The sequence below is a fragment of the Rheinheimera texasensis DSM 17496 genome (assembly GCF_000711985.1).
GTDB lineage: Bacteria > Pseudomonadota > Gammaproteobacteria > Enterobacterales > Alteromonadaceae > Pararheinheimera > Pararheinheimera texasensis.
In genome coordinates this window covers 719,013-834,355 of sequence record NZ_KL544005.1, presented here as the reverse complement: position 1 = coordinate 834,355, position 115,343 = coordinate 719,013, and the positions used below count along the sequence as shown (strand labels likewise).

The 115,343-nt window shown below is 53.8% G+C and carries 88 protein-coding genes (2 of these 88 cut by a window edge); 44 read left to right on the top strand and 44 right to left on the bottom strand.

Going from position 1 to position 115,343, the window contains the following annotated elements; genetic code table 11:
* From Q399_RS0114185 to Q399_RS0114165, 5 genes are all read left to right on the top strand, one after another.
* Positions 1 to 968 carry the final stretch of an alpha/beta fold hydrolase gene (locus tag Q399_RS0114185; protein ID WP_031569498.1) on the top strand. The gene continues 985 nt to the left of window position 1, outside the view, so only the last 968 of its 1,953 coding nucleotides appear in the window; its start codon lies off the left edge, out of view; the stop codon is at positions 966 to 968.
* Between the two features lie 207 nt (positions 969 to 1,175).
* The gene (locus tag Q399_RS0114180) at positions 1,176 to 2,273 is read left to right on the top strand and encodes an HDOD domain-containing protein (RefSeq protein WP_031569497.1); all 1,098 of its coding nucleotides are present in this window, start codon (positions 1,176 to 1,178) and stop codon (positions 2,271 to 2,273) included.
* Positions 2,274 to 2,297: 24 nt separating this feature from the next.
* The gene (locus Q399_RS0114175) at positions 2,298 to 3,575 is read left to right on the top strand and encodes an efflux RND transporter periplasmic adaptor subunit (RefSeq protein WP_051686009.1); all 1,278 of its coding nucleotides are present in this window, start codon (positions 2,298 to 2,300) and stop codon (positions 3,573 to 3,575) included.
* 3 nt (positions 3,576 to 3,578) lie between these two features.
* Entirely contained in the window at positions 3,579 to 6,647 is a 3,069-nt protein-coding gene (locus Q399_RS0114170) for a multidrug efflux RND transporter permease subunit (RefSeq protein ID WP_031569495.1), read from the top strand.
* A complete protein-coding gene (locus Q399_RS0114165) occupies positions 6,644 to 9,706 on the top strand; it encodes an efflux RND transporter permease subunit (RefSeq protein ID WP_031569493.1) in 3,063 nt (1,020 codons plus the stop codon). Before Q399_RS0114170 ends, Q399_RS0114165 begins: the two co-directional genes overlap by 4 nt.
* Before the next feature lie 29 nt (positions 9,707 to 9,735).
* On the opposite strand, the gene Q399_RS0114160 is transcribed toward Q399_RS0114165, so the two are convergent.
* A complete protein-coding gene (locus Q399_RS0114160) occupies positions 9,736 to 10,788 on the bottom strand; it encodes an ROK family transcriptional regulator (protein ID WP_157836314.1) in 1,053 nt (350 codons plus the stop codon).
* Between the two features lie 174 nt (positions 10,789 to 10,962).
* On the opposite strand from Q399_RS0114160, the gene Q399_RS0114155 reads away from it, so the two are divergent.
* On the top strand, positions 10,963 to 12,576 hold the full coding sequence (locus Q399_RS0114155) for a methyl-accepting chemotaxis protein (protein ID WP_031569488.1): 1,614 nt from the start codon (positions 10,963 to 10,965) through the stop codon (positions 12,574 to 12,576).
* A 52-nt stretch (positions 12,577 to 12,628) separates the two neighbouring features.
* On the opposite strand, the gene Q399_RS0114150 is transcribed toward Q399_RS0114155, so the two are convergent.
* Entirely contained in the window at positions 12,629 to 12,883 is a 255-nt protein-coding gene (locus Q399_RS0114150; RefSeq protein ID WP_031569487.1) for a superinfection immunity protein, read from the bottom strand.
* Between the two features lie 200 nt (positions 12,884 to 13,083).
* Between Q399_RS0114150 and Q399_RS0114145 the strand changes: the two genes are divergently transcribed.
* From Q399_RS0114145 to Q399_RS0114130, 4 genes are all read left to right on the top strand, one after another.
* The gene (locus Q399_RS0114145) at positions 13,084 to 13,611 is read left to right on the top strand and encodes a porin family protein (protein WP_031569486.1); all 528 of its coding nucleotides are present in this window, start codon (positions 13,084 to 13,086) and stop codon (positions 13,609 to 13,611) included.
* Positions 13,612 to 13,677: 66 nt separating this feature from the next.
* A complete protein-coding gene (locus Q399_RS0114140; protein WP_031569485.1) occupies positions 13,678 to 14,511 on the top strand; it encodes an alpha/beta hydrolase in 834 nt (277 codons plus the stop codon).
* Positions 14,512 to 14,668: 157 nt separating this feature from the next.
* The gene (locus tag Q399_RS0114135) at positions 14,669 to 15,208 is read left to right on the top strand and encodes a hypothetical protein (protein ID WP_157836313.1); all 540 of its coding nucleotides are present in this window, start codon (positions 14,669 to 14,671) and stop codon (positions 15,206 to 15,208) included.
* Positions 15,209 to 15,349: 141 nt separating this feature from the next.
* A complete protein-coding gene (locus Q399_RS0114130; protein WP_031569482.1) occupies positions 15,350 to 15,796 on the top strand; it encodes a hypothetical protein in 447 nt (148 codons plus the stop codon).
* Positions 15,797 to 15,812: 16 nt separating this feature from the next.
* Here the strand turns inward: Q399_RS0114130 and Q399_RS21670 are convergent, their stop codons facing one another.
* The 4 genes from Q399_RS21670 to Q399_RS0114110 all read right to left on the bottom strand — a co-directional run bounded on the left by Q399_RS21670 (position 15,813) and on the right by Q399_RS0114110 (position 21,079).
* Positions 15,813 to 16,388 carry a DUF1697 domain-containing protein gene (locus Q399_RS21670; RefSeq protein WP_051686007.1) on the bottom strand — a complete coding sequence of 192 codons (576 nt, stop codon included), beginning with the start codon at positions 16,386 to 16,388 and terminating at the stop codon, positions 15,813 to 15,815.
* A gap of 9 nt (positions 16,389 to 16,397) precedes the next feature.
* Positions 16,398 to 16,859 (bottom strand): DUF4920 domain-containing protein, encoded by a 462-nt coding sequence (locus Q399_RS0114120; RefSeq protein ID WP_031569475.1) that lies wholly within the window; start codon positions 16,857 to 16,859, stop codon positions 16,398 to 16,400.
* Between the two features lie 129 nt (positions 16,860 to 16,988).
* Entirely contained in the window at positions 16,989 to 20,033 is a 3,045-nt protein-coding gene (locus tag Q399_RS0114115; protein WP_031569474.1) for an efflux RND transporter permease subunit, read from the bottom strand.
* Positions 20,030 to 21,079: an efflux RND transporter periplasmic adaptor subunit gene (locus Q399_RS0114110; RefSeq protein ID WP_031569472.1), complete on the bottom strand. Its 1,050-nt coding sequence runs from the start codon at positions 21,077 to 21,079 to the stop codon at positions 20,030 to 20,032. The genes Q399_RS0114115 and Q399_RS0114110 overlap by 4 nt, the downstream gene beginning before the upstream one ends.
* A 90-nt stretch (positions 21,080 to 21,169) precedes the next feature.
* Between Q399_RS0114110 and Q399_RS0114105 the strand changes: the two genes are divergently transcribed.
* Positions 21,170 to 21,850, top strand: a complete 681-nt coding sequence (locus tag Q399_RS0114105; RefSeq protein ID WP_031569470.1) for a TetR/AcrR family transcriptional regulator — start codon at positions 21,170 to 21,172, stop codon at positions 21,848 to 21,850.
* Here Q399_RS0114105 and Q399_RS0114100 read toward each other — a convergent pair.
* From Q399_RS0114100 to Q399_RS0114090, 3 genes are all read right to left on the bottom strand, one after another.
* Complete coding sequence (locus Q399_RS0114100; protein ID WP_031569467.1) at positions 21,840 to 23,441, bottom strand: methyl-accepting chemotaxis protein; 1,602 nt, start codon at positions 23,439 to 23,441, stop codon at positions 21,840 to 21,842. The genes Q399_RS0114105 and Q399_RS0114100 overlap by 11 nt on opposite strands.
* 20 nt (positions 23,442 to 23,461) lie before the next feature.
* The gene (locus tag Q399_RS0114095) at positions 23,462 to 25,360 is read right to left on the bottom strand and encodes a putative bifunctional diguanylate cyclase/phosphodiesterase (protein WP_031569465.1); all 1,899 of its coding nucleotides are present in this window, start codon (positions 25,358 to 25,360) and stop codon (positions 23,462 to 23,464) included.
* Between the two features lie 189 nt (positions 25,361 to 25,549).
* Positions 25,550 to 26,833, bottom strand: coding sequence for an ADP-ribosylglycohydrolase family protein (locus Q399_RS0114090; protein WP_211253337.1), 1,284 nt, complete (start codon positions 26,831 to 26,833; stop codon positions 25,550 to 25,552).
* Between the two features lie 291 nt (positions 26,834 to 27,124).
* Between Q399_RS0114090 and arfB the strand changes: the two genes are divergently transcribed.
* Positions 27,125 to 27,544, top strand: coding sequence for an alternative ribosome rescue aminoacyl-tRNA hydrolase ArfB (arfB, locus tag Q399_RS0114080; RefSeq protein WP_031569463.1), 420 nt, complete (start codon positions 27,125 to 27,127; stop codon positions 27,542 to 27,544).
* Between the two features lie 23 nt (positions 27,545 to 27,567).
* Here arfB and Q399_RS0114075 read toward each other — a convergent pair whose 3' ends face one another.
* Positions 27,568 to 28,332 (bottom strand): substrate-binding periplasmic protein, encoded by a 765-nt coding sequence (locus tag Q399_RS0114075; protein ID WP_031569461.1) that lies wholly within the window; start codon positions 28,330 to 28,332, stop codon positions 27,568 to 27,570.
* Positions 28,333 to 28,552: 220 nt separating this feature from the next.
* Between Q399_RS0114075 and Q399_RS0114070 the strand changes: the two genes are divergently transcribed.
* Positions 28,553 to 32,161: an InlB B-repeat-containing protein gene (locus Q399_RS0114070; RefSeq protein ID WP_031569459.1), complete on the top strand. Its 3,609-nt coding sequence runs from the start codon at positions 28,553 to 28,555 to the stop codon at positions 32,159 to 32,161.
* Positions 32,162 to 32,236: 75 nt separating this feature from the next.
* Here Q399_RS0114070 and Q399_RS0114065 read toward each other — a convergent pair whose 3' ends face one another.
* Together Q399_RS0114065 and Q399_RS0114060 are read right to left on the bottom strand one after the other, a co-directional pair.
* A complete protein-coding gene (locus tag Q399_RS0114065) occupies positions 32,237 to 33,379 on the bottom strand; it encodes an RNA polymerase sigma factor (protein WP_031569457.1) in 1,143 nt (380 codons plus the stop codon).
* Between the two features lies 1 nt (position 33,380).
* On the bottom strand, positions 33,381 to 34,364 hold the full coding sequence (locus Q399_RS0114060) for an alpha/beta fold hydrolase (RefSeq protein WP_106388988.1): 984 nt from the start codon (positions 34,362 to 34,364) through the stop codon (positions 33,381 to 33,383).
* A gap of 337 nt (positions 34,365 to 34,701) precedes the next feature.
* Here Q399_RS0114060 and Q399_RS0114050 point away from each other — a divergent pair, with 337 nt between their 5' ends.
* Positions 34,702 to 36,081, top strand: coding sequence for a Gfo/Idh/MocA family protein (locus Q399_RS0114050; RefSeq protein ID WP_031569453.1), 1,380 nt, complete (start codon positions 34,702 to 34,704; stop codon positions 36,079 to 36,081).
* Between the two features lie 34 nt (positions 36,082 to 36,115).
* Here the strand turns inward: Q399_RS0114050 and Q399_RS0114045 are convergent, their stop codons facing one another.
* The 10 genes from Q399_RS0114045 to Q399_RS0114000 form a co-directional block, all read right to left on the bottom strand.
* Complete coding sequence (locus Q399_RS0114045) at positions 36,116 to 36,853, bottom strand: LytR/AlgR family response regulator transcription factor (protein ID WP_031569451.1); 738 nt, start codon at positions 36,851 to 36,853, stop codon at positions 36,116 to 36,118.
* Positions 36,828 to 38,042, bottom strand: a complete 1,215-nt coding sequence (locus tag Q399_RS21665) for a sensor histidine kinase (RefSeq protein WP_051686006.1) — start codon at positions 38,040 to 38,042, stop codon at positions 36,828 to 36,830. The genes Q399_RS0114045 and Q399_RS21665 overlap by 26 nt, the downstream gene beginning before the upstream one ends.
* Before the next feature lie 31 nt (positions 38,043 to 38,073).
* Positions 38,074 to 39,309 carry an ABC transporter permease gene (locus tag Q399_RS0114035; protein WP_051686005.1) on the bottom strand — a complete coding sequence of 412 codons (1,236 nt, stop codon included), beginning with the start codon at positions 39,307 to 39,309 and terminating at the stop codon, positions 38,074 to 38,076.
* Positions 39,310 to 39,344: 35 nt separating this feature from the next.
* Positions 39,345 to 40,085, bottom strand: a complete 741-nt coding sequence (locus Q399_RS0114030; RefSeq protein WP_245612893.1) for an ABC transporter ATP-binding protein — start codon at positions 40,083 to 40,085, stop codon at positions 39,345 to 39,347.
* Positions 40,082 to 41,314: an efflux RND transporter periplasmic adaptor subunit gene (locus tag Q399_RS0114025; RefSeq protein WP_051686004.1), complete on the bottom strand. Its 1,233-nt coding sequence runs from the start codon at positions 41,312 to 41,314 to the stop codon at positions 40,082 to 40,084. Before Q399_RS0114025 ends, Q399_RS0114030 begins: the two co-directional genes overlap by 4 nt.
* Positions 41,315 to 41,324: 10 nt before the next feature.
* Positions 41,325 to 42,071, bottom strand: coding sequence for a YIP1 family protein (locus tag Q399_RS0114020; RefSeq protein WP_031569440.1), 747 nt, complete (start codon positions 42,069 to 42,071; stop codon positions 41,325 to 41,327).
* A gap of 155 nt (positions 42,072 to 42,226) precedes the next feature.
* A complete protein-coding gene (locus Q399_RS0114015) occupies positions 42,227 to 43,135 on the bottom strand; it encodes an SMP-30/gluconolactonase/LRE family protein (RefSeq protein ID WP_031569438.1) in 909 nt (302 codons plus the stop codon).
* Between the two features lie 35 nt (positions 43,136 to 43,170).
* Positions 43,171 to 44,691, bottom strand: a complete 1,521-nt coding sequence (locus Q399_RS0114010; protein WP_084164346.1) for an FAD-binding oxidoreductase — start codon at positions 44,689 to 44,691, stop codon at positions 43,171 to 43,173.
* Between the two features lie 166 nt (positions 44,692 to 44,857).
* Complete coding sequence (locus tag Q399_RS0114005; RefSeq protein ID WP_031569434.1) at positions 44,858 to 45,202, bottom strand: flagellar biosynthesis regulator FlaF; 345 nt, start codon at positions 45,200 to 45,202, stop codon at positions 44,858 to 44,860.
* Positions 45,203 to 45,301: 99 nt separating this feature from the next.
* Entirely contained in the window at positions 45,302 to 46,165 is an 864-nt protein-coding gene (locus Q399_RS0114000; RefSeq protein WP_031569433.1) for a hypothetical protein, read from the bottom strand.
* A gap of 260 nt (positions 46,166 to 46,425) precedes the next feature.
* On the opposite strand from Q399_RS0114000, the gene Q399_RS0113995 reads away from it, so the two are divergent.
* On the top strand, positions 46,426 to 48,105 hold the full coding sequence (locus Q399_RS0113995) for a GGDEF domain-containing response regulator (RefSeq protein ID WP_031569432.1): 1,680 nt from the start codon (positions 46,426 to 46,428) through the stop codon (positions 48,103 to 48,105).
* Between the two features lie 29 nt (positions 48,106 to 48,134).
* On the opposite strand, the gene atcC is transcribed toward Q399_RS0113995, so the two are convergent.
* The 7 genes from atcC to Q399_RS0113960 form a co-directional block, all read right to left on the bottom strand.
* The gene (gene atcC, locus Q399_RS0113990; protein ID WP_031569430.1) at positions 48,135 to 49,031 is read right to left on the bottom strand and encodes a cold adaptation protein AtcC; all 897 of its coding nucleotides are present in this window, start codon (positions 49,029 to 49,031) and stop codon (positions 48,135 to 48,137) included.
* Between the two features lie 10 nt (positions 49,032 to 49,041).
* Positions 49,042 to 49,803, bottom strand: a complete 762-nt coding sequence (gene atcB / locus Q399_RS0113985; protein ID WP_031569428.1) for a cold adaptation protein AtcB — start codon at positions 49,801 to 49,803, stop codon at positions 49,042 to 49,044.
* The gene (gene atcA / locus Q399_RS0113980) at positions 49,803 to 50,381 is read right to left on the bottom strand and encodes a cold adaptation protein AtcA (RefSeq protein ID WP_031569427.1); all 579 of its coding nucleotides are present in this window, start codon (positions 50,379 to 50,381) and stop codon (positions 49,803 to 49,805) included. The genes atcB and atcA overlap by 1 nt, the downstream gene beginning before the upstream one ends.
* A gap of 7 nt (positions 50,382 to 50,388) precedes the next feature.
* The gene (atcJ, locus tag Q399_RS0113975) at positions 50,389 to 50,670 is read right to left on the bottom strand and encodes a cold adaptation protein ActJcold adaptation protein ActJ (protein ID WP_031569426.1); all 282 of its coding nucleotides are present in this window, start codon (positions 50,668 to 50,670) and stop codon (positions 50,389 to 50,391) included.
* 149 nt (positions 50,671 to 50,819) lie between these two features.
* Positions 50,820 to 52,622, bottom strand: coding sequence for an amidohydrolase family protein (locus Q399_RS0113970; protein ID WP_051686003.1), 1,803 nt, complete (start codon positions 52,620 to 52,622; stop codon positions 50,820 to 50,822).
* Positions 52,623 to 52,636: 14 nt separating this feature from the next.
* Entirely contained in the window at positions 52,637 to 53,404 is a 768-nt protein-coding gene (locus Q399_RS0113965; protein ID WP_031569424.1) for an ABC transporter permease, read from the bottom strand.
* A complete protein-coding gene (locus Q399_RS0113960) occupies positions 53,401 to 54,315 on the bottom strand; it encodes an ABC transporter ATP-binding protein (protein WP_031569423.1) in 915 nt (304 codons plus the stop codon). The genes Q399_RS0113965 and Q399_RS0113960 overlap by 4 nt, the downstream gene beginning before the upstream one ends.
* A 232-nt stretch (positions 54,316 to 54,547) precedes the next feature.
* Between Q399_RS0113960 and Q399_RS0113955 the strand changes: the two genes are divergently transcribed.
* Entirely contained in the window at positions 54,548 to 55,615 is a 1,068-nt protein-coding gene (locus Q399_RS0113955) for an alkene reductase (protein ID WP_031569422.1), read from the top strand.
* Positions 55,616 to 55,771: 156 nt separating this feature from the next.
* Positions 55,772 to 56,467 carry a 2OG-Fe(II) oxygenase gene (locus tag Q399_RS0113950; RefSeq protein WP_031569421.1) on the top strand — a complete coding sequence of 232 codons (696 nt, stop codon included), beginning with the start codon at positions 55,772 to 55,774 and terminating at the stop codon, positions 56,465 to 56,467.
* A gap of 28 nt (positions 56,468 to 56,495) precedes the next feature.
* Here the strand turns inward: Q399_RS0113950 and Q399_RS0113945 are convergent, their stop codons facing one another.
* Positions 56,496 to 56,954, bottom strand: a complete 459-nt coding sequence (locus Q399_RS0113945) for a GNAT family N-acetyltransferase (protein WP_245612892.1) — start codon at positions 56,952 to 56,954, stop codon at positions 56,496 to 56,498.
* Between the two features lie 235 nt (positions 56,955 to 57,189).
* Here Q399_RS0113945 and Q399_RS0113940 point away from each other — a divergent pair, with 235 nt between their 5' ends.
* From Q399_RS0113940 to Q399_RS21660, 3 genes are all read left to right on the top strand, one after another.
* On the top strand, positions 57,190 to 59,205 hold the full coding sequence (locus Q399_RS0113940) for a PhoX family protein (RefSeq protein WP_031569419.1): 2,016 nt from the start codon (positions 57,190 to 57,192) through the stop codon (positions 59,203 to 59,205).
* Positions 59,206 to 59,400: 195 nt separating this feature from the next.
* The gene (locus tag Q399_RS0113935; RefSeq protein ID WP_031569418.1) at positions 59,401 to 60,609 is read left to right on the top strand and encodes an alpha/beta fold hydrolase; all 1,209 of its coding nucleotides are present in this window, start codon (positions 59,401 to 59,403) and stop codon (positions 60,607 to 60,609) included.
* A gap of 92 nt (positions 60,610 to 60,701) precedes the next feature.
* Positions 60,702 to 61,007 (top strand): hypothetical protein, encoded by a 306-nt coding sequence (locus Q399_RS21660; RefSeq protein ID WP_051686002.1) that lies wholly within the window; start codon positions 60,702 to 60,704, stop codon positions 61,005 to 61,007.
* A 27-nt stretch (positions 61,008 to 61,034) separates the two neighbouring features.
* On the opposite strand, the gene Q399_RS0113925 is transcribed toward Q399_RS21660, so the two are convergent.
* Together Q399_RS0113925 and cysM are read right to left on the bottom strand one after the other, a co-directional pair.
* Entirely contained in the window at positions 61,035 to 61,925 is an 891-nt protein-coding gene (locus Q399_RS0113925; protein WP_084164344.1) for a DMT family transporter, read from the bottom strand.
* Between the two features lie 8 nt (positions 61,926 to 61,933).
* Positions 61,934 to 62,842, bottom strand: a complete 909-nt coding sequence (gene cysM, locus Q399_RS0113920; RefSeq protein ID WP_031569415.1) for a cysteine synthase CysM — start codon at positions 62,840 to 62,842, stop codon at positions 61,934 to 61,936.
* A 137-nt stretch (positions 62,843 to 62,979) separates the two neighbouring features.
* On the opposite strand from cysM, the gene Q399_RS21655 reads away from it, so the two are divergent.
* From Q399_RS21655 to Q399_RS21645, 3 genes are all read left to right on the top strand, one after another.
* The gene (locus Q399_RS21655; protein WP_051686001.1) at positions 62,980 to 67,488 is read left to right on the top strand and encodes a S8 family peptidase; all 4,509 of its coding nucleotides are present in this window, start codon (positions 62,980 to 62,982) and stop codon (positions 67,486 to 67,488) included.
* 77 nt (positions 67,489 to 67,565) lie between these two features.
* A complete protein-coding gene (locus tag Q399_RS21650) occupies positions 67,566 to 71,786 on the top strand; it encodes a S8 family peptidase (protein WP_084164340.1) in 4,221 nt (1,406 codons plus the stop codon).
* Positions 71,787 to 71,862: 76 nt separating this feature from the next.
* A complete protein-coding gene (locus Q399_RS21645) occupies positions 71,863 to 75,996 on the top strand; it encodes a S8 family serine peptidase (protein WP_031569412.1) in 4,134 nt (1,377 codons plus the stop codon).
* A gap of 96 nt (positions 75,997 to 76,092) precedes the next feature.
* On the opposite strand, the gene Q399_RS0113900 is transcribed toward Q399_RS21645, so the two are convergent.
* From Q399_RS0113900 to ylqF, 3 genes are all read right to left on the bottom strand, one after another.
* Complete coding sequence (locus tag Q399_RS0113900) at positions 76,093 to 76,842, bottom strand: TrmH family RNA methyltransferase (RefSeq protein ID WP_031569411.1); 750 nt, start codon at positions 76,840 to 76,842, stop codon at positions 76,093 to 76,095.
* Positions 76,843 to 76,870: 28 nt separating this feature from the next.
* A complete protein-coding gene (locus Q399_RS0113895; RefSeq protein WP_051685999.1) occupies positions 76,871 to 78,544 on the bottom strand; it encodes an amidohydrolase in 1,674 nt (557 codons plus the stop codon).
* A gap of 81 nt (positions 78,545 to 78,625) precedes the next feature.
* Positions 78,626 to 79,561, bottom strand: a complete 936-nt coding sequence (ylqF, locus tag Q399_RS0113890) for a ribosome biogenesis GTPase YlqF (RefSeq protein ID WP_031569409.1) — start codon at positions 79,559 to 79,561, stop codon at positions 78,626 to 78,628.
* A 202-nt stretch (positions 79,562 to 79,763) separates the two neighbouring features.
* Between ylqF and Q399_RS0113885 the strand changes: the two genes are divergently transcribed.
* The 8 genes from Q399_RS0113885 (at position 79,764) to Q399_RS0113845 (ending at position 88,856) form a co-directional block, all read left to right on the top strand.
* Positions 79,764 to 81,266 (top strand): FG-GAP repeat domain-containing protein, encoded by a 1,503-nt coding sequence (locus Q399_RS0113885; RefSeq protein ID WP_051685998.1) that lies wholly within the window; start codon positions 79,764 to 79,766, stop codon positions 81,264 to 81,266.
* 17 nt (positions 81,267 to 81,283) lie between these two features.
* A complete protein-coding gene (locus Q399_RS0113880) occupies positions 81,284 to 81,850 on the top strand; it encodes a peptidylprolyl isomerase (RefSeq protein WP_051685997.1) in 567 nt (188 codons plus the stop codon).
* A 1,133-nt stretch (positions 81,851 to 82,983) separates the two neighbouring features.
* Complete coding sequence (locus tag Q399_RS22265) at positions 82,984 to 83,247, top strand: hypothetical protein (protein ID WP_031569405.1); 264 nt, start codon at positions 82,984 to 82,986, stop codon at positions 83,245 to 83,247.
* On the top strand, positions 83,231 to 83,776 hold the full coding sequence (locus Q399_RS0113865; protein ID WP_031569404.1) for a GNAT family N-acetyltransferase: 546 nt from the start codon (positions 83,231 to 83,233) through the stop codon (positions 83,774 to 83,776). The genes Q399_RS22265 and Q399_RS0113865 overlap by 17 nt, the downstream gene beginning before the upstream one ends.
* Positions 83,777 to 84,087: 311 nt before the next feature.
* Positions 84,088 to 86,217 carry a protein-disulfide reductase DsbD family protein gene (locus Q399_RS0113860; RefSeq protein WP_037046140.1) on the top strand — a complete coding sequence of 710 codons (2,130 nt, stop codon included), beginning with the start codon at positions 84,088 to 84,090 and terminating at the stop codon, positions 86,215 to 86,217.
* A 21-nt stretch (positions 86,218 to 86,238) separates the two neighbouring features.
* Positions 86,239 to 86,856, top strand: coding sequence for a redoxin domain-containing protein (locus Q399_RS0113855; protein WP_031569402.1), 618 nt, complete (start codon positions 86,239 to 86,241; stop codon positions 86,854 to 86,856).
* A gap of 127 nt (positions 86,857 to 86,983) precedes the next feature.
* Positions 86,984 to 87,817 carry a transporter substrate-binding domain-containing protein gene (locus Q399_RS0113850; protein WP_031569400.1) on the top strand — a complete coding sequence of 278 codons (834 nt, stop codon included), beginning with the start codon at positions 86,984 to 86,986 and terminating at the stop codon, positions 87,815 to 87,817.
* A 169-nt stretch (positions 87,818 to 87,986) separates the two neighbouring features.
* Entirely contained in the window at positions 87,987 to 88,856 is an 870-nt protein-coding gene (locus tag Q399_RS0113845) for a hypothetical protein (protein ID WP_031569398.1), read from the top strand.
* Between the two features lie 21 nt (positions 88,857 to 88,877).
* On the opposite strand, the gene Q399_RS0113840 is transcribed toward Q399_RS0113845, so the two are convergent.
* The gene (locus tag Q399_RS0113840; RefSeq protein WP_051685996.1) at positions 88,878 to 90,098 is read right to left on the bottom strand and encodes a S8 family peptidase; all 1,221 of its coding nucleotides are present in this window, start codon (positions 90,096 to 90,098) and stop codon (positions 88,878 to 88,880) included.
* 339 nt (positions 90,099 to 90,437) lie between these two features.
* Between Q399_RS0113840 and Q399_RS0113835 the strand changes: the two genes are divergently transcribed.
* Positions 90,438 to 92,726: a sensor domain-containing diguanylate cyclase gene (locus tag Q399_RS0113835; RefSeq protein WP_031569394.1), complete on the top strand. Its 2,289-nt coding sequence runs from the start codon at positions 90,438 to 90,440 to the stop codon at positions 92,724 to 92,726.
* Positions 92,727 to 92,781: 55 nt separating this feature from the next.
* Here the strand turns inward: Q399_RS0113835 and Q399_RS0113830 are convergent, their stop codons facing one another.
* The 4 genes from Q399_RS0113830 to Q399_RS22145 all read right to left on the bottom strand — a co-directional run bounded on the left by Q399_RS0113830 (position 92,782) and on the right by Q399_RS22145 (position 98,257).
* The gene (locus Q399_RS0113830; RefSeq protein ID WP_031569392.1) at positions 92,782 to 93,675 is read right to left on the bottom strand and encodes a dienelactone hydrolase family protein; all 894 of its coding nucleotides are present in this window, start codon (positions 93,673 to 93,675) and stop codon (positions 92,782 to 92,784) included.
* A gap of 124 nt (positions 93,676 to 93,799) precedes the next feature.
* Complete coding sequence (locus Q399_RS0113825; RefSeq protein WP_169739324.1) at positions 93,800 to 94,840, bottom strand: sulfate ABC transporter substrate-binding protein; 1,041 nt, start codon at positions 94,838 to 94,840, stop codon at positions 93,800 to 93,802.
* Between the two features lie 94 nt (positions 94,841 to 94,934).
* Entirely contained in the window at positions 94,935 to 97,382 is a 2,448-nt protein-coding gene (locus Q399_RS0113820; protein ID WP_084164336.1) for a TonB-dependent receptor, read from the bottom strand.
* A gap of 530 nt (positions 97,383 to 97,912) precedes the next feature.
* Complete coding sequence (locus tag Q399_RS22145) at positions 97,913 to 98,257, bottom strand: hypothetical protein (protein WP_157836312.1); 345 nt, start codon at positions 98,255 to 98,257, stop codon at positions 97,913 to 97,915.
* A 379-nt stretch (positions 98,258 to 98,636) separates the two neighbouring features.
* Here Q399_RS22145 and Q399_RS21940 point away from each other — a divergent pair, with 379 nt between their 5' ends.
* Together Q399_RS21940 and Q399_RS0113805 are read left to right on the top strand one after the other, a co-directional pair.
* Positions 98,637 to 98,807 carry a YezD family protein gene (locus Q399_RS21940; RefSeq protein ID WP_084164334.1) on the top strand — a complete coding sequence of 57 codons (171 nt, stop codon included), beginning with the start codon at positions 98,637 to 98,639 and terminating at the stop codon, positions 98,805 to 98,807.
* 82 nt (positions 98,808 to 98,889) lie between these two features.
* Entirely contained in the window at positions 98,890 to 99,924 is a 1,035-nt protein-coding gene (locus tag Q399_RS0113805) for a LacI family DNA-binding transcriptional regulator (protein ID WP_031569384.1), read from the top strand.
* Between the two features lie 14 nt (positions 99,925 to 99,938).
* Here Q399_RS0113805 and Q399_RS0113800 read toward each other — a convergent pair whose 3' ends face one another.
* Positions 99,939 to 100,484, bottom strand: coding sequence for a hydrolase (locus Q399_RS0113800; RefSeq protein WP_031569382.1), 546 nt, complete (start codon positions 100,482 to 100,484; stop codon positions 99,939 to 99,941).
* A 90-nt stretch (positions 100,485 to 100,574) separates the two neighbouring features.
* Between Q399_RS0113800 and Q399_RS0113795 the strand changes: the two genes are divergently transcribed.
* The 5 genes from Q399_RS0113795 to Q399_RS0113775 all read left to right on the top strand — a co-directional run bounded on the left by Q399_RS0113795 (position 100,575) and on the right by Q399_RS0113775 (position 106,635).
* Entirely contained in the window at positions 100,575 to 100,988 is a 414-nt protein-coding gene (locus Q399_RS0113795; protein WP_051685995.1) for a cupin domain-containing protein, read from the top strand.
* Between the two features lie 127 nt (positions 100,989 to 101,115).
* Positions 101,116 to 102,090 carry an MBL fold metallo-hydrolase gene (locus tag Q399_RS0113790; protein WP_031569378.1) on the top strand — a complete coding sequence of 325 codons (975 nt, stop codon included), beginning with the start codon at positions 101,116 to 101,118 and terminating at the stop codon, positions 102,088 to 102,090.
* A gap of 180 nt (positions 102,091 to 102,270) precedes the next feature.
* Positions 102,271 to 103,527: an MFS transporter gene (locus tag Q399_RS0113785; protein ID WP_211253335.1), complete on the top strand. Its 1,257-nt coding sequence runs from the start codon at positions 102,271 to 102,273 to the stop codon at positions 103,525 to 103,527.
* 527 nt (positions 103,528 to 104,054) lie between these two features.
* Positions 104,055 to 104,645 carry a LemA family protein gene (locus tag Q399_RS0113780; protein WP_031569373.1) on the top strand — a complete coding sequence of 197 codons (591 nt, stop codon included), beginning with the start codon at positions 104,055 to 104,057 and terminating at the stop codon, positions 104,643 to 104,645.
* Between the two features lie 16 nt (positions 104,646 to 104,661).
* Positions 104,662 to 106,635 (top strand): M48 family metallopeptidase, encoded by a 1,974-nt coding sequence (locus Q399_RS0113775; RefSeq protein ID WP_051685994.1) that lies wholly within the window; start codon positions 104,662 to 104,664, stop codon positions 106,633 to 106,635.
* A gap of 189 nt (positions 106,636 to 106,824) precedes the next feature.
* Here the strand turns inward: Q399_RS0113775 and Q399_RS0113765 are convergent, their stop codons facing one another.
* Together Q399_RS0113765 and Q399_RS0113760 are read right to left on the bottom strand one after the other, a co-directional pair.
* Entirely contained in the window at positions 106,825 to 107,427 is a 603-nt protein-coding gene (locus Q399_RS0113765) for an HvfX family Cu-binding RiPP maturation protein (RefSeq protein ID WP_031569368.1), read from the bottom strand.
* A gap of 80 nt (positions 107,428 to 107,507) precedes the next feature.
* A complete protein-coding gene (locus Q399_RS0113760; RefSeq protein WP_051685993.1) occupies positions 107,508 to 109,685 on the bottom strand; it encodes a TonB-dependent siderophore receptor in 2,178 nt (725 codons plus the stop codon).
* Positions 109,686 to 109,955: 270 nt separating this feature from the next.
* On the opposite strand from Q399_RS0113760, the gene Q399_RS0113755 reads away from it, so the two are divergent.
* From Q399_RS0113755 to Q399_RS0113740, 4 genes are all read left to right on the top strand, one after another.
* Positions 109,956 to 111,167 (top strand): PepSY-associated TM helix domain-containing protein, encoded by a 1,212-nt coding sequence (locus Q399_RS0113755; protein WP_084164330.1) that lies wholly within the window; start codon positions 109,956 to 109,958, stop codon positions 111,165 to 111,167.
* Entirely contained in the window at positions 111,164 to 111,619 is a 456-nt protein-coding gene (locus tag Q399_RS0113750; RefSeq protein WP_031569361.1) for a hypothetical protein, read from the top strand. Before Q399_RS0113755 ends, Q399_RS0113750 begins: the two co-directional genes overlap by 4 nt.
* 76 nt (positions 111,620 to 111,695) lie before the next feature.
* The gene (locus Q399_RS0113745) at positions 111,696 to 112,394 is read left to right on the top strand and encodes a hypothetical protein (RefSeq protein WP_031569360.1); all 699 of its coding nucleotides are present in this window, start codon (positions 111,696 to 111,698) and stop codon (positions 112,392 to 112,394) included.
* 71 nt (positions 112,395 to 112,465) lie between these two features.
* Positions 112,466 to 114,469, top strand: coding sequence for a hypothetical protein (locus Q399_RS0113740; RefSeq protein WP_157836311.1), 2,004 nt, complete (start codon positions 112,466 to 112,468; stop codon positions 114,467 to 114,469).
* Here the strand turns inward: Q399_RS0113740 and Q399_RS0113735 are convergent.
* Positions 114,438 to 114,905: a hypothetical protein gene (locus Q399_RS0113735; RefSeq protein WP_031569356.1), complete on the bottom strand. Its 468-nt coding sequence runs from the start codon at positions 114,903 to 114,905 to the stop codon at positions 114,438 to 114,440. The two genes, Q399_RS0113740 and Q399_RS0113735, sit on opposite strands and share 32 nt — an antisense overlap.
* Positions 114,906 to 115,228: 323 nt before the next feature.
* Between Q399_RS0113735 and Q399_RS0113725 the strand changes: the two genes are divergently transcribed.
* A protein-coding gene (locus Q399_RS0113725) for a CobW family GTP-binding protein (protein WP_031569352.1) crosses the window boundary here: on the top strand, positions 115,229 to 115,343 show its 5' portion. Its footprint extends 938 nt past the window's final position; 115 of the gene's 1,053 nt are visible here — the first part of the coding sequence; its start codon is at positions 115,229 to 115,231; its stop codon lies off the right edge, out of view.

Sequence of the window (115,343 nt, the reverse complement as noted above, 5' to 3'; positions counted from 1 at the left end):
TGAGTCAGCGCAATACCGCACTACTGAAGCCCTGGGCCGAAGCCATGCTGCAGCCGTCGACCATCCAGTTCGCTGCGGCGATGGCGACTGAATGCGCGGATCGGCAACGTTATTACCAGCAAAGACGGGCCGACAGCCTGGAACAGGTTTTTGGTCTGCCGGAAGGGGTTTGCGCGTCGTTCGGCGTTTCAACCAGCGCAGTTTCAACCGGTGCTATGGCAGGAACTGCCAGCGGACCTGTGCAGGTGCCACAGGTACCGGAAACTGCCAGGGTCAGAACGCCGGTGTTGCTGCTGGCCGGAGGTTTGGATGTGTTTCAGCCGGACAGCCTGGTGTTGTCGCAGTGGCTGGGGCCACACAGTCAGCTGATCGCAGTGTCTGGCGCTTTACACGGCGTGCGCGGTGGTGGGCCTTGCCTGCGTAAAATGGTCGGCGATTTTATCCGGGCGCCAGAGCGTTTTGGGCCGCCAGGTTGTTTAGCTGAAGTTGCAAAGCCTTTTCTGGTCACCGCGCTGGAACCAAACCCAACAATCGCGGCTGCACTGGCATCGTTACAACAACCTCAACCCAATTTATTGCTGCTGGCCTTAGTATTGAGCTTGCTGCTCAGTGCGCTGCTTGGAGTGGTTTGGCCTGTGCTGGGCGGGCTCTGGTTTTGGCTGAGCGGCAGGCCACGGCCGGTCTGCCGCACTGGTTTACTCAGCGGCGCTGCGGTTCTGCTGACGCTCGCGATTTGGGGCGGTTTGGGTATGACACTCTGGCAGACGCAACTGCGGCTCAGCGCCGAACTCTGGCTCGGGCTGCCGCCGGACAGTCAGCCCTGGCGTCTGGTTATTCTGCTGACGTTGCTGCCGGTGCTGGGGTTTAGCTGGTGGCTGGCGCGGCAGCAACACTGGCGGCAGTGGCTGGCACAGCTGGCGCTTGGCGCCGCAGTGCTGTTGGGTCTGGCATTGCAGTTGTTGCCTTAAAGCGCTTCAGTTATCCCGCAGTCTGGCAGACAGCCCGTTTGCCGGTCTGCCTGTCGAGTCTGCCGGTACTGCCTCTGGTGCAGGCCAGCCAGACTATGTTAATGAAGCCGGCGCGTTGCCATGCAAAGGTTTTGTAAATTCACTACGAACAAGGCAAGGCTGCTGCTAGAGTGCAGCTGCCGTGACTGCTATGGAGAGAATCATCAAATGTTTCAAGTAGTTGTTGTTGGCATCAATCCGTCGTTGCAAAGCCTGGTGCGGCATTTATGTCTGGAAAAAGCCCATCTGTGGCATTGTAAGTTTTTCCCGACCGTCGGTAGTTATCTGCAGGCACCCAGGCTCGACAGCCAGATTGATTTATTAATTTTTGACGGGCTCAGCATCACCAGCAGTCTGGAAGATAAACGCCTGGTGTGTTTTCAGGCACCGCTGGCACTGCGGGTGATTTTAACTGACCCGCAGCATGACGATGTGGTACTGGGGCATTTAAGTCATTTTCATAGTTTTATCGGCAACGAACTGAATACCGAACATTTACAGCAGTTGTTTGCCAATGCGGCGCGGTTGTCAGAGTTACCGCTCGGTGAACATGAACGTCGGCTGGTTGGCGGCCTGTATGATTTTCCGCAACTGCCGTCGTTATTGACCGAACTCGACAAGTTACTGGCTGAGGCCAACGTCAGTGCTGCTGCGATAGCCGGCTTGATCAGCACAGATCCGCTGGTCGTATCCCGACTATTCCAGTTGGTCAATTCGCCTTACATGGGTTTTGTCAGCGAAACCTGGAATCTGGAAGTGGCGATCAGCCGGCTCGGTTATCAGAGCTTGCGCAGCCTGGTGGTTGTGCTGGCGATGAAAGGCGGCAAAGTGCCTGAAGATCAACAAGCTGAGCGGCAGCAGTTGTTGGATCAGATTTTGATGCAAGCCGGTCAGGCGCGTAGTTATGCCCGCAGCTCAGGTTTTAGCCGGATGTTGCAGGACCAGGTGTTTATTGCGGCACTGCTCAGCGGTTTTGGCAAGCTCGTGCTGCTGCAAAACGGCCGCGCGGCGGGTGATGCTGAACTCAGCGAACGCAATCCGGCCGGCCGCTCCAGCTATTTGGCGGTGTCGGCGTTTTTACTGACGTTATGGGGTTTTGAAAACTGGGTCATTGCCGCAGTGCTGAATCAGCATAGCTGGCAATCTGAAGGGGTTGGTGCCCAGATCAGCAATTGTCTGCATCTGGCACGGGCCCAACAGCAAGGGGCCATCTCATTAAACGCGGCAGAGCGACAGCAAGCCTTACAGGCGGGTTTTGTGCTCTGACCCAAATTAGTTGGAAAGGGAAAGATGCAGGTAAAATGGTTGGTTTCAGGGGCGGTATTGCTGGCAGCCGCCGGGATGGGTGGTTACTGGTGGCAGCAACAGGATGAAGCAGCGCCTGCCGGAGCTGCGCAAACCGCAGGGGCTCAGGCCGGGCAAAGACCTGGCGGTCCGCAAGCTGGCGGCCCGCAGTCAGGCCAGAGACCTGCTGGTGCTGGTCCGCGCCGCGCTGGCGGGCCTGGTGGCCCTGGCGGCGGTGCCAACCCCTGGAATGCACCGGTGCCGGTGCGGGTCATTAGCGCCGAAACTACAGATTTAAAAGTCCAGTTTAAAACCATCGGTACTGCGACCGCGTTAAATACCGTGTTAGTACAACCGCGAGTCAGTGGCCCCTTGCTGGCACTGCATTTTACCGAAGGGCAAAAAGTTGAAGCCGGTCAGCTGCTGGCAGAAATTGATCCGGCACCCTATCAGGTCAAACTGGCACAGGCGGAAGGTCAGCTGCAGCAAAATGTGGCGCAGCTGAAAAACGCCGAGCTTGACCTCGCACTCTATGAAAAACTGAAAACGCAGAACTCGATTTCCCGTCAGCAGTACAACACCCAGCAGGCGCTGGTGAACCAGCTGAAGGGTTCATTAAAATCCAATCAGGCGCAAATCGATGCCGCCAAACTCGAATTATCTTACACCCGCATTGTGGCGCCGATCAGTGGCAAAACCGGTTTGCGTAAAGTCGACGCCGGCAATCTGGTGCAGGCTAACAGCGCAGAAGGCTTAGTCAGTATCACGCAAAGCGCACCGATTTATGTGGTGTTCAGCATTCCGGAAACGCAGCTGCAAAGCCTGCGTCTGGCCGTGCAGGACCAACAAAAACAACAGCAAAAACTGGTGGTTGAAGCCTGGGACCGCAACGACAAACAGTTGCTGGCCACCGGCGAACTGACCACACTCGATAACCAGATTGACCCGGCCACCGGCACGCTGAAACTCAAAGCGCAGTTTGCCAATAGCGACGACCAGCTGTTCCCGAATCAGTTCGTGAATGTGCGACTGAATATCGCCTCAAGACCAGGTGCTGTGACTATTCCGCAAGACGCCGTGCAATACGGCGCTGACGGCACTTTTATCTATGTGGTTGAAAACAAAAAGGCTCAGCTGAAAATGCTCGAGCTGGGTGTGGTCGACAATGGCCGCGTTGAAGTGCGCAGTGGCCTCAAAGGCGGCGATCAGATTGTGATGGAAGGCCTCGACCGGTTAAGACCGGGCCGGGACGTAGAATTGGTGCAAAGCAGCCAGCAGGAATAAGCCATGCAACTGTCTAAACCTTTTATTCTGCGGCCGGTTGCCACCTCCTTATTGATGCTGGCGTTGCTGATCGCCGGTATTCTCGGCTGGCGGCAATTGCCTGTGGCGGCACTGCCACAAGTCGATTACCCGATCATTCAGGTGTTCAGCTTTTATCCGGGCGCAAGCCCGGACGTGATGGCGCGCACCGTCACGGCACCGCTGGAGCGCCGGCTCGGTCAAATCCCCGGTCTGAAACAGATGTCGTCGTCCAGTAGTGGCGGCGCGTCGGTACTGACGCTGCAGTTCGCGCTCGTTGTCGATATGGGCGTGGCCGAGCAGGAGGTGCAGGCGGCCATCAACACCGCGAGTTCCTTATTACCCAATGACATGCCAATTCCGCCGGTGTACCGCAAAGTCAATCCGGCCGATGCACCTATTCTGACGCTGGCGGTCAGTGCTAAGGCGATGGCGTTGCCGCAAGTCTATGATTTGGTCGATACGCGGATGGCGCAGAAGCTGGCGCAGGTCAATGGAGTCGGCATGGTGAGTCTGGCTGGTGGCCAGCGTCCGGCGATTCGGGTCAAAGCCAATCCTGCGGCGTTAGCCGGTTTGGGCCTGACGATGGACAGCCTGCGCAGCGCTATCGTTGCCGCCAATACCAATCAGCCAAAAGGCAATTTTGACGGCCCGTTCCGCTCCACCATGCTGGAAGTCAACGACCAGTTGAGCTCCACCGCTGAATATGAACAGCTGATCGTCGCATTCAAAGGCGATGCGCCGGTGCGCCTGGGTGATGTCGCCAAAATCGAACAAGGCGCGGAAGACCGTTTTCTGGCGGCCTGGGCCAATCAAAGCGCGGCGGTGCTGATTAATATTCAGCGTCAGCCCGGCGCCAACGTCATTGAAGTGACAGATCGGGTGCGTGAGTTATTACCGCAGCTGACCGCGACGTTGCCGGCAGAGCTCGATGTATCCATTCTCAGCGACCGCACTGAATCTATCCGCGCCGCGGTACGTGATGTGCAACACGAGCTGCTGTTTGCCATTGGGCTCGTTATCGCCGTGACTTTTGTGTTTTTACGTACCATTCCGGCCACTATCATCCCGTCGCTGGCGGTGCCGCTGTCGATCATCGGTACTTTTGCCGTGATGTATCTGCTGGATTTCTCCATCAATAATCTGACGCTGATGGCGCTGGTGATAGCGACCGGTTTTGTCGTCGATGATGCCATCGTCATGCTGGAAAACATTGCCCGCCACCGCGAGCAGGGCGCGTCGGCTTTGGATGCAGCGAAAAACGGTGCCAAAGAAATTGGTTTTACGCTGATTTCGTTAACCTTCTCCTTAATTGCCGTATTAATCCCGCTGCTGTTTATGGCCGATGTGGTCGGCCGGTTGTTCTTTGAATTTGCTGTGACGCTGGCGGTGGCTATTTTAATTTCGTTGCTGGTGTCGCTCACACTAACGCCAATGCTCTGCGCGCACTTGCTGAAAACCTTGCCACCACATGACGATGGCACAGGTTTTATGGCCCGGGTGATCCGCCGCTATGGCGAAATGCTGCAATGGGTATTGGCGCATCAGCGCCTCGGTATGCTGGCGATGCTCGGCAGTGTGGCGTTAACCGCAGTGTTGTATCTGGCGGTACCAAAAGGCTTTTTCCCGGTGCAGGACAGCGGCGTGATCCAGATTGTCACTGAAGCACCGCAGGATATTTCCTTTGCGGCGATGACGGAGCGGCAGCAGCAGCTGGCCGCGGCGTTGCAGGACGACCCGGCCGTGGCGAGCCTGAGCAGTTTTATCGGTGTGGATGGCAGTAATGTCAGCCTCAATGCCGGCCGTATTCAGCTCAATCTGAAATCACACAATGAACGCGACGAACATGCGCTTGAAGTGATTGACCGGCTGCGGCAAAAAGCGGCGCAGGTGCCGGGTATCACGGCCTGGTTCCAGAGTGTGCAGGAGCTGAGTATCGAAGATAAAATCAGCCGCACTCAGTATCAATTCACGCTGACTTCACCTGATTCTGAGGTGCTGGCGCAGTGGCTGCCGGACCTGATGAGCGCCCTCAAAGCCCGGCCGGAACTGGCCGATGTGGCGGACGATTTAGCTGAAAACGGCCTGCAGGCGTATGTCGATATCGACCGCACTGCGGCAGCGCGGCTTGGCATCAGTGTCAGTCAAATCGGCACTGCGCTGCAAAGTGCTTTTGCTCAGCGCCAAATCACCACGTTGTTTACTCAGGCCAACCAATATCGCGTCATTCTGGAAGTAGATCCAGAGCAGGCGCAGGGCCTGGATGCGCTGGATAAACTCTTTATCAATACCGCTTCCGGCAGCCCGGTGCCGCTGTCCTCCGTCGCCACAGTGACGCAAAAACCGGCGCGGCTGCTGATTAACCATCAGGGCCAATTCCCGGCCGTGACGCTGTCTTTTAACCTGGCGGAAGGCTATTCGCTCGGCGATGCGGTGGCGGCGATTGAAGAAGTGCAGCAGCAGATGCAACTGCCGGCGTCGATGGAACTGACTTTCCAGGGCGCAGCGGAAGCCTTCCGCGCCAGCCTCAGCAACACCTTGTGGCTGATTCTGGCGGCTGTCGTCACCATGTACATAGTGCTGGGCGTGTTGTACGAGAGCCTCATTCACCCGGTGACGATTTTGTCGACTTTACCTTCAGCGACTGTGGGCGCTTTGGCGGCATTGCTGCTGATGGACCGGCCGCTGGATTTGATTGCCGTCATCGGTATTGTGCTGCTAATAGGCCTGGTGAAGAAAAACGGCATTATGATGGTCGACTTTGCCTTAGAGGCGCAGCGTAGCCGCGGCTTATCGCCACAGCAGGCGATTTACGAAGCGGCGCTGCTGCGTTTCCGGCCTATTCTGATGACGACGCTGGCTGCTTTGTTTGGTGCAATTCCGCTGTTGCTGGCGACCGGCTCCGGCGCTGAACTGCGCCAGCCACTGGGGCTAGTGATGGTCGGTGGTTTGCTGGTCAGTCAGGTGTTAACGCTGTTCACCACGCCTGTGGTGTATTTGTGGTTTGACCGGCACCTGAGCCGCAAATCGAATGTTGCGGCGGAGGCGGTATGAAGCTGAGTCTGGCGCTGATCCAAAGACCCATCGCCAGCAGTTTATTGGCGCTGGCTATCGTCCTGCTTGGTTTTTTAAGCTACCGCGCTTTGCCGGTATCGCCGCTGCCGGCGGTGGACTTCCCGATGGTGGTGGTCACCGCCAGTTTGCCGGGTGCCAGTCCGGAAGCGATGGCGGCAACTGTTGCCACACCGTTGGAGCGCCAGCTTGGTACTATCGCCGGCTTGCGTCGCTTGAGTTCCAGCAGCAATCAGGGCTCGACGCAAATCCGGCTGGAGTTTGATTTAGACCGTAATGTTGACGAAGCCGCGCGGGAAGTGCAGGCGGCGATCAACACGGTGCGCGGTCAGTTGCCGGCCGGCATGCCGGGCAATCCGACCTACCGCAAAATGAACCCGTCGCAAATGCCGGTGATGGCGTTGGCGCTGTCGAGCGACAGCCTGCCAGCGTCGGCGTTGTACGACACTGCAGCTACTATTCTGGCGCAGAAAATTGCCCAAATTCAGGGCGTTGGCGAAGTCGAAGTCACAGGTTCCTCGTTACCGGCGGTACGGGTGCAGCTCAATCCGTCTTTGCTCAGTCAATATGGTATTGCGCTCGATGAAGTACGCAGTGCCATCAGCGCGGTCAATTCCAATCTGCCGATAGGCACGCTGGAACAAGACGATTTGCGCTGGCAAATCAACCTGAGCCAGACGCTTCGAAACGCTGATGATTATGGTGATTTGGTAATTAAATACGTCAATCAGGCAGCTATTCGGCTAAAAGATGTGGCGATCGTCAGTGATTCGACAGAAAACCGGTATAGCGCCGGCTTTCATAACGATAAACCGGCGGTGATCCTGCAAATCAGCCGGCGTAGTGGCGCCAATATCGTCGCTACTATCGATGCGATTTACGCGCAAATGCCAGTGCTGGAAGCGCTCATCCCGCAAGATTCGAAACTGGCTGTGGTGATGGACCGCAGCCCGGTGATCCGCGCCACTTTAGACGAAGCGCAGTTTAGTTTGTTGTTGTCCATTGGTTTGGTTGTGGCCGTGGTGCTGTTGTTTTTACGCAGTATCCGCGTGGCGCTTATCCCGACTTTGGCGATTCCGGTGTCGCTGATTGGCGCTTTTTGTGTGATGTATGCCTTTGGTTTTTCGCTGAATAACCTGTCGGTAATGGCGCTGATTGTGGCGGCGGGCCTGGTGGTCGATGATGCTATCGTGGTGGTCGAAAACATCAAACGCCATCTGGAGCAGGGCATGTCGCCGTTAAGTGCGGCAAGGCGTGGTGCCAGTGAAGTCGGCGTCACGCTGATTGCGATGAATCTGGCGCTGGTGGTGGTATTTTTATCCATTTTGTTTATGGGCGGCTTGGTTGAGCGGCTGTTCCGTGAATTCTCGATCACGCTGGTCGGCGCCATGCTGATCTCCCTGCTGGTGTCGCTGACATTAACACCGGGTTTGTCGGCGCGGCTGATGGTGCGCGAAGCTGTCAAAACGCAACAAGATGGTTTTTTCCAGCGGTTTCAGGCCGGTTATCAGCGCAGTTTGCGTGTCGTGCTGCGTTATCGTTACGGCGTGGGGGTGTTGTTACTGGCACTGTTTGCGGCGTCAGTCTGGTTATTCCGCACGCTTCCGGGTGGCATGTTGCCGGAGCAGGACACCGGCCAGCTCAATGGCTTTGTGCGTGGCGATGATGGTTTTTCTTATCAGCTGATGCAGCCCAAAATCGAAGCTTACCGGCAATATTTACTCAAAGATCCGGCTATTGCTGATGTCACAGGCGCCAGTGGCGGCCAGATGGGCACCAGTAACTCGTTTTTACGCATCCGGCTTAAACCCTTAGAAGAGCGCGGCATTTCGGCGCAGGAAGTGGTGAACCGTATTCGCAATGGTGCGCCGAAAATCCCCGGCGGCATGATGTTTTTAAGTGTCGATCAGGATATTCGCCTGGCATCGCCTTTTGCCAGTTCTGACTACGAACTGCTGTTGATGTCCGGTGATTTAAAACTACTGAAAAGCTGGTCGAAAAAAATCGCCAAAGCGATGCAGGAACTGCCCGAGCTGGTGGATGTGAATACGCCCGGTGGCGAAGACACGCAGCAAATTGTGCTGACCATTGACCGCGAAGCGGCACAGCGACTTGGTGTTGATATGCGCACCGTGGCGACTTTGCTGAATAACTCGTTTTCGCAGCGGCAGGTCGCGACTTTATACGACGAAATGAACCAATATCGCGTGGTGATGGAGTTATTGCCCGGCTACACGGCACAGCCGGAAGTGCTGAAACAGCTGCAGCTGATCAACAGCCGCGGCGAGCGGGTACCATTAAGCGCCATCGCCAGTTACCAATATGGCCTGTCGAATGACCGCATCCGCCGTGACAATCAATTCGCGGCGCAAGGCATCGGTTATGCCTTAGCTGAAGGCGTGACAGCGCAGCAAGCTGATGCAGCGCTGGACCGCATGCTGGCCGAACTGATGGTGCCGACGGCGATTTATGCCATCAATGGCGAAGATCAGCGTAACGCCGTATTCAGCCAGGGCGACCAGCTGTGGCTGTTTATCGGGGTGGTATTGGCGGTATATCTGCTGCTCGGTATTTTGTATGAAAGCACTTTGCAGCCGCTGGTGATTTTATCAACTTTGCCCTGTACCGCGCTTGGCGCTTTGCTGGCGCTGTATTTTACCGATACGCCGCTGAATTTAATCGCGCAGCTTGGCTTGTTCCTGCTGATTGGCATCGTGATGAAAAATGCTATTTTGCTGGTCGATTTTGCCCTGGCGGCTGAACGTCAGCAGGGCTTGAGCCCGCTTGAAGCTATAGTGCTGGCCGGTCAGCAGCGGCTGCGGCCAATTCTGATGACCAACTGCGCGGCGATGCTCGGTGCGGTGCCATTGTTATTGGGGATGGGCGAAGGCTCGGAACTGCGGCAGCCGCTCGGGATCAGCATCGTCGGTGGTTTGTTGTTAAGCCAGCTGTTTACGCTCTACAGCACCCCGGCGGTGTATCTGATGCTGAGCAGGTTCCGGCGACAGAAGAGTACTGTGAGTCGGCCGGCCCAGGCTTAACCAGCCGCCAGGTTTGACCGCATGCAGCTTCATAACACCGTGCGGTCGGCAGCATAAGCCTGATACAGCGGCAGCATCGCGGCGCCGAGCTGCATAGCGTCGCTGCCGAGGCTGCCTTGCTGCAGCTGCGGTACCAGCATGCCCAATGCAGGCCACTGTGCCAGCAGTTGTCGGATGTCTGCCAGTAATGGCGACAGGTCGCGGCCGGTGCTGCTGTCGATAATGACCAGCGGAATATCCAGAAGCGCTATTGCTGCCTGCAGGCCTGTGCTGATGGTGTTAGCGTCTGGTTGTTGCAACAGTAATTGTCCTTTCCCTGCCGGTAACACCGCCACGTGCGCCGCATTACCATGCCGGCCGCGCCAGAGCTGGCCGTTGAGCACTAAACCGCCGGCTGGTAACTGGTCGAGATAAAGATACAAAAAATCAGCCGCGGCTGGTTTGCCTAACCACAACTCCGCGGCAGCAGCAGCCGAACCGTCGTTTTCCGGATAAACCGGAATTTGCAATTCCTGCTGTAAATTTGCAGCTAAATCAATACCTTGCCAGGCCTGCTGCAGCTGCTGCAACGCGATGGCATCCAGCTGCGGAAATAAATGTGCAGCAAACTGGCTATTGCCGGCAAACCAGGGCATGGCGAGGCCAATACCACAGAGCCGTTCCTGCTGAAATGCGGATAATTGCGTTAATAACAACCGGGTTTGTTGCGTCAGTGCAGCTTGCACCTGCTGCGGCGACCAGTCGCTCAGCGGGCTGCACTGGCGGCGCAGAATATTGCCGCAGAAATCAGTCTGCACCAGCTGCAATTGGGTGCGTTGTAATTGAATACCGATGCTGAAGACTGCATCTGGCACCAGCTGAAAAAACTGCGTCGGTTGGCCTACACCTAAGGTTTTTTTGCCGCAGCTTTGCAGCAATCCGTCGCGGCACAAACCGGCGACAATCCGCGTCACAGCCTGCAGCGACAGCCCCAGTTCGCTGGCCAGTTCAGGCCGCGATGCCACCATGCGCCGGCGCACAGCACCCAGTAATAATCTGGCGTTCAGGTCACCGAGCATTTCGGCATTGGCCCCGGTTCTCACTGTCGGATAGTCCCTTTTAATTCAGGCTGGTTGGTAAAACGGCATCATAGCGCATCTGGCTGATTCATTTGCAAATTTGCAGTTCCAGATCGGCCAGCCATACTGTTTTGTACCCCCATCAGTAAAACATCCTGTCGGATGTTTTCCGGTCTTATCAGGACAGAGGCAATAAAGATGAACTGGCAAAGTATCAGAGTAAAAAGCAGTATTCCGGTGGTGATGTTAGGCGTCAGCCTGCTCACGGTGATGTTAATGTTCAGTAGTTTAATCTCGATGCAGCACAAGGCGCTGGAAGTTCAGGCCGAGAAGTTTTTAAAAGCCATTTCCCTGGTGTTAAATGCTGACCGTGATATTTATCAGGCCAAACTCGCCACTACCCATCTGCTAGCCGGTGTAGGCGACCCTGTCGCCGAGCGCAAAGATTTTGCTGATAACGCAGCACAGGTGAAAGAACGTTTTGACCAGTATTTAGCACTGCTCAAAGCCTATCCTGATGTCACCGGCCGTTTTTCCGGTTTTGATGCGCAGTTTAACCGTTGGCAACAAAGCGCGGTCATTTTGCTCGACAATCAGGATGGCGCACAAAAAGACGCGTTGGCGGCACAGGAACAAACTGAATTTGCCGCACTGCGGGACGTGCTGGACAAAGCCGGCGAAGCTGCCTTGTCACGCTCCGAGCAGGAACAGGAGGAGCTGAGCAGCAGCATTGCCAGCACCAAGCTTTGGGTCTATGGCCTGTCGTTTTTGCTGCTGCTGATCGCCGGCTGGTTCAGTTATCAGGGGCCGAAAAAACTGGCCGAACAAATCCGCACTTTATCTGCCCGTTTAAGCGATATCGCCAATGGCGACGGTGATTTAACGGCGCGGCTGCATATCGACACCAAAGACGAAGTGGCCGATTTAGCCAATGAATTTAATAACTTTATCAGCAAACAATGCGAGATGATCGCGGCGATTTTGCGCCAGGCCAATCAGCTCAGTCAGCTCACTGGCCATTTGTCCGAGTCGGCAGACCGCACCAGCGCTATTACTCAGTCGCTGAATACCGCGTCGGATTCAATCGTCAGCGCTGTGCACGAAATGGCGATGGCTAACAAAGAAATGGCGCAGGTTGCGACCGATACTGCGCAAGTCTCAGAGCAGGCCAAACGCAGCGCTGGCCAGGGGCTGGAAGTCGTTAAAGTGGTTAACAGCAGCATGCAGAATTTAACGCGTGACGTGCATATGGCGTTGGGGGCTGCTGAAGAACTGGAGCAAAGCTCGTCGACCATTTCGTCGGTGCTGGAAGTCATTCGCAGCATTGCCGATCAGACCAACTTATTGGCACTGAATGCTGCTATTGAAGCGGCGCGGGCCGGTGAGCATGGCCGCGGTTTTGCTGTGGTGGCCGACGAAGTGCGCACCCTGGCATCGCGCACGCAACAAAGCACCAACCATATTCAGCAGATGATTGAGCAGCTGCATCTGCGCGTCACTGAGTCGCGTCAGGCCATTGGCAGTGGCAAGGAAAATGCTGATTTGACGGTCAGTAACTTTGCCCGCGCTGAGCAGGTGTTTCAGGACATTATGCAGTCAAGCCTGCAGGTCAATGACATGGCGGTGCGTACAGCGGCTGCGACCGAAGAACAAACCACAGTGTCGGACGAAATCAGTAAAAATCTGTATGCGCTGAATGATCAGGCTCTGGCGGCTGGCGAAGTGGCGAAAAAGAATGATCAGTTATCAAATGAAATCAGCAAGTTGTCACAGATGCTGTTTGGGCTGGTCGGTAAATTTAAAGTCAGCTGATACACCAGCAAAAAGGGCGAGGGCGCTTCTCAGCGCCCTTTTTGTTTGCGGCTTATTTCGGTAAATTGCCAAACTTCTGGGCAAAGCGGCCTGTGACTTTGCCACTGCATGCCCAGACCAGCAAAGCCCCCCAGGCAATAAACGACATGCCAGCCGGCACTGCGGCGATGGCGATATATTTCAGATGTGGCCGGTTAAAAAACGCCGCCAGGATCACCGGCAAAAACCAGATAAACAATACCAGTGGAATTATCGTGGCCCAAAACATTGGGCTGGCATTTTGAAAAGCTTGCATCACTTCGTTCATGATTCACTCCTTCGGATCTACAGGGGATTTGTTGAATACAGCATGCCAACTTTGCCTGCAACACAGCGTAAAAATGTGACATTCGGCTAAAAACGCGGATATTCGGCAGAAAGGTGCAGTCAGCGGTGTTGCGGCTTGCCTGCCAGATGGCTTTTAGGCTAAGGTTGCGGCCGATTTTTGTCCCGTAAAAGGAAGTTTTTATGCAAAAGATGTTAATTGCCGCAATGTTGTTGGCCGGAGGTGCAGGTCAGGCCCTGGCTGCAACTGATTTTTACAGCACGGCGGGTCTGCAGTTTAGCCGCGCGGGTGAGCCTTTTGACCTGAACGATGCAGGTTATCAGCTCGGAGTTGGTTATGTGATCAACAGCCAATGGTCGGCGGAACTGACGGCCGAACAGCTGTTTGACAAACAAGAGAGCGAAGCAGGCCGACGCGTCAGTATCGACACCACAGGCCTGACCCTGGCAGCAGTGGGTAAAACCAATTTGAGCGACAGCACTTTGCTGTATTATCGTGCCGGCGTCAGCCAGCTGAATCATCAGGCCAGCCTGACACTCAATAACAGCACTGTGCTGTCAGACGACACTCAACTACACGCCTTATTGGGCCTCGGCTTGGAGCAGAACTTCAACGAGCGTTGGTTTGGCCGGGCTGAAGTGGTGCATTTGTTCAAAAAAGATGACCTGCAGGCGGATACCTTCCGTTTAAGTCTGGGCTATCGTTTTTAATCAAACTGGTGATTTGTAAACTGCTGCGGTAGGCTGGTATTTCCCCTCCGCAGCAAGCAAGCCGCCATGAAAAAGCCGTTTTATCTGATCACTTTATTGCTGGCTTGCGCCAGTTGTACACCAGAACCTGACCGCTCGCCCAGTGCAGCTGCCAATGTCACTGTGCTGACCCAGATCTTCACTATTCCCGGCGTGAACCGCCAACGCACTGTACGGCTTTATCTGCCACCGGATTATGCCAACAACACAAAGCGGTACCCCGTGCTTTATATGCATGATGGCCAGAATCTGTTTGACAGCAGCACCGCTTATGCCGGTGAATGGCAGATCGATGAGATCCTGAACCAGCTGGCCGCGGAAGGACAGCTCGAATTAATTGTCGTGGGCATCGACAACGGCGGCGAGCACCGCATGACTGAGCTCAATCCGCTTGATCACGCTGAATATGGCAAATCTGACGCCAAAGCTTATCTGGCCTTGCTGCGCGACGCGGTAAAACCTTATATCGACAGTCAATACCGCACGCTGCCGGATGCGTCAAATACCGGCATTATGGGCAGTTCGATGGGCGGTTTATTCAGTCATTTTGCTGCGCTGGAAGCGGCAGACACCTTCAGCAAAATCGGTATTTTTTCGCCGTCGTACTGGATCACCGCTGAGCAGGTGCAGCGTTATCAGCAAAGCCCGGTGCCAGCTAACGCCCGCTGGTATTTTTATGTCGGCGGCAGTGAAGGCGGTGAGATGGCAACACAGGCGCAGCAGGTTTACCAGGCGGTTGACAAGCTGCCGGCCAGCTCAGGGCAACGCCAGTTCAGCCTGTCGCCAGATGCAGAACACAATGAAGCCGCCTGGGCGGCAGAGTTTCGCCAGGCGGTGTTATGGTTATATAAAAATCCCTGACAGCTTTTTTCAGTAACCATCAGTTCAGTGCAGCGCCGGCGGTTTGCTTTGCAACAAGACCGTTGTTAAAGCAACAAATTGTAACTGAAGACTTGTGTTATGCGGCGCTTTTGGCAGCCTGAGAGCTCAATCTCAACTGACTGTAATGGAGCCTGAAGTGGCAGAAAATCAAAGAAAAATGACGCCTGAAATGATCATGGCGGTCTCCGCGCTGTTGGTGTCGCTGGTCACTGCGGTGGCCACTATTCATTCGGCTTACACCAGCCGCGCTTACGCCAGAGCGTCGTTATGGCCCAACCTCGGTGCCGGCGTCAGCTTTAACGACACCGGCTTTCGGTTTTTATTGATGAACCGCGGGACAGGCCCTGCCATGATCCAAAGTATGAGGGTTGAATATGACGGTAAACCGATGCACAACTGGCAGCAATTGCTGAATCAGTTTGACCCGAAATTCCGCGGAAGTTGGGGATCATCCTTTGTCAGTCGGGTGACATTACCGACGAATCAGATGTTGGACGCGCTGACTGTCAGTGATAAAAAGCTGGCGCGCCAGATGTACGACGCGAGCGACAAATTAAAAGTCGAGATTTGCTATTGCTCTGTGTATGACGAATGTTGGATCACCTCTGATATTGAGCAACAAAATCAGCCCGTCACACAGTGTCCGGACCGCACAGAATGGAATTTTGCTAACTAGGCCCGTCTGATAGCTGCCTTTGTAGGCAGGGAAAGCGGCAGATATCAGCCGACGGCCGTCAAGGATACTGCGGGCCTTGCTTTTCACGGCGTGCTGGCATGTAATGGCGCCGTTTTTAAGCTTTCACCGGAAGGAACACGCATGCAAAAGGTAGTCAGAGATATTGGGTTATTTGTCGTTGCGCCTTTAGCCATTTTAGGTGGCCTGACGGCCTGGATGTTTGCTGCCACTACACCAGAGTGCAGCAATGGCATCGTCAAACAGCTGGCCTCACCGGATGACAAATACACTGCCGTGGTGTTTGTGCGCAGTTGTAACCATGTGCCGGGTTTTAGCAGCAATATTTCTGTGCTGGTCAAAGATGGTATTCTGGCAGATGGCCCGGGTAATTTGTTTATCAGCGAAGGCCATCCTGAGCAGCTTGGTGTGGATGTGCAGTGGCAAGCTGCGGGCGCCAAAGGCCTGCAGCTGAACGTCAGTAGCAAATTCAGAGGCGCAGTGCTGCAAGCTGACCCGGTTTGGTCGGCCAACCCGAATATCACTGCCAGTTATCAGTTTGGTGCAGCGCAAAGCAGCAGCGGGCAGTAAGCTGCTGTCTCAGTTGTTACAGCAACGCGATGATTTTCTGTAAGGTGGCGAGATTACGACAGGTGATAGCGCGCCATTTTTTACTGACCAGCAAATCGGCCATCGGGCATTGATTGATGCCATCGGTACAATACAAATGAAGCGCGGTGGTGCTGATTTGCAGCTTCGATGTGGTTGCCGGCAAAACGCTGGCAGCAGCCTCGAACTGGGTCAGCGTTTGCTTGTTGCGGCTAAAACCGATTAATAGCTGGCTCGGATCTGGTTCAGTCTGGCCTGTGAAAACGGCCGGATCCAGTTCAGCGGCCGCAGCCCTGATGCCAGCGGCGGTTTTGACGATGCAATGTAAGTCGAGGCCGGTGTCGCGTAATAAAGCTGCTGCGATTTGATCGGCTATCAGGTCGCAAGCGGCATCATCGCTAGCCGTGGTCCCGGCAACATCAGCGGGCAGGGCGAAGATGGCGTTGCCGGAGTTAAGCAGCGTCCGCACCTGTTGCGCGCCCAGATTTTCCAGAACTGTTTTTAGCGTCGCCATCGGTAGCCGGTTGGCTTTGCCGACATTAATGCCGCGCAATAACAGAATATATGTATTCATTTCAGCCGCTTATTCAATTAATACCGACACAGGCTCAAACTGAAATAAGGTGATAGCACTGGTGACTTTGGCGGGGTCAAAAGCTTCGCCTTGTTCTTCGGCGCGATGTTTCAGGTAGGTTTTGCTCTGTTCCAGCGTCATCGCTTTTGCTTTGAGCGAACCATAGGCATAGGCGGTTTTGCCTTTGGCGCTGACCGGAAACTCCATGTCACCGTCTTTGACCTTGAGGCGGAAAGTCGGCTCAGCTGCACCAGTCGCAAACTGCATCCAACAGCCTTTTTTCTTACAGACTGCGTCAATTTTGCCTTGTACGGTAAAAGGCTGCTCCAGGTAGTTTGCCGGTTGGGCCAACACTTGGGCCACTGTCACCGCAGCAGATTTGCTGAAATCAAAGGCCGGGCCAAAACTCTGGCTGGCGTAAGCGATGGAGCTGGTTAGCAGCGCAAAGGTCAAAGCGATGGTTTTTTTCATTGAGAACATCCTGTGTCGAAAAAAACCATCCTCTTTGCTTTGCCGGCCGTTGTCAATGTACGGCGGTCACTGGAAATGCAGATAGCCGTAGGGTCGGTCAGCAAAGCGCCACCGACCGGATTGGCAACCTCACACCACCGGCACCTGGGCCAGGCGTTTGCGGAAAAACACCATATACAGCGCCGGCACGAATAACAGCGTCAGTGCTGTGCCGACACCAACGCCGCCAATCAGCACAAAGGCCATCGGTCCCCAGAAGGTATCCAGCGTCAGGGGTACAAAGGCCAGCATCGCGGCCAGCGCTGTGAGCAGCACCGGGCGGGCGCGGTGAATAGTGGCTTCTACCACGGCATCGCGCGCGGCCCAGCCATCGTTCAGGTTGTCACTGACCTGCTGGGTTAAAATCAGCGTGTTGCGCATTAGAATGCCGGCCAGGCCAATCAGTCCGAGTAACGCGACAAAACCAAAGGGCTGGCGGAACACCAGCAGCGCCAGCGTGGCGCCAATCAGGCCCAGCGGCGCTGTCGCCAGCACCATCCACATACCGGTGAAAGAGCGCATCTGCAGCATGATAAAAATCAGCATCAGCGCCACCATCAGCGGCATCAGTTTCTGGATAGATGCATTGGCTTTACCGGATTCCTCGACCGAACCAGCCTGCATAATGCGATAACCCGGTGGTAACTGCGCCTGAATGTCAGCCAGCTCAGCCCAGATGCGGTTTGACACATCGTTTGGCTGCGCACCTTGCACGTCGGCCACCACGGCCAGATAAGTCTGGCGGTTATAACGTTTTAACAGCGGCTCTTCATATTGCACGCGGATCTCACCAAGTTGGCGGATAGACACAGCTTTGCCGCCCGGCGTTTTTAATTCGATGGCATCAGGCTGCAGCACCTGTGCCCGGTCTAAACGCGCTGTGACATCCACAGTGCGGATATCTTCCCGCAGCTGCGTGATGCTGGCACCACTGAACTGGAACTGCAGTTGCTGTGCGACATCAGCAGCGGTCAGGCCATAAGCCAGCAAGCGGGCGGTATCGAGTTTCAGTGCCAGCACCGGCATGCGTTCTTCCCATTCCAGATGGGCGCCGACGGTATTGGGATTGGCAACCATTTTATCGCGCACCAGATAAGCGATACGGCGCAGCTCCAGCGGATCTTTACCCATCACACGGAAACTGACCGGCCATGGCACAGGTGGGCCAAACAACAAGCGGGTCACCCGCACCCGCGCTGCACTGAATTCACCGGCGGCGATATGTTCGTTCAGCAGCTGGATCAGCCGGTCACGGCCTTCGGCGTCTTTAGCGACAATTAAAATTTTGGCAAAAGACGGGTCTGGCTGTTCCGGGTTGGCCGAGATAAAAAAGCGTGGTGCGCCGGCGCCGACAAAAGACGACAACGAGCGTACATCCTGATTATCTTTCAGCAACTGCTCGATTTTAAGCGCCACTGCGTCGGTATTGGCAATAGCGCTGCCATGCGGCATATAGACGCTAACGAGCACTTCCGGCCGGTCGGAACTGGGGAAAAATTGCTTCTGCACGCCTTTGGCCATGCCCAGCAGCGCTAGTACAAAGGCCAGCAGCACGATGCTGATCACGGTTTTTTTGTGGCCGATACACCACAGCACCAACGCACGCAGTTTGCTGTAAAACGGGGTTTGGTAGGGGTCATGCGCGTGGGCTTTGACATCCGGCAGCAATTTCACGCCAAGGTAGGGCGTAAAAGTCACCGCCACCACCCAGGACACAATCAGCGCAAAACCCACCACCCAGAAAATATTACCGGTGTATTCACCGACGCCGGATTTGGCAAAACCAATAGGCACAAAACCGGCGATAGTGACCAGCGTGCCAAATAACATCGGTGCGGCGGTAGCAGACCAGGCGTAGCCAGCGGCGCGCACCCGTTCCACGCCTTGTTCCATTTTCACCATCATCATTTCGATGGCGATAATGGCATCGTCAACTAACAAACCAAGCGAGATAATCAGCGCGCCGAGTGTGATACGGTCGAGGTTAATGTCGGCCATTTTCATCAGCAAAAATGTAATGCCAAGGGTTAGCGGAATGGCGATACCAACCACTAAACCGGCACGCAGGCCAATCGCCAGCACGCTGACGGCCATTACCACCAGTACCGCGACTAAGAACTTAATCTCGAATAGGTTCACCGCTTTAGAGATGGCTTCAGCCTGGTTAGTTAACTGATGTAGCTCCATGCCAAGTGGTAGCTGCGCCTGAATTTCGCCGAGTTTTTGCTGCAGCGCTTTGCCAAGCACCAGGCCGTTTTCGCCTTGTTGCATCACCACACCAACCAAAATGGCATCATCGCCGCCGGTGCGCGCCAATAAACGCGCCGGTTCTTCATAACCACGTTGCATAGTGGCAATTTCTGACAGGCGGATAAGCTTACCGTTGACCCGGACCGGCAGTTGTTGCAGTTCACTGAAACTGTCAGTGCGGGCGTCGAGCCTAAACTGCAGCGCCTGACCCTGAGTTTCCAGCTGGCCGGCCGGCAACATCCGGCTGGCGGCTGTGATTTGCTGTTGCAGATCGAGCAGGCTGATGCCCAGCGCAGCCAGTTTTTTCTGGTCAAAATCGATAAAAACCCGCTCCGGCCGGTCGGCAACAATCACTGCCTTCAATACACCCGGTACCATGCTGAGTTCATCGCGCAGCTGTTCAGCCTGACGGCTTAAATCGCGAAATGGCAAGCCTGGCGCGGTCAGCGACAACAAGCTGAAATACACGTCAGAAAAGTTGTCGTTGACCAGCGGCCCTACGGCGCCGGCCGGCATATTGGCCGCTTCTTCCTGCATGCGTTTGCGGATTTGATAAAACAGGTCGGGCACCATGGCCGACGGCGTATAGTCTTTAAATTCAATGGTTAAGTTGACCGCGCCCGGGCGCACCTGGCTGTCAATTTTGTGGATATTGCGCACTTCCTGAATACGTTTTTCTAAGCGGTCAGCCAGCTGCGACTGCACTTCTTCCGCGGTGGCACCGGGCCAGTAAGCCGATACTACTAAAGCACGGATAGTAAAAGACGGGTCTTCGGCGCGGCCCAGCGACAAAAACGCCCAGGTGCCACCGATAAAGGCCAGCAGAATAAAAAATAAGGTGATAGCGCGCTCGCGCACCGCCAATACCGACAGGTTAAAACTCATGGCTGCAGCTCCTGCACTGCCATACCTGGTTCCAGCAAATGAGTGCCGAGTGTGATAATACGGCTGTCAGCGGCAAGCTCAGTGCGCAATGTGGCCGATTGCGCATTCAGCGACACTACCTGTACTGCGTGCGGCTGGGCTTTGCCGTCTGTGACAGTCCACAGCTGCGGCTGCTGACCGCGTTCGTCCAGCGCCGCTAACGGCACCAGCACTCGCTGCTCTTGTGCCGGCAATTGTAACTGCACGGCCAACACCCGGCCTAAGGCCAGTTCGGCTGGTTGTACATCCAGACTGTAACGGGCCTGCCGGGTCAGGCTGGCGCTGTCCGCGCTGCCAGCGGCACTGCGCAGCTTTAATTGCAGTGGCTGACCGGCAAAATCGGCAGTGCCGCTTTGTGGTGGCTGAATGTGCTCTGGCAGCTGCACTTCAATTTCACTTTGCTGCGCGGTCGCTAAAGCGCCGAGGCGCTGGCCTGCAGCCACCACCTGGCCCGGTTCACCCGTGACATCGGTGATCACGCCGTCGCTGCCGGCGGTAAGATTGGCGTAAGTCAGGCCATGTTCGGCTTGTTGTAACTGTGCATTGGCGCGGTCCAGATTGGCTTTGGCTTCATTAAAGCGTAATTCAACCTGATCTTTGGCCTGCTCACTAACAAAACGTTGTTTGATCAGCTGCTCAGTACGGTGTTTTTCCGCCTGTACCGTTTGCAGACTGGCACGGGCTGCGGCTTGTGCCGCTTTGGCGACCCGCACGGATTCAGCTAAGTCTTTTGGATCGAGCCGATACAGCAGCTGACCTTGTTTTACTGGCTGACCGGCTTCAACCAACCGCTCGGCGATACGGCCGCTAACCTGAAAGGCCACCGGCACTTCGTTGCGGGCGCGCACTACGCCGGTCAGAGTTAAGGTTGATTGATTTAACGGCTGGAGTGTGGCGGTCATCACCACCCGTGGTGCCGGGGCTGAATTTTGTGCGGCAGGGTCGGAACAGGCGGCCAGCCACAAGGGCAGTGAGACGAGTGCAAGCAGTGGAAAAGGACGTAACATGGCCACCTCGGGTAGAGTCTGGTATTATTAAACGGCTTCGTTCAGAAATGCATTATTGAACGGATGCGTTCAATAAACAAGAGTAAAATGATGACCAGCAACTCCGGCCCAGCCACATCTTCGTTTCCAGGCGCTGCATCCAGCGGCCGGCCTGTTGATCGCAATAAGGATATAGCCATTTTGCAGGCGGCGCGGCAAATCCTGTTGTTTGAAGGTGCCAGTGTGCTGACGATGGAAGCGGTGGCCAGTAAAGCCGGGGTGTCTAAAGCGACTTTGTACTCGCGGTTTGGTAACCGCAATGCGCTGATTGAAGCCGTGTTGCGTGCTCAGTCCGATTTTTTTGTCGAAACTTTAAGCCCGGCTGTGCAAAACGCCGCTCAGGCTTTTGCAGCGCTGGAAGCTTTTAGCTTGCGGCTGTTGCAGTATTTATTCAGCGAAGATCATCTGTGTCTGATGAAAACCCTGCAGGGGCATCAGGATATTCCGGCCGACCTGCGTGAGCGCATGTATGAATTGGGCCCGGTCGACACTTGTGTGCGGGTCGAAGCCTGGCTGGCGCAGGTGCACCAGCTCGGTCTCATTCATTGTCCGCAGCCGGATTTCAGTGCAGAACTGTTATACGGCATGCTGGTCGGTATGGATATGCTGCGCACCATGTTTCAGCAGACTCCGAAACGTCAACCGGCCGATGTCCCCGGTCATGTCCATGCTGTGGTGACGCTGTTTTTACAGCTGCATCAATGTCAGGTGCCGGCTGCAGTTACACCTTAAAGCGGCCGACCAAATCGGTTAAATGTTCCGCGACACTTTTTAACTCATTGATCAGCACATAATTCTGATCAGCGATTTGCTCCGCAACCACGGATTGGTCGTGTAGTTGATGCAGGTTGCGGTTAATTTCTTCCGACACCTGCGACTGCTGTTCCGTCGCCGCCGCGGTGCGCAGTGACATGCCGCTGACCTCAGACGACGATTTCATCAGATGGCTGAATACAGATTCCGCCACTTCAGTTTGTTGCACTGAGCTGTCGGCGGACTGGCGGCCACGGCGAATGGCCTGGGTTGATTCCGTCACCAACTGCTGTAACTGATGCACTGTGGCTTTGATTTCTTCGGTGCTTTCCTGGGTTTTCGAGGCAAGTTTGCGCACTTCGTCGGCCACCACGGCAAAACCGCGACCCTGCTCGCCGGCACGCGCGGCTTCAATGGCGGCGTTCAGCGCCAGCAAATTGGTCTGCCCGGCGATGTTGCTGATCACCTCAATGACACCGGAAATGGCGATAGAGCTGTTGTTCAGCGCTTCGGATAAATTCATTGCGGTATCGACGTCGGTTAATACGCCGTTGATACTGCCGGACACCGCCTGAATCGAGCTGATGCCTTTTTCGGCATAACCACGGGAATCGTCGGATTCACGCGCTGTATCCGCCGCCACGACCGCCACTTCGCGGTTGGCAACCGACATTTCATGCACGGCGCTGACAATCGAATCTGTGGCGCTATTCAGGCTCTGGGTGATGCTTTTGGTTTCGTGCACCGAACTCAGCATATTTTCTGTGACTGTGCTGAGCTGTTGGCTGCTGCGCAAAATATCCGCAATCATCGCGGTTTGCGCATCGAGAAAGCGGTTAAAGGCATCGGCCAGGTCGCGTAGCTCGTCTTTGGTCTGCACACTGATGCGCTGGGTTAAATCGCCTTCACCCTGCGTGATTTCATTCAAACGGTGGATAATGGTTTCGACATTGGCTTTGATAGCGGTTGGCATTTTCACGCTGTACCAGGCTGCCACGGCAAACACTAGCAAGCTGATGAGCAGGGCTGTGGTTTCAATGCTTCCCACTTCACTGTTGGCTTGTTCGATATGCTGTTTGGACAAGTTCAGCGCAAACTCGCCGGCGTCGTTGTAGATTTTACGCAGTGCAGCAAACTGCTGGTCTTCCAGCTGGACAAAAGCAGCATCTTTGCTGGCACCTGCGGCAAAATACTGGTCGGCACTTTGCGTCCAGTCATTCAATTTCTGTTCAAAATCAGCAAACTGGCCGCGAAATTCCGGATAAGTGCTCATCAACTGTTTATATTGGATAAAGCGATCTTTGGCCTGGCTGACATTTTCCTGATAATCGGCGCTGAACTGTGGATTTGCCGCCGCTTTGTGCTCAGAAATAGCCAGTTTTGCCTGATACAAATCGCGGTCCGCGTTCAGTACAATTGAAATCGCTTGCTGAAAAACATCAGATTCTTCGTGCACGATTTGTTGCAGCTTTGACACTATCACCGAGGATAAACTCAGGACAAACACTAAGGTGATAAACATCAGCGCGGTCGGGACACTTGCTTTAAAACGCAGACCGTGGTAATTCATGAACAACCTCTATCACTTCACTAATTTTGAAAAAGAGACGAATATTCAACGGGTTTGCTGAAATAATAACCCTGCATATAGTGAATATTCAGTTTGCTGAGCACCTCCACCTGGGCTGCGGTCTCCACGCCTTCAGCCACGATTTCCCAGCCCATCGATTGCGACATCGAGGCAATAGCCCGCAGTACCGGCATACCGCCATCGTCGATTTTGTCGATAAATGCTTTGTCAATTTTAACCTTATTGACCTGCAGTTCATTGATCACCGACAAAGATGAGTAACCTGTGCCGAAGTCATCTATCGCAATGGCGATACCGGCATCCCGCAGCTGGTTGGTTTTGTCGATGAGGATTTTTTTATCGACGGTAAACACAGATTCGGTGATCTCAATCTGCAGCAAGTTGGCAGGGATTTGATGTTTGTCCAGCAGCGCCAACAGGTCGGGCACAAATTCATTTTGCTGAAATTGCAGTGCTGACACGTTCACCGCCAGTTGTAATGGCTTGCCAAGCTTTATGCTGTGGCTGATGGTCAAACACGCTTGCTCCAGCACCCAATAACCAATCGGATTGATCAGGCCACTTTGTTCGGCCAGCGGAATAAATTCGTCCGGTGCCACTGGCGTACCGTCGAGGGTCCAGCGTAACAGCACTTCGTAATAATTTTGCTGTGTTGCGTTCAGCTGAATAATCGGCTGATACACCAGCCGCAACTCCTGCTGGCTGATGGCCTGTTCCAGCCGGGTGCGCAGCATTGATTTGCGCCGGTATTTACCGGCAATCTGGCTGTCATAGACAGTAAAACCCTGCTTGCCGGCTTTTTCGATATTGCCGTACAACGCGAGGTCGGCGAGGTTAATCAGCTGGGAGATGTCCTGCCCGTGGTCCGGGTAAAGCGACACGCCGATATTGGCTGACAGTCGCAGTGCGTTTTCCTGAAGCCGGAAGGGCTGGGAGATACTTTGCTGTACCTGCTCGACGAAGTGATACAGCGCCTCGTCTGTGATCGGAATCGCAATTAAAAACTCGTCGCCGCCCCAGCGGCAACAGATCGCCGGCTCATGTGTGAGCAGCCGCAACCGCTCGGCGATTTCACGCAAAAACTCGTCGCCGATTTCATGGCCCAAGCCATCGTTGATGCTTTTTAAGCCGACTAAATCAATCATCACCAGTGCCAGTTTTAACTGATTGCGCCGGCTGACTTCGGTGAGTTCCACTGCAATTTCAATAAAACGCCGGCGGTTGTAAAGCCCGGTCAAACTTTCAATATCTGACAGATACGACAGTTCTTTGGTGCGCATCAGTACTTCAGTTTCCAGATTCGCCAGCAGATGCTCGTGTTCACGGCGCAAGCGGATGGATTCCAGTGTAAACAGATAACTATTACGGGCGGAGAAGCTCAGTAAGCCTGTGAAAATGATGCCAAGATAACCAAAAATGATCTGATCACCACCTTGCCACAAAAACCACAGGCCAAAAGGCAACAAACACAACGTGATGTAACTGATAATCAGGGTTTTATTAGACGACAGCGCATTGGTGACACCGGCGGCTATCGCAGCCAGTGTGGCGAGAATGATGATCAGTTGTTCGGAGTCACTGCCGATGCCAAACCACAGGCTAAACAAACTCCATAACATGGCGGTGGCGATGGCCAGGGTGGCAAAACGGCGGAAAATTTGTGGCTGATATTTTTCTCTTTTGGTTTTTAAGCTGTTCCAGCAGCGTAAGTCATAGCCGCGCCAGCTCAGCACCCCGATCATCAACAACCACCAGATGCCGATTGCGGTATTTTGACTGTACTGAAACAGCAATAAACAAGATGCTGTGGCTGCGACACCTGTGCCAATCAGCCCGGTTTTCAGGTTGTTGTAGAGGACGTCGAGCGTACCCTGCAACGTGAGATCCTGATTTGGCATTATAAGCAAAACTCCGAGCGGCGACCTGCACCAAAATACAGCATTATTTGTGCAGTTTCTGTGCGTTTTGCTTTGATCGCAATGGAATATTCGCTGGTCTTACCAGAATTGCGAAGCGTTTGTACTGCGGTGGCTAAAACGATTTAGTTTTGGGGCCCGCCACTGACAGAGTTTGCAGCTTTTTTGCTGTTATAGCCGAATTCCGTCAAGTGGCACTGATGATGGGATCAGCCAACACTGACCGTCCGCGCTGCGTTTACCCCGCATCAGCTGGCTGACCACTTTGTCGGTGACGGCTATACCTTGTGTCGCCATAGTTCCGAAATCAGTCAGGCCGTTATTGGCAAAACCTTTGCGGGTACGGTGAATGTCAAAACGGCGCGATAGCTTCTGACCAAATAGCTGCTCAACCTGATCAGCGCCCAGCATCAGGCCATACAACCCGCCCCAGGTCGCCGCCGGATTGTCGGAATCCCAGCCGGCCAGCACAGCGATTTTTAATGTATCCTGCATGTCGCCGGCGCCATAAAAATAACTGAGCAAACTAGCGGCGAAGTTAATCCCGGCGGCAAAACAGCCGTTGCAATACAGCTGCTTAGCGCTGAGCTCATAGCCGTCCTGCTGCTCCAGCTGGTAACGCCGGTACAACGCGTCGCGCGCGGTTTCCCAGGGTACGCCGGCCTGAAACTGCGCCAGCACAAAGTCATACATCTTGGCCGGATATTGATTGGCGGGCAGCGTCTTACGTGCCTGTGCGGCGATATTCAGCAGTGCCTGGTGTAGTCTGGTTTTGTCCTGTACCACATCTTCCGTGAACAATGCGGCGCGAGCATGTAACTCGACATAAAACTGCGCGATATCAGCCGCTTCGCCGGATGCTGTAGTACGAATGGGTAAATACGCCAGCTGCTGGGCGATATCGGGCCGGCCCGGTGCCAATGCGCCAAAAAGTTCAGTAGTGAGCTGGGCGTCAATCATATCGTAATGCGGGTTTTGTGGTGGCATGCCGGTAAAGGGCGGGAGCATTCCCTGCTGCATTAAATCAAAGGCTTGCTGGTTGGACACCCAAAGGAAATTCTCTGGTTTGCCGTCTTTGGTGCGATGCGGTGTGTTGTCATCGCGATAGATGTAAGCCAGCCAGCCGGCGCGAATTTGTGTGCCGGTCAGCAGCGGATTTGGGCTTTGCAGCATCAGTTGCAGGTAAATATATTCAATGTCGCTGTCATCGTCCGAGCCCCAGACTTGCGAGGGGCTACGCAGCACCCAGTTGATGGTTGGCGACAAATCACTCGGCACACCCTGGCCCCAGATACTGGGTTCATCGGCTTTGCCCCAGTCGGCGCGGGTATAAAAACGACCGGCCGGGCCGGCACCGCCGATTTTATCCATCTCGGTCACCAGTCCGGTCCAGTTGGCAATGCTGAGCCCGAGCCAGAAGCCGGCCAGTTTTTCCTGATAGGCGGTTCGTGACAAGGCAATTTCGCCGGCGGTTGAAGCTGTGCAGCTGGTTGGCACTGCTGCTGCGCTAGCCTGAGGAGTTGCCAATAAGCAAGCCAAAAGGCCGAGGTAGGACGTGTGGCGGAGCAGGCTCGACAATAGAACTGACATGAAAAATCCATTTAGAAAGCGCTTTCATTTATCCTGCAGTGTTGGCCATAAACTGTCAATCGGCAGCATCTGCTGACTCAGAAAGTGAGGTTGGCCGGCGCTTTCCAAAGCGGACTCCTGCTACACTGGCGCCACTTCGTTTAAGGACTGCTCTGCATGCTGCAAATCACTGCCACCATCACTATTGATGAAACCGAAATAGACTGGCAAGCCATTCGCGCCAGTGGCCCGGGCGGGCAGCATGTCAATAAAACCTCGACTGCGATGCAGCTGATGTTTGATATTCAGCAGTCGTCGTTGCCTGAGCATTACAAAACCGCATTGCTGCAAAAATCCGATCATCGCATCACGGCATCCGGCAAAATTATTATCAAAAGCCAGCAAAGCCGCAGTCAGGAAATGAACCGGGAAACGGCATTGCAACAACTGATCGAACTGATCAAATCCGCCGGTGTTGTGGCGAAAAAACGCCATGCGACGAAGCCCACTTATGGCAGCCAACAACGCCGGCTCGACAGCAAAAAACAGCGCAGTGGTACCAAAAGCCTGCGGCAGAAAAAGCCGGGTCTGGATTAAGCTGCTGCGACCAACAGCCGGTGTTATTCGTTGCGCACGGTCGCCGGCTGGGGTTGGCCGCTGTCTGCGTGGCGCAGCTCCTGACCGCGTTGTGCTAATAATTGCAGCCGGCCATTTCCCTGCCACAGCGCCAGCAGCTTATCCAATTCCTTGATTAGCGCAGCGTCGCGGCTGCCCAGCCGAAATTCTGTGACTTTAAACAGGTCATATTCACGCAGTTCGTTACGCGTCCTGCCAAGGCCAGTCAGTACGTTTTCCAGCGTCTTTTCATTCATCACCAGCAGTTGAGTGCGGCCTTTGAGTAGCATCAGCACGGCCTGCGTATGGTCGCTCAGTTCGCGGTACTCCGGCGCATGCGCTGTGACTGCGGCATAGAGGGGACCAAGCACCGCAGTGGCATTTTGGAAGGCAGTCAGTCGATAGTTTGCGAGATCTGCAACAGATTGCAGCTGACCACGAAAATCAGCCAGCGCAAAAGCTTTATTGTGCACCCGGCTATAGGGCGAAGTCAGATAAACGCCGCCAAAGCTCGGCTGCTGTTGGCGTACCGCCAGATCCAGCTCGCCGGCCATCAGCATCTGCCGCAGCCTGGCGTGCGGGACTTTAATGATTTGGTGAGGCAGCTGCAGCGTTTGCAGCAGCTCGTTAACCAGCAGCTGTTCATAACCGCTTTGCGCAGTTGGATTTTTAAACACCTGATCAGACACGCCAAGCCCAACCCGCAGCGGTGTTGCTGCATGCGTCATGGCGCAAAAGAACAAAGCCAGCAGCCACATCCGATGTTGCATCCGCGCCTCCCTGGCCATCGCTATCAATATTGTGGTTCAGTGTAGCAGAAGGAGGAACAAATATTGGGAAGTCGCGTCTGGTTGCACTTTATATGTTTCTGGCATTGCTGAGATGGTTTGCAATTTGGCTACATTCAAGTAACCTGTAGCCTTTTTCACTACAGCCGCTGATAGACAGGTAATTGAGCCACAATTAGCGAGGGCGGGCAGGGAGCATCTTATGCGGTATCAAACAATTTTTACCCTCAGTTTATGTGCGGGTCTCAGTGGTTGTGGCGGCGGAGGCGGGAACAGCCCTGCACCAGTCACACCAGAAGTGCAACAATATCTTGTGTCCACCCAAGCCGGTGCCGGTGGCAGCCTGAGCCCGGCCAGCACTCAGGTGCGACAGGGTTCGACAGCAACTTTCACGGTGAGCCCGGCGACTGGCTATGACATTGACAGTGTCAGTGGTTGTGCCGGTAGTCTGACCGGGAGTCAATACACTACAGGGGCAGTCAACGCTGCCTGTACTGTTACCGCCAGTTTCAAAAAACAGAACTTCCTGCTCACCGCCAAAGCCGGCACCGGCGGCACTATCACCCCGGCCGAACAGCGCTTGTTTTATGGTGATAAAGCCGAATGGACAGTCAAAGCCGGATCCGGTTATCAGATTGATCAGGTCACCGGCTGCAATGGTAGCCTCAGTGGTGACATTTATAGTGTTGCCGCAGTGACTGCCGCTTGTGAAGTCAACGCCAGTTTCAAAAAGCTTAGTTATACCGTGAGCGCCGCCGCCAATGCCGGTGGCACTGTGACACCTGTCACGCAAAAAGTGGAGCATGGCAATACCACCACGGTCACGCTGAAAGCTGACAGTGGTTTTGCGATCAATTCAGCCAGCGGCTGTAATGGCCAGTTGCAGGGCGAGGTGTACCGCACCGGCGCTATTACTGCAGATTGTAAAGTGGATGCCGTGTTTGGACCGGCCATGATCCAGGTCACGACCACAAGCAGCAGCGGTGGCAAGCTGAATCTGGCAAACCCACAGGTGAAATACGGCGAAAGCCTGCAGCTGACACTGCTGCCGGATACCGGTTTTGATATCACGACGGCGTCCGGTTGTGGTGGCAAATTACAAGGCGCGGTGTTTACCACAGCGCCTGTCACAGCAGCCTGTACTGTTGAGGCAAAGTTTAACGTCAATACGATTGTGGTTTTCCCGGATGCAGGGTTGGACAAAGTTGTTCGAACTGTTTTGGGGGTAGATGGCAGTGCCAATATCACAAAATTGCAGTTATCGCAGCTGACTTCTTTGGTGGTGAATGCTGGGCAAGTTGTTGATTTGCAAGGCTTACAGTACGCAGCGGGTCTCACAAATCTGCGGATTCAGAATAACAAAGTGGTTGATATCTGGCCTTTGCAGTATTTGACTAAATTGCAGGAACTCTATTTGGGTTATAACCCAATCAGCAGTTTTCAACCGCTTAGTTCATTAAAAAACTTGCGATTGTTGTGGTTATTTGATGCACCTGCGACGGATTTGTCGCCATTGCGTGGTTTGCAGCTTAAAGAGCTGGGGCTCAGCAACAAGGCTGTGCTTGATTTAAGCCCGTTACAAGGCATGCCTTTAGAGAACTTTTATTTGTGGTTTAGTGATACGACTGACTTAAGTCCGTTGGCAGCGGCGCCATTACGTTATCTGGACGTGCAATACAGCAAGGTCCAGAATTTATCTGTGTTGTCGAATCTTGCCAATTTATGGGGACTGAGTATCTCGGGTACTGAGGTGACAGACTTGAGCCCACTGCGTCAGGTCAATCGTCTAATGTCGCTGTCAATGTACAGTAGTAAGATACAAAATCTAGATATTTTCAACGAGTTGCCTTTGACTCAAAATGCGTCATTAGAAATTTCTGGCTGCATTGACCAGAACGGTTACTCCCGTCACCTGGAGCAATTAGAAGCCTTAAAAGCCAAACTGAACTTGTATCTGTACTTGGGTGCAGAAAAACGTAGTGATTGTGCTGACACCTTCAAAGACGCTCAATTCGCTGTGCAGGCGCAGGTGTTGAACCGCAGCTTGCAGTACAGCTGGCAGATCAGTGGCAATACTGGACCGGTGCATTGTGCTTTATATCTGGAGCAGGACGATCAATTACCAGGTTCAAGTGCCTCAACCTTACAGGCTTGTGCTGCAACCGGCACTGCAACTTACAGCGGCCATCAGGCCGACCAATTCCGCCCGGCTATCTGGTTTGATAACGGGATTGGTGGCGAAAAACTGGTGAAACTGGACGAAGTTGGGGCTGCTCCGACACAACCGGCACTGCAAAGTTTGGATTTAAGTCAAATTACTATTTCTGCGAAGCCGTTATTGGTGGCTGAACGCGATGGTTTGTTGCGATTGCACGTGACATCAGCTCAAAGCCCGGCAGTCCTGCCGAAATTTCAACTTGATTTGCAGTTGAATGGCAAGACCCAACTGCTGGACGCCGTAGCACCGAAAAAACTCCCGGTTAGCAAAGTGCATCGCAGCCTGACCGATGCTTATCAGGCGATCATTCCGGCCAGTTGGATGCAACCTGGTTTGCAAATCAAAGTGTTACAGGACGGCCAACTGGTCCGGACCTATACACCACCATTTGCGCCGGCACGGCCGCTGGCGATCCGGATTGTGCCATTTCAGCTTGGAGACCAGGTCGCGACACTCCCTGATGTCAATGCAGTGAAGAATGCTGTTCGCACCTACTGGCCTTTTAGTCAGATTGATGTACGGGCCCGCGCGCCTTATCAGCTCAAAGCCGGCGGTACGAAATCCTCCGCTTATGTGATGTTGCCGGAGCTGGCAGATTTGCGCCGCATTGAAGGTGAAGGGGTGTATTACTACGGTTATTTTAAACCGGAGATGGGGGATAATTGCTGTGGTGGTTTAGGTTACATCGGGGCACCCATTGCCGTCGGTGTTGACAATGATAGTGGTGAAATTCTGGCGCATGAGCTGGGGCACAACTTTGGCCGGCAACATGTCGGTTGTGGCAACCCGGCCGGCCCGGATCCGGCTTATCCATATCCAACTTCCAGCATGGGCTCAGTCGGGTTGGATTTAGCGCTGACTGGCTGGATGTCGCCGGATGATCATAAAGACTTGATGTCATATTGCGGCCCTAAACATGTGTCGGATTACAGTGTGGCGGCAGTGCAGGAGTTTGTGAAAAAGAACCCGCCGGCAGCATTCCCGACGCCGACACAGGCCGCCGCTCAGGCCCAATCGGGCGGTAGCGCCTTATACCTCGCCGGCACTTTGCAGGGCAGCAATGTGCAGGTAAGGACATTAATGCCGTTATCGCGTGCCCCGCGCAGCGAAGCACCGGGCGGTTACAGTATCAGAGTGTTAAACGAGCAGGGCAGCTGGTTTGAATTTAACCTGCAGCTGCTAAAGCTTGATCATCCGACCGACCGGGCTGAGCAACATTTCAGCGTGGAACTGCCGCAGATGAATATTCAGCGTTTTGAGATCTGGCAAAACGGCGTGTTAGTTGCGACGCAGGATCATTCAGCTGCGCTGGCCGGCAGCGCTGGTCAACAGCAACAGCAGCAACAGCAGCAACTGAGCCAGAGCCAGTTCCAACTGGACGAGAGCGCCAATCAGCTCTGTGTGAGCTGGCCGGCCGGCAAAGACGCCACGCTGAGTGTGATACATCAGCAAAACGGCGAAGATACCGTATTGGCGCTAAACGAAACAGCAGGCCAATTCTGCCGTGATAGCAGCGCATTGCCACCGGGGGGTGACTGGCGGCTGATTTGGCGCCAGCAACTGTCGGTGCGGGAATTCCGTCAACCTCGGTAAACAGTTGCAGTGAACACAAAGCCGGCATCACGCCGGCTTTGTTGTTTTGGGTTCGTGGCAACCGCCGGTTCGCTGTTAAAGCCGGCCCGACGCGATTAATCCGGCAATCATGCCGGCCCAGCCGGAGCCGATGCCGACAACAGTTCCTATTGCACACCCCAGCCATTGCCGGCGTTGTTTAGCCGCAGCTTTTGGCTCTGCCGCTCTTTCCCGCGCCTGTTGTGGTGCCAGCAGGCGACTGAGCTGGACTTGAGTGCTGAGCAGTAACACGGTCAGCATCGTCATGCACGCGATGGGTCCCCAGGCGCTTTGCGTCAGCTCATAGGCCGCTACCCAACACAAGCCAAACAACGCCATCCAGGCCATAGTGCGGCGTCTGAGCTGGCGTAATTGTGCCGCAAGTTCGGCGCTGTCGGCACGGTCTATCGCCGGTTTCATGCCGTAAAACACGGCTGCCACTGCCAGTAAGGCACCGATAGCGGCTCCACCCAACAGGGCCAACAACTTCAGCGGGCCTGAGGCTGCGCCCGGCGCGACAGTCTGCACCAACTGATCGGCTGCCATAGCCGCCGCTGGCGGACTGGCGGTGGCCAGTGCGGCAGTGAGCGCTGCGGAAAACCCAAGCCCGGGCGCGGTCGACAAAATCAGCTGGCCGTAACGGCTCAGCCATTGTTCTTTTAACGATTCACGCACCCGCTGTAGCTTTTTGCGGACATTGGCTTCGCTGATGCCGAGCAAGGCCGCCACCTGGCTGCTGGATTGGTCTTCCCGATAATACAGCAGCAACATTTCACGGCTTTCAGCCGGCAGCGCGTCGAGAAATTGTTGCAACAGTTGGCTCTGTTCAGCGCGGCCATGCCACAGCTCCGGGCAGGCGTCCGGATCGATGAATTCGGCTAATACAGATTCTGCGTCGTCGCCATCCAGTTCCCGCCGGGCTTTTTGGTCGCGCAGGCCATGAAAAGCCTGATAACGGGTGATTTGCCGCACCCAGGGTAAAAAGCTGCTGGTTTCACGCAGTTGCGGCAATTGTTGCCAGACGTGGATAAATACCTGCTGGGCGATATCTTCGCTACGGTCTAAATCTTTGACGATGGCGAGCGCAATACTGCTGACCATCTGGCGACAGCGGTTGATCAGACGCTGATAGGCCGCCATGTCGCCTTGTTGTGCCGCTAACACGTCAGGCATTAGTTGTAATTCGATGCTGTGGTCCATGTTATTTTGCCTCTTGCAGAAAGCTGCGGATTTTTCGATTCAGCCAGGCCGGGTCGTCCAGCATAATAAAGTGCCTTGCGTTGGTATTGATGTCGAGTTGTGCTGCCGGTAATTTTTCCAGTTGCTGCTGATATAGAGCTTTGACGCCCGCCTGTGCCTGTGGTGGTAAAGCCCCGCTGGCGCCTAATAACAACACCGGATGTTTGATGTTGGCCACTTGCGGCCGTAAATCGGTGGTCAGCAGTTCTGCCATCACCCGGCCGACAGTGGTTGGATCTGACTGCTCCGCCATCGCCAACACCTGTTGCTGTGCTGCCGGGCTGGTCGCCTGAATAAATAAACCTTGTGCCGTGGCCTGGCTGAGCTGGGCTTTGGTCATACCGCCATATTGCACGCTGATTTGTGTAGCCTGCGTTTGCATCTGTGCCGCCGTGGTCGCCGGATTGCGGGTAAAGACCGGGGCTAAATACGGCAGACCGTCCACTGAGACAATCGGGCCTATGGTATCCGGTGCGCTGCTTGCCAGCGCAAACGCCAGAAAACCACCGAGGCTATGACCAATCACCACTGGCTGCTGCAACTGTTTGGCTGCGATATAAGCCAATAATTCCTGCTGTACCACACCGAGCAATGAGCTATCCGGCTGCATACCCGTGCGGGCCGCTTTGCCGGCAAAACCAGCCAGATGAACAAGATGCAGCTGATGGTCGGCTTTTAATGCATCGACAGTGCTTTGCCAGACGGTCGGGGATGACATTAGCCCCGGAATTAAAATGACCGGCCGGCCTTTACCAATCACTTCGACACTAAAGCTTGGTGCTGTCGCTGCGCTCACAACTGCACTGACTGCAACCGGCGCTGTGACTGCTTTTGGTGCCGGGGCCGCATGACTATGACCAGACTGGTTCGCCGCAAAAACCGCAACAAAAATAGTTGGGATCATCGATAAACGAACGGCAGTGGTGGGATTGGCACATTTAAACATATGAAATTCCTTTGTGTTGGTGATATGTCTTGCTGATATCTCCTAGTGCCGGCTCCTGCGGTAATTGTGACAATTATTTTTAAATAATTTTTATCTATATGAATTTAAATGAATTAATTATTGTCACTCGTGACAAGGCCGCAAAGCCGCGACCCGTGGGCGCCTGCTGTTTATGTTGCTGCAGCTGCTGGTCGCAAATTTTGTTCGTAACAAATCGAAAGTGTTTCAATGTATTTTTATTTGTGTTATACCAAAGCCATCAACTGATAAAAACAGTCAGGTCTGACGGCGCTCCGGCGCGCAGCAACACTGGCGGAAACCATCACAGGAGAGAGTTATGGCGAATTTTAACCGGCGCAGTTTTATGAAAGCTTCGATGGCCACTGCGGCACTGGGTGTAGCAGCGGCCTGCAGCCAACAGGGCGTTAAACCCACCGGTGCAGCACCGGCAGCCAAAGGCAAATCGGTGATGGGGCTGGTGGTGCCGGCGATGGCAGAAGTGCGGGTGGGTTTAATTGGCGTCGGCGAGCGCGGTGTTGGTTATATCAGCCATTTCAGCCAAATCGAAGGCGCCCGCATCACGGCAATTTGTGACACGGATCCACAAACGCTGCAACGCGCGCGCGGTTTGTTCGACAAAATGGCCAAACCACAGCCGGCGTATTTTGGTGACAGCCCGGATAGCTATCACCAGCTATTAGCGCGGCAAGATGTCGATATCGTCGTGATTGCGACGCCATGGGCACTGCACCATCCGATGGCCAAAGCTGCCATGCTTGCCGGCAAACATGCCTTTGTCGAAGTGCCGATGGCGCTGGAGCTGGAGCAGATGTGGGATTTGGTCGACACGGCTGAAGCGACGCAACGCAACTGCATGATGCTGGAAAATGTCTGTTATGGCCGCGACGAGTTAATGGTGCTGAATATGGTGCGCCAAGGCCTGTTTGGCGAACTGCTGCATGGCGAAGCGGCGTATATCCACGAATTACGCTGGCAAATCAAAGAGATCGAGCGCAAAACCGGCTCATGGCGCACTTTTGAAGAAGCGCGGCAAAACGGCAACTTGTATCCAACCCATGGCTTAGGCCCGGTGGCGCAATATATGGGCATTAACCGCGGCGACCGCTTTGATTTCCTGAACTCGGTCAGCTCACCGGCGATTGGCCGCGCTGAATATGCCAAACGCGAATTCCCGGCTGACCATCCGCGCAACCAAATCAAATACACTTGTGGTGACATCAATACCAGCATCATCAAAACGGTGCAGGGCCGGACTATCATGCTGCAGCATGACACCACTACACCGCGGCCATATAGCCGGCATAACCTCATTCAGGGTACCAATGGCGTCTTTGCCGGTTTCCCCAATCGTATCGCGCTGGAAACCGGCGGCCGTGGCGGCAGTTATCATGAGTGGGATATGGATATGACGCCCTGGTATCAGCAGTACGACCACCCGCTGTGGCAACGCATGGGCCGTGAAGCCGAACGCAACGGCGGCCATGGTGGCATGGATTTCCTGATGTGCTGGCGGCTGATTTATTGCCTGCGTAATGCCGAGCCATTGGATCAGGACGTCTACGACGGCGCCGCCTGGTCGGCAGTGTTACCGCTGTCGGTCGCATCCGTGGCTGACCGTGGTAACAGCCGCGATTTCCCGGATTTCACCCGCGGCCTGTGGCAAAAAACCAAGCCGCTGGGCATTGTTGGCGGCTAAATTTTTACAACATCGCTGATGTCAAACACCCCGCCTAAAACCCGCCAAACAAGGTTTTAAGCTGTTGCACCTGGCGGCGGCTGACGTCGATTTGTTGGCCGTCTTGTAAAATCGCCAGCATGCTGCCGGCGGCGACACCGGGTTCTAATGCGGTGATGGCGCTGATACGGATAATGTCGGCGCGGCTGGCTTTAAAAAACTGCTGCGGGTCGAGCCGTTGTTCGATGCGCGACAGCGAACTTAATACAAAACTTTTGCCGTATGGCGTGTAGACCGCGCTGTGATTGCCAACCGATTCAAAGCGGCAAATATCACTTAACCGCACAATGCGGCTGTTTTCGCCGAATTTCAGCAATAAACCGTGGCTGTCTGGCAGATAGTTCTGGCTTTGCTGTTCCGAAACGACCGCGTTGCCAGCTGCAGCAGCCGGCAAGCGGCTTAAGCTTTGCGCCAGTCGTTGCGGCACTATGGGCTTGACCAGATAATCCAGCGCATTGAGCGCAAAGGCGTCCAGCGCATAGCTGTCAAAAGCGGTGCAGAACACAAAAAACAGGTTGGGCCTGAGCTCTGCCGCCAGTTCCAGCCCGCTGCTGCCCGGCATTTGAATATCCAGAAACACTAAAGCGATGTCGGGCTGCGTGGCCAGAATGTCGCGCGCGCTGTCGGCGCTGTCTGCCTCGGCGACAATCTCGATGTCGGGATGGGCTTGCAGCAAACGTTTGAGTTCGCTGCGCGCCAGGCGCTCGTCATCGACGATCAGGGTTTTCCACATGATGAAGCTCCATTTCAGTGGCGGTGGTGTGGGAAGTTGAATCTGCAGGTTGTTCCAGCGGGCCAGCTTCCAGCTCGATAGTGACCTGATACTGCTCCAGCTGTGGTTCGATATGCAAATGATGCCGGCCTGGTAATAATGCCAGACGCTGGCGCAGGTTTTTCAGGCCAGTGCGGGTACCGTGCGTACTGCTCAGACCCGCGCTGGTGTTACCAACAATCAGCTGCCAGCCAGCGGCGACCGGGCGGCTTTTAATCCAGAGCCGACCGCCTTGCGGCAGCGGCGCAATGCCATGTTTAATCGCGTTTTCCACCAGCGTCAGCAGGCTTAATGTGGGGAGTTTTTGCTGCCACAGCTGCTCATCAAACTGCAGGTCCAGTTGCAGGCGTCGCTCCAGCCGCACTTGCTCAATCTGCAGGTACTGCGAAGTGATTTGCCATTCGTCGGCGAGCGTGGATAACGGTTTCAAATGCGCCTGCAAATGGAAGCGGAACAGTTCCGACAACTGCGTCACAGTGGCGGCGGCTTTGTCCTGATCTTCATAAATCAGGGCGCGGATGCTGTTCAGCGCATTAAATAAAAAGTGCGGATTGAGCTGATTGGTCAGTTGCTGTAGCTGTGCCTGATGCATTTGTTTTTGCATCTGACGTTTACTGACCAAAGTGCCCCAGAACACATAAGCCAACGCCCAGAGCCAAAACAGCACGGCCTGATTAAAACCGCCAATCAATTGCAGGATCGGCAGCCCGATTTGCAGCTGCATTTCTTCGCCATTAGCTTTTTGCACCGACATGTTGCGAAAATCCAGCTCTTTCAGCGGCGTTAAATCAGCCAGATTCAACGATATAAACATCAACAACTGCCCCAGCAGCAGGGTGTACAACAAAAAGCCGAATAAATTACTGCCATACCGGCCTTGTGGAAGTAGTTCGAGTTTCAGATATGGCCGAATGAGGAAATGGCAAAATAGCGCCATCAGGCTGGTGTCAATTGCACCGCGCAGCGTTGCTAACAAATAGGTGTCGAAGTTTGGTGATTTAAACATCACGCTGATCGACAGCATATAAAACACCAGATATACCAGATAACAGGCGAGACTGGCCCAGATATAAGCCGGTGAGCAGTGAAAACTGATGCGCCACCAGCGCTGCAGGCGAGCTTGCCAGCCACGAGTTGCTAATTCGGACATCTGGGTTCCTGTTCTGATAAATTTCAACGGCTTATTCATACCGCAGCGCATCAATAGGTGCAAGTCTGGCAGCCTTCACCGCCGGCATCAGGCCAAATACCACGCCGATAAAAGTGGTAAAGCCCAGCGATAACAACACCGCCCACAGCGGTACCATGGCATCTGCGAGGCCCGGAATTAACGCACCAAGCAAAGCTGCGACGCCATAACCGAGCAACAAACCAAGCAAACCACCAAATAAACTCAGCAGCACGGCTTCGAGTAAAAACTGCAGCAAAATCACCTGCGGTGTCGCGCCCAGCGCTTTGACGATGCCGATTTCGCGGGTGCGTTCTGTCACCGACACCAGCATGATATTCATCACGCCAATGCCACCGACCAGCAAACTGATGCCAACCACACCAGCTGCCACCAGCGTGACGGAATTCAGTACTTGGTTAAACTGGCTTTTCATTTTCTCGGCGGTGATAAATTCAAAAGGGTCGGCCGCATCGCTGGCGAGGCCGCGTTTGGTGCGAAGCACGTTGCGGATTTGCTGCTGCAGCAGCTGTTCATCGACGCCGGCTTTGGCGCGATAGCTGATTTCAACCTGCAACTGGTCCGGGCCATTCAGCGCTTTAGCGGTCTGAAATGGCGTGATGATGTAGTTGTCCTGGTCAAACCCAAACAGGCTGCCGCGTTTTTCGCCGACACCGATAATGCGGAACCAGTCGCCGGAGATCAGCACAAATTCGCCGACCGGATTGGCCGGCAGCTGCAGTTTGTTAATCAGTGATGGGCCGATAAACGCCACCCGGCGGCGGCGTTCGTCATCCTGCGGCAGGATAAAGCGGCCGAGCTGCGGGTAAATCCGAATCACATGCTGGTAATTCGGCGCCGCGCCAATCAGCTGGCTTTGGCTGCTGCTGCGGCCATAACTGACACTGAGCCCCATACTAAAAGCCGGCATCGCTACAGTGATTTGCTCAAAGTCGCTGATTTTATTCAATAAGGCGTCGTAATCACTGTCGGTGAGTTTATTGCGAAAACCCAGCAGTTCCTGGTCCGGCGTGGTAAATGCGCGCAGGGTGGTCATATCAGAACCTAAATCATCGAGCTGGCCGCGAATACCGGCGCTTAAGCCCTGCATAATGGCGACCACGCTAATGACAGCCGCCACACCGATAATAATACCGAGCGTGGTCAGGCCGCTGCGCAGTAAATGCAGCCGGATCGATAACACCGCACTTTGCGCGCACTGACTGAACATTTGCCAGAAAGCTAACATTTTCAACTCCTTGTCCGTTCTTTAGCGCTGAGTGTTTAAACCGCGAGTGCGCTGTGGCCTTGCAGCTGTTGCCGGTCCGCCACAATCCGGCCATCCACTAACCGCACCACGCGGCGGCAATGGTCGGCGATATCCTGTTCATGGGTCACCAGAATAATGGTCTGACCCTGCGCGTGTAATTCATCAAACAGCGCCATAATGCTGGCGGTGGTTTTGCTGTCGAGGTTGCCGGTCGGCTCGTCACCAAGCAGCACGGCCGGCTCTGTCACCAAAGCCCGTGCTATGGCCACGCGCTGGCGCTGCCCGCCGGAGAGCTGACTCGGCAGATGCTGCGCTTTGTCGGCAAGGCCAACCCGCTCCAGCACTGCTATGGCGCGGCTGAGTCGCTCAGTTTTGCTCATCACCCGGTACAAAAGTGGCTGCATCACATTTTGCAGCGCGGTTAGGCGCGGTAATAAGTTAAAGCTTTGAAAAATAAAACCAATCTGCTGATTTCTGACCTGTGCTAACGCAGTTTCATCCAGGCTCGCCACCGGCTGACCACAGAGCAGATAATCGCCTTGATCCGGCGTGTCGAGACAACCCAGCATATTCAGCAGCGTCGATTTGCCAGAGCCGCTGGGGCCAATCAGTGCGACATAATCATTGCGCTCGACTTTGAGCTGAATATCAGCCAGCGCTGTGAAGGTTTCGCCGGCCATTTCATAGTGTTTACTGATGCCGCGCAGTTCAATGACTGGCGGTTCAGTTACAGGCGGAATTGCGGCCGTCATCATGGTTTGGCTCCCGTAGTTGGCGGGTCAAACCGTACTTTGGCACCTTCCTTCAGACTGGCAAAAATCCGTGCCGGCCCGGTGATCACCTGTTCAGTGCCAGTCAGCCCCTGGCTGATTTGCTGCGCCGTGTCGGTGGCAAGGCCCACTTCCACTGTTTGCGGATAAGCCCGGCCGTCCCGAACCAGCCAGACCTGCCGGCTGTTGTTGCTGGCAGTCACACTTTTTTCTGCCGAAGTTGCTGGCGTAGCTTGCAGCGCCGACACTGGCACCGACCAGACCTGCGACAGCGCTGCGGTTTGCAGTTCAGCGCGACAGCTCATGCCCGGATAAAGCGCTTCTTCAGCATTTTCCAGCAACACTTTGACCTTAAAAGCCAGAGCCTGACTCTGACCAAGCTGACGGGCGCTGCTGCTGATGCTTTGCACTTTGCCATCAAGCGCCTGATCTGGTGCTGCTGCGGCAAATACTTTCACCTGCTGACCGACAAACACGCTGTGCACATCGGCTTCATCCAGCCGCAATTCGGCCAGTAATGCGCTGGTGTCAGCGATGGTCATCAGGTCGCTGCCCATCATCTGCGCGCTGCCCGGGATCACGGTTTCGCCGGCTTTGACATCCACCGCGACGATTACGCCGCCGATGGGCGAGCGCAGTTCGGTTTTTGCCAGTAAATCCGCCGCTTGTTTTTCCGCGGCGAGGCTTTGTGCCAGTTGTTGCTCTGCGGCTTGTTGCTGCAATAACGCCAGCTGCTTTTCGCTTTGCAAATTATCCAGCAACTCCTGCTGGATCAGGCCTTTGCTCGCCAGCTGCTGCTGGCGTTTTAACTGCCGTTCGACGTTTTTCAATCTGGTGTTCGCCATCTGAATGTCGGTGCGGGCCCGTGCGGTCTGGGCGCGGGCCTGCTCCAGACTGGCACTGTAGCTTTGCGGGTCGAGCTGTAGCAGCAGTTGACCGGCCTCGACTTTGTCGCCTTCCTGCACAAACACCGCATCGACTCTGGCCATCAGTTCTGAGCGCAGGGCGACCTGGGTGCGGTACACCAGATTGCCGGACGCCAGAATGCTGTCAGTCAAATCACCTTTGGTCACGGCGCTGACCTGTACATCCAGCGCCTGGGTTTGTTTACGGTACGTTGTGACACCGGCAATTGTTGCCAGAATCACCGCAGCGATCAGCAGCCGGCGCCAGGGCGTGGTTGCTGCTGTCGCAGAAACAGTCGGTTCATTCATATAAATGTCCTCAGGCCACCAGAGCCCACAGACCAAAAATCAGCAGCACTGGCGTACCCACCACGATAGCTGCACGCTTTGCACTGAATGCTGCTGCGCTTTGCAGGCCGGCGAATAAAATCCACAGTTGCCAGACTAAAAACACGTTGATGCTTTCGGCCCAGGTATACAGCGCATGGCCGACCGGTAAATCCAGCACCAGTTGATTGAGGGAGGCGTAGTTCACCAGCATCAGTGGCTGGTCCGGGCTGTCAGAGAGCAGCACCAGCACGGCAAGGCCAAGGATATTGAGCAGCGCCGGCAACTGGCTCCAGACCACTAACGCAAACCACTGGCCATAATTCAGCGCTTTTTGCAGGGTGCCGGTCAGCAGCAGATAACCGGCACAAATCGCGACAAAGGCCACACTGCCCACCGCCACAGACACTGCACCGATGATCGGCGTCGCACCGGCCATACCGGCCATCGCCGCGCGGATTTGTTCGGTTTCGGCCGGGGTCAATTCACCGGCATGTAAGATTTGTTGCTCGACCAGCCAGGCCGGGCTCATGCCGGCATAAAACCAATAGATGATGGCTGTCGTCAGCAACACCTGAATAGCCAGCAGCCACAGATGGCGGCCGGATTGCTGCGGCACTGTCGCCATCGCTGCGGATGGGTTTAATAAAGTATTCAGGATTTGGCTGAAAAAGCCGGGTGTTGCGATATTTGCCGATGTAGTTGCTGCGGTTGGCGTGCTGATTACCGGGTCTGTCATCTCAGTCTTCCTTGTTATGGTTCACAAAGTGGAGTTACTGAGTGCAGAGTAAAATGAGCGGAAGCAACAGGTGATAAAGATGTGAAGTTCGGCATTGCAGCGTGACAAAAGGCAACAATGCCGGATAAAAGGCTGTTGAGATTTATTGTGGCAAATCAGCGCAACGCAATCTTTTCGATGCTGCCATCCCGTTGCATAGTGACATACAACCAGTGTTCGTCCGGTGACAGTGCGACATTGGTTGGGAACTTGCCGCTGAGTGTAAATTCTTTTAATACAACGCCTTGCGGGTTTAGTTTCAGCACAGTGCCTTTGCCATAACGGGCGATATACAGATTGCCCTGACTATCACAGCGCATGCCGTCGAGGCCAAAATCGGCAAATTCGATCAGCAGCTTTTTCGCGCCAGGTTCCAGCTGGTCATTGAGCGGGTAGGCCCAGACTTGACGCTGCGCGCTTTCATTGACATAAAGCCAGCGCTGGTCCGGGCTGACTTCCACGCCATTGCTGGTGCCGGTCTGGTCAATCAACCGCGCTTTGCCGTCGGCACTGATGCGCCACAGCTGGCCTGTGCGGTTTTTCCAGTCCGGATCGCTGGCGAAAATCACACCCGCTTCGGTTAGGGCTAAATCATTGGGCTGATGCATCCGCGGTTCAAACACAAAGGAAGTTAAGGTGCCGCCGGCGTAGCGCCAGATCTGATGGCCGGTATAGTCGGCAATCCACATCACGCCGTTTGCGTCGATTTGAATGCCATTGCCCGTGCTGCCGGTTGGTAAACGTAAGTACAGACTGGCTTTGCCGTCCGGCGTAACTTTGCCGATGCTGCCTTTGTGCTCATCGCCGGGGCCGCCAAAATTCACTGCATACAGATTGCCGGCGCTGTCGGTGTCCGGGCCTTCCACTTCAGCGTGAAAAGTGCCGGCCGGCACAAAGATCTGGCTGTCGGTGGCACTGGCTTCGCTGTTACTGATGCTGTTGGCGGCTGTAGCCAGTGGAGCGGGGGGGTTGCTGCAGGCGCTCAACAGCAGGACAAGTAACGCGGTGTTCAGTTTGTTTTGCACAGATTAACCCCATAAAAGTGTTAAAAAATCACAAATCAGACTTTAATCCCTTGCGGCTGGCGGAACAAGCTTTGTGGGTCGTAGCGTCGTTTAATCTGCTGCAGCCGGGCATAATGGCTGGCGTAATAGGCCTTGGCCGGGTGTTTCATCAGCGCATCGGTATAGTTCAGATAAGCGCCGCCACTACTCCAGCGTCGCATCTGATACCGCATCTGATGGCACCAGTCGGCACTTTGCGCTAGCAGTGATTCCGGGCTGTGTTCGGGATGAATGGTCAGATACTGTGCACTGAACAGCGCCTGACGGTGGGCAAAGGCGTTGAAATCACCCGGTTTGTCAGCGATAGCGCCGCCCATTAGTGTCAGCAGTACAGCGCCGGTCTGATTCTGACTGGCGCGACGGCGCAGCGCGGTCAACAAAGTACGGCAACCGGCCTGATCCATCGCTTTGTAAAACATGTCAGAACTGCCGGCCATTGCCACTCGTTTGAGCTGGCCGGCTTCATGTTGGGTCGGTAACTTACATTGGTTGGTGTCGAGGCCTCTGCAGTCGCTCAGCATAAAATCCAGATACTGGTGGTCTTGCATATCGACTTCACCCCACAAACTGCTGAGGCGGTTTTCCAGCTGTTGCCAGGCGGTTGTGACATCAGCCTGATGGCCAATACCACAGCAACGGATTTGAATTTCCGGCGCTTTTTTGCTGTTGCCGTTGACCCAAATCGCCAGCTGGGTCCAGACCGTATCCGGCAGTTGGGCCGCCCAGCGTTGCCATTCCTGCAGTACCAGCTCGCCATCTTTCAGTGGGTAACGGCCGATGTAGTTGCGTACCGGCGCGCTGGCAAAAGTCTGCATTTTCAGTTGGGTTAAAATACCAAACTGGCCACCACCACCGCCGCGTATCGCCCAGAACAAATCGCTGTTTTCGCTATTGTTACAGCGGCGGATCTCACCGTCAGCGGTGACGATTTCAGCTTCCAACAAAGCGTCGCAGGTCAGGCCGTATAGCCTGTCGGCAATGCCAAGACCACCGCCTTGTACCAGTCCGGCAATACCAACACCAGCGCAGCTGCCGGCGGGAATGGAGCGTTGCCATTGGCCAAGGGCAGCATAAACATTGCCCAGTGTCGCGCCGGCGCCGATGCTGGCGATGTCCTGGCTCAGGCTGATTTGGTTCATGGCGCCGAGATCAATTAACACGCCGGAGGTGGACGATAAACCGGTATAACTATGGCCTCCGCTGCGGATGGTAAATGGCAGCGCAAAGCGGGCGATAAAACGCACCAGTTGCTGCACATCCAGGCTGCTGGCCGGCCGGGCTATCAGTGCCGGGATTTTATGGTCATAACGGCTGTTGGCGGCGCGACCGCGCCATTGGAATTCAGCGTGCTGCGAAAATAGTAATTCACCTTGTAACTGTTGCTGCAGCGTCAGCCAGTCTTCGGCAGAGGGCTGCGGTGCGACAGACTGGATTTGTGGCAGCGGCTGACTACAGCCGCTGAGTGCGGATAGTGCCGGCACGGCACTGCATAAGCCTAAAAATTGACGTCGTAACAATTGCAGGAAGCCTCAGAAAAAACCATAACATCGCGGTTGGGGGATTAGGGCTTCTGACCCCCGGCTGACCCTTTGGGTTCAATTTACCGGGTCTGGCGTGCCGGGCCAAGTGGCAAATCGATGGGGTGACTCTGTGGGCGGTTCAGCGACGCGCTATGCAGTGAGATCAGCTCGTCAGGCCTGTCACCAGCTCCTGGCTGATTTGTAACACCAGCGGTAAATCGGCCTCAGCCGGGTCTTGTTGTAGTTCGTTCAGCACGGTTTCGGCCAGTTGCAGCAGGCTTTGTTTTAACGCTTGCGGATAGGGATGCTGTTCATCCAGCATCAGGCCGCGGATCGTCACCCAAACCAGTCGGCAGTCACCACAGACCTGATTGAGGGCAAAGGCGTCGTGGCTGTCCATCGCGCGTTCCAGCGCAAAACAGATTTGCGCCAGCACCTGTGCATCGAGCTGTTTACTCTGGGGCGTTAGTTGACGGGTTTGTTGATAGAGTTGTATGGCTTTGTTCATGGGAACACTTCTTATGCGTTTGTACCGGACGGGAATGGGGACCGGTCAACCAGTGCAGCAGGCCACCCGACCGCTGCACCTCAGGTGGGCTGATTGTGTTTAGCTGAATAACGCCGACAGTGAATTGACGTTTTTATTGCCGCTGTTTTGTGACAAGCCGCCAAACTGTGATTTGATTTGCTCACGCGCCTGTTTGGCCTGTTCCAGCGCCTGGCTGCGTTTTTCTTCTTCATCCGCCGACAAAGTCCGGCTGTTGCCACTTTTTGCGCTTTCCAGCCGCTGCGCTGCTTTGGCGGCCAGACTGGCGGTTTCCAGGCGTTTGCTGACGTCGGCGTCGGCTTTTTTCAGCCGTGCTGTGGTGTCCTGGGTAGCCTTTTCGGCATTGGCCAGTGAACCTGCTTTTTTATCATCGCCGCTGAGCAGTGCTTTGGCTTCGGCTGCTGAACCAATTTTTTCAGGCAGGCCCAGTGCTTTGGCGGATTTGCTGCTGGCAACTTCCAGTTCGCCACCGCGGGTATTGGTCGAAACCGTCTGGTTTTTGCTGTCGGTTAACAAATTGGTTTTGCTGGTATTATTGCCTGAACCGGATTTGACTGTGGCTTTGTCCTGGCTGGCGATGATGCTGTCGCGGGCTTTGGTGTAGTCTGCCTGCAGTTTTTCCCGATCTTTGCCGGTGATTTTGTCGTCAGCTAATTTGGTGGCGATTTCGCGGACTTGTTTGAGCTGGCCATCAATTTCTTTATTGGCGGTGCTGGCGGCGCCAATGGCAGTTTTGCTGTTGGCCAGGCTTTGTTGCACTGCGGTGTAGCGTTCGGCGTCAGTGCTGCGGGTGGTTTTGGTACCACTGTTTTCCGTGGGGCTGGTCTTCGCCTGAGTCGCCTGCGTGGCTGATGTCGCGGAGGTATTCGTGCTTTGTTGCGTCTGGCTGATGGCCTGAGAACTGCCGGAAATTGCGCTGACCATGCTGGTCTCCTGCTGATGGCGAAAAACCTTTTGAGTGTATCAAAGCTTTGTTGGTTTTTCAGCCAGTGGCGGCAAAAAGTTGCCGTAATGGCGTCACCGCCGTGAGTCCGCTCGCGACTATGGGTTCTGCACAGCATGCTGCTGATATCGCTATGGTTGACGCTGTCGCTTAAGTCTTTCACACTGACTGATAAGCTAAAAAGTGAGGCGCAGCATTGCATCAGGCTGCGTCAATCAGAATGCCGGCCGGATAAAGTTTTATGTCAGATGAGTTAAAGGCCAAAATTGCGCAGCTGTCACAGCAATATCGTGTGCGGTTGCCGCAGCAATTCAGCCAGATTATGGATATTTTTCGGAAGCTGCAGCTACGCTGGAGCAGTTACGGCAACCATGAGCTGGTCAATCGGCTGCATGTGATGAAAGGTTCAGGCGGGACTTTTGGTTTGCCACAAGTCTCTGATGCAGCAGCTGATTTTCTGAATATTTTGCAGCAGGAGGCAGCCGATGCCCCGCGTTTTGCCGCTGCTCAGGTCAAACTGCAGCTGGCGATACTGCAACTGGAGCAGGCCATTGCATTGAGTCTGGAACCGTTAACTGCCGGCGGAGCAGTCAGCGCCGCAACGCCTGCGACGACTACCCCCATTTCGACACCACATATTACCGTGAGCATGCCCCCGCAACGCGCACTGGTCGACCGTGTGCTGCTGTTAGAAGATAGCGAAAGTCATGGTTATGTATTGAAAACCAATTTGTCCGAGTTCGGTTTCGCTGTGGATTGGGTGAAAACCTTCAGCGAAGCCGAACAATATCTGCTGGCGCAAACCCCGGTGATTGCCATCATCGATTTAAATTTGCCGGATAGCACGCGTCAGCAGGTGTTTGAGCTGGTCAGTGTCTTGCACCGGCTCGGCAGCAAAGCCATTATCATGACCAGCGAAAACAACTTTGCAGTGCGGATGCTGGCGGTGAGGCATCAGGCGGCGGCGTTTTTTAATAAACCACCAAAAATCAATGAGTTGGTAGCAAAAATCCGCTATTTGCTCGACCTGGAAAACGAAAGACCCTATCGCATCCTGATGGTCGACGATCAGGAGCCGGTGCTGAATTATTACAAAGTGCTGCTGGAACACGACGGTTTTGAATTTCGTGGCGTAATGCACCCGGCCGATTTGCTTCAGGCGCTGGATGCTTTTAATCCGGATTTGTTTATCCTTGATTACCACCTGCCGGATTATAACGGCGCTGAACTCGGGCGCATGCTGCGCCAGATCCCGCAATATGAAGCTGTGCCTATTCTGTTTATGACAGCCGAGCAAAGCAGCCTGATCAAAGATGATTTGGTCGAGCTTGGCTCTGACGATGTGATCCCAAAAAATATCAGCAGCGACTCGTTACTGGCACAACTCAATGCCCGGGTCCGGCGTGGTCGCCAGCTGCGCCAGCTGATGAAGCAGGACAGTCTGACCCGTCTGCATAACCATGGTTATATTCAGGAACTGGCTCAGCAGTTGTTTGTGCTGGCCGGCCGTAAACAACAACATTGCAGTTTGATTATGCTGGATATCGACGAATTTAAGTCGGTGAATGACCGTTTCGGCCATGCGGTGGGCGACCGGGTGATTGTGTCGTTGTCACAACTGTTACAGCAGCGGCTGCGCAAAAGTGACGCTATCGGCCGTTATGGCGGCGAAGAGTTTTTAGTGCTGATGCCAGATACTGAGCCAACGGCCGCGTTGCAGGTGATGCAGCAGATCCTGACGCAGTTTGGCCAGATTGCTTTTAGCGAAGATAAGCAGATGTTTTCGGTCACTTTTAGTGCCGGTGTGGCCGGCAGCAATGATTTCAGTTCTGCGCAGGCGGCACTGGATGCGGCAGATAAAACCTTATATCTGGCCAAAACAACCGGCCGTAATCAGGTGTTGCTGGCGCCGAAGCCCTGAGTGCGGTTTGTGCACTCAGAGCGTCGGTTTTACATCTCAATATATTGCGGCCAGCCTAACAGCGGGTTTTGCATGCCTTGTTTATGTTCAAAGGCATCCAGCTGTTCCGGCGAGGCCTGTGCCAGCGCTTTTTCGCGGTATTTCACTGCAAACTGCAGCGTTTTCAACATGGCGGGTGCAAAGTTCTGCCCAATATCGGCGCGGATAGCGTCGGCAATACCGGCAGGTAATTCGGCCAGCGCCGCTTCGGTCTGCAGTTGCAGATAATCGGTGCTGAACCAGCGCTCTTGCATCTCGGTCTGGCGGATGCGTTGTTTCAGGTCTTGTTTGACTTTGCCATGGCCGCAAATGACGCGGTAAATCACCACTTCGGCCAGCATGCCTTCGAGATTAAAATGCTCAAAAGGGTCTACTTGTGTTTGCTGAAAAAACTGTTGTTTCAGCAGGTGAATGGCATTGCGGCGGTTTGATTCGAGCAGCGCCTGCTGATACAGCTGCCAGCCGTGCCATTCTTCGGCGTCCGGCGGGCTGGAGATATCACTGAGCAGTTGCTCATCAACATCGCCATACAGCGATTTACGGTTTTGCTGTTTCGGGCTCACTGTCACCAGCATGCTCCAGCCTTTCTGGAACGGTTTCATCACACCGTCCGCACCTTGCAATAACCCCAGTGCGCGTTGCAGATCATGGCCGGATAATTCGGCAAGGCCAAGGCTCACTACACCGACCACATCGTGCGCCGCTTGCTCCAGCAAATGCATTTTGTATTTGTTGTAAAACTTGTCAGCGAACTTCAGGCTCATCAACACCGCTTTGCTTTTCAGCGCAGCCATATCGGCAGCAGATAATAACTGTTGCTCCTTGCCAAAGTTCAGCACTTTGCTCAGAAACGGGCCTTGTGCCTGATCACGTACGACTAATTGCATCCGGCAGTCCTTAATCGAGGAAACTGAACATTTCGTCTACTTCAGCGTATTCGTCGCTGCCCTGGTTCTTCTCTTTGGCCTGCATCACCAGTTCAGTGGCAAACTTGCTGATAATGCCTTCCCAACCGGAATTTTCGTTCCGCACTAAGGCTTTAATCGACTGTTCGACTTGTGGTGTCAGCTGTCGGATCAACGCCAGCAAACTGCGTGGGTCGTCAAAACCCAGGCCGTGCACTTCTTCGTTCAGATGACGTTCGGTGTAGCTGACAGCTTCTTCCAGGTCCTGCTCTTCTTCATGCAGGATATCCTGATAAAAGTCTTCATCTTCAACCACTTCGCCGCGATATAGTTCAATAAACGGAATCGACAGATAAAACAGGCCGGCCGGATCTTCGGCGATACATTCGAGGATCTCGGCTTGTTTTTCTTCGGTGTCCTGCGTACGAATGAGGTAGGTCAGGAAATCAAAAGTGTGCTGTTTCAGCTCTTCGGCGTTGTTTTTGATTTTCTCTTCCCAGTACAGCGGCTGTTGGCAAACGATGTCGCGGATTTTTTCCGGTGTCATCAGCTCAGAAATAATCGAAGGGAAGGAGATATCGTGCTGGCTGTTGATTTGTGTCAGCGTAACAATATCAATCTGTTCAATGACTTCGACCAGCTGCTCGTCAGACATTTCATTGGCAATCAGCTCAAATTTTTTGCTGGCCTGTTTCGGTTCGACAATGGCCAGCTCTTTGATCTCGGCCACAGTAATTTCAATCAGTTGATTCATCAGCGGCCTTCTCCTTTAAAGCGGATATCGTCAAAGGCATCATCGTAGCCTTCTTCGTCTTCATCATCGTCGTCTCTGCCGTTGTAATCGTCTTCGGCTTCGTCACGCATCTCGTCGTCATCTTCGTCGTAAGATGGTTCGTCGTCGTGATCTTCGCTGCTGGCGCTTCGGCTGCGTGCCGGCGCTTTGCCTTGTTGTTCCAGCAGATACAACACCGCGCAGGACTCAATCAGCAGCGTTTCGGAATAATCACGCACGGTTTTTACCAGCGGCAGGTCGGCGTTATTAAAAGCCACTGTGACCTTAAATTCGTCCCAGGCCGGCAGCGTCGCGGTCTGGATCCACTTGGCCCATTTTAATTTGGCTTCTTTGCTGAATTTGACCCGGCCATAGAGTGCAACCGGCAGATATTCCGGCACCGATTCGAGCATTTCCGGGTCGGCCTGTAAAATCGCTTTGATTTTGCCGCAGAACTGTTCCAGCGCTTTGGGGGTGTCCGGGTCGTTATAAGAATCGATGTTCTCATAAGCATCAGTTTTTAACTGATTGATTTTTTGAATATTCAGTTTCTTCGTCATAACGTCCTCAATAGAACTGGTCCCACAGCTCTTTCATCGCTGCGGCGGGGTCTGTGACAATGACATTGTTAAAATCTTTGATAAAAGCCGCTTTGGCTTTAGGGTCAGACAGTACTTCATACGACTGTTTGACCTGATGCAGCGTCTGCGCGGCCGCTGCTTTTTCGTCTTCCGACAAGCCTAGTAGCTTGTCCGGATGGTATTTATTCGACAGCCGTTTATAGGCTTTTTTAATTTCATCTTCGCTGGCGCTGGCTTTGACGCCTAACACACGGAAATGGTTGATCATAATTCGCCTTACTCGAGCGCTGAACATCAGGCATGGCCGGCTATGATAGCAGAATTCGGCGCCCGGCGAGGGGGTCGCCAAGCGCGGAGCATAAACTTTTCCGGCCCCGGCTGACAGCTTCACTGACATCGGCCGGGCTGGTGAGGGTTTTACTGCTCGCTGTTGCTCAGCAAACTGACTTCCGCCAGTTCCAGCACAAAGTCCTGCGCTTGCGGGGTAGGGCTGGCGCTCCAGACCAGCATACTGAGCCGGCTTGCGTCTATGCCGGTCAGTTGCGACAGCGGGATCTGTACAGCTCGCCAGTCTGCGGTGACATCGAAGGTCAGTTCGGCCGGACGTTGATTGCCCTCACTGAAGGCGAGCAAACGATAAGTACCGATGCTGCCACGAACCTGAAACTGCAAAGTGCTGATGGCACTGAAATCAAGGCCTTGCTGATAATCGGCTGCTGCACTCCAGGCCACACCGGCCCATGGATAGGCTAAGCCCGGCACCAACTTGCCGTCGACCCGCAAACTGGCTGGTGATTGTTGCGGCTGCAGGGTCAGGCTGGCGCTGGATTTGCCTTGCATCATCTGGTCACTGCTGGCGGCAAAAGCCGCGCCTTGCAAAGGCTTGTCACTGCGGCTGAAATCAGCCAAAGCACCGGCTTTAACGGCTGGGCGCTGTGGCGGATTGCGGCTGAGTGTCACCAGCTGGCCATTTTTATAGATGCGGGCAGACAACAAATCAGCGGGTTGATTCAGTGCAGGCAGCAGCAGAAAGTCAGCCCGATAGCCGACCGCAATCTGGCCGCGCTGCGGCAAAGCAAAGGCTTGGGCCGGTATTGCTGTGGCGCAGGAAAGTGCCTCGAAGAAACTCAAGCCGGCTTCCTGCAACAGTGTCAGTTCCAACAGCATGCTGAGGCCATGATAAGTCCCGGCATTGGGCGCGTCAGTGCCGGCCAGTAGCCGGACGCCGGCCTGATGCATGGCGCGGGTATTCTCAATCAGGTTCTGATATAAAGCGGCCGGAATACGCGGGTTGCGGCTGGTACCGAGGGCGGCACGGGCGGCCATTGGCAAATCCAGCGCGGTGTTATCAAGCAGCACCTGCCGTGCTGTCATGCCACGCACTGCCGCCTCGTAGACCGTCATGGTCGGGATCACAAACACATCGCGGCTTTTCAGTGCCTGCAATAAAGCGTCGCTGATACGTGAATCAAAAAAGCTATGGACCAGACCATCAGCGCCGGCCTCCACTGCGTCTAAAGCAGAAGCCTGTTCAGCAATATGCACTACGGCTTTGAGTTGTTGCCGGTGCGCGGCAGATATCACTGCCTGCAAGCTCTCGCGGCTAATCGACGGCATACTTTTATAAATCGCCCGCTCGGACTGATAAACAATTTTAATAACATCAGAGCCTTCTGCTTTTCTGGCAGCGACAAAAGCTTCGGCTTCTTCGGGCGAATGCAGTACTGGGATCTGCATGCCATATTCAGTGCCATGGCCTTTGGGGGCTGTGACCAGCGTGCCGGCGCTCCACAGGTCAGACTGCTGTGCCTGATGAATATTGTCGCGACTGGATTTCAATTGCGGTAACTGCGCGGCGGCACTGAATAAATCAATAGCACTGGTCACGCCAAAGCTCAGTTGTTGCTGCTGGGCGTTACCCCAGCTGTGCACATGGGCATCAATAAGCCCCGGCATCAGCCACTGCGGGCTGCCGTCAGGGTTTCTGCTGTCGATCACAACTGCGTCCGGATCTGGTCGCTGTGCACTGATGCTGTGGATCAACCCATGCCTCACTTCGATGTATTGCGGCTCGGGCAGCTGTTGCTTGCCATCAAACACCCGGACAGGTCCCAGCACAAAGCTGTTCTGCACCGGTTGCGGCTCAGGCAACAGCAGGAAAAAGGTGCTAAGGATTGCGATGCCGGCCAAGCCCAGCCAGCTGTTTTTACTGAGTTTCATCTGCAATGCTCCGCTTAGCGTCGTTCATGGCTTTGGGCCTGAAACCGGCGGGCAGCCAGCCACAGCAGCACCAGGCTGTACAAGGCTAAAACCGCCACATTGACCCACCAGGGTTCGCCGCGATCTTTGCCAATCACCGCATACCCGAGTTGCCCCAGATGATAGCTCGGCAACACCAGCGCCAGCTGTTGCAGGGCTGTTGGCAACAGTTGCAGCGGTAACCAGAGGCCGCCCAAAAACGCTAACGGCAGATAAATCAGGTTGATAGTCGCTGGCGCTGATTTGGCTGACAGGGTTAAGCCAAGCGTGAGGCCCAGCAGGCAAAACGGGATAGTGCCCAGCAATAAAACCAGCGCCAGAGATAGCCATTGGCTGGTGTAAAGCCGTACCCCGGCAATTGCTCCCGCGCAGACAAACAACAACAAAATAATCAGCAGTGCCAGCAGCAGGCAGGACAGGGTTTTGCCAAATAACCAGCTGCCAATCGGCGCCGGCGAGATTTGTTTCAGCGTCAGCCAGCCTTGTGCCCGTTCTGTTGCCACATTGGCGCCAAAGTTAAACAGTGCCGGCCCCATCACGCCAAACGCGGCATAAGACACCAGCAGATATTCCGCATGCTGACCTTTGGATAACACCACGCCAAACAGCAGGTAAAACAGCACCGGAAAGGCCAGGCATGGCAGGATAAAACCCGGGGTCCGCCATAAGGTTTTTAAATCCATTTCCGCTTCGGTTTTATACAGCGCCACGCGCTGCGACAAACTTAACCAGGGACTGTTCATTGTTGTGTCTCCGCTGTGGTTTGAGTGAGTTGTAAAAAGGCTTGTTCCAAACTGGCGGCGCTGACCGTTAAATCACAAAGCTGCGGGTCTTGTTGCAGCAATTGCCGTAAACAGTTTTCTACCTGACTGCTGCTGATCTGCACTTGTTGTCCGGCCAAAGCCACGACGTTGCTGACGCCGGGTAACTGTTGCAGAGCGGCCAGCGGCAGGCTGCTGTGACAGCGGATCTGGCGCTGATTCAAACCGGCTTTCAGGGCGCTCGGGCTGGTGTCGGCTATAAACTGGCCGTCTTTGAGCAGCAGAATGCGGTCGGCCAGCGCATCGGCTTCTTCGAGGTAATGGGTGGTCAACAAGATACAGAGTCCTTCAGCCCGGGCTGCGCGGATTAACTGCCAGAAGCGCTGGCGCGCCTGTACATCCATGCCGACAGTGGGTTCATCAAGGAACAGAATTTTTGGCTGGCCCAACAACGCCAGTGCCAACAGCAGGGACTGCCGCTGACCGCCGGATAAACTGCTGCAGCGCTGTTGTAAAAAGCCCTGCAGGCCAAAACGTTCTATCAGGGTCTGCAGATCGAGCGGTGCCGGATAATAAGCGCTAAACAGGCGCAACTGCTCGAGCACTGTGAGCTGACCCGGCAGGCTGGCTTGTTGCAGCATCACGCCGAGCTGACCGCTTAGCTGTGGATCGCGCCGGATTTGTGCCGGTGCCTGACCGAGGATTTTAATCTCGCCTTGTTGCTGGCTGAGTAATCCCAGCATTAGCTGGATCAACGTGGTTTTGCCGGCACCGTTTGCACCCAGTACCGCAATAATTTCACCGCCGGACATGTCGGCACTGAGTTGGCGCAACACCGGCGTGTTGCCATAGCTGTGGCAAAGCTTATGGATGCGGATAAGGGGTTCGCTCATCTGGATAACTCCTGTCTGGTAGATGCGGTTATTGTGCGGATGCAGCAAACACTGAGACAGGGCGGAGCGTCATCAGCCTGGCGTGACATTTGTCACTACTGATCAAAAAAGTCAGCAGCGACGTACTTGAAAAAGCACACTTGCGCCTTTATGTACCATTCGGTAAGTTAATGAGGCCGCCTGCAACCACGCAGCATCGATTGCCACCACGCATCTGAACTAAGGAAACAACATGAGTGATTTATTCAGCCCGGTGAAACTGGGCGCGTTAGAACTGCAAAACCGCATTCTTATGGCACCGCTGACCCGTTGCCGCGCCGATGCTGACCACGTGCCAACGCCGATCATGGCGGATTATTATGCCCAGCGCGCCAGCGCCGGTTTGATCATCGCCGAAGCGACCATGGTGGCTGAGGGCAATTCTGCGTTTTGGCGTGAACCTGGTATTTATTCAGCGGCGCAGATCCAGGCCTGGAAGCAGGTCACAGATGCGGTACACGCCAAAGGCGGCAAAATTGTGCTGCAAATTTGGCATGGTGGACGTGCTTGTCATCCGGCGCTGAATAACGGTAATACGCCGGTATCCTCTGCTGCTGTTGCCATCGACGATACAGTACATACGCCAGAGGGCAAGTTGCCATACACAGTGCCAAGGGTGCTGGCAGACGAGGAAATCCCCGGCATTATTGCCCAGTTCCGTCAGGCGGCGATTAATGCAAAAGAAGCCGGTTTTGATGGCGTCGAAGTGCATGGTGCGAACGGTTATCTGCTGGACCAGTTCCTGCGCGATGGCGTCAATACCCGCAGTGGCCGTTATGGTGGCTCGCTGGAAAACCGCAGCCGTCTGCTGCTCGAAGTGGTACAGGCCGTCGTAGAAGTCTGGGGCTCAGACCGCGTTGGTGTGCGCATTTCGCCATTAAACAGCTACAACAGCATGATCGATTCAGATCCTGTGGCGTTAACCCGCCATGTCGCTGCGGCGTTAAGCCCGTTGAATCTGGCCTATTTGCACCTGATGCGGGCCGATTTCTTCGGTGTGCAGCAAGGTGATGTGGTGACGGCTGCGCGCGAGGCTTATCAGGGCAATTTGATCGGCAATATGGGTTACCAGAAAGCCGAAGCCGGGCAAGCGCTGCAGACTGGTCAGCTGCAAGCGGTGGCAGTCGGCGCGGCCTTTATTGCCAATCCGGATTTGGTTGAGCGCTGGCAAAACGACTGGCCATTAACGGCGCCGGATCAAAGTACTTTCTATACTCAGGATGCCAAGGGCTACAGCGATTATCCGGCTTATCAGGGCTGAATTCGTTTTTAGCGCTTTGCAACAGCAACGGCGGTTTGATACCGCCGTAGTTTTGCCTGCTGTAAATGAATTGCAAATTTTCCGCACGCAGCGCTTCTCAGCAGCAGGTCAGATGCTTTATCTTGCAGACAGACCTTGCCAGCTGAACTGACTCCGATGACTGATTTTATAGAGATCTACGACGACGCGTTAAGCCCTGAACTCTGTCAGGCCATTATCAACACTTTTGAGCAAAGCCCGCACCGCACGCCGGGCCGCACCGGTGGTGGCGTTGACCCCAGCAAAAAAATCAGTACCGACTTGTACCTGAACGACCACGCTGAGTATCAGGCGTTGTTGCAGCAAATCATTGCAGTCACCGGCCATTATGCTGAACAGTATTTCCGCAAATATCATTTTGCGCTGATTGCGCCTGTGGCTTTAACCATTCAGCACCCTGTGACCGGCGAACCAGTCAATCTGACCCATGAAAACTATGCTGAGCTCGGTGAAGCGCGCGCCGGCGACTATATGCGCCTGCTATACCGGCTGGGGCCGATCCAGGCACAGAAATATGACGCCGGTAAAGGCAACTACAACTATTGGCACTGTGAGGTCTATCCGCAGGCGCCACTGAACGAACCACTGCACCGCACGCTGCTGTTTATGTTTTATCTCAACGATGTCGCAGAAGGCGGCCAGACTGATTTTTATTATCAGCAAAAATCGATTCAGCCTAAAGCCGGCCGGATGGTCATAGCGCCGGCTTACTTCACTCATACCCATCGTGGTTGTGTGCCGGTGTCGAATGACAAATACATCCTGACCAGCTGGATTTTGCTGCAGCGCGCCGAGCATTTGTACGCGCAGTAAGCAGGAGATATTGACGAGCGGCAGGCGGTTAACCCGCCGGCCGGATCATCTTCAGGTGCGGAATATCGTCTTCCAGGTAAGGTTCGCTGGCTGCTGCGAACCCCATGCTTTCATAAAACCGCTGCAGGTAACATTGCGCGGAAATATACAAGTCCAACTGCGGCCATTGTTCACTGGCGACCGCAATTGCTTTTGCTACCAGCAGCTCACCGAGGCCTAAACGCCGGGCTGTTTGCGCGACACAAACCCGACCCACTGCCGGGTGGTCCGGATAACTGACGCCCGGTGGTAATACACGGGTGTAGCCCAGAATTTTATCCTGTTTTTTCAACAGAATATGTAGCACGCCCGGTTGTAAATCTTTGCCATCCAGTTCAGGGTACGGGCAGTTTTGCTCGACGACAAAAACATCAACCCGCAGCTGTAACATGTTGTACAGCGTCAGGCTGTCTAACTGTTCAAAAGGTACAATTTGCCATTCCATCATCGGTGTTACGGACCTCAGTTTGTGCGCAAAGATGGCTGCACTATACCAGAGCAATGCAGCACTGTGTCAGCCTCTCAATACGCAACTTTTGTCTGATGCATCCGGCACATAAATGGGGTTGTCATACAAATGTCGACGGGATGTCGCAAAACTGTCGATGAAACGTCACGGCGCTGACATCTGTGAAAGCTCTAATACCGGCGGAACTTTTTGAACCTTCACTGCCGGAGCGCTCATGTATAACAAGCAGCAAAACAATAAGTTAGATTTCGATAACAGCGGCATCGATCCGCAGACCAATTTCTCGGACAACCCGACGTTCAGCGACATCGTCGCGACCCGTCGTGGCTTTTTAAAAGGTGGCATTGCCGCAGCTGTGGCCACAGTATTTGGCGGCACTCTGGCCGGCTGCAACAGTGACACCAAAGCACCGCTGGTGTTACCGGAAGCGGTGAAACCAGAACCAGCACCGGTGCTGCTGAATTTTACCGCCATTCCGACCAATCGCTTCGACAAAGTGACAGTGCCGCAAGGCTATACCGCCCGCGCCTTTTTACCGATGGGCACGCCACTGACCGGCAGCTATCCGGCTTACAAAGAAGGCGGCCTGAATACCGGCGCAGAGATGGAACAACAAGTCGGCGCACACCATGACGGTATGCATTTCTTCCCGTTGGATGCCCGCACTGAAGGCAAAAACAGCAACGAAGGTGTGTTGGTGTTTAACCACGAGTACTGTGAACCGGCCACGCTGCATCAAAACGGTCCAACCGGCGCTCCGCGCCCGGCCGATGAAGTGCGCAAAGAAGTGGCTGCGCACGGTGTCACTGTGGCGCATATCAAAAAAGACGCCAGCGGCCAGTTCCAGCTGGTACAGGGCAGCCCGCTGAACCGCCGTATCACCGGCGCGACGCCGATGGAAATTTCAGGCCCAGCACGTGGTGATTTGAAAATGATCACGAAATACAGCCCGGACGGCACCCGCACCCGCGGTACTTTAAATAACTGCGGCAATGGCTACACGCCATGGGGCACTTATTTAACCGCCGAAGAGAACTGGGCCGGTTATTTTATGAATGCTGATGCGGCACAGCCACGTGAACATAAACGTTATGGTGTTGGTACTAAAAACGGCCGTTACAGCTGGGAAACTGCTGATTCAGGTGCTGATCAGTATCTGCGTTTTAATGCCTCCACCATCGCGACAGACGCCAACCGCGACTACCGCAACGAACCAAACACCTTCGGCTGGATTGTCGAAATCGACCCGTTTAACCCCGACAGCGTGCCACAAAAACGCACAGCGCTGGGCCGCTTTGGTCACGAAGGCGTGGTGTTTGCGCCTGTGGTCGAAGGCCAGCCGGTGGTGTTTTACTCCGGTGACGATTCGACTTTTGAATATATCTACAAATATGTCTCCAAAGCGCCTTATTACAAAGCCACCGCCGGCGGCCACCTGCTGAACGAAGGCACGCTGTATGTCGCTAAATTTAATGCCGACGGCAGCGGTGAATGGCTGGCGCTGGACTTTAACTCGGAGAAATTCCGCGCTGCTGCACTGGCGAAAAATGTCGAGTTTGTCAGCCAGGCGGACGTGCTGATCAATACCCGTTTAGCGGCGGACGTGGTTGGCGCCACCAAGATGGACAGACCGGAGTGGGGCGCTGTGCACCCAACGACCGGTGAAGTGTATTTCACCCTGACCAACAACACGGCGCGTACTGCGGCACAAGTGGATAACGCCAATCCGCGTGCCAATAACGCCACCGGCCATATCATCCGCTGGCGTGAGCGGCAGCAGCCACAAGCGCTGGCATTTGATTGGGATATCTTCTTGCTGGCGGGTGACGTCGGCACGGAAACACCGGGCACCAGCCTGAAACTGAGTGCTGACAATCATTTGGCGAGCCCGGACGGCCTGGCCTTTGATCAGAACGGTTTACTCTGGATCCAGACCGATATGAGCGGTTCGCAGCAAGCTTCAGGCCCATATGGTAACAACCAAATGGTGGTGGCAGACAGCAAAACCCGCCAGATCAAACGTTTCCTGGTTGGCCCTGTTGACTGTGAAGTCACCGGTATCAGCTTTACACCGGATATGAAGACGATGTTTGTCAATATTCAGCATCCGGGCGACCGCTCGACGGTGACCAAACTGACCTCAACCTGGCCAGCCAACGACGCTACCAGCCGGCCACGTTCAGGTACTGTGATTGTCACCAAAGACGACGGCGGCGTGATTGGTTCTTAAGTCAGACTGCACTACTGCGAGAACTATGAACGGCTGCTGAAAAGCAGCCGTTTTTTCTGTCTGAGGGCTCAAATAAAACCTGGCGGAACTGCTGAACAGTGCTACCTGCCAGCCCTGGTTTTGCCGTATAATCTGCTGGTTTTTTCTGCGCACCCGCGCAGTTGTGTTTGTCCTGCCAGAGCGTGTTGTGATTAATTGAAAAAAGTCCTGTTCCGTATCGCTATTTCTAAATTGCTGCTGGTTGCGGTGTTATTGCTGTCGCTGGCGCTTAGTTATATACCGGATCAGCCTTATCATGTGCCCGGCGCGGACATCGCGCAGCAAAACTTCCATGTCATTGAATTTAATGACGAAGGACAGCCACATAATCCGGCGCAGCTGGCTGGTTTAAAAGCGCGCATCAGCCAAAGCAGTGGCAAACCTGAACTGCTGATTTTTATCCACGGCTGGCATCACAGCGCCAAACCCGATGACGAAAACTTCATTGCTTTCCAGCAGTTTTATCAGCAAATGGCCCAGTCCGACGCCCAGCGAAATCTGATCGGCCTTTACATCGGCTGGCGCGGTGACAAATTCGACCCGCTGTGGCTGGATGGTTCCACCGACGCCAGCAGTCAGGTTGAAGCCTTAGATTTCCCGACAATTTTTCAGCGTAAATCAGTCGCGCGGCGCATCGGCAAAACCGGTTTTTCCGCATTATTGGACGAGCTGGACGGATTAGTCAGCGCTGGCCAGTTGCAGCGTTACACTGTGCTCGGTCACAGCTTGGGCGGGGCTGTCGCGCTGCATGGCAGCAAAGACCGCATCAGCAAAGCAATTAAAGCCGGAGAAGATAATCCGAATTTATTTATTCTGTTAAACCCGGCCGTGCGCGCCAGCGAATACCGGCCAATGGACGAGCTGCTCAGTGTCGACCGGCAAAAACCGGCGATGGTGGTACTGCAATCCAAAGGCGACTACGCGTTAAAAGAAGCCTGGAGTTGGCTGCGGGACGGCGAACGGGTAATGGGGAATTCCTGGGCTATTACTCACGATATTGATCGCTGCGTGCGCGGCGATTGTTCAATACCGCTGAATATTCCGAAAGCGCTGGCTGAACATGACGCAACACCGGGCTGTATGATGACCCTGGATAAATCCGGCTGGAAAATCCGCGCCCGGCTGCAAGCCCGGCGCACTGTCCAAAGCTGCGGTGACGCCAATATGCAGGCGGTCTGGGTGCTGGCGGTTTCCGACGACATCATCAGCGGCCACAACGGCATTCTGACGCCTGACCACGCTGTGGCGCTGTCCGAAATCATGGCGAAAATCGATTTACACCGCAACCAGTTGCCAGTGGTGCAGCGCCAGCTGGAACAGGCTGAACAGCAAGCAGAAGCTCTGTTGACAGAGGCGGCTCCTTAATTGCGCTGGTTGCTTTCACAGATTGAATGTGTTGCTCATTTTCGTTAACCTCTTACAGTGATTTTGGCAACAACATAACAACAAGGATGCTGATGAATTCTCTTGGTTTTCAAACTTTCCCAACCTCGCTGATGTTTTTTTTCGTGCTGGCGATGGCGATATTAAATCTGGTATTTGCTGTCGGCGTATTTCAGGCAGCCCGGCGTGGCCAACAAGATGGCAGTCGTTGCTGGCTGGTACCGCCCAGATATTGGGCGTTAGGCACGTTAATTCTCGGGCCGTTTTTTGCGGCGGTATATTGGGCTATCCACCATTCCGCTTTTGGCGGATTTGACCAAAGCGGCCTGGCTGAAGTCCGGCAGCGTCGGCAACAAGTCTCTGAACAGGCTGTGGAATAAGCCACGGTGTTTTGGTTTTAGAATAAATTAATGCAATAAAATCAACACAGTACCGCCAACGGTCAAAGCCGCACCTAACCAGGCGCCGGCGGCTGGGCGGCGTTTATACACCAGCCATAACAGCGGTAACACCAGCACCGGGCTGACGGATGAGAGCATGGCGACCAGACTGGCGTCGCCAAGTTTTAATGCCTGCAAAATCAGCGTCATGCCAATCACCATCGATAACAGCGCATTAAAGGCGACCATGCCCAGCACTTTTTTAGTCATCGGCAGATAGGTGCGGGCGACTTTAAAACCCAGCCACAACAAGACCAAATGACACAGTAGCGCCGTGGTCATCCGCACCGCCGAAGCGGCGATGGCGTCGATGTCGGTTTCCATCAGCGGTTTGAGCATCAGCGTGGAAACGGCCTGACACAAGGCCGACAACAAGCCCAGGCCAATGCCAATACCAAGCTGATGGCTGGAAGATTCCCAGTGATGTTGTTCACTGGCTCTTTTGCCAAACAATATGGCGCACATCACGCCGCTAACCAGCAGTCCTGAGCCCACCAGCGTCCAGCCCCATAGAGTTTCGCCCAAAAACAGATAAGCCAGCAGCGCCGAAAACAGCGCATGGGTGGCAAACAGCACGCCGGCGCGGCGTGGCCCAAGCCGGTTCATTGAGGCAAAAAGCGCAGTGTCGCCAATTAAAATGCCAATACAGCCAGAGGCGGCCAGCAACCAGAGCTTATCTGCCGGCAAGGTTTGCCAACTGCCGCTATAGAGCGCGACTGACCACAGCAACAAGCTGGCAAAAGTCATGCGCCAGCGGGTAAAAGCAAAAGCGCCTAAATGCGCCGACGCCGGTGCGGAAATTAAACTGCCAACCGCCCAGCAGAGCGCAGCGGCCAGCGCCATCCATTCAAAAGTCACAACTGTTCCTAATTATTAAATAGGCCGGAAGACAAATAACGATCGCCGCGGTCGCAGATGATGGCGACTATCACTGCGCCGGGATTTTGTTCGGCCAGCCGGATGGCCGAAAACACAGCACCGCCGGAGCTGACGCCGGCACAGATACCTTCTTCCCGCGCTAAGCGCCGCGTGGTGGCAACCGCATCGGCTTCGCTGACATCCAGCACCAGATCAACGCGGCTTCTTTCATAAAAACCCGGCAGATAAGCTTCAGGCCAACGCCGGATCCCCGGTATCGAACTGCCTTCGGCTGGTTGTAAACCGACAATCTGTATCGCCGGGTTTTGTTGTTTCAGATAAGTGGAAACGCCCATGATAGTGCCGGTAGTGCCCATACTGGAGACGAAATGCGTGATAAGCCCCTGACTTTGTTGCCAAATCTCCGGGCCAGTGCCCTGAACATGCGCTGCCGGATTGTCGCGGTTATTAAACTGGTCCAGCACTTTGCCTTTGCCGTCCGCTTGCATCTGCAGCGCTAAATCGCGCGCACCTTCCATGCCCTGCGCTTTGGTCACCAGAATCAGTTCAGCGCCATAGGCCTGCATCGAGGCTTTGCGCTCGGCTGTGGCGTTGTCCGGCATGATCAACACCATCTTGTAACCTTTGATCGCCGCGGCCATGGCCAGCGCAATGCCGGTATTGCCGCTGGTCGCTTCGATAATGGTGTCGCCGGGCTTGATATCACCGCGTGCTTCGGCGGCGTTAAGCATATTGAGGGCCGGTCTGTCTTTGACCGAACCCGCCGGATTATTGCCTTCCAGCTTTAACAGCACTGTACTTTGGGTATGCGCCGCCATGCGCTGCAACCGCACCAGCGGTGTCTGGCCAACATAGTCGGCGATAGTGGGGAAATTCGGTTCAGCAGAAACAGACATCTGGGGCTCCGGCGGTGGGAAGAGGCGCTATTGTAGCGGAAAAGCGGCCAAAAACGGAGGATTGCCGCTGCTGATATTCTGCTGGTTTTTTCGCACTGTGGCAGGTTAGACTGTGTTGAAAATGCAAAGGAATGCTGATGAAAAAATTACTTATTTTTAGCATTGGGCTGTTAGTAGCTGTGACCGCAGCAGCTCAGAATACGTCAGCGGTTTCCTCTTTTCGACAGCCGGTCCACGGCGATGGTTATTTGTTGCAAACCACAGGCCCCGGCGGCCAGACCATACGTTGGTACCGGCAATCTAAACCTAAATACCTGCTTGAATTAAATAAACCTGGATTGTATCCGGCCCTTCATCAACAGGCCCTGCAACAGCTAAAACATCAACCGGTAGCAGATGTTGCAGTTTCAGCACAACAGCTACGCCAGACCAGACAAAGTCTGGCGAAAGATCCAGGGCTTATCACCGCATTACGCCAGCAGATCGACATTGAACAACAGCAAGTGATTGCCGCAGTGCGGCAGTTAGCCGGTGCTCAGGTCGAACAGCAATTCAGTCAGCTCAGTAATTTGCTGTTGGTCTCAGGTCCTGTTACTCAGGATCAGCTGACGGCGCTGCCCGGCGTGGTGCGTGTCTGGCCAGAGCAGGCTTATCAGGTCAGTTTGAGCGAAAGCGTACCGAAGATTAAAGCGCCACTGGTTTGGGCACAAAAAGATGCCAAAGATCAGCAAATTACCGGCCAAGGTATCCGCATTGCGGTGCTGGATACCGGCGTCGATTACAGCCATCCTGCCTTGGGTGGTTGTGTGGGGGCCAGCTGCAAAGTGATCCTTGCGCGCAATACCGTCGACAACAACGACGATGTCACAGATGTGCACGGCCATGGCACCCATGTAGCGGCTATCGCTGCGGGTAAGGCGGACACAGGCAATGGCGTTGCGCCTGATGCGCAGCTGATCGGAGTGAAAGTGTTAAATGACCAGGGCTATGGTTATGACAGCAGCATCATCGCCGGTATTGAATACGCGGTTGACCCGGACGGGAACCCGGCGACTGACGATGGCGCTGACATTATCAATATGAGTTTGGGCGGGCCTGGTGATGCACAATCGCCCATTAGTCAGGCGGCGGAGAGAGCCGTACAGGCTGGCGTGACTGTTGTAGTTGCTGCCGGCAATAGTTACGACTATCTGACCATCGGCAGCCCGGCCGCGGCGCGGTCTGCGATCACTGTGGCCAATACCGATCTCGAGGATCGGGTTAATTTTAGTAGCAGTCGCGGGCCGCTTGAGGGGGCAGACTATCTGAAACCTGAAATCGCCGCCCCCGGTACTGATATTGAAGCGGCAAAATCGGGTGGTGGTTTAAAACGTCTGACCGGCACCAGCATGGCGGCGCCACATGTCGCCGGAGCTGCGGCTTTGTTACTGCAGGCGCAGCCACAATTAACCCCGTTGCAGGTAAAACAGCGGTTAGTGCAATCAGCAGATTTGATTAACGCCAATCCGGCCGAAGCCGGTGGCGGGCGTCTGAATGTGCTGAACGCGGTTAACCAGTCTTTCTTCTTGCAGGAAACCGCAGTCGCCCTTGGCCGGGTGCCAAATGAACCAACGGTGTTCAGCGGCAGTCGTCAGGTTACTTTTATCAATCCGACAGCACAAACTGTGCTTGTTAAAGCCAGTGTACTCGGCCAGGCACAAGCAGGATTAAAAGTAACTGTTGTCCAATCTGAACATCAGGTTGCACCAAACAGCAGCGCCACTTTTGACATCCAGTTCAACGCGCAAAGTGAAGATATAAATTTCCCTGATAATGATGGTGGCGTTGCCGGATTTCAGCTGGCGTTTGATGCAGGTGCACAACGTCTGACTGTACCGGTCTGGTATGAAAAATATCAGGCATTGCAGGTGCAACATGACGGTTCTTTAGTCGAGTTACGCATCCTGGACGAAAGTCTGACGGAGCGTTTTTATGCCTCCGGATTCAGTTTCGGCAGTGCCGGTACAAAACAAGTCAGGATGACTAATGTTAGCGGCTTCAAACATATTTTTGGCAGACTTGAACTGTCTGACCCGAAAGATCCTCATGCTTTAGGTATGATGGCTGCTTTGAGAATTGATTTCCCGGTCCTGACTGGCACTGACACATTAGTTAATATGAGCAGTGACTTGCTGACCGAATATCACAGAATCAACAATGTGGAATTTCTCAGTCAGCCTTACGATTTTGCTTCAGGCAATATCAGTAATAGTAGTTTTGCCATACTGCAGAATTTAAAACTGGCTGTGCCTGTATTGTATTCGTCGCGGTGGTGTGAAACGCCATGCATGTTAAAACCCAAAGCAATGATGTTTGGTGGTTTTAGTGGAGCAGACTGGAGCTTTGAGCAGACACATGAATACCCTCAACCGGATATCAGCCGGCCTGAGACCCGATTTTTCAGTTGGCAGGGTGCGGTTGGCAATGGCCCGAGTAACGGAGAAATCAAATTTGATCAAAACAGTTTGATCCAGTTTGGACTACTGGCTGGTAAAGTTCCGGTGACAGGCGGCGGATTGAGTTACGGTTGGCCATTTGAGGCAAAAGAAGGTGATGTGCTGCGCGTCTATCAGGCCGGGCCATTGCTGTTGCCGGACACTGCGCCGCAAATTCAGTCTTTTTCTTCCGGATTTAACAAAGACGCTCACTCCGGATATTTCTCGGCCTCGCCAGAGGGCTCGATCCGTAAATGGCGGATGTCAGAAACCGGGCCACGTCAGTTAGTCGTAGCAGTAGACTTTAATACTAACCAGCTTCCACTGAGTTCCAGTCTGAAAGTTTTTACCGGCGCTGTCTCGGTAGGAGAAAAAGCCGGTTTGTTAACGATGACGCAGGCGCCGCGGAATGACAGCGAGAACTGGCATTTCCCGGTACTTTGGCACGATCAATATATGAATGTCGGGTACTTTACCGATGCGACTCAGTTGGAAATGCGTTGTGATCAGACATCCGTGGGGCGTTGGGGCGATTTAAGTTATGGCAATTGGTTTCATTATGGCCGTAACTGTAAAGAGTTTGTCTTGCAAGCGGAGGGTATCACTGCAAAACAATTGCACACATTACCAACAGTGACCTACCAGATAAAATCAGACGGGGCTTTCCCGCGACTCAGCCATTTAGTGTTATTCAACCGGCAGCAGTTGTCTGATGTTGTCAGCCGTATCGACCACCGGCTGAATTTCGATTTGACTGAAATTGCCGGTGAGTCATCGGTTAAAGCCATTGAGGTGGATTTTAGGGTCGGTAATTCGCTATGGCGCAATGTGTATAAGGCAACCGTCAACGGACCTCATAGCGCTCGTTTACCAATCTCCGCACAAACTGAAGTCGCCGACTTGCGTATTCGTGTTCAGCAAGCGAATGGCAATCAGTTTGAACAGATATTACCGGAGGTACTGACCATCGGTGCCAGCGCTGGTGGTGATAACGATGTCGATAGTGACGGTATCCTCAATGCTGTGGATGCGGATAACGACAATGATGGCGTGGTCGACACTGATGATGCGTTACCCTTCGACCCGACTGAGACCACTGATACCGACAAAGACGGCGTTGGTAATAACGCTGACCCGGATGACGACAACGACGGTGTGGCCGACACAGCCGATGCTTTCCCGCTGGACCCAAAAGAATCAGTCGACACCGACAAAGACGGCATCGGTAATAACGCCGATCCGGACGATGACAACGACGGCACACCTGATCTCAGCGATGCCTTCCCGTTAGATCCGCTAGAAACTACCGACACCGATAAAGACGGCATTGGTAATAACGCAGACCCGGATGACGACAACGATGGCACGTCGGATGTCAGCGATGCTTTCCCGTTAGATCCCCTTGAAACCATAGATACTGACAAAGACGGCATTGGCAATAACGCCGATCCGGATGACGACAACGACGGCACGCCGGATGTGAACGATGCCTTTCCGTTAGATCCGGCGGAAACGTTGGATACCGACAAAGACGGCATCGGTAACAATGCCGATCCGGATGATGACAATGACGGTGTGGCAGACACGGCCGACGCCTTCCCGTTAGATCCAAAAGAGTCAGTCGACACTGACAAAGACGGCATCGGTAATAACGCCGATCCGGATGACGACAACGACGGTGTGGCTGACAGCGCAGACGCCTTCCCGTTAGATCCAAAAGAAACCACCGACACAGACAAAGACGGCATCGGCAATAACGCTGATCCGGACGATGACAATGACGGCGTGGCTGACACAGCCGATGCTTTCCCACTGGATCCCAAAGAAACGCTGGACACTGATAAAGACGGCATCGGCAACAATGCTGACTCTGATGATGACAACGACGGTGTGGCAGACACCGCCGACGCCTTCCCACTGGATCCCAAAGAAACGCTGGATACCGACAAAGACGGCATCGGCAATAACGCCGACCCGGATGATGACAACGATGGTGTGGCCGACAGCAGTGATAAATATCCGCTGGATGCGACGCGCAGCAGCGATCCGGTGACACCGGATACCGGCAGCTCAGGTTCTGGTGGCGGCGGTGGTGCTGGTTTAGGCGGGCTGTTGCTAGGTTTACCGCTGCTGGTCTGGCGACGCCGAAATTGGTATTGGGCTGACAAATAAAGTGATGGTCATCATCAGGCACCATTGTGAACATTTTGCTTTTTTACACAAATAAATAAGATGCGGAGAGTTGTTCGATGACACGGAAGACATTGCGGGCAGTCATTGTCAGTGCGGTGGTAGCTCATCAGATTCAGGCGGCTGAACATGATATTGCCACTATTGCGGCCGGTGATTTACCACCTGGCAGTTATCGTCAGGACCTATCTGATGGAGTACTTCGACTAATAGAACCAGAACGTTATCTGGTGCAATTAGAAACGCCGGCATTATATCCGCAATTAGAACAGGAGTTGCGCGCGCAACAACAGATACAGCTCGCGCCGGAACAGGCGCTCAGCAGCGACAACTGGCAGCAGCTTAGTTTCAGTCAAATCAGTGCCGCTCAGGCGCGTATTCAGAACGAGCAGCAGCTGGCTAAAATCCAAATTCAGAGTCGTTTTCCAAAGGCGCGGGTGACGGGCCAATTCAGCCAGTTAGAAAATGCCTTAACCGTGACACTCACTGCGCCCGACAAACAACAGCTTGCACAACAAATAGCGCAACTCCCCGGGGTGAAAGCGGTTTATCCAGAGCAGTTGGTCAGAGCTTTTCTCGGACAAAGTGTGCCGAAAATCGAGGCGCCCAAGGTGTGGGAGATGCAGCGTGACAACTTGCCGATCAAAGGCAAGAACATTCGGGTGGCGGTGTTAGACACAGGTGTGGATTATACCCACGAAGCCCTGGGTGGCTGTTTAGGCACCGGCTGTAAAGTCGCCGGCGGTTACGATTTTGTCGCCAAAGATAATGACCCGATGGATGTACACGGCCACGGTACTCATGTGGCATCTATTATCGCCGGTCAGTCGGCTACCATTACCGGTGTGGCTCCGGAGGCCAGTATCTATGCCTACAAAGTCTTAGCAGACAATGGTTATGGCAGCACTTTTGACATTATCTCGGCTTTGGAAAAAGCCGTAGATCCAGACGGTGACCCTCAGACCCGCGATGGTGCACAGATTATTAATATGAGTCTGGGACACGATGGCCGGGATGCTAATGATCCCATGGTGGTGGCGGTCAACAATGCCGCGAAAGCCGGCGCTTTGGTGGTTGTCGCAGCAGGAAACTCGGGGCCCAATTTAGAGTCCTTAGGTTCGCCAGGTATTGCATCTGACGCCTTAACGGTCGCCAATACCTCGAAAACCGACGTGGTGTCTTTCGATAGTAGTCGTGGACCCGGCGTCGCGGGCGAGCTGTTTAAACCTGAAATAGCCGCACCTGGTAGCAGCATTTATGCGGCGATCCCTGGGAATAAGTATGAGTATAAAAGCGGTACCAGTATGGCAGCGCCGCATGTTGCCGGCGCTGCCGCTTTGTTGCTGCAGGCGGAGCCGGGATTAAGCGCAGCAGATCTGAAACGGCGACTTGTGCAATCGACCGACCAGTTGACGGACACATACTGGGACCATGGCAGCGGACGGCTCAATGTATTAAAAGCAGTCCGGCAAACGTTGTCTGCAGATCTGTCCATGCTCTATTTAGGGCGGGTCAATGCGAGTGATTTTGCCATCCAGGGGACCCGCAGTTTTAGTCTGCAAAACAAATCCTCAGTTGCTGCAGACATCGCGCTGAATACCCAGTGGTTACCTGATTTTATCAATGTGACCTTTGATACTCCCAATGTGAAACTGAGATCTGGAGAGAAAAAAACGTTTGAAGTGAGTTACCGAGTGGACCTGACCAAACTGCCGGAAAACCCGCCTCCATCTGGTGCATATCAATTTTATGTGACTTATGGAACTGCAAGCGAGTCAGCAGCGCTGCCTATTTTACTGGAGTACTATTTCCCGTTTCGATTAAATCTGATGAGTCCAATCTCATCCGTTTATCTTTTCACGTCCAAATGGCAATCAATCAATACAAAGTACAATTTAACAAATTTGACTGTGGTCGATTATAAATTGCTCCAAAAACACATCAATATCAGGAGTGAGGCGTTATCCACACCGGCGCATTTGTTACCCGAGGAAACAAAGGGTAGATGGGTTAGCCGCAATAATTGGATTTTCCGGACTGATGTTGACGTTACATTGACTCCCGAATTATCAGTCTCCGATAGCGAGTTAAAACATCGCTTACGTATGAATTCGCCTACCAGGGACGGTAAACCATTTTGGGATGCTGAAAACAGACTGGCGTGGGAGTCTGTTTCTCTTAATAACGGTAAATATAACTTAGGTAGTTATCTTCGCTTTTCGTTTTGTGACCCAATTTGTTCAGGGACGCCGCCAGTCGAAAACTATTTCAGTGATTTGCCTGCGACGGCATCTTTGAGAATTCAACAACAAAGCATAAGCCCTTCGTGGCAGCAGCTTATCATGAATACTTACCGCTTCAGTTCTCCGCTTCAGACACAGGATTTATCAGTGGATTATAGTGATAAAGATCTGATTCAACTAAGAAAACACAAAAATAGCTTTTTTAGTTTTGGCCAGTCTTCTGTGGGGTCCTCTGCATTTTCCAAAAACGTCAGTTTGAGTATCTGGTCGAAAACAACAGGACTAACGGCTGATGAAATGCCAAATAGCCGGATAACTTTTGGAAAAGGCGACGACTGGGGAGACAAAATAGGCACCCAGCAATGGCGGCTGACTGAAGACGGAAAAATTGAGAAATATCGTTGTAAAACAGATTCTTGTAATCCAACCCAAATTGCCGATCATCAACTGATTTATAGCTCCGACGTACGCGAACTGTCCTTTGATAACAACCTGCGTTACCTGACCTCACCGCTGCGGACAGATAGTACTCAGTTACAGATCATTCCACGTAGTAAAGCGATCGATTTGTATTTTTCCAATAATATTTTCAATGATTTATGGCAAAACGATGCGCCTGCATTCACACAGATTTCGGTGAGTCAGATCTGTGATACTGAGCAAGTGTCACTGGAGCCGTTAAAAGCGAGTTTCTGGTACGAAAAGGCTGGCAGTAATTTCGCAACAAGTCTGCAGAAACCTGCTGACTGTAAAGGGGCTGAAATTCTACTGAATTACCCGTTGGACGGGCGAGACGATAAAGGCTTGCTGGGCGAAGTCAGGTTTGCACAGGTGAAAGCTGGCTTAGACTCACCGTACTTTGTCAATATGGCGACCTTTAACCGGGCAACACGAGGGGACACTATTAGCAGGATTGATAACAAATTCAGTGTTGAAGTCGTATCTACAGTAGATCCGATTAAAGAGTTTAAAGTCTTTCTGAAGACCACAGATGGCGACTGGAAGCTGGCTTATCACGGTTATAACGCCGGCGTGCATCAGTTCCCGTTGCCGCTGCGTGCCGGTGAGCAATGGCTGGATCTGCGACTGCAGGTTATTACGCAGTCTGGCAATCAGTTGCTAAATACCATGCCTGAGGCGCTGCGTTTAGGTGCCAGTGCCGGTGGCGATAACGATGTTGATAGCGATGGTATTCTGAATGATGCCGACACCGATAACGACAATGATTCGGTGCCTGATAGCAGCGACACCATGCCATACAACCCTACAGAAACAACTGATTCTGACCAGGATGGCCTTGGCAATAACGCCGACCCGGATGATGACAACGACGGCACCCCGGATGTCAGCGACGCCTTCCCGTTAGATCCGGCGGAGACGTTGGATACTGACAAAGACGGCATCGGCAATAACGCTGACCCGGACGATGACAACGACGGTGTGGCAGACACCGCCGATGCTTTCCCACTGGATCCCAAAGAAACGTTGGATTCTGACAAAGACGGTATTGGTAACAACGCCGATCCGGACGATGACAATGACGGTGTGGCAGATACCGCCGACGTCTTCCCGTTAGATCCAAAAGAATCAGTCGACACTGACAAAGACGGCATCGGTAATAACGCTGATCCGGACGATGACAACGACGGCGTGGCAGATACTGCAGACGCCTTCCCGCTGGACCCAAAAGAAACGCTGGATACTGATAAAGACGGCATTGGTAATAATGCCGATGCGGATGACGACAACGATGGTGTGGCCGACACAGCCGATGCCTTCCCGCTGGATCCAAAAGAAACCACGGACACAGACAAAGACGGCATCGGTAATAACGCCGATCCTGACGATGACAACGATGGTGTGGCCGACAGCAGCGATAAATATCCGCTGGATGCGACGCGCAGCAGCGATCCCGTTACACCGAATGCCGGCAGCTCAGGTTCTGGTGGCGGCGGTGGTGCTGGTTTAGGTGAGCTGTTGCTAGTTTTACCGCTGCTGGTCTGGCGACGCCGAAATTGGTATTGGGCTGACAAATAAATTGATGGTCATCATCAGGAACCATTGTGAAGATTTTGTTTTTTACACAAATAAATAAGATGCGGAGAGTTGTTCGATGACACGGAAGACATTGCTGGCAGTCATTGTCAGTGCGGTGGTTGCTCATCAGATTCAGGCGGCTGAACCTGATATTGCCACAATTGCGGCGACCGGAGATTTACCTCCGGGTGGTTATCGTCAGGATCTGCCGGATGGGCAGTTACGGCTGACAGAGCCAGAGCGTTTTCTGGTGCAACTAGAAACCGCTGGTTTATATCCGCAATTAGAACAGGAATTGCGGGCGCAACAACAGATACAGCTCGCGCCGGAACAGGCGCTCAGCAGCGACAGCTGGCAACAGCTTAGTTTCAGTCAAATCAGTGCTGCCCAGGCGCGTATTCAGAACGAGCAGCAGCTGGCTAAAATCCAAATCCAGAGTCGTTTTCCACAGGCGCGGGTGACGGGCCAATTCAGTCAGTTAGAAAATGCCTTAACCGTGACGCTGAAAGCGCCCGACAAACAACAGCTTGCACAACAAATAGCGCAACTGCCCGGGGTGAAAGCGGTTTATCCAGAGCAGTTGGTCCGGGCTTTTTTATCGCAAAGCGTGCCGAAAATCGAAGTGCCTAGGGTATGGGAGATGCAACGCGACGGCCTGCCCATCAAAGGCAAGAACATTCGCGTGGCGGTGTTAGATACCGGCGTGGATTATACCCACGAATCCCTGGGTGGTTGTTTCGGGGCCGGTTGTAAAGTGGCCGGCGGTTACGATTTTGTCGCCAAAGATGATGACCCGATGGATGTGCACGGCCACGGCACTCATGTGGCATCTATTATCGCCGGTCAGTCGGCAACTATCACAGGTGTAGCGCCAGAGGCCAGCATCATTGCTTATAAAGTACTGGCAGATAATGGCTTTGGTAGCACTTTCGATATTATTGCCGCTTTAGAAAAAGCCGTAGATCCAGACGGCGACCCACAGACCCGCGACGGTGCTCAGATTATCAATATGAGTCTTGGCAACGATAGCCGGGACGCCAATGATCCCTTGGTGGTCGCTGTGAATAATGCCGCCAAAGCCGGTGCATTGGTGGTCGTCGCAGCTGGAAACTCGGGTCCCAATTTAGAGTCTTTAGGTTCGCCTGGTATTGCCGCGGAGGCCTTAACGGTCGCTAATACCTCGAAAACCGACGCGGTGTCTTTCGACAGTAGCCGTGGGCCCGGCGTCGCGGGCGCGCTGTTTAAACCTGAGATGGCCGCACCGGGTAGCAGCATTTATGCTGCGATCCCTGGCAATAAGTATGAGTATAAAAGCGGTACCAGTATGGCCGCACCGCATGTAGCCGGTGCTGCTGCTTTATTGCTACAAGCGGAGCCGCAGTTGACCGCGTTTCAGCTCAAACAGCGATTGGTGCAGAATACAGACCCGCTGAAGGAATCATTTTGGGACCACGGTACTGGCCGGCTGAATGTACTTAAAGCAGTGCGGGGGCAAGTCGCTCTGGATCAGAATGCTTTGTATCTGGGGCTGCTCAATAGTGCAGATTTCGCCAAGCAGGGAACTCGCCGCTTCAGCGTCCAGAATAATTCGGCCCAAGCAGTTGAATTAACATTAAAAACCTCTGGCACACCGGCATTCTTGACTGTAACTTTAAGTAGTGCATCCGTAAAATTAGCGCCAGGCGAGACGAAAGATGTCGATCTCAGTTATCTGGTTGATGCATCTAAAATCCCGGAAAATCCACCCGGAAATGCGGTCTATCAATTTGATATTGAGTTGTCAGGCGGTAACCAGGTTCAAAGGTTACCGGTGATATTAGATCATTATTTTATCCTCAAAGTAAATCTGGCCAGCCCGATGAATTCGGTCGGTATCTACACGCCGAAGTGGGCGAGAGTCGCATCCCGCTACAACCTGTGGGGGCAATCCAGTGTCAATCTGCGGTTAACGGATAAAACGATTCACATATTCGCTGAAGCGTCTTCGCCACCAGCCTCACTGCTGCCGGAAGAAACAAAAAATATGTCGATCAAACGTGATAATTGGATTTTCCGTACTGATGTCGATTTGTCAGCCACACCGGAAATCACAGTCTCAAATGCTGATATCAAGCATCGTTTGCGGCTCAAGTCGCCGACCAAAAATGGCGCGCCGTTTTGGGCCGGCGATTTTAAGAAAACCTTTGGTAGTGTGGCGCTTAAGGATGGTGACCGCTATCTAACCGGTTTTACCTTTTGGACTGAATGCAGGCCGCTGTGCGCAGCCATACCGCCCTCAGAGTTTTATCTGAGTGACGTGCCGGCTAGTTTCAGTTTATATAGTCAGCAGCAGCTGTTGCTCTCAGATTCGATGCCACAACATCTGATTATGGCGTCTTTCCGCTTTAACTCCCTGAGCCCGACCCAAGACTTAGAGCTTGATTTTACTGAACAACATCAGGTGAGGCTGCGCAAACCAGCTGAAAAACCAAATCATTTATTTGCGATGGACGGGTTGGGCTTTGCCGATCTTAGTGGGCAACTTGATCTCTATATCTGGCAAAAATCAGTTGGACTGAGAGCAGACGAGCTACCGGATAACAGGTTTCGATTTGAGGATTGGTCAAAAAGTGCCGCATCAGTGACGACGCAGCAATGGCGATTGACAGATGATGGCAAAATACTGAAATTCCGCTGTAAATCAGATATATGCGATATCAAAAAGTTATCCGATCTGGAGCTTATCTACAGCTCAGATGTGCGGGAATTATCTTTTGATAACAACTTACGTTATCTGACATCGCCGCTACAGGCCAGTGCCGATGGACTGCTGATTAAGCCGCGTTACCAATCTGTTGATTTATACAGAGGCAACAATATCTTCAATGATTTATGGCAAAACGACATTCCGTCGTACGCCCAGGTAAAAGCGCGCCATCAATGTGGCCCCGAAGCAAATCTGTTAAACGAATTCAGGTCAAACCTCTGGTTTAGCGGCGATGTTCCACCACATTTCCGCACCGATCTTATCCAGCCTTTTGATTGTAAAGAGAACTTTATTTTTCTGAATTATCCGCTTGATGGAAGGGACACGCAGGGCCTGCTTGGTGAAGTCCGCTTTGATCAGATCAAGGCCGGTTTGGAGTCGCCTTATTTTGTCGATTTAGCCACTTTTAATCGAGCAAAACGTGGCGACACTATCAGCCGGATTGATAACAAGTTCAGTGTCGAAGTTGCCTCGAAACAAGATCCGGTAAAGGAATTCAAAGTCTTGTTAAGAACCAAAGATGGCGACTGGAAGCTGGCTTACCACGGTTATAACGCCGGCGTGCATCAGTTCCCGTTACCGCTGCGTGCCGGTGAGCATTGGCTGGATCTGCGACTGCAGGTTTTGACGCAATCGGGCAATCAATTGTTGAATACGATGCCGGAAGCGCTGCGTATTGGTGCCAGTGTCGGTGGTGATAATGATGTCGATAGTGACGGCATCCTCAATAGTGCCGACACCGACAACGACAATGATTCGGTGCCTGATAGCAGCGACACCATGCCATACAACCCAACAGAAACAACTGATTCTGACCAGGATGGCCTCGGCAATAACGCCGACCCGGATGATGACAACGACGGCACGCCGGATGTGAACGATGCCTTCCCGTTAGATCCGGCGGAAACGTTGGATACCGACAAAGACGGCATCGGTAATAACGCCGACCCGGATGATGACAACGATGGCGTGGCAGATACCGCCGACGTCTTCCCGTTAGATCCAAAAGAATCAGTCGACACTGACAAAGACGGCATCGGTAATAACGCCGACCCGGACGATGACAACGACGGCGTGGCAGATACTGCAGACGCCTTCCCGTTGGATCCCAAAGAAACGCTGGATACCGACAAAGACGGCATTGGTAATAACGCTGACCCGGATGACGACAACGACGGTGTGGCCGACACAGCCGATGCTTTCCCACTGGATCCCAAAGAAACGCTGGATACCGACAAAGACGGCACCGGCAATAACGCCGATCCTGACGATGACAACGATGGTGTGGCCGACAGCAGCGATAAATATCCGCTGGATGCGACGCGCAGCAGTGACCCGGTGACGCCGAATGCCGGCAGTTCAGGTTCGGGCGGCGGTGGTGCTGGTTTAGGCGTATTGCTGCTTGGTTTACCGCTGCTGGCCTGGCGTCGGCAGCGCAGCCAGATCACCAACAAAGCAGCCTGATGTCGGGTTTATATCAATCTTGAGACAATAAAAAAGCGCCTGATTTTGGCGCTTTTTTGTGGGTAAAAACTAAGCCATAACTGCTTTATCAGCCAGCTACTTCCCTGACAGCCGCAGCAGATTATCCACAATCACCGCACTGGCGATGCCGACATTTAAACTCTCAGCCTGGCCAAAAGCCGGAATGGTTATACGACGGTTCACGCATGCTGCGATGGCGTCACTGATGCCGTTGGCTTCATTGCCAAGCACGATAAAACCACCGGGTTTGGCTAAAGCCAGCTGATGCACCGAATCGCCGTCTAAAAAGGCACCGTACACCGCTTGCTGTGCCTGATTCAGCACTGGTGTTAAATCGCCATAATGCAGTTTGACGCGTAAAAACGAGCCTTTGGCACTGGCGATGACTTTGGGGTTAAAGGCATCGACCGTATCCGCTGAGCAAAGGATATGGCGGATGCCATACCAGTCGGCGATGCGGATAATAGTGCCGAGATTGCCGGGGTCATTGACGTTATCCAGCACTAAAGTCCATTCCCCGGCGGTTTCAGCAAAAGGCGCGTACTGCGGAATAGCGACCACAGCCAGCGCCGCGTTGTTGCTGGTAAAAGTGCCAACCTGTTCCAGTTCGCTGGCGGAGCAGGGGTGGCTCATCTCGGCGGCATAGGCAGTTTCAGGAAAACGGTCAAAAAAGTCGGCGGTGCCAAACAAGGCTTTGACCGGCCAGTGCGCGGCCAATACTTCCAGCACTGCTTTTTCACCTTCGACAAAAAACAGTTGCTCTGCTTTTCGAAACTTCTTTAAATGCAGTGACTTAATTAGTTTTGACCACTTCTGGCTAATCATAAAAAACCTTGTTTATTCCCGGAACTGTTTATTCACGGAATTGGTATTTCAGTTCGCCGCCGACATAAGTCGCCAGCACTTTGGTTTGCCACAGCTGTTCCGGTGCGACTTTGACAATATCGCGGTCGACCAGAATAAAGTCAGCCCACATGCCGGGCGCGAGACTGCCCATCGCCTGATCCTGGAAAGCGCCATAAGCGGCATCGACGGTGAAGCTACGCAGCGCTTCAACCAGCGTCAGTTTTTGCTCTGGTAACCAGCCACCGGCCGGTTGATTTTGCTGGTCCTGCCGTGTCACGGCGGCATGGATGCCAAAAAACGGATTGGCCAGTTCGACCGGATAATCTGAGCCGCCGACAATGCGGTTGCCGTCATCGACCAGTGAACGCCAGGCATAAGCCCCACGCAGCCGCGCCACACCTAAACGGTCACCGGCCATGTTTTTATCCGAAGTGGCATGAGTCGGTTGCATCGACGGCAGCACATGCAATGCAGCAAAACGTGGCAAGTCTTTGGGGGCGACAATTTGCGCATGTTCAATGCGATGACGGCCGGTCTTACGCTGCACTTCAGTTTGCAGGCTCTCAAAACGGTCTAACGCCAGCTGGTTGGCATAGTCGCCAATGGCGTGCACATTAGCCTGGAAACCGGCGTCTATGGTCAGTTTCATCACGGCGCTGAGTTTATCCGGCTGGGTCACTAACAAACCGGTTTCTTTGGGTTTATCGTTGTAAGGCGCCAGTAACGCCGCGCCACGGCTGCCAAGCGCGCCGTCACCGTAAATTTTCACTGAGCGCACATCGAGGAAATCGAGCGGGTCGTCGGTGGGGCCGGCTTTGAGCCAGATTTCCAGCGCCGGATCTGTCGCCGACAACATCGGGTACAGCCGCAGCGGGAGCTGTTTCGCTTCGCGCAATTGCTGGTATGTGGCGAGGTTGGCCGCATCGATGCCGGCGTCATGGGTGCTGGTAATGCCGAGTGACAGCAGATGGTTAAATGCTGCGTTCAGCGCACTGATGCGCTCGGCTTCATTGATGGCCGGAATTTGTTTTTCCAGCATCAGCATGGCGTTATCAATTAATACGCCGGTGGGTTCGCCGTTGGCGTCACGGACAATCTGGCCGCCCGGCGGGTCTATGCTGTCTTTGCTGATGCCGGCCAGTTGCAGGGCTTTGCTGTTGGCCCAGCCGGCATGGCCGTCGACGCGACTGAGCCAGACCGGTTTGTCTTTAATCACTTCATCTAATAACTGTTTGCCGGGAAACTGTTGGCTCGGCCATAACACCTGATTCCAGCCACGGCCTAAAATCCACTGCGCCTGCGGATTGGCTTTGGCAAAAGCGGCGGTTTTGGCTACCGCTTGTGCCTCTGAGCTGCTTTCGCGTAAATCAACCTGACTCAAGTTCTGGCCAAGGCCTAGCACATGGCCGTGACCGTCAATCAGGCCTGGCAATAAAGTGCGGCCTTGACCGTCGATTTTGCTGGCTTCAGGAAAGTCTTTGGCAATGCCCTGACCGCGTGCCAGTACTTTGCCGGTGGCGTCGTCAAACACCAGTTCAGAAAACGACAGCAGCTGACGCTGATCGTCAAAACCATAACCTTTGATATTGCTGATAAGCACAGGCGCGGCGTGTGCCGACAGGGTGAAACAGCCGGAAATCAACAAGGCCAGCAGGGACTGCCGGCGGGACAGAAAAGACATCGCAAACTCCGTGTACGTGGGCTTTTGCGCCTTGCCGGCAGAGCGGGCAAACAGCGCAAAAGACAAACCTGGGTCTGGGCGTCAGCGGCGGTTTTTCTTGGTGCGGCGCGCCCGTTCTTTATCACGCTCCGCTTTTTCTTTGGCTTTGCGGGCTTCCTCTAACTTAGCATTGGTGACTTCTGCTGTCACCATTTCAGGGGTTTCCAGCGTGATAGGGCCAAACAATCCCGCACGTAACTCATTGATTAAAATCGCGCCCGCTTTGGTCACATCGACCACACCGCCTTTGGCCATACAGCCGCGTTTGGCGCCAATGGCGTCGAGCAGCGCCAAGTCATTTTCCGGTTTTTCTTTCAGTTGATAGCGGCCCAGCACCTGGTCGGCATAATGTTCCAGCAAGTATTCGGCGGCGAACAGCGCGATGTCGCCATAGTCAAAAGCGGTTTCTTTGATGGCGCCGGTGATGGCGAGGCGATAACCACAGCTGGCCGGGCTGAGTTTGGGCCAGAGGAAGCCCGGCGTGTCGGTTAAAATGACGCCGTTGTCGAGTTTAATCCGTTGCTGTGATTTAGTGACACCGGCTTCGTTGCCGGTTTTGGCAATCACCCGGCCGGCTAAGGTATTGATTAAGGTCGATTTACCAACGTTCGGGATCCCCATAATCATCGCGCGCGGGCCACGTACGTCGAAGTTGCGGTCTGGTAATAAAGTGGTGCAGAGGTCAAGTAGTGCGCGGATTTGTGCCGGGTCCTGCTGGCTGATTGGAATGGCTTTGACGCCGGCTTCCTGCTCAAAATGCGCCTGCCAGATGGCCGTGACAGCCGGGTCGGCCAGATCAGCTTTATTCAGCACTTTAATACACGGCGTGTCGCCGCGTAGTTCCGGCACCAGCGGGTTTTCACTGGAAAATGGAATGCGGGCGTCGAGCATCTCGATGATGACATCAACCTGGGGCATCACCTCCGCAATTTCTTTGCGGGCTTTATGCATATGACCCGGGAACCAGTTAATTGACATCACTCATCTCCAACACACAACAAAGCCGGTTATTTTAGCCCGAACCGGCCTGGAGCGGAAATCTTTCGCCAGACCTTTGCCTTTATTCAGCGAAATAATTGCTTGAATGACTGAATTTGTTACACATTTGTTGGTCTTTAACAGCGGCTTCATCGTATGCTGAGGCAAAATCCCGTTTAATCCATCTGAAAGGAACATCAGGATGCCGCTGAGATCCGCCGTCTATTCAGCTTTTTATGCAGCCAGGCCACAACGACTGGCGCTCGCGACCGGCAGCTTGTTACTGGCCTGCACGCTCGGTGCTATGCCAGCGCACGCGCTGCAACTTAAAGCCACCACAGTCAAACTGGAGCATCCGGCCAATGGCAGTCTGCTGCGCATGCCAGGCCAGCCGGTGTTGCTGGTGTCCGGCCACAACCATGAATTTCGTTGGCTCAGCCGGGTCGACTATGCCAATAACAGTACCGAACAAATCGCCTTACCGGCCCAGGTACAGTTTTTTCAGGCCGCGACTTTAGCCGGCCACAATGGCAGCCAGTTGGTGGCCATAGGGCAGGACGCTTTGTGGCATTATCAAACCGACACAAAAAAATGGCGGCAATTAGCCAGCGCGCCTTCTGCTTATCCGGTGACCGATGCCAAACGGATGCTGCAGCTCGAATTTACCGCCGATTTGGACCAAAACGGCCTGACCGATTTTCTGGTGCCTGATTTTCGTGCCTTGCAGGTGCTGATGCAGCAAAAAGACGGCTCTTTTCGCACTTATGCCCTGCCAATTACCGCACAAATGCAGATTTTTGAAAAAGACCCGGATTTTTTCCTGAAAACGCCGCGCCAGGTCGATTTCACGCTGGATGGTCGCACCGATATCGTGTTTAACGTCGACGACAACCTGTGGGTTTATCCGCAGCAAGCGGACGGCAGCTTTGCCACCACGGCCACAGTGGTGCCGCTCGGGGTTGGCCTGACGCCGGATGTGCAGGCGCAGCAGCGCGGCGGCGACGGCCGCAGCTACGAGGGCCTGACTATCACGCGGCTGGAACGGTTACTCGACTTAAATGGCGATAAAGTCACCGATTTAGTAGTGCAACAGCAGCATTATGTGGATGTGATGGAGCAGAAATACAGCTACCGTGTTCACTATGGCCGCAATGACAACGGCAAGCTGGTTTTCCCAACCACAGCGGACCAACAGATCAACACCACAGGTGTGCAGTTTGATGTGCAATTTGCTGATTTAGACGCCGACGGCCGCTTAGATTTTTACACGCCGGCGGCGGAGATTGGCATCAGCAAAATAGTGTCAGCGCTGTTGACCGGTTCGGCGTCGGTCGACTGGTTATTCTACAAACAGCAGGCCGACGGCAGTTTTGGCACTAAACCAGTGCACCGTCAGGAAGTCGATGTCGGCATTTCGCTTGGCAGCGGTCAGTTTAATTTGCCCGTCACCGCAGTATTAAAAGGTGCCGATGGCAAAGCGACCTTGCTGAAAGCCGAAGATGAAGACACGCTACGCAGCTACGCCCCGGTTGGCGCGAAGCTGTTTTCCGATAAAAGTACCCGGCAAAATATTAAACTGCCAAAACGCGCCATTAACTTACTGGTCAATGACTTAAACGACGATGGCAAAGAGGATTTAGTGCTGCCGTTTGGCGCGCAGGAAGCCAAAGGTCAGACCAATCAACTCACCATTTTATTGCAATAAACCACAAGGAAAAGCGGATGAAGCTGTTAAAAAGTGCGGTGTTGTTATTCGGTTTGGCTGGTGTTGGCGCTGGTGTAGCACAGGCGGCGCCAACTGCGGTGATTGAAACCACTATTGGCACTATGAAGTTTGATTTGCACCAGCAAGCGGCGCCAAAAACCACCGCGCGTTTTATTGAACTCGCCAAATCCGGCTGGTACAACGGCAAATCTTTTTACCGCGTGGTCAAAGGCCACGTCGCGCAAGCTGGCATCAATGATGACAATCATCCGGACCATCAAAAATACCGTGTCCCGGCCGAGTTCTCCGACAAGTTGCCCCACATCCGCGGCAGCCTCGGCATGGCGCGCGACGAAGACCCCAATAGCGGCAGCACCGAATTTTTTATCTGCTTAGAACGCCGCGCACATCTCGACGGCAAATACACCAATTTCGGCCAGCTCAGCGACGGCGACAAAGTACTGGACGCCTTTGCCGCACTGCCAGTCGACGAAAAATGGATCGACAATCCGGGCGCAAAACCCATCGCCTTTCATAGCCCAAAACAACCGGTTTTGATTAAGCAGATCCGGATTGAGCCTTGAGTGGTGGGGGTAGATTCACCGTCATAAGATGGTACCAATCCACGCGCTTGGCGTACTTCACTCACCCAGTAAACATTGGCGAACGGCGCGGACGCTTACAACGCAGACACGCCGTGAATACATCCTTGTAGGCTCGTCAGCCGCTATCCCTGCGGCTGACGGTCTGCTTTTGTAATCATCCGGCCGTTTTGCGAGTTCATTTGTAGCAGTTACATACACATACAACTATTTGGGAATAATGTGTACGGCGTGTGACGCCCAGCGGGCTTCGCTTGCGCGTACCTACTCGCTGATTGAGATCGTAGGTACCGGCAAGCGATAGCGTCGCCGTACAATGCTCCATATTCGATGCCTGCAATTCGCCCCAAACGCATATTCAAAACTCTAACAAAACTTGGCTCTGGAAAACCCTCAGTTGCACTAACAAGCTTTTTCTTCGGTTGTGGAGATGTTAACGTCTGAGCGTTTATGAAATCGGGTGGGTGTCCTAGGAGTGTCCCAGTTAACCACCACACAGCAAGAGGTCAAGGAAGAATCGAATGATAGTGATTAAAGTCCCCAAGAACTTTGTTTGGCCGGTGAGGGTTCTGTTTTTGGTTTTAGCGCTGGTTATTATCAAAATTATTGTAGATAAATACCTTCAGGGATACATAATCAGTTCCGGAGCAACAAAGTACGAATATGGAAGCGTCGTATACTTTACGCATATGCTGAAATATGTTGTCTTCGCTTTTGTATTGATACTCTTTGCTGTCAGAACGATTGAAAAAAAATAGTCTGCCAAAGATAAAACCAAGTACCAAAATTCGCCGAAGTCCGCCATCCCAAACCCCAACAAACCCAACATCGGCAGCCGCGGAGTGAGCGATCAAGAGTGAGCGCGGGAGGCGCGAACGGGCGAACGCAGTGGTGGCGGTGTTGGGTTTGCCGCGATGTGCCAACTATCTAAGCAGCGTTACTAAAGCACTTTGCTCATAAAATACTTAGCGCCACCGGCGAACGGGTAGTCCTGCTGCGTCCACTCCACTTGAGTATGGCGCGTTAAATTCAGCGATTTATTTGGCAATGTTGCCAGACATCAGGGTGATGTTGTCCTGGTTGACACTACTGCTGAACGTGGTAAACGCACTGTTATGGACTTAACTGGCGAGCCGGTTGACATCCTGATGAATGCTCGCGGTATGATGGAATTGATTTTACTGAATATTGCCCTGCAAAATGGCGTAATTAAAGCCGACTTATTTTCGGTACTGGTGCTGATGTCGATCATCACGACGATGATGGCGACGCCGCTGTTTAATTGCCTGCGGCGCCGGCGGTCGTTTCGCCGCAGGCTCAGTAATCAGATGTCAGTTCATTTTTTTTCAGCGGAGCCATGTTATGGAGCACTTTCTTGAATTAACCAGTGCCAGATTACAGCTTCGGACTATGCGCACGGCGGACTGGCCGCTGTTCTTGCAATTGCATCAGGATGAAACGGTCCGGCGTTATGTGTGTGATGTACAAAGCGAAGCGCAAATCCGCGCCCGCTTTGACAGCCGGTTGCTGCCCTGGACAGTGCATCGCCCGGATATGATGGCGCTGGTGATCGAGCGCCGCGACAACTCAGCCCCGGTTGGTGTGATTGGGTTGCGCAGCGACTGGGCGAACCGACAGGCTGAAGTGGGCTTTTTGCTGCTGCCTGCACAGCAAGGCCAGGGGTTTGCCGGCGAAGCACTGCAAACGTTGTTGCAGTTTGCAGTGCAAAATTGTGGTTATCACAAGCTGGTGGCCACTGTCACCGCCGGCAATGAGCCGAGCCTGAAATTACTGAAAAAACATGGTTTTGTGCAGGAAGGGCTGCTGCGTGAACACTATTTCCTCGGCGGCCGTTTTGTCGACGATGTGAAGCTCGGTCTGTTAGCCCGCGACTGGTCGCCGCTTTAGCCAGTCGTATTTTGTGTAGCGTTGCAGGCCATCCGTTTGCCGGTCGCTGGTAAAGCGTGGTTTAAATCTCACCTGTGGCACTAAACTGTGTTCTTTACCTGTCTGTCCGACTTCAGTCATTTCCGCTCAAAAGCGCAGTTATCGCGACAAAACGCAGATCAGGCTTCAGGCGTATTGCGTAACATCTCATGCAACAACGCTTTGATTGCGGCAGCCCCGATAGCTGCAACCGCTATTCTGAAGCGAAGCCCCGGGCATAGTGCTTAATATCTCAATACGAACTGTCCGTCATGGCACCCCAGAGGTTAGATATGTGGCTGAGGCTTTTTCTTGGGTTATTGCTGAATCTGTGCGCACTGCCAGCCATCGCAGAGGCGCAGGCCAGTGCTGCGACTGACCAAGTGCAGGCGCGATTGCTGGTTGATCATCAGGTGGTCAGCCCGGGCCAGCGCCTGCGCATCGCCGTGCAGCAAAAAATTATCCCGCACTGGCACACCTACTGGCAAAACCCGGGTGATTCTGGCGAAGCAACTCAAATCCGCTGGCAATTACCCTCTGGCGTTGAGATCAGTGCGATAGAATGGCCGGCACCGCAGCGCTTTGTGCTGGGACCCGTCACGAATTATGGCTACAGCGACGAAGTCAGTTTGTTACAGTGGCTTAGCGTGCCAGCGGACTGGCCACTCGGGCAGCCGTTACAACTGCAGGCCACTGTCGATTGGCTCGTGTGTGAAGAGGAATGTATTCCGCAAAGCGTGCAGCTGGCTCTTCGTTTGCCGGTGGCAGCCAGTCCGGTCAGTGCATCTGCGGCAGATTTGCAGGTGCTCAGCACCAGTGAGGCCAGATTGCCGCAGCCGCTGCCCTTTAACGGCCAGTTGCAGCCAGATCCGACCGGTGGCTATCAGTTAGCCGTCAGCGGGCTGCCGGCTGATGTCAGCCTGACAGACAGTTACTTTTTCCCGTCGCGCTGGGGTTTGTTGGCGCAAAGCCAGCCGCAGCGTTGGCAGTTACAGCATGGCGTGCTTAGTCTGCAATTGCCCGCCGGTGAAACACCACTGCAAACCGGAGCTGTGCTGGACGGTGTGTTGCTGCTCAGTGAAGCCGGTGCCGGGCCCAGGGGTTATCAGTTAAGTGTGACCATGGCTGCAGCATCGTCTGGCGAGCTTTTGCCAGTCGCTGCGCCATCAGCCGACACGAATATGTCCACGACATTGGCTCTGTTGCTGGCTTTTGCCGGTGGATTTTTGCTGAATCTGATGCCTTGTGTGTTTCCGGTCCTGTCGATGAAAGCGCTGGCATTGCTGGCGCACAGCCAGCAGCCATTGGGCGAACAGCGCCGGCATGGCTGGGCTTATACCGCAGGTATTGTCCTTAGTCTGTTGGGCTTTGCTTTGCTGCTGCTTGGTTTTAAAGCGGCCGGTACTGAGCTGGGTTGGGGCTTTCAGTTTCAGTCCCCGCTGTTTGTGCTTCTGATGACTTGCCTGCTGTTTGCTGTGGCGCTGAATTTGTCCGGCGTTTATGAGATCACTGGCCGTTTGAATGGCGCCGGGCAGGCATTGGCTGCTCAGCAGGGGTATCGCGGCAGTTTTTTTACCGGGGTGCTGGCGACCGTGGTGGCAACCCCTTGTACTGCGCCGTTAATGGCAGCAGCGTTGGGTTTTGCCATGACGCAACCGCCACTCACGTTACTGCTGGTGTTTGTTTGTCTGGGGCTGGGGTTGGCAAGCCCGGTATTAGTGCTGAGCTACTGGCCGGCGTTGCAGCGGCGCTTGCCAAAGCCTGGCCCCTGGATGTTGGTATTCCGCCAAATGCTGGCGTTTCCGATGTATGGCGCCGCGATTTGGCTCGGCTGGGTGCTGGCGCAACTACAAGGCGCTGACAGCTGGAGTTGGTTATTGATGGTGCTATTGTTGCAGAGCTTTGCGCTGTGGTGGCTGGGACAAAGCCAGCAGCGTGCGGGCACCTTTTGGCAGCCGCTGACTGCGTTGGTCTTGCTGGTACTTGGCCTCATTTGGGGGGTGTTGCAACTTAAATCTGTAGCGTCAGAACAGACGACAGACCCATTAGTCAGCAAGAAAGGCGCTCAGCACGCGGGCCCTGCGTTTGAACCATACAGCGATGCCCGTTTAGCTGAACTGCGGGCCGCCGGTACCCCCGTTTTTGTTAATTTCACCGCGGCCTGGTGCTTAAGTTGTCTGGTCAATGAAAAAGTGGCGCTCAGTACCACGCAAGTGCAAAAGGCTTTTTCGGAGCGGGGTGTGGTGTATTTAAAAGCCGACTGGACAGCACGCGACGAACACATTCGCCAGACGCTGGCACGATATGGCCGTAGTGGCGTGCCGTTATACCTGTTTTTTCCTGCCGGGCAGCGGGACGCGGTAGAGCTGCCTCAAATTCTGACGCCGGACTTGCTGGTCCGGACCGTCAGCGTTGTTGATTAGCCGATAAAAAAGGAGAGTCTTATGCTACATCGTATGTGGAAACTGGCGGCGGTGTCGCTGCTGAGCCTGGCAGCGGCCAGCTCACAGGCTGCTGCAGTCATTGGACAGCCTGCACCGGATTTCAGTGTCAGTAATGCCAATGGCAACCCCGTCACCCTGAGTAGTTTTAAGGGCAAAACGGTGGTGCTGGAATGGACCAATCATCTGTGTCCATATGTGCAGAAACATTATGACAAAAGCGGCAATATCCCGGCGCTGCAACAGGCCGCTACAGCAGATGGCGTGGTCTGGCTGCAGCTGATTTCATCAGCACCTGGCAAGCAGGGGCATGTCGACGGCGCGACAGCGTTGCAGCTAAACCGGGACCGCAAAGCAGTACCCACCGAGGTATTGCTGGACGAAAGTGGTCAGGTCGGTAAGTTGTATGATGCCCAGACTACGCCACATCTGTTTTTGGTTAATGCTGACGGCGTGCTGGTATACAAAGGTGGCATCGACAGTATCAAATCCAGCAAAGCGGAAGATATCGCGAAGGCGCAGCCCTATCTGAAAGACGCGCTGGCTGCCGTCAAAGCAGGCCAGCAAGTGGTGAATGCAGCCACCGCACCTTATGGTTGTTCGATTAAATATGCCGGGTAAATTCCTGATGCTGTTGTAGCCGGTGTCGGCGATCACCGCCGCACCGGCATGTTTTCAGGCAGCCGGTTTGACACCGCAATCCTGCAAGGTACACTGCGAAGTTGCAGCATAAATTGAGGAGCAACAGGTGCGCAATTGGATAGCAGGCCTCTGTATTTTCTCTTGTGCATGCGCTGCTGGTGATGACCTGTTGTTGCTGTCAGCATTGCCGTTAGAGTTATTTAAAAGCAGAGAATCTGCCTATCAGCCGGTTGCCATGGTGCAGCAGGTTCTGAAGTATTATCCTGCCCCTTATACAATAGAAGCCGTGAACCTGAATCGTGCTTTTGCGGAGTTGCAAAGCCGGACCGGAAGTTGTGTGGTTGGTGTGCGGAAAACTCCGCAGCGCATGCAAGATTTTTTGTTTAGTCAGCCTTACATCATTGCCCCTGATATTCGTCTGCTGGTCAAAGCAGATTCCGTCTGGGCGCGTCGACTCCAAAGATTGCAGGACCCGACGGGGTTGCTGAGTCTGCAGCAGATTTTAAGCCTCAAATCGCCACCGGCCTTGGTAACAGAGGAGGGGCGGGCTTATGGTCACGCCATAGATGCGCTGCTCAGCGAACATAAACGCCATCATGCGATGTACCTCAAAACAACGAAAGTGTCGCGTTTTGGTGAAACTTTACCGATGCTCAGTAAAGGCTTTGTCGATGTTGCGCTGGAATATCCGGTCGTTGTGCCGCCAGAGGCCGGTGGGACTTTGCAGAGTTTCCGCCTCAAAGAAGCTGATCCTTTTGCCCTGGCCTATTTTGCCTGTAAGCGGGATGCCGCTACTGCTGAATTTTTACAGCAGCTCAATAACGCCATTTTGGCATTTCGCAGTAAACCTGAATTCCGAACGATGTTAGTTGAACCATTTCCACAGCAGGAAAGGGTGCAAGTTTGGCAGCATTGGTTAAAGCTGACCTCAGAAGAATAATGGTTGGTCGCGCGCGATCCATGAATGCGGCTGGGTAGTAAATTTGTTTTTTTCGGAACATCAAATGGATAGCTTTGCTTTAGCGTGAACTGGCAGAACGGCCGTTTGACTCTGATGTGAAGGGTCCTACACTGCATAAACCTCTGAGCCTGCTGACAAGGAATTGGTTATGCGTGCGATGAAGTTTTTTCTTGCCCTGTTCATCATGATGCCGTTGCATGCCGCGGAGTTATTACTATTGTCGATGAACCCTGCGGCGGATTATCTGGACGAATACAATAGCTATCAGCCGGTGAAAATGGTCCGGCACGTATTACAGTTTTATACCGAACCCTTCCATATTGAAACGGTCAGTCTGAACCGCGCTTTTACTGAACTGCGTAAAACGCCGGGTGCTTGCACGCCGGTCGTGCGCAAATCGGCTGCCCGTCTGCATCATTATCTGTTTAGTCAGGCTTTTATTATCGCGCCGGATATCCGGCTATTAGTGAAAAATGATTCTCCCTGGGTGAAGCGGTTACACCGGATGGAGGATGCTGCGGGTCGTATCAGCCTCGAGCGTCTGCTGATTTTGCCAAATCCACCGGTTTTGGTGACGGAAGATGGCCGTTTGTATGGAGACAAAATTGACCAGCTGCTGGCCTTTCACCGTGCCGCTGATTCTATTTATGTGCGAACCGCCAAAGCATCTAAATATGGTGATTTATTGCCGATGCTGCTCAAAGATTTTGTCGACATGACACTCGAATTTGCCCTGGCGTTGCCGGAAGAAGAGCGCGCAAAGTTCACTGAATTCCGCTTGGCTGAAGCGCCTGATTACTCGCTGGCCTATTTTGCCTGTGGTCAGGATGCCAAAAGTATTCAGGTGTTGAAGCTGCTGGATCAGGCAATTATGCGGTTCCGCGAGACGCCGGAATTCAGAGAGCTGTTAACTGCTCCGTTTCCTGCAGCGGAAAAAGAGCAGGTCTGGCAGGCCTGGTTGCAGTTAAATGCGCAGCCTGACCCACCCCCCTTGCCGGAAGAGGAATCGCTTTTCTAACAATATTGCCAGAGGTTATCTTCAGTCAGGCGCATCACAACCCGGCATCAGGGCTGCAAAAGCGGCCTGAAAGTTGATTTCGCCAAATGTCAGTGTTTTGCGGGTCGCAGTGTCTTGTAATACCTGACTAATCTGCTGATGATTGCACTGCGGGTAATAGCTCCAGAGCAACGCTGCCATTGAGGTCACCTGTGCCGCTGCTATCGAAGTACCAGAGCGATGCCGATACGTCCCGTCAGGCCAGGTGGACTGAATGCCTACGCCCGGAGCTGCGATATCGATGGTCCTGTGCGTTGGCGAGAAAGCAGCAGGCTCCCCTTGTGCATCCGTCGCAGTGACTGACAGCACGACAGGATAAGAAGCCGGAAAAAACTTCGTATCATCGCCACTATTGCCTGCTGCGGCAATGAGGAGCAGGCCGGCTGTTGCACTGCTGTTTACTGCTTGTGCTTCGGCGACAGAATAGCCGGGGCCACCCAAACTCAAATTGGCCAGCTGGGCGCCGGCGGCCTGACATTGACGAAGTGCCGCAATCAGCTCTGACGCATAAATCCAGTTCTGGTTATGCCGGAATACTTTGATGATATGCAGGCTGAGCAGCCCCAGGCGGCCGCGGCCTGATGGGCGTTGTGCCAAACCGGCGATGATGCCGGCGACGTGGGTGCCGTGGCCTTGTTCATCCCGATCCCATGAATCGGCGGCAATATTGTCGTTGTCAGCAATCCCTTCGCCGGAGACTGCCGTACTGTGCAGATCTTCATGCTGCAGTGCGTAGCCACTGTCGATGACACAGACCTTTCTCGGGCTTTGCAAAGTGGCTGGAACGAGTACCGGTTGTAGCGCCGGTGCTGCGGTGTGTTGCCGTGGATCGACCGCGGTGTTCAGCATATAGCGCAGCGGGTCCGGTTCAACCAGAGCGACTTGCGGTTGGCGCCTGATGTCCTGAAGCTGTTGCGTGCTCAGCTGCACACTGAAGAGCTGGAGCTCAGGGATCATGATCAGCGGCTCCAGCCGGTTTACTCGGGCAAATTGCTGCAGTGCCCACCGGCGGCCGGTGCGTTCTGATGAGACCGCAACTCCCCCTGTCTGCGCCGGCGCTGTGTTTTCTTGCCGCAATAACACGATATAACGCTCAGTCGATGTGGCTGCCTGAGTGAGGGGCGTTGTGGTGAATAACAAACCCAGGAGCAGACAAATTCGTCGCTTGGCGCAGGGCAGGGCTAGCGGTGCGGTGAATAGCATGGCGTGTTTCCAGAGATTGCAGAATGCCGGGTAAAACAGCAGTCGCGTAGCCCTGACGCTTGATAAGCCGCCGATAAATGTTTGATAAAATCTGACGCAGATGTTGAGATTCGCTGAGCAGTGCATGACGGATGCAAGGTGTGCGGGCTGTAAACTCTGCTTTCAGGCATCTGACCAGTGAACGAGAGTTTCCCCCTCATGGCAAAGCTGTTGCGGAATTCACGACTAAATTTTGCTTTTCGACTGGTAACTCCAGTGGTGGCTGCTAATTTTGCCTGAAGCGAACGGGAAATTACTGTGGCAAGTCCGCACAATCAGGGTAGATGTTGAGACTGATGTATGAATGAAATGACGCGCTTAGAGACTATTGCCGAATATTCGCTGCAGGTCGCTGACGAAGACCCGAGCCTGAATCAGTTGCTGGCAGCACTGGCGCAATTGTTCGATGCCCCTATTGCACTGGTCAGTCTGATTGGCGCGGATTTCCAATTTTTTAAAGCCCGCTATGGCCTCGGGGCAGACCGGACCCGACTGGAAGATGCTTTTTGTGCCCATGTCGTGGCACAGGACGCGCCAATGGTGGTGGAGGATGCCAGCAGCCACGCTGAATTTCAGCACAACCCGCTGGTTACCGGTGCGCCGCATATCCGCTTTTATGCCGGCGTGCCGCTGCAACTGAATAATGTCCCGGTCGGTGCCGTGTGTGTTATCGACCAGGTGCCACGCAGTATCAGCGTGCAGCAGCTGGCATTGCTGGAAAAAGTCAGTGCACACGTCTCTCACTACCTGACACTCTGGCATCAGCATAAACAGCTGGCACAGGAACAGCGTTTACTCGAGCAATCGCCGGCGGTGCTGATGCAATGGCGCAATCTGCATGGGCTGACGCTGACGCATGTCTCCGGCAATATCGATACTTTATTTGACTTGCCGGCTGAAGCGCTGCGGCAGAAACAAGCGGTATTTGAAGACTTTATCGTCCCGGCCAGCCTCAATGATTTTAATTTTCTGCTAAGTAATCACCAAAGTGGCGTTGCAGCCGCAGAGGCGCATTTTCAGATCAAATCGCCCAGTCACAAGCTGTTTTGGGTCAAGCTGATTTCCCGTGCCTTTTTCAGCAGCGACGGCCGGCTTGATGCTATTCACGCCATGTTGGTCGATCACACGGCCAATCGTTACACAGAAGCCAAGCTGACTGAAACTAATCAACAGATGCGCCTATTGCTGGATGCCTCCGGTCTTGGCACCTGGGACTGGAACCTGCAGTTGGACAGCAGCAAAGTGAACCGGCGTTGGTGCGAAATGCTGGGGCTGGACTATGAGTTGTTTGACAGTAGCAGTTTGTTTTGGCGTCAGTTAATACATCCGGCAGATATGGCCGCGCTGGATGCAGAGTTACAGCGTCATCTGAGCGGGCAGACGCCGGTGTTTAATACGGTTTACCGGATGAAGCATCAGGACGGTCATTGGGTCTGGATTGAGACTTACGGCAAAGTGGTGGAGCGGGACAGCCAGCAGCAGCCGGTGCGCCTTGCCGGCACTCACCGCGACATCACAGTGAAAAAAGAAATGGCGCTGCTGGAAACCAAACAGCGCCAACTGCTGAGTTTTATCAATAAAGCCCAGGCGATGTATCTTCGTAGCGGCAACTTGTCTGAAGCCTGTCGCGCAGTGCTGGCGGAGCTGACTGAGATAGCGGACAGCCAGTTTGCTTTTATTGGTCAGATGCGCCTGAATAACGAAAAAAATAGCCTTTTTATTCATGCGATCACCGAGATTTCCTGGAATGAGCGCAGCAGTCAGCTGGTCGAGTTATATCAGCAGGGGCAACTGTACTTTGACAGCTTCGATAACTTGTTTGGCAAAGTGATCACCAGCCAGACGCTGGTCATCAGTAACGAACCGGCCAGTCACCCGGCATCAAAAGGCACGCCGGCCGGCCACCCGAAAATCTTCCGGTTTCTGGGGCTGCCCATCATGCTCAAGGATGGCTTGGTGGGGATGATAGGCCTTGCGAATAAATTGTCTGACTACACGCCGGCAGATGCGGCATTTTTACAGCCGCTCTGTGACGCGCTGGCCGGTTTGTTTTATGCAGTTGAGCAGGAACAGGCGCGGGTGCATGCCGAAGAGCAGCTGAAGAATCTGGCGATGACAGACCCTTTAACCGGCATCCCGAACCGGCGCGCTTTTATCGAACATTGTGCCCGCTTAAAAAACAGCCCCACCGGTTATGTGCTGGCGATCCTCGACATCGACAATTTCAAAAGGGTCAACGACACATACGGCCATGCGGTCGGCGATGAGGTGATCAAGCTGATAGGCCGCAAACTCCAGCACTGTCTGCGTTCAGACGACTATGGTGCCCGTCTTGGGGGGGAAGAGTTTGCATTGCTGATCGAGCATACCGAAATTGATATGGTGCATTTGCTGTTGGATAATCTGCGTCTGGAGATCAGTGCTGAAGTGGTACATACCGCTGACGCAGATGTATCCGTCACTGCTAGTATCGGCGCACGCTATGTGCCAGCCGGAGAAGTGGAAGATTTGCACTTACAAATGGCCGACGCCGATGTGGCATTGTATAAAGCCAAAGAAAATGGTCGCGATTGCCTGATGTGGTTTTAAGACCGCACCGGACAGACGATGCGGTCACCAAAAGCTTCTGCGTAAAAGCGGGTTATCAGGTTTTCAGCTGCTGTTGAAAAAACGCCACTGTCCGTTGCCAGGCCAGTTCCGCCGCGGCTTTGTCGTAGCGCGGTGTGGTGTCGTTGTGAAAGCCGTGTTGGGTGTCCGGATAGGTAAAGCTTTGCGCGGTTTTACCGGCGGCTTTTAACGCGTCGTCATAGGCTTTGGCACCGGCGTTGACGCGTTCGTCATTGCTGGCGTAATGAAAGAGTAGCGGTGCTTTGATCCGGGCGACTTTTTCAAGGTCCCCTTGCCGGCCATAAAACGGTACTGCAGCGGCTAGGGTCGGTACTTCAGTGGCGAGGAAGTTGGCGATGCCACCACCGTAACAGAAACCGACCACGCCGACTTTGCCGTTGCCGCCTGCAAGTTTTTGCAGATACGCCACACTTTCAATGAAATCCTGCCGTGTTTTGGTCTGATCCAGCTTGCCAAATAACTCACGGGCTTTGTCTTCATCGCCCGGATAACCACCGAGCGTAAACAGTGCATCCGGTGCTAAGGCGATAAAACCAGCCTTCGCGAAGCGCCGCGCTATATCTTCAATATGCGGGTTTAAGCCGCGATTTTCATGCACCACCAGCACAACCGGCAGTGGCCTGGTCGCTTTGGCTGGTTTCACCAGATAACCGCGCACTGTGCCATTGCCGTTTGGGCTTGGGAACTCGACAAAGCTGGCCGACAAGGTTTTGTCATCTGGTTTCACCTGTTGGCCGAGTGCGTAATTAGGTGTTAAAGCTTCCAGAATTGATAACGCCGTGACGCCGGCCACGGCAAACTTCGCAGTGCCGGTCAAAAACTCGCGCCGGCTGATATCTCCATGCACATAACGGTCGAACAAACGTAAGGTTTCCGGATGAAAATCTTTGGCGGTTTTACGCTCTGACATAAACTGGCTCCAGGTGCTTGGTCGGCAAAAAAGCCGCAGTCTGAACACTGCGGCAATGTATCGGTTTTATATACTGCGCCAGCACGGAAAATGTGCAAATGTTTTTGCCAATGCCAGTGAATTATCAGCGCTGATAAATCTGATCAAAGATACCGCCGTCGCCAAAATGCTCAGGCTGTACTTTGTCCCAGCCGCCGAAGCTGCCGATATCCACCAGCTTAATGGCCGGGAACTGCTTGGCATATTTGGCGGCAACTGCTGTATCGCGCGGGCGGTAATAGTGTTTGGCGGCAATTTCCTGGCCTTCAGCGCTGTACAGATATTGCAGATATTCTGTAGCGGCGGCTGTCGTGCCTTTGGCGTCGGTGTTCTTTTTCAACACGGCTACTGAGGGTTCGGCCAGTACCGACACTGATGGCACCACGATTTCTACTTTGTCCGGGCCTAACTCGTTGACCGCCAAAAAGGCTTCGTTTTCCCAGGACAACAACACGTCACCAATACCACGTTGCACAAAAGTGGTGGTTGAGCCGCGGGCGCCGGAATCCAGCACCGGTACATGGGTATAAAGTTGGCTGACGAAGGCTTTAGCGCCTTCCGCCGAGCCGGTGTTTTGCTGTGCCCAGGCCCAGGCCGCTAAGTAATTCCAGCGCGCGCCACCTGAGGTTTTTGGATTCGGCGTGATGACTTCAACGCCGTCTGTGACCAAATCGCCCCAGTCTTTGATGTTTTTCGGATTGCCTTTACGCACCAGAAATACGATGGTCGAGGTGTAAGGCGCACTGTTATGCGGCAGGGCAGTGACCCAGTTTTCCGGCAGCAATTTACCGATGCGGGCGATCGGGTTGATATCCCCAGCCAGCGCCAGCGTGGCGACGTCGGCTTTCAGGCCATCGATAATAGCGCGTGACTGACTGCCAGAGCCGCCGTGCGATTGCTCGATTTTGACGGTATCGCCGGTTTTCGCCAGATAATGTTTGGCAAAGGCCTGGTTATAGTCGCGATACAGCTCGCGGGTCGGGTCGTACGACACATTCAGTAATGTGATCTCTTTGGCTTGCGCCTGGCCGGCAACGGCCAGACTGGTCAGCGCCAGTGAGGCGAAAACTGTGCCCAGGGCCAGAACTAGCGTAGCCATGTTGTGTGGTATACGGGACTTGCTCATGTGTTGCTCCAGTGGAACCTGCGTTCCTTATTTCAGTATGTAGGCCCGGTGTTTTGGCGCCGGGCCCCTTTTTTAAATCCGCTTAAAAATCAGTTTAAAATTCTGCTTTGACGCGCAGACCGATATTGCGTGGGTCGCCGACATGGCCATACACAGCTCCGGAGTTACCGGCCTGAATACTGAGGAAGCTTAAATAGTCTTCGTTAAAGGCGTTGCGGGCATAAATCGATACGTCTGTGCCGTTATCGGTTCTGAAACCCAGCCGCAGGTTGACCAGTGTCGAGGCTTCCACCACCAGGTATTTCGACACCGACGCATCTGAGTTCCAGTCTGAGCGGTAGCTCAGATCTGTTGCGCTGTACCATTCACCAGCCACACCGCTGACAGTGCCGCCCCAGCTGTATTCAGTGCCGAGTGAACCGGCGTTTTTCGACACGCCCGGTAAATCACGCCCGGACAAATCAAAGGCGGCAGTACCGGATGCCAGCTCTTCCAGTGGCGGTGGGCCATTGCGGAACGAATCGTATTGGCCGTCGGTGTAGGCGTAAGTCGCGTACACAGACCAGCTGTCGGTTAGCTGCGCGCGGCTGTCAAATTCAAAACCGCGCACACTGACTTTTTCGATATTGGCGAGATAACCGCGCAGCGCCCCAGGGCCGGCATCGACCACGTTTGCCTGATAGTCGGTGACCTGGGTGTCATAAATCGCGAAGTTGGTGGTGAGGCGCCGCTCCAGCCATTGGGACTTGAGCCCCAACTCGACTGTGGTGGATTTTTCCGGCTGTACTGTGGCGCTGACCAGCGACGGGTTACCGGCGGCGTCGGTTGGAATACCAGCCGCATTGATACCGCCTGATTTATACCCGCGGGCCCAGTTCAGATACACCAGCTGGTCGTCGCTTAAGTCATACGCCAGATTGAGCTGACCGGTTGGGCTTGAGTCAGAGAACTCGGCATAATATTTCTGGTTACGGGCAATACCGCGTTTGGCGGTTATGAGCGCTGCGTCTGTGGTGGCCAGGCCACCGCTGGCGACTTGCGTGAAATCACCGGTTTTTTCTTCTTTGGTATACCGCACACCCGGCGTGACGCGGAAATCCTCTGTGACATGCCAGGTTGCCTGCGCGTAAGCGGCGTAAGAATCGGTGCTGGAGTACACGTCGGTATTGGAGGTGTAACCATCAATCAGGTTTGACGGGATACTAATTCCACCTGGCAGGGCCGCGCCAATTAACCAGCGCGCACCGTCTTTGCCCCATTGTTCAGTGCCGTGGGTTTCCACGTTCTGACCAAAGGCGTATAAACCGGCCACCCAATCCAGTTCGCCGCTGCCATTAGAGCTGAGGCGGAACTCCTGGCTCCACTGGTCTTGTGCCGACGGGTTATTTGATTTGGTGCGAATGGCTAAACCGGTGTAATCGCGGTCATTTTGTGGTGTCCAGTCCCAGGCGCGCAGCGCACTAATGGACGTAAAGCTGTAATCACCTAAATCCCAGTCGACTTTGGCGCTGGTGCCTTTGAGGATTTGCCGCGCCTGCAGCGGCGAGTTGACATCAACCAGCCGGTCGTAAGGGTTTTCGCTGGCTGGTTTGTAATTGAGCGCCGCCGCTAAAGCCGGGAATTGTGACGCTGCCGAGCGTTTGGTCGCGCCGTAACGCACAAATACCTGGGTATTGGCATTCGGGTTCTGATACGCATAATCGGCAGATAATTTAATTTTTAAGTCTGGCGCCGCTTCAATCAGCAGCTGTCCACGCAATGCCTGGCTATTGGTATCATTTTGTTTGGCGCCTGTCGTCACGTTATACACAGTACCGTCGCGCCGCGTGCTGGATACGGCCAGCCGGCCTGCGACTTTTTCGCTCAGGCCTCCGGAGATTATGGCTTTGCCCTGGGTATAACCATCTTCGCCCAAGGTCACTTCGGCTTTGCCTTCCGGTGTAAAAGTCGGCGCTGCAGTACTCAGGTTCAGTGCACCGGCCGTGGTGTTTTTACCAAACAAGGTGCCTTGTGGGCCGCGTAATACTTCAACCCGCTCGATATCCAGCAGGTCAACGACCGCCGAACCTGGCCGGGCGTAATAGACTTCATCGACATAAAAACCAACACCGGATTCGAGACCATCATTGGTCAAGCCAATTACGCTGCCAAGGCCACGAATGGTCACCGCGGTATTACGCGGGTTCGATGAAATCAGCTGAATTGATGGCTGTAAACGCGTCAGCTGTTCAGTGGAATAAGTACCGGTTTTATCTAAATCCTGCGCCGTCAGCACGGAAATCGCGATAGGTACGTCCTGCACGTTTTCCACCCGTTTACGGGCGGTGACGGTAATAACTTCTAAATTGGCATCTTCTGCAGCAGCGGCGGCTGCAATTGCCAGTGGCGCTGCTGCCTCTGTTGCCAGCACGGGGCTGCTACCGAAAATGGCCAGGCTAACCGCAGCTGCCAGAGGGCTTAAAGCACGGAAGCGGCGGGTTGGGAACTGCAGCGCTTTACTTTTCACGCCGTAATATTGGTTTAAATCAGATTGCACTGACATGGGATACTCCGTTGGTCATCAGTCGTTTCGTCGTTCAGTTATCACTGAGCAACTTCCGGTGGTCCGGTCAGTGCAGTGCTTGAGGTTTTTTCATTTGGACGTCTGTACATCTCCAAATGGGCTGAGTCGGATGTTAGGTGGGTTTTTAATAATTAAAAAGAACAAAAATTTGATTAGATATATTGTTTTGGAATATTTGCGCTGGCGCGGCTTTTGCCCTGCGGGCTGCTTTACTCTAGTAATCGTTATTTCCTTTTCGGTGAGACCGTTTAGCAGAGAAATCACCTAACGGTGAGTTCCTTTCTTTTATGAATGGCTGTGCCATTCACCCTCCGGGCCAGCTAAAGCTGTTCAATCGGACGTTGTCCGATTGTGTCTTGCCAAAAGAAAGGAACCGAAAGAAAAGGCGCACCCGGTTCCGCTCGAAAGCCCGTCTGAAAAGTCGCCGTCCAAGGCGAAAATGTAACTCGCACGGCGCTAGCGTCGCCGTGCTCAGACACCCATTTTCTTAAAACCTTGGCCAACGATTTTCAGCCGGCTCGCTCCAACGGGCAGCTGGCCTCAGTAGTTGGCTTTGCTTTTAATTCTCTTCCGCTAAAAACAGCGACAACTAAGAAAACCAAATCCCCCGTTGGAGCGAGCCGATGAAAATCAGCGGTTTGAGGTCTTAAGCTGGGGAGTGTTTGAGTGCGGCGACGGTAGCGCCGCGCGAGTTGCCCCAGCGCCTCAAACTGTTGATTTTCAGCGGGCTTTCGAGCGGAACCGGGGTCGGTTTTTCTTTGGTTACTTTCTTTTGCTGAAACAAAAGAAAGTGACTCACCGACAGGTGAATTCTTTGCTAGACGGTCTTGCGGCAGCAGGAAAAAATGATTCATACATCGGACACCGCCGCCCGCAGGGCAAAAAAAGCCTGCAAAAATGCAGGCTTAAAAACAACAGGGACAAGGATAGACTTGCAGATTCATCCTGAGGGCAAGCCACTGTGATCCTTCACAATGGTTCGAACATCACACACACCGACAGGGCAATGTCGTTGCGTTGATTGCAATCTAAATAGATCGTAAAAGAATTACAATAAAAATATATATTCCATAAATGTATAACATATTTTCGGCACAAGACCCGCAAAAGGTGTTACCGAAGTTGTATCTCTAATTCATTTATGGAATATAAAAACAATTATTTAGTATTTATGGTTATCCATCCAGCTCTGCTTTAATGGCGAAATCTACAGAGACACGCCATGGAGCGATGATGAAAGATTGGCAACAGAACCAGCCGCCGGAGCGGCAGCAGCTGGTGGCAGATTTACTGAAACAGCTGGAACAACTGATTGGCCGGGTCGAATTTGGCAAAGTCGAGCTGGTGTTTCATCAGGGCCGGCTGGTGCAACTGGAAAAAACTGAAAAGCTACGGGTCGATTAAGCGCGAATCATCCTGGCCTGTTGTCCTTCACCGCCAAAGTTGTGTATAACGGGGAATAGCATAACCAATACCCCCAACAGTTATGGCCAAACCAACACAAACGTTAAAAACCGTCGCCCAGCAACTTGGTGTATCGACGGCCACGATTTCAAACGCCTTCAGCCGGCCTGACCAACTATCTGCACAACTGCGCGAAAAAATCCTCAGTGCCTGTGCCGAGCTCGGTTATCAGGGGCCAAACAAAGCGGCACAATCACTTCGAAAAGGCAGTTCCGGCATTATTGCGGTGATTTTATCCGACTCACTGGAATACATGGTTAGTGACCCGGTCGCCAGCCAGTTTATCCGTGGCGTGGCCAATGCGCTGGAGCAACACAAACGCCACTTGTTGTTATTTTCGGGCAGTGCACCAAGTCTGGATGCCATCGTCGATTTTGTCGACGGCTTTATCTGCTACGGCGCGCCGCGCAACACCGATTTAATTTCACAACTTGAAAAGACCCGCAAACGGGTGCTGACAGTGGACTGTGATTTAACCGACCGGCCTTCGGTCAATATCGATAACGAACAGGCGGCTTATGAAGTCGCCCGTCAGGTGCTGAGCAACAATTCGAGCGTCGCGGTACTGGGCCTTCGGTTGATTGACGCTGAAGACACCCGGCCGGTAGGCGACAGCCCACTCTGGGATAATCAAAGCTCGATTGCGCATCGCCGGCTGGACGGTTATCAACGCGCGCTCAGTGAAGTCGGCCAAACTCTGGCGCCGGAACGCATCTGGCACATTCCGGCCAGTAACCAGCAACAAGCCGCGTTGGCCGCACGGGCTGCTTTGGCGCTGAATCCAAGACCAGACACTTTGCTGTGTATGAGTGACCTGATTGCATTAAGCGCGATGCGCGAGGTACTGCAGGCCGGCCTGCGCATTCCGGAAGATGTGCAGGTCGTCGGGTTTGACGGTATTGAAGAGGGTCAACGTTACCATCCGACGCTCAGCACCGTATGGCAACACAGCGACCAGAAAGGCATCGCCGCGGTGGAAGCCTTTATCCGCGGCGAAGACGGCCGGATTTTATTGCCTTATGAAGTCCGTGCCGGCGAGAGCTGCCGATCCCGCTGAAAACCAGACAGAGATCAGCGCAGCCAGCCTTGACTAATCTGGCGAAACTGCGCTGTGCCGGCCCGCTGTAACCATTCAAAAGCCACCATTTCCCGGCTGACAATCACGACCCCGGCCTGCTGTAACCGGCCAAGCGCCAGCTGTTTATCACTGTCACGGCGCGAGCCGCAGGCTTCGGCCACTACAAACACCTGATAACCAGCGCTGATTAAATCCAGCGCTGTTTGCAGCACACAAACATGGGTTTCTGTGCCACACAGCACGATTTGGCGGCGGCCGGAATCGGCCAGAGCCGCCTGAATATGAGGCTCTTGCGCGGCGCTGAAATGGATTTTCTCCAGAATTTCTTCACTTTTCAGTAGCGTCAGCAAAGACGGTACTGTCACGCCAAGGCCTTGTGGATATTGCTCGGTCGCCAGCACCGGCACCGCCAGTTCGCGCGACACTTCCAGCAGCCAGCGGCAGTGTTGTTCTACCTCGGCATTATTGTGAATGGCCGGTGCCAGTTTACTTTGCAGGTCTATCAGCAGTAACAGGCTGTTTTCAGCGGTCAATAGCATATCAATCTCCCGATTTTGCGCTGCAGATTACTATGCCATGAACTGCTGCTACATTGCATACAAAGCACAACAAAGCTTAAGGAGCAGGAAATGACTACATCTGCGGATCAACCGCTGAACCTGAAAGACTTCGCAGTGGTGCTGGATGCCCGGCAGCAAATTCATGTGCTATCCGCCGGGCCAGACTTATACCCACAGCTGGCCGCGCAATTTGGTACTTTTGATGGTGCTGTGTTGTTGTCGGAATATACCTTTAGCGAAAACTGGGTTTGCTTTGAAGTGCATCCGGCCGGTGATGAAGTGCTGTATTTGCTAGCCGGCCGTTGTGAATTGTTGCTCGAACAACAAGGTCAGTTGCAGCGTATCCCTTTTGACGCGCCAGGGCAGGTGCAGGTCATCCCCAAAGGTTGTTGGCACAGCGCAGATATCATCCCGGGAGAAAGCTGCCGTATTTTGTTTTTCACACCGGGTGCTGGGTCCAAACACCGGCCGCGCAACAACTGAACTGCATCATTCAGGTGATCTGGAAGTGACGCGACAAGGCTGAATTAGTTTTAACTGAAGCTCATCAAATAGCCGGTTTTTCTGATCTACACTGTCCCTGATGCCACTTCAGCGCAAGGGAATACAGATGCAAAGACAATACAAACTCTGGCTGTTGGTGATTTGTTGCTTTTGTGGCGGTGCCTGGGCTGAAGGTCAGCCACCTCTGGCTCAGACGGTAAAGGTGACTACATTATCGACCATGCTGGCCAATGACGGGCTTGGGGAATGGGGTTATGCCGCGCTGGTGGAAGTGGATGGCAAACGGATTTTGTTTGATACCGGTGCCCGCCCAGATGTGGTGTTACAAAACGCAAAAGAGCTTGGCGTTGATCTGTCGACGGTTGAAGATGTGGTGATCTCACATTTTCACGGCGACCACACCGGTGGATTGCTGACGCTACGCCGCGCGATGTCAGCTACTAATCCAAAAGCATTGTCCCGCTTACACGTTGGGGCAGGTGTCACGCAGCCGCGTTTTAATTTACAGCGCCAGCAGCGCAATAGTTTCATTGATGTCGCAAGCGCATTCCGGGCAACTGGCGGCCAGATCACAGAGCATGCTGGACCTGTGCAAATCCTGCCGGGAGTTTGGTTTAGCGGCCCGGTTGAACGCAAGTACGATGAAAGTAACTGGAACCCTGGTCTGCTGGTACAGCGTGATGGCAAATATGTCGCCGATAATGTGGCAGAGGACAGCTCGTTGTTTATCCCAACCAAAGAGGGGACCATCATCGTCACCGGCTGTGGCCATGCCGGCATTATGAATATCGCCGATGCGGCCAAACAGGTAACGAAATCTGCCAGTCTGCTGGCGGTGATCGGTGGGATCCATTTATACGGCAAACCAGATCCGGTTTTAGTGCGCACAGCAGCGCATCTGAAGGGGCTGCGCTATCTGGTAGGCGGCCATTGCACCGGTATCGAAGCGTTATTCCGGTTGCGTGAATTGCTTGGCCTGAGCCGCAACACCGCTGTCGTTGAAACAGTGGGTTCCAGTTTTAGTCTGAGCTCTGGTATTACAGCGGGCGATATTGCCGGCTGGGTCGGCCCCGATAGCTGAAAGCCGACAGACAAAAAAATTTCATTTTTCTGTCGCAGTAATATTGATTCTTAAACGTTTAAGATGTATACCTTGGCACTATTGTTGGTCGAAGTATCAACAGACCGCCGGAATCCCTGCAACGTATTTGAGTTGGACTGCAGTGCTCTGGTTTTCGCAGCGCGGACGGACGAGGCAGCCATGATGAAAATTGAACCCCTACAGTATGGACTGACTGAGCAGCAAACTCAGCAGCGTCAGCTGAATCAGGTCAAGTGGATGACTTGCCTGATGTTTTTTGTTTTTGCCATGACCACAGACGCGGTCGGCGTCATTATTCCCAAAGTCGTACAGCAGTTTAATTTAAGCCTGACTGAAGCCGCCGCCTTTCATTATGTGCCGATGGTATTGATTGGGCTGTCCGGTTTATTGCTGGGCCGGCTGGCAGATTCGATAGGCCGTAAAACCGTGATTATGGCGGGCCTGGCGGTTTATACCCTGGCATGTATTGCCTTTGCTTTTGGCGAGACATTTTTGTTTTATTTAGGTTTATTAGGCGTGTCTGGCCTGGCGATTGGTTTGTTCAAAACCGGTGCTCTGGCGCTGATTGGCGATATCAGCCCGGACAATCAGCAGCACACCCGGCTGATGAATCGGGTCGAAGGTTTTTTTGGTTTAGGCGCTATTGTCGGGCCTTTATTAGTCACGTTATTGATCAGCTACGAGTTGGATTGGACGCAGCTGTATCTGCTGGCCGGGCTGATTTGTGGTTTGTTACTGGCTTTGGCGGCGATGCTGCAGTATCCGGATTACGAACCGGCCGCGCAGGAAGCAGATTTATGGCAAAGCCTGAAGCTGGTGCGTGATCCTTACGCGCTTGGTTTTTCGATTGCCATCGCCTGCTACGTCGCTGTCGAAGTGGCGGTGTTTGTCTGGTTGCCGACGTTGCTGCAAAGTTATCAGGGCGAATATCAGTATCTGGCATTACATGCCATCACCATCTTTTTTGTGCTGCGCACTGTGGGGCGTTTTCTCGCTGAGTGGATCTTAAGCAAACTGGAGTGGAGCCTGGTACTGGCATTGTTCAGCAGTGCGATTCTGGTTTGTTATGTCGCCAGTATGCTGGGTGGCGTCGATGTTGCGGTCTGGCTAATGCCATTGTCCGGGCTTTTTATGTCGATGATGTACCCGACCATTAATTCCAAAGGCATCAGTTGTTTCCCGCGCGCTCAGCACGGTGCTGTCGCCGGGTTGCTGTTGGCGTTTACTGCGCTCGCCGCCGCCGTTGGCCCTTTGTTGATGGGCATCGTCGGCGACTTTTTTGGTGAAGTGCGCTACGGCTTTTACCTGGCGACTGGTGTCGCCGGCGCCTTATGTCTGCTGATGTGGCTCAATACTTTATTTAAACCTGCAGCAGCCCGGCTGGCAGCGCAGGATCATTCCACGATTTCCCATTGATGTAAGCACTGCAGGCACTAGGGCGTGTTGATGTTTGGTGGTTAAGTTTTGTTCGAGTTGGTGGCGTTTTGGGCGCGAAACGAGGCGCGTGGCATAGTCATTCTATGTGAGCAACGAGTGACAAAGCCCAAAGCGCCACCAAACGAACCCGCAGGGCAGCGTTTGGCAGCTCTTTCTGCTGCGTTAGTGCTCGTTTGTGTAGAATAACTACACTGCTCTCGCACTGCCTTGCATAAAAAGCTGCTAAACTGCTGCAAAAACAAACACCAAACATCAACACGCCCTAGCCTGTCTTCCCTGTTACGGCGGCCATTGGTCGCCGTTTTTTTATGTCCATGGAAGGACGGTACGCCGACAATGCAGGAGCAATTGTCGGTGAGGTATGTCCAACACGTAGCAAGATTAGCTTAAAAGTCTGTTGTGATAATTATTCCGCCGATCTATTGCATGCCCGACAGCTTTGCGCGACAGTGGTTAAAATTTAGGTGCTGTTTGTCTTTGCTAGTCAGTGAAATCAAGGAGTTAAGATGACCGGAATTATTCTGCTGGTACTGCTCGGCGTATTAGTGTTTGTCGTGATTGGCGTGTATAACCGCTTGGTGACGCTGAAAAACCGCTGGCAAAATGCCTTTGCGCAAATCGAAGTGCAATTAAAACGCCGTTATGACCTGATCCCTAATCTGGTGGAAACCGCCAAAGGTTATATGGCGCATGAACGCGAAACATTAGAGGCAGTGATTGCGGCGCGTAACAGCGCTGTGTCTGGCCTGGCAGCCGCTGCGGCGTCTCCTGCAGATGGTGCAGCTGTACAGGCGCTGGCTGGCGCTGAAAATGCGGTGCAGCAGGCTATGAGCCGTTTCAGTGTGGTGATGGAAGCCTACCCGGATTTAAAAGCCAATCAAAATATGCTGCAACTGAGTGAAGAGCTCAGCAGCACCGAAAACCGCGTCGCCTTTGCCCGTCAGGCCTTTAATGACGCGGTGATGGACTACAACAGTTACAAACAAAGCTTCCCGGCTGTGGTGTTTGCTGGCAGTTTTGGCCATGCCAAAGACGCCACTTTGCTGGAATTTGCCGACAGCGCCGCCATTCAGGCCGCCCCTGTAATTAAATTCTGAGGCCACGCCGGTGGCGATGAACTTCTTTGAAGCGCAGCAACAGGCCCGCAGCCGCACCCGGCTGCTGGTGTTGTTGTTTTCGCTGGCAGTCTTGCTGCTGGTGGCGTTGACCGACTTCGTGGTGCTGATAGCTTTGGCATTTCTGCAGGCGGATCAGGTCGACACCAACGCCACCCCGCAATTTCCCTGGGGTTATCTGGCAGTCAGTAGCCTGGCTGTGGTCTCGGTGATTGGTGCCGTGGTGCTGTTTCGCCTTGCACAATTAAAAAAAGGCGGCAAAGTCGTGGCCGAAGCGCTGGGCGGGCGGCGACTGAAAAGTGACGAAACCGACCCCAAAGTGCGGGTGCTACAAAATGTGGTCAGTGAAATGGCCATCGCCGCAGGTGTGCCGGCACCGCCGCTGTATGTGCTGGCAGATCAGAGTATCAATGCCTTTGCCGCCGGTTTTTCGCCAGCTGATGCGGTGATTGGCGTCACCGAAGGCACGTTAAATCTGCTTAGTCGCGATGAATTACAAGGCGTGATCGCACATGAATTCAGTCATATTCTGAACGGCGATATGCGGCTTAATCTGCGCCTGCTGGCGCTTTTGCATGGCATTCTATTTATTAGCGAAGCCGGGCAGCAACTGCTGCAGGTGCGCAGTAGCGGCCGCGACCGTAACGGTGGCATTCTGGTGGTGTTTGGTGTCGGCCTCAGTTTTATCATCATCGGCTACATCGGTGTGTTATTCGGCCAGCTGATTAAAGCTGCGGTGAGCCGGCAACGGGAATTTCTGGCCGACGCCAGTGCTGTGCAGTTTACCCGTAATCCGGCCGGTATTGGTGGCGCGTTAAAACGGATTGCCGCACTGCAGCAGGGTGGGCGGGTGAAACATCCGCAGGCCAGTGAAATGAGCCATCTATTTTTTGCCGACGCCTTGTCGCGCTGGCAAATGGGGTTTATCGGTGGCTGGTTTGCTACCCATCCGCCGCTGACGGAGCGGATTAAACGGATAGAACCACACTGGATTGGCGGCCTGCCGGATGCAGCAACAGCGGCCACGCCGGCCGGTTCTGTTGCAGAAACGCCGGTTTCAAAACCTTTAGAGCAGCGCATGGCGCTATTACAGGCTGCTTTGCTGGCAACTCAGGCCGGAACTCCAACGACTGATAACCAAATTGCCGGAGCGACAGCTGCTGTATTGCCAGGCGCGCCAGATTCGTTACTGGCGCAAGACCTCACTGTGCAGCGTCGCCAGTTGCAGGCTGAATTCGATAATTTGCCTCCGGCGGTTCGCCATGCCAGTCAACATGAAGTGCCGGCGCAGGCATTGCTGTGTTGTTGTCTGATGCGTGAACAGGATTTGCCACGTCAGCTGAAATTAGTGCAGGGCCTCGGGATGCCGTGTCTACTCAGTGAAGTCGACCGGCTGTTTGATGTGGTACAGCCGCTGCAGGCGTTAACGCGGCTGACATTGCTACAACAACTGGTGCCAACACTGAAGCAGCTGAGTCAAAGCCGCTTTACGCATTTACAACAGCTGTGCCGTGCGCTGATTGACCTCGATGGCCGCTGCGATACTTTTGAAGCGCTGGTCTGGTTATGGCTTGAACATGTGATTGCGGCAGAATTTGAGCCGGCGGCGCAAACCAGAGCCAGACATGGCCGGCTGACGCAAGTATTGCCGACGTTGTTGCCGTTGCTGCATTGGGTCAGTCAACAAGCTGCTGATGAGGCCATGCAACAACACAGCTGGCAGGCCGGTTTGCAGGCGTTGGAACTGGACCCGGCGACCATCAATCAACCGCAGTCACAACCGCTTGGCAGTCTGCAGCTGCTGCCACTGATTAACAGCACGCCGATGCTGAAACAACAAATCTGGCTGGCACTACGAGCAGCTGTCGCTGCCGATGGCCAGTTATTGTTGGACGAACTGCTGGTGCTGCAGGGAGTGGCGTTATTACTCGAGATCCCAATCGACAGCGCTCCGGCCGCCAGTGGGTTTTAATTCCGCCGGATAACCCTGGTCGTACGGCAAGCATTGCGCCACCGTACCAGCCACGACAGATTTCAAATCAATGATTTTAACGAAGCGGAGCCACCAGTGGCTGCACCTGCGGTAACGGCCGACTCTAATTGTGAATTGATGATTTTCATCGTGGCCTCCCTGGCAGATCTGGCTTGATGGCTTAAGCCATCAAGCCAACTTACCCCGCGCCAAATAATAATCCACACTCAAATACCGGCCGCCGCCAAACCACAGCAGACACAGCAACATGACAAAATAAGTAGCGGCGAACTCGATACCGTTATTCAGTACCACCAGATTGCCACTTTCAGTCAGCCAGTCGTAGTTGCCGTGTTCCTGCAGTAACTCACGCGCGCGTTGCAGTTTCTCCGGCGCGGCCAGAACACGTTCTGAATGGAACAGGGTGCCATCAGCCAGCCAGCTCGACGCATCGCTTATCGCCAGCCAGCCGTTTTTGGCGTGCACAGTCAGCATCGCAACCAACATGGTCACTGCCAGCAAAAAGGCCGCGAGGCGGGTCAATAAACCGAATAATAACAACAGGCTACCGCCTATCTCGGCGCCAATCGCTAAACCAGCCAGTAATGTCGGCAGCGGCAGGCCCAGGCCATATTCCATGTCACCAAACCAGGCTACAGTGTCTTCAAAATGCAGGTATTTGTTCCAGCCGGCCTGCAACAGCACCGGGGTTAAATAGAGACGTAACAACAATAACGGCAAGCCTTCGGTATGGCGCAGGCCAGCCAGTAAGCGGGAATACCAGGTAAACATAAGCAGGTCTCGGTGAGGGGGTTGTCCTCACAGAGACCGTGCTGCCGGGGCTTTTCTTTCAGCACCCGGCGTAAGTCAAATCAGAACTGATAACTGACGCTTAAGCTGTAATTGGCCGGAGCACCGTAATAGGCCTGCGCCCAATACAGGCTGTTCAGATAGGTTTTGTCAGTCACGTTATTGGCATTGGCCTGAATTTGCCATTGGCCGTTGATGTCATAACTGGCCATCAGGCCAAGCAAGCCGTAGGCTTTTTGCGTGGTGACAATATCCTGACCGGCATTGGCATACACGGCGGCCACTGTGCCTTGTTTGCGTGAAATCTCCGATTGCCAGCGATAATTCAGGCCAACACGGGCACCCGGTAGTTGCGGCAGCTGATACACGGCAGCAAATTTTGCGACACGCTCAGGTGTATAGCCTTTGACTAAATCGTCTCCATCGATGTCGATGCTGGTCAAAGAGCCACTTAACTGCAGCTGTTCGGTCAGGCTACCGGCCAGTTCCAGCTCAAAGCCTTTGCTGTTAATGCCATCGGCAGTGCGGTACACCTGATACAAGCCTTGCACCGGATCTGACACGGTTTTATCGAATACCGCCAGATTTTGCTGTTCGATATCAAAAGCGGCGAATGACAGCAGTGCTTTGTCATCAAATAGGTTGGCTTTGACGCCAAGCTCCAGCGCTTTGCCATCGACAGCCGGCAATAACTGACGATTTTCGTCGCGTTCTTTTTGTGGCTGGAAAATGGCCGTGTGGCTGGCGTACAGGCTAACCTGCGGCGTCAGTTCATACACGGCGCCGATATAAGGCACCACGCCGTCATCGGCCATGGTCTGGTCGACACTATAAGCAGTACCAGCCACTTCGGCGTCAATCCAGCGCGCGCCGGTTATGAGTTTCAGGCTGTCGGCTAAATCCCAGCGCACTACGCTGTACAGCGCTTTTTGGTCGGCGTCGACGGCGCTGCCGTTCTGGCCGTCTTTAAAGCTTGGTAGTGGCGTATTGCCATCCCAGCTGGTCAGTGCCGGCATCGCCGGGAAACCCAGGCCTGTGCTGAAATCATACAAAGAGATATCAGTGTATTCGCGGTCGGCGATATTAAGGCCAGTAACTAATTCGTGCTGACGGCCACCGAGGCTGAATTTGCCTTGCAAATACAAGTCGCCAAACTGAGTGTTTTCGTCTTTGCCATAGAAACTGCCATAACCAGTGCTGCCTAAGCCGGTTTTTGGGTCAATGCCGTTTGGTGCGCTGACATAAACATAAAACAAGTCACCGGCTTCTTCGACTTTCATCAGCTGGTATGAAGTGACGAGCTTCCAGTCGGCATTGATCTGATGCGCCAGTTCGACAAATGAGCGGTTGTCTTTGACCTGCCAATAGGACCAGTTGGCGGATGTACTGGCCGAGCGGTCATAGTCAATACGGCTGCCGTCGCCATAATGCAGCGTCAAAGCACCCCACATCCCGCCGTTGCCCTGACTGTCCTGTGTGCTGTGGCCAAAAGTCAGTTGGGTGTTGTCGCCAAGTGCTGCGCTCGCCACCACATAGCCGACGGTTTTGTCGTGGTTGTAGCGGTCAAGGTATGAATCTTTGTCTTCTTTTACCAAGACAGCGCGGGCATTCAGGCCTTCAGTTAACGCGCCCTGGACATCGCCCTCGAGACGGGTATTGGCCCAGGAACCGTAGCTCGCCTTGACGTTGGCGGCGAAATCCGCGCCAGGACGTTTGCGAACCATATTGACCGTGGCAGAGGGATTACCAACGCCGGACATTAAACCGTTGGCGCCGCGGATAATTTCGATGCGCTGATAAAGTGCAGTGTCTAAATCACCTTCAATACCGCCGCCAGTGAACGGCAGTCCCAGGCCATCAACCTGGAAGTTGGTGATATCAAAACCGCGGGCGTTGTAATAGGTGCGGTCGGTTTCAATGCGTTCCACATTGACGCCGGTGGCCTGATCCAGCGCAAGGTTGATGTTGGTCAGGCCAAAATCCTGCAGTTGTTCGGCTGACAAAATGCTGATGGCCTGCGGCGTGTCTTTCAGTGCCAGATCAAGTTTAGTGGCACTGCTGTTCTGATTCACCAGATAACCCTGAGTCCGGCTGCCGGTGACTTCAATCCGTTCGACACTGCTGTCGTCAGCCGCGAATGCGGACTGGCTAAACAATGCTGCAGCAATGGCCAGCGTCAGAACTGAAGGAGATGTGATCACGGCGGTGTGTTGAGACTTGATATCAGCAGACTTTGACATGTGGAAGACCTATGTTAACTACGCAAATAAGAATTATTATCACATGAGATTTTGCTAAATTCGACTGTTTATTTTTTGACATGTAGTTAAGTTGTTGTTTTTAATAGTTATTAAGTTGGCCTATTTGCAAATCTTAACGCGAATAGTTCTCAGATCTGTTTGAGGTGCATTAAAATATCAGGTACATTGCAGTTTTTTCGCGGTTGTTGTCTTGTTTAAAGTTGCAGCCGTGAAGCTGACGCACCACAGATAAGCTGCAGGTAGGGGTCGATGAAAATCTCGCAAAAATTTTGGTTTCAGTTGCATGGCTGGTGCTCTTTACCAGTCTGGCTGATTTTTACTGCGGTCTGCCTGACCGGCACTATTGCGGTATTAAGCCATGAGCTGACCTGGCTGTTTAACGAAAATGCCCGGGCTTATAACCCGCAGAACCTGCCGGCAAAACCACTGGCCGAGTTAGTCGCTGCTGTGCAGCAGGCCGAACCGACTGCAGCTGTTACCTCCGTGATGGTGCTGGAGCCTTATCTGGTCACCGCAGTCCTGTTCACCACTGAAACCATGCCGGCGGCTATTGCTTATGTGAACCCCTACACCGGCGTGGTGCAGGAGATTAATCCGGGCATTAACTTCATCAGTTTTATGCGCAGCTTGCACGGCTGGTTATTGTTTCCCTGGCAGCACAGTTACAGCGTCGGTTATTACCTGGTCAGCGCCATGTCGCTGCTGATGTTGGGCGCTTTAATCACCGGCCTGATTATCTATAAACGTTTCTGGCAGTCTTTTACCGCACCAAAACTGCGGCTGCATCAGGGCAAAAAGACTGTGCTGGCGGACCTGCACCGGTTAGCGGGCGTCTGGTCGCTGTGGTTCTTACTGCTGATGTCACTGACCGGTTTGTGGTATTTGATCCAGGCGGTGCTGTGGCATAACGATGTCGAGTTTTATTATGAAGCGGAACAGCTCAGCAGCCTCTATGTGCCGGCGCCGGCCGCAGACGGCAAAGTGCCGGACATGATCCCGCTGGCACAGGCGGTCGCGCGGGCGCAGCAATTCCTGCCTGAATTACAACCAGCTTTTGTCATGATGCCGGAACATCCGCGCGATTATTACCGCATTTCGGGGTATGGCGATTCAGTGTGGTTTGATCAGTATTCCTATAACGTCTGGATTAACCCCTGGACCGGCGAAGTAGCCGACAGCCGGGTGCCGGCGCAAATGGGCGGGCTTGAAACGGTGATGTCAGTCGCTGACCCGCTGCATTACGGCACCATTGGCGGGCTCTGGACCAAGGTCATTTGGTTCGTGTTTGGCTTGTTGGTCAGTGGTATGGCTATCACCGGTTTTATGATTTGGGGCAGCAGGACCATTCGCGGCGCAGCTGGCCGGGAAGCACAGGCGCGGGTGGAACAGGCGATGACAGCCGCACTGCCAATTCAGACTTTATCTGGCGCAACCGACAACACCGCAGGAGCCAAGCAATGACACAGCCAAATGCACTGAAGCAGTTTTGGGGGCGACACAAATTTAAACTCAATGGCCTGGTGCTGATTCTGCCATTCTGGTTTTTGTATCAGTCGCTGAATGTGCAGTTCCCGCCGGCGTTGCCCAAAGCCCAGCTTGGGCCATACGAAGTCACAGCGATGCCGCTCAGTGAAGACGGCCCTTATGCCCATCATGGCGAATGGGTAAAAGATTATTACCTGCAGTGGTGTGCCGGTTGCGTTGAAAAAATTCGTCAGGGCTTTTTGTTGGTCAGCGAGCAGGAACCGGACCTCAAAAGCTTAAGCCGTGACCATAGCAGCCTGCTGCACGGCAACAAACATGGCCTGCACGTGCATGCGCGCACGCCGCAGCAACTCAAAGCCGGCGACAAACTGTGGCTCATTATCGAAGACTGGCAAGGCCGGGTTTATAGCCATCATTGGGTGCTATAACGGCTTGCACTTGAAGTTACTCTGCCGTTAACCTGTTGTTTCAGTGGAATAACAACAGATAAATCAGGGAGTTCAGATGCAAAAGCCAGTGGTTTTTATTGCCGGGGTGGTGGTTGGGGCTGCTGCCGTGTTGACCTTGTCAGCCTGGTGGGCGCCTGCTCCGGTGGTCATGACAGAAACTGCCTCACCTGCTGCGAATCAACCAGCTATTCAGCCTGACGTGGCAGGCGGCAAAGCCACACCAGCAACCACCTTGTCCGCAGTCCCTGAGCCTACAGTTGCTACAACTGTCAATCACGAAGTCATTGAATTCACCCCGGCACAGCTGGACGAACTGGCCGAACAGCGTCGGGAAAGACAAGAACGTGTTGATCGCAGCAATATGCATCTGCGTTATCCGGCTGCTTATGCCGGAAAATATGCAGCTTTTCAGGGCAATGAGTTTTATGCCAGCGCAGTCGAAAGCTTTGAAAGCGGTGAAATGACCAGTGATTGGGCCGAGAAAGCCCAGCAGGTGATCCAGCAATTTTTTGATCAGCGGCCGCAGGAATTTGCCGCCGTTCGGGTTGAATGTCGTGCAACTATGTGCCGGATCGAAGGTCAGGCCATGTCACTTGAAGCCTATGACCGGTATTTCGACAATCCGAGACATAACATTTGGCCGACACTGGGCATGAGTGCCTGGGGTGGGGGCCAGCACATGGTGCCAAATGACAGTTCAAATGCTTTTGTCTTTTTCAAATACAAAAATGACGATGATTTTAAGCAGAAGTAATGCGCCGACTCGCAGCTGGAGTTATGCAAACATTACGGCCTTTCCCGGATAAAACAAAGTAGATGTCACAGATGAAAAAGATATTTACCGCCTTGATAGTCGCGGTGCTGGCTGGATTGGGCTGGTTTTTGTCTCAGTCGGTGGTTGTCAGTTCTGCTGCAGGCCCTGCACCGGCAGCGAACGCACCTGCAGCAAAACAGGTCGGTGAGGAGAGCCCGGCAGCGACAGAGCCTGCACTCAATACGACGCAATTAAGCCCATACGCCATTTGTCCGGACACCGGGTCGCATGTTGTCGACAGCGAGAAAAGCCTTGCTGAACACCTGCTGCCTTTGCTGCAAGCCGGTAAAACACCCGCGGAGTTGCTGCAATACGATGTGACAGCAGCAATTTGGTACATGCAGTACGCAGAGAGTATCGCAGAGGCGATGCATATCATCGGCGCGACGGCTTTAGATATCCGCAAACCGAGCGTACTGGACGCATTGGCTGAACGAATCAAGCAAGAACTGAGCGACAACCCGGCCGATTTTGCCCGCTCGCTGGTTGCGGCTGATGATTTTCAGGTATTTGTACCGGTTGGGCTCGGTACATTAAATGGCAGCACACTGATTTCACCCTCGCTGCTGTTTTTGCAGCTCAGTCACAAAATTCCGGCACCTGAATTTCAACAACTCATCACCGGCAAAAGCTTTTCACCATTAGAGATTGCCGTGGCGATGCATTTACGTTTGCCTGAAACCCATCTGCTGCAACTGGTGGCGCAAGGCCGTGATTTGGCGAAGTTTCCTGTTGGTTATCATCATTATCAGAGCAGAACCCCGGTCTGGAACCTGGCGGATATTGCCGCCATGCTGTGGCAGCCGGCAGTGTTAAAGGCGCTGAAGCAGCAAGATGTAGTGCCAACTCGCTTAGAAGGAGTGGTGACCGGGCTCGATTTCGCGTTATTTACTGAGCCGCCCCGCCACTTAGATGCTGAGAAGAATCTTGATCTGCTACAGCAATTTAAACAAGCACAGCGCGACACAGTTACCTATTTACTGAACGAAGGTTATTGGGCGCATGGTTATCAAACCGCAGACGGTAGCTGGTTCTTTGGCAACAACTTTTTGAATGCCGGTCGGTTTCGTGCGGAAGACATTCTGGCGCTGTTGCCCGCCGGCCCGCCTGCAACGATGTTCCGCCGGGTCGAACTAAAGCCTCAGCCGGTGCCTGCAGGCACTGCGCTGGCAGACTGGGTTGCGAAACACATTCAGCGAAAAGCGCAAGGCAAACAGGCGAGGCAACAATGTCTGGCGCAGCAAAATCAGTTACTGACACAGGAAGCTTTGTTAAGCCGAGATGCCATTCAGGACCAAATCTTTTTATGGCGTGATGGTAAACCGCTGGACGAGCTGACGTTAGCGCCGTTACATCAGCGCGACCCGGCTTGGCTGGCGTGGCACTGGCAAATGGGCGGGGCGCGGCAACTGGATGTCGACGAGGCACTCAGAGACCAGTTGACAGATTTGTTACATGACCCGGTCGAGCTGATGGCGTTTTTGCAAAAAACTGAACTCGACAGTGGCACCACAGCATGGTTGTTGATGGAAGTGATGACGAAACCGGAATTGGTGCCGGCGTTTGAACAGCGCTTTGCCCCAAAAGCACCCGCGTATCTGTATCCAGGATATGGTTTTAAGCCTGAACAAGATTTGAAGGTACTACTGGAAGCTGGTTTTGACCTCGGCATCGAGGATCTCTATGGTCGCAACTTCTTTCACTGGGCCTTTCAGACATCGCCGGAAACTGTGCTGTTATTGCTAAATGAGGGCTTATCACCATTTGCCCAGGCCATGGGCCCGGATGCGCTGGATCTGGCGCTGGAACACAGTTATCTGCAACGCTATTTACATCCGGCCTTACCGCTCATTCTGTCGCAGCTGACTGACCCTGAACCCTCACATCTGGCAAGGCTGAAGCGCTTGCAGTTGTACCGGCCTGATTTGTATCAGTCCGTGCTGAAGCTCAAACCGGATTTACAACTGCCGCCAGAAACAATGCCTAATGAATTGTTGAGCCCGCCGCAGCTGTAAAGCCGCTGCCGACAATGCGATTCTGCTCTTGTGGCTGCGGGTCTGCCGCGCAGTGCAACAAAGCCTCGTGTAAATCGGCCTGCAGGTTCAGCAGGCTGGCGTAGAGCGGTGCCGGCAGTTTCGCTTGTTGCAGCGCGCAGCAGAACCAGCGCTGGGTTTGTTTCAGCAAAGCACGGCTGCGGCCTGGCTGGCCGGCGGCACGATGGCAATTGGCTAAGTTACGCACTGTGACGGCCAGGCAACAACTGGGTAAACAGAGCTCATCGTCCGGCAGCTGCTGCAAAGTGCCGGCTTCAGCCGCCGCGCCTAAAGTGCTTTCCAGCCAGACCGGCCAGACATCTGCCAGTGCCTGCTGATAACAATGCTGGGCCTGTGGCCAGTCTTGCGTGAAATACGCCTGATTACCCAGTTCCATCCAATATTGCCAAATCTGCATGCTGTCTCCTTGTGCTGCGTGTAATGCTTGTGCAGCAGCACTCAGCCGCTGACGACCTGAGTCGGAAACCACTGGCAATGCTGATTGACCAGCAGAAAAGTGGTGATCAGCGCGACTGTGCTGAGTGGCGCGATTTTTTTGCGAAGTTTCATCCGGTATTGCTCCGAAAACAGCGATAACTGCAGTATAACTAAATGCGAATAGTTATCAATAACAAAAATAGCTGAACCTGAGCAAAAAAATTGCTGCACGGGGCAGGGCAGTACTCTTAGTGTTTTGTGATATTATCACGCGAATTTGCTTGCCGCTGCCCTGGAGTTTTTATGCGCCATGAACGTATCCCGCTGATTTTATTAACTGGTTTTTTAGGCAGTGGCAAAACCACCTTGTTAAATCAGCTGGTGCAGTTACCGGAGTTCAGCCGCACTTTGGTTATCA

Coding starts and splice junctions, on each gene's coding strand:
- Q399_RS0114175 (WP_051686009.1), top strand. CDS start 2,298: ATGCAGGTAAAATGGTTGGTTTCAGGGGCGGTATTGCTGGCAGCCGCC.
- cysM (WP_031569415.1), bottom strand. CDS start 62,842: ATGTCTGTTTCTGCTGAACCGAATTTCCCCACTATCGCCGACTATGTT.
- Q399_RS0113865 (WP_031569404.1), top strand. CDS start 83,231: ATGGAGCACTTTCTTGAATTAACCAGTGCCAGATTACAGCTTCGGACT.
- Q399_RS0114140 (WP_031569485.1), top strand. CDS start 13,678: ATGAAAAAGCCGTTTTATCTGATCACTTTATTGCTGGCTTGCGCCAGT.
- Q399_RS0114110 (WP_031569472.1), bottom strand. CDS start 21,079: ATGTTACGTCCTTTTCCACTGCTTGCACTCGTCTCACTGCCCTTGTGG.
- Q399_RS0113795 (WP_051685995.1), top strand. CDS start 100,575: ATGACTACATCTGCGGATCAACCGCTGAACCTGAAAGACTTCGCAGTG.
- Q399_RS0114150 (WP_031569487.1), bottom strand. CDS start 12,883: ATGAACGAAGTGATGCAAGCTTTTCAAAATGCCAGCCCAATGTTTTGG.
- Q399_RS0113945 (WP_245612892.1), bottom strand. CDS start 56,954: ATGATGGAATGGCAAATTGTACCTTTTGAACAGTTAGACAGCCTGACG.
- Q399_RS0113820 (WP_084164336.1), bottom strand. CDS start 97,382: ATGTCAGTGCAATCTGATTTAAACCAATATTACGGCGTGAAAAGTAAA.
- Q399_RS21645 (WP_031569412.1), top strand. CDS start 71,863: ATGACACGGAAGACATTGCTGGCAGTCATTGTCAGTGCGGTGGTTGCT.
- Q399_RS0113745 (WP_031569360.1), top strand. CDS start 111,696: ATGCAAAAGCCAGTGGTTTTTATTGCCGGGGTGGTGGTTGGGGCTGCT.
- Q399_RS0114155 (WP_031569488.1), top strand. CDS start 10,963: ATGAACTGGCAAAGTATCAGAGTAAAAAGCAGTATTCCGGTGGTGATG.
- Q399_RS0113845 (WP_031569398.1), top strand. CDS start 87,987: ATGCGTGCGATGAAGTTTTTTCTTGCCCTGTTCATCATGATGCCGTTG.
- Q399_RS0113970 (WP_051686003.1), bottom strand. CDS start 52,622: ATGAAACTCAGTAAAAACAGCTGGCTGGGCTTGGCCGGCATCGCAATC.
- Q399_RS0114095 (WP_031569465.1), bottom strand. CDS start 25,360: ATGCCAAATCAGGATCTCACGTTGCAGGGTACGCTCGACGTCCTCTAC.
- Q399_RS22145 (WP_157836312.1), bottom strand. CDS start 98,257: ATGAATCATTTTTTCCTGCTGCCGCAAGACCGTCTAGCAAAGAATTCA.
- Q399_RS0114035 (WP_051686005.1), bottom strand. CDS start 39,309: ATGTTAGCTTTCTGGCAAATGTTCAGTCAGTGCGCGCAAAGTGCGGTG.
- Q399_RS0114120 (WP_031569475.1), bottom strand. CDS start 16,859: ATGAAAAAAACCATCGCTTTGACCTTTGCGCTGCTAACCAGCTCCATC.
- Q399_RS21670 (WP_051686007.1), bottom strand. CDS start 16,388: ATGAATACATATATTCTGTTATTGCGCGGCATTAATGTCGGCAAAGCC.
- Q399_RS0114115 (WP_031569474.1), bottom strand. CDS start 20,033: ATGAGTTTTAACCTGTCGGTATTGGCGGTGCGCGAGCGCGCTATCACC.
- Q399_RS0113755 (WP_084164330.1), top strand. CDS start 109,956: ATGAAAATCTCGCAAAAATTTTGGTTTCAGTTGCATGGCTGGTGCTCT.
- Q399_RS0113960 (WP_031569423.1), bottom strand. CDS start 54,315: ATGAGCGAACCCCTTATCCGCATCCATAAGCTTTGCCACAGCTATGGC.
- Q399_RS0114165 (WP_031569493.1), top strand. CDS start 6,644: ATGAAGCTGAGTCTGGCGCTGATCCAAAGACCCATCGCCAGCAGTTTA.
- Q399_RS22265 (WP_031569405.1), top strand. CDS start 82,984: ATGGACTTAACTGGCGAGCCGGTTGACATCCTGATGAATGCTCGCGGT.
- Q399_RS0114180 (WP_031569497.1), top strand. CDS start 1,176: ATGTTTCAAGTAGTTGTTGTTGGCATCAATCCGTCGTTGCAAAGCCTG.
- Q399_RS0113825 (WP_169739324.1), bottom strand. CDS start 94,840: ATGAGCAAGTCCCGTATACCACACAACATGGCTACGCTAGTTCTGGCC.
- Q399_RS0113895 (WP_051685999.1), bottom strand. CDS start 78,544: ATGTCTTTTCTGTCCCGCCGGCAGTCCCTGCTGGCCTTGTTGATTTCC.
- Q399_RS0114105 (WP_031569470.1), top strand. CDS start 21,170: ATGACCAGCAACTCCGGCCCAGCCACATCTTCGTTTCCAGGCGCTGCA.
- Q399_RS0114170 (WP_031569495.1), top strand. CDS start 3,579: ATGCAACTGTCTAAACCTTTTATTCTGCGGCCGGTTGCCACCTCCTTA.
- Q399_RS0113765 (WP_031569368.1), bottom strand. CDS start 107,427: ATGTTTACCTGGTATTCCCGCTTACTGGCTGGCCTGCGCCATACCGAA.
- Q399_RS0113995 (WP_031569432.1), top strand. CDS start 46,426: ATGTCAGATGAGTTAAAGGCCAAAATTGCGCAGCTGTCACAGCAATAT.
- Q399_RS0113885 (WP_051685998.1), top strand. CDS start 79,764: ATGCCGCTGAGATCCGCCGTCTATTCAGCTTTTTATGCAGCCAGGCCA.
- Q399_RS0113855 (WP_031569402.1), top strand. CDS start 86,239: ATGCTACATCGTATGTGGAAACTGGCGGCGGTGTCGCTGCTGAGCCTG.
- Q399_RS0114000 (WP_031569433.1), bottom strand. CDS start 46,165: ATGGTCAGCGCAATTTCCGGCAGTTCTCAGGCCATCAGCCAGACGCAA.
- Q399_RS21655 (WP_051686001.1), top strand. CDS start 62,980: ATGAAAAAATTACTTATTTTTAGCATTGGGCTGTTAGTAGCTGTGACC.
- atcB (WP_031569428.1), bottom strand. CDS start 49,803: ATGAATCAACTGATTGAAATTACTGTGGCCGAGATCAAAGAGCTGGCC.
- Q399_RS0113840 (WP_051685996.1), bottom strand. CDS start 90,098: ATGCTATTCACCGCACCGCTAGCCCTGCCCTGCGCCAAGCGACGAATT.
- arfB (WP_031569463.1), top strand. CDS start 27,125: ATGCTGCAAATCACTGCCACCATCACTATTGATGAAACCGAAATAGAC.
- Q399_RS0114005 (WP_031569434.1), bottom strand. CDS start 45,202: ATGAACAAAGCCATACAACTCTATCAACAAACCCGTCAACTAACGCCC.
- Q399_RS21650 (WP_084164340.1), top strand. CDS start 67,566: ATGACACGGAAGACATTGCGGGCAGTCATTGTCAGTGCGGTGGTAGCT.
- Q399_RS0114075 (WP_031569461.1), bottom strand. CDS start 28,332: ATGCAACATCGGATGTGGCTGCTGGCTTTGTTCTTTTGCGCCATGACG.
- atcC (WP_031569430.1), bottom strand. CDS start 49,031: ATGCAATTAGTCGTACGTGATCAGGCACAAGGCCCGTTTCTGAGCAAA.
- Q399_RS0113800 (WP_031569382.1), bottom strand. CDS start 100,484: ATGCTATTGACCGCTGAAAACAGCCTGTTACTGCTGATAGACCTGCAA.
- Q399_RS0113760 (WP_051685993.1), bottom strand. CDS start 109,685: ATGTCAAAGTCTGCTGATATCAAGTCTCAACACACCGCCGTGATCACA.
- Q399_RS21660 (WP_051686002.1), top strand. CDS start 60,702: ATGAATTCTCTTGGTTTTCAAACTTTCCCAACCTCGCTGATGTTTTTT.
- Q399_RS0114070 (WP_031569459.1), top strand. CDS start 28,553: ATGCGGTATCAAACAATTTTTACCCTCAGTTTATGTGCGGGTCTCAGT.
- Q399_RS0113785 (WP_211253335.1), top strand. CDS start 102,271: ATGATGAAAATTGAACCCCTACAGTATGGACTGACTGAGCAGCAAACT.
- atcJ (WP_031569426.1), bottom strand. CDS start 50,670: ATGATCAACCATTTCCGTGTGTTAGGCGTCAAAGCCAGCGCCAGCGAA.
- Q399_RS0113835 (WP_031569394.1), top strand. CDS start 90,438: ATGAATGAAATGACGCGCTTAGAGACTATTGCCGAATATTCGCTGCAG.
- Q399_RS0113965 (WP_031569424.1), bottom strand. CDS start 53,404: ATGAACAGTCCCTGGTTAAGTTTGTCGCAGCGCGTGGCGCTGTATAAA.
- Q399_RS0114060 (WP_106388988.1), bottom strand. CDS start 34,364: ATGTTTAAATGTGCCAATCCCACCACTGCCGTTCGTTTATCGATGATC.
- Q399_RS0114025 (WP_051686004.1), bottom strand. CDS start 41,314: ATGAATGAACCGACTGTTTCTGCGACAGCAGCAACCACGCCCTGGCGC.
- Q399_RS0114065 (WP_031569457.1), bottom strand. CDS start 33,379: ATGGACCACAGCATCGAATTACAACTAATGCCTGACGTGTTAGCGGCA.
- Q399_RS0114020 (WP_031569440.1), bottom strand. CDS start 42,071: ATGACAGACCCGGTAATCAGCACGCCAACCGCAGCAACTACATCGGCA.
- ylqF (WP_031569409.1), bottom strand. CDS start 79,561: ATGTCAATTAACTGGTTCCCGGGTCATATGCATAAAGCCCGCAAAGAA.
- Q399_RS0114130 (WP_031569482.1), top strand. CDS start 15,350: ATGCAAAAGGTAGTCAGAGATATTGGGTTATTTGTCGTTGCGCCTTTA.
- Q399_RS0113880 (WP_051685997.1), top strand. CDS start 81,284: ATGAAGCTGTTAAAAAGTGCGGTGTTGTTATTCGGTTTGGCTGGTGTT.
- Q399_RS0113780 (WP_031569373.1), top strand. CDS start 104,055: ATGACCGGAATTATTCTGCTGGTACTGCTCGGCGTATTAGTGTTTGTC.
- Q399_RS0113950 (WP_031569421.1), top strand. CDS start 55,772: ATGACTGATTTTATAGAGATCTACGACGACGCGTTAAGCCCTGAACTC.
- Q399_RS0113805 (WP_031569384.1), top strand. CDS start 98,890: ATGGCCAAACCAACACAAACGTTAAAAACCGTCGCCCAGCAACTTGGT.
- Q399_RS0114145 (WP_031569486.1), top strand. CDS start 13,084: ATGCAAAAGATGTTAATTGCCGCAATGTTGTTGGCCGGAGGTGCAGGT.
- Q399_RS0113955 (WP_031569422.1), top strand. CDS start 54,548: ATGAGTGATTTATTCAGCCCGGTGAAACTGGGCGCGTTAGAACTGCAA.
- Q399_RS0113750 (WP_031569361.1), top strand. CDS start 111,164: ATGACACAGCCAAATGCACTGAAGCAGTTTTGGGGGCGACACAAATTT.
- Q399_RS0113940 (WP_031569419.1), top strand. CDS start 57,190: ATGTATAACAAGCAGCAAAACAATAAGTTAGATTTCGATAACAGCGGC.
- Q399_RS21665 (WP_051686006.1), bottom strand. CDS start 38,042: ATGTCCGAATTAGCAACTCGTGGCTGGCAAGCTCGCCTGCAGCGCTGG.
- Q399_RS0113860 (WP_037046140.1), top strand. CDS start 84,088: ATGTGGCTGAGGCTTTTTCTTGGGTTATTGCTGAATCTGTGCGCACTG.
- Q399_RS0114045 (WP_031569451.1), bottom strand. CDS start 36,853: ATGTGGAAAACCCTGATCGTCGATGACGAGCGCCTGGCGCGCAGCGAA.
- Q399_RS0113735 (WP_031569356.1), bottom strand. CDS start 114,905: ATGCAGATTTGGCAATATTGGATGGAACTGGGTAATCAGGCGTATTTC.
- Q399_RS0113790 (WP_031569378.1), top strand. CDS start 101,116: ATGCAAAGACAATACAAACTCTGGCTGTTGGTGATTTGTTGCTTTTGT.
- atcA (WP_031569427.1), bottom strand. CDS start 50,381: ATGACGAAGAAACTGAATATTCAAAAAATCAATCAGTTAAAAACTGAT.
- Q399_RS0114050 (WP_031569453.1), top strand. CDS start 34,702: ATGGCGAATTTTAACCGGCGCAGTTTTATGAAAGCTTCGATGGCCACT.
- Q399_RS0113740 (WP_157836311.1), top strand. CDS start 112,466: ATGAAAAAGATATTTACCGCCTTGATAGTCGCGGTGCTGGCTGGATTG.
- Q399_RS0113830 (WP_031569392.1), bottom strand. CDS start 93,675: ATGTCAGAGCGTAAAACCGCCAAAGATTTTCATCCGGAAACCTTACGT.
- Q399_RS0113775 (WP_051685994.1), top strand. CDS start 104,662: ATGAACTTCTTTGAAGCGCAGCAACAGGCCCGCAGCCGCACCCGGCTG.
- Q399_RS0114030 (WP_245612893.1), bottom strand. CDS start 40,085: ATGATGACGGCCGCAATTCCGCCTGTAACTGAACCGCCAGTCATTGAA.
- Q399_RS0114100 (WP_031569467.1), bottom strand. CDS start 23,441: ATGAATTACCACGGTCTGCGTTTTAAAGCAAGTGTCCCGACCGCGCTG.
- Q399_RS21940 (WP_084164334.1), top strand. CDS start 98,637: ATGAAAGATTGGCAACAGAACCAGCCGCCGGAGCGGCAGCAGCTGGTG.
- Q399_RS0113900 (WP_031569411.1), bottom strand. CDS start 76,842: ATGATTAGCCAGAAGTGGTCAAAACTAATTAAGTCACTGCATTTAAAG.